Origin of the sequence: Dorea sp. AM10-31 (genome assembly GCF_003435815.1) — a bacterium.
Taxonomy (GTDB): Bacteria; Bacillota; Clostridia; order Lachnospirales; family Lachnospiraceae; genus Dorea_D; species Dorea_D hominis.
On the sequence record NZ_QTUV01000010.1, the window covers coordinates 1 to 84,711 of the forward strand.

Here is an 84,711-nt window from a genome sequence, read left to right on the forward strand (position 1 = left end):
GAAACTAACTGCCACGTCCTACTTTTGAATTAATGTGTTTTGCTCATCTCTAATATCATATAGATAAATTCATGTTCCGAAAAGCAACCTGCTGTTGCCATACCCTGTCTATATGATTTAATTATCACTCTTTGGTCATGACTCTTTTACAATAGAAATTAATCTTGCCATATGATTTCCTTTCCGGCATAAGAAAAACCCTTGAAAACACTGGATTTTCAAGGGTTTTATGGATCTTATTAAAGAGCAGCAAATATCAGATTATTTACCCATCTGAGCTGCAACTTCTGCTGCGAAGTCTTCGTTCTTCTTCTCAAGGCCTTCACCTGTTTCAAAACGAACAAATCTCTTCACGCTTAAGTTAGCTCCGTTCTCTTTTCCAACCTTCTCTACGTATTTAGCTACAGTAAGGTCGCTATCCTGAACGTATGCCTGGTCTAACAGACAAATCTCTTTCATCTCTTTGTTGAGACGTCCGATGATCATCTTTTCGATGATGTTATCCGGTTTATTCGGATTCTCCTGTTTAGCCTGAGCAAGAAGAATCTCTTTCTCATGGTCTAAGAAGGACTGATCTACTTCATCACGGGAAGTATATTTTGGAGACATAGCTGCTACCTGCATAGCTACGTTCTTCAGACAAGTTTTGATCTCGTCATTGATAACATCTGTATCTGCTTCAACAAGAACACCGATACGTCCGCCACCGTGAATATAAGATACTACACATCCGTCAGTAACAACTTTCTCAAATCTTCTGATGTTCAGTTTCTCTCCGATAACAGAAATCTTCTCTGTCAGAGCATCCTGTACAGTCTTAGAAGCATCTTCGTTCCAAGTTTCTGCCATAAATGCTTCCATATCTTTGGACTCAGAAGCGATTGCCTGATTAACAACAGCTTTAACAAATCCCTGGAATTCTGCATTCTTAGCAACGAAGTCTGTCTCTGAGTTAACTTCTACGATTGCTGCAGTCTTATCATCTTTGACATCAGCCATAACAATACCTTCTGCTGCGATACGTCCGGCTTTTTTAACAGCCTTAGCTTCGCCATTCTTTCTCAGATATTCTACTGCCTCGTCCATGTTTCCATCTGTTTCATTAAGAGCTTTTTTGCAGTCCATCATTCCTGCACCAGTCATCTCTCTTAATTCTTTTACCATCTTAGCTGTAACTGCCATTTTTTTATCCTCCATCATTAAAAAGAATGAATCCTACTCTTCTACTGCCTCTGCTTCTTCAGCAACTTCCTCGTATACTTCATCAGCATCAGCTGCTCCCTGATTAGCTTCTACAACAGCGTCTGCCATCTTGGAAACGATCAGTTTTACTGCACGGATAGCATCATCGTTACCCGGAATTACATAATCTAACTCTTCCGGATCACAGTTTGTATCAGCGATTCCGATAAGCGGAATACCAAGTGTATGTGCTTCCTGAACACAGATTCTTTCTTTCTTAGGATCTACTACGAAGATTGCATCCGGAATAGTCTTCATTTCTTTGATTCCGCCAAGGTTCTTCTCAAGTTTCTCCCATTCTTTCTTAAGCTGGATAACTTCTTTTTTCGGTAATACGTCAAATGTTCCATCTTCAGACATTCTCTCGATATCTTTCAGACGAGCGATTCTGCTCTTAATTGTCTTGAAGTTTGTAAGCATTCCTCCAAGCCATCTCTCGTTAACATAGAACATTCCACAACGCTCTGCTTCTACTTTGATAGCATCCTGAGCCTGTTTCTTTGTTCCAACGAACAGAATGTTTCCACCTTCTGCTGCGATATCTGCTACTGCCTGGTAAGCCTCATCAACTTTTCCTACAGATTTCTGTAAGTCGATGATGTAGATACCGTTTCTCTCTGTGTAAATGTACGGAGCCATTTTAGGGTTCCATCTTCTTGTCTGATGTCCAAAGTGAACACCTGCTTCTAAAAGCTGTTTCATTGAAATAACGCTCATGTTTCTTTCCTCCATTTGGTTCTTTACTTCCGCATATATGTAAGTCTTTGAAACCTCCTGTATCAGGCCGGCACCATCTTGGACAAATATATGCGTGTTTTTTGCGACCTTAATAGGATAGCATAAAACCCTTGCTGTTGCAAGGGTTTTCGTAAATTCTGAAATATTTAGAAAACTTCTGATCAGAACTCTTTCTGCCCCATAATTTTAACTGATTTCCGATAAGAAGAGAAATAAATCATTCCCACCACAACTGCAGATAGTAACACAGTACCTAAAAAATGTTGTATAAATATACCTCCAAATGCATCTACAAAGATGGTAATAAATGCTACCAGTATTGCGCCTATTAACATATCAAATGCTGTAAAAAGAATAATAATCCCCATTACAAGCAGCAAAATAATAATTCTTGATTTTGATACATCATATTTCAGTTCTACCGGAAATATAATTGCCTGAAGAACTAATGCAACTGCCAATATTCCAAGAAACGCACTAAAAATTTCCTGATTACTATCTGCCTGATCCGGTGTAAAGAGCATCCCGATTTTAGTAAGAATCATACTTAAAATACCACCAATACATATACTCATAAGACTCAGCAGATACTTTTCCTTCACATATTCCTTTCTTGTAATAGGCAGTGTCATAAGATAAACAATTCCCTGGTCCGCCACATCGTATTGATACATTGTCCGGGCAATCATAGATAACCCAAACATGATATATCCCATCATAAAATACCAGTTTTGAAACAAAACACCAAATAAAACACTTACACCGATGATACTAACCCACAATCTTCTCTCATTTTTTAAAGTTCTTAAATCTTTCATGAGTAATGCTTTCATATTCTCTCTCCTCCTGCCATCAAAAGGATTAATTCGTCCACGCTTCCTTTTTCTATTACAATTTCCGGATTATGCATCTGATAATATGCCTTCTGATCTGTCAGACAGCTCCATCCGAAATTTTCTTTTTTCCGGCAGATAATATGTGACTTATCCATTTTTTTATATACCTCATCTGATACTTTTAATAATCCATATGCATCTAATAGCCGATCCATTTCTTCATGAAATGTAATTGTCCCTTTTTGAATCAGATAAATATCATCACAAAATGTTTCCAGATCTCCTGATAAATGCGAACTGATCAGAATCGCCCGTCCTTCCGTCTCCATATATTCCCGCAACAGTGTCAGCATCTGTTCTCTCGCCACCACATCCAGCCCGCTGGTCGGTTCATCCAAAAGTAATAACTTCGCTTTATGTGTAATTGCTGCAAATATCTGTAATTTTCGTTTCATTCCTGTTGAAAATTCCTTTATTTTCTTATTCATTGGAAGTTTATATTCTTCGCAATACTGTAGAAATTTATCCTTTTCAAATTCCGGATATAAGTCTTCCAGAAATGGGATAATATCATGAATTGTAAAATAACTTCCAAAACCGGTTTCCGCTAACACGACTCCTGTCTGCTGTAATATTTCTTTTTCTGGCTGTTTTCCATCATTACTGCACTCTCGTTTTTTCCCCAGCACTTCCATCTCTCCTGCTTCTTTTCCAATCAGCCCGAGAATAAGTTTAAATGTCGTACTTTTTCCTTCTCCATTCGCTCCGATCAGTCCCGTAATCATTCCAGGATATACTGTCAGAGAGCAATCCATCGAAAAATCCGGATATTTCTTCTGTACATGATTTAGTTTTATCATCACATCTTTCCCCATCTCTAACCCTCCAATACAATTTCAAATAATTCCGTCAAGTCATGATCTGTCAATCCGCAGCTTCTTCCTTTATGGATTGCCGCTTCCAGTTCTGCCTCAACTTCTTTTTTCTTTTCCTCCAGCAGCATATTCTGATTGGCACATGCTACAAAACTTCCCTTTCCATGTACCGTCACAACAAATCCTTCCTCTGTTAATGCGTCATAGGCTTTTTTTACAGTGAGCGCACTGATTTTTAAATCTTTCGCCATTGTACGGACAGACGGAAGCATCATCTCTTCCGAAAATTCTCCATTTATAATCTTCTCTTTAATCTGTTCTACAATCTGTTCATAAATCGGCTGCATGGATGAGTGATTAATAATCAGATACATCTTTCGCCCTCCTTCTTTGTAAACAGTATATAACAGTATATAACTGTTGTCAACTGTTATACACTGTTTATTCACCTATAAAACATGACACCGGCAGACTTTTTCAGGATACTAAACCAATTTTTCTAGTCGCCAAAAAAATCTGTATTTACAGATATACTTTCTATAAATACAGATTTTAAATCTTGATATTGTAATTTTATTTTCAAACGACTATATGCATTTTAAAACACAACATTCAGAAGCATTTTAAATCTCTCTTCTCCGTATACAGCGTGTGGTTTCTTTGCAGGCATGATAATTGTCTCTCCTGCTTTTAGGATATATACGTCTCCCACAATTCTATCATATAAAAAGGACGGGGAATAAATCCCCGCCACATAAAGTCTTTTAAAACTTACTAACTGATGTGTAATTAGCAAACTGTATGGATCCATCCTTCCGGAGCTTCGATGTGTCCCATCTGGATTCCAGTTAATGTATCGTATAGTTTCTTTGTGATCTCACCCATCTCTTCCATTCCGCTTGGGAAGCAAATTTCTTTACCATGATCTACGATCTTGCCTACTGGAGAGATAACTGCTGCTGTTCCGCAAAGTCCACATTCTGCGAAGTCTTTTACTTCATCCAGATATACTTCTCTTTCTTCTACTTCCAATCCAAGATAATGTTCTGCGACATACATCAAAGAACGTCTTGTAATAGAAGGAAGAATTGTGCTTGATTTCGGTGTTACTACTTTCTTATCTTTTGTTACAAAAATAAAGTTAGCTCCACCAGTCTCTTCAACCTTTGTTCTTGTAGCTGCATCCAAATACATGTTTTCATCGTATCCCTGTGCGTGTGCATCTACGATTGCATGTAAGCTCATTGCATAGTTAAGTCCGGCTTTTACATGTCCTGTTCCATGCGGTGCTGCACGATCAAAATCACTAACCCTGATTGTGATTGGTTTTGCTCCGCCTTTGAAGTATGGTCCAACTGGTGTAGTAAATACACGGAACTGATACTCATCTGCCGGTTTTACACCGATAACAGCGTTAGAACCAAACATATACGGACGTACATACAAAGTAGCTCCTGATCCGTATGGTGGTACATAAGCTGCATTTGCTTTTACAACATCATGTACAGCCTGTACAAATTTATCTTCCGGGAATACCGGCATTTCCAGTCTTGCTGCAGAATCAGCAAGTCTCTTTGCATTTAAGTCCGGGCGGAACATTACAATGTGTCCATCTTCTGTCGTATATGCTTTCAGGCCTTCAAAACATGTCTGTGCATACTGCAGTACTCCGGCGCATTCACTGATGACAACCTTATCATCTTCCGTTAATACACCTTCATCCCATGATCCGTCTTTATAATTTGATACGAATCTCTTATCTGTCTTTACATAGCCAAATCCAAGATTACTCCAATCGATATCTTTTTTCTCCATTTTCTATTCCTCCGTCCTTTTACAATTAAATATATTTATGATACCACTTAACACGAAACAATCCGCAGGCATCATAGTTGAGGCTTTTGTCCCAACATCATTGTATGCAAGTATTATAATACTGTCTATATAAAAATTCAAGAGTGCACTCTGTTTTTTATGTGTACAATTTTCACAAAATTATTTATCGCTCCATCATGCTAATCGATTCAATACCGACACTTCCTCCACGGACAACTTCAATACTCTTGTACTCTTCTTTCATAAGTTTGATTACTGCATCATTCTTTGTCGCTGTCTGTACAAATTCAAGAAGCAGACTGTCTTTACCATAATCAATAACTTTTGCTTTAAATGTTTCTGCAATCTGGAACAGTTCTACCTTATCTTCCGGTGTACATTTCTGTACTTTTACATAGAGAATTTCCTTCATTCTGACAAATACATCCGTAAAATCAATGACTTTAATTACTTCTACCAGACGGTTTAACTGTTTTTTAATCTGTTCAAATGTTTCATCGTCGCTGACGGTCGCGATCGTCATTCGTGATACAGTCGGATCTTCCGTTGTTCCAACAGTCAGACTGTCCAGATTGTAAGATTTTCCCGAAAACAGCCCTGAGATTTTAGACAGGACACCGACTTGATTTTCTACATATAAAGAAATCCAGCGTTTTTTCATTTTATTTCCACTCATAATCATTCTCCTTCCTGCTTAACAATCCATGATCATATCTTCTAATGTACCGCCCGGCTGGATCATCGGATATACAAGATCCTCCGGATCAATATCAAATTCAATGATATATGGCGTCTTTTTACTCTGCATTGCTTCTCTGAATGCCGGTTCAATCTCTTCCACTTTTGAAACATGGATTCCCTTCGCTCCATAGGATTCTGCAAGTTTCAGGAAATTCGGTGTATATTCCGGGCATGGAACTTCACCGCATTTTCCCCTGCATGCTGCTCCCGCTCGCAGGCAGGTCATGGAGTAACGTTTTCCATAGAATAATTTCTGCCACTGACGAACCATTCCCAGATTATTATTATTGAAAATACAGGAAATGATCGGAAGTTCTTCCAGCACCGCCGTTGCAAGTTCTTGAATATTCATCTGCATACCACCATCACCGGAAATAGAGATAACCGGTGTATCCGGATTACCGATCTTGGCTCCGATCGCACCTGGAAGTCCGTATCCCATCGTTCCAAGTCCACCGGACATCAGTAATTGTTTCTTATGTGTAATTTCTATAAACTGCGCTGTAAACATCTGATGCTGTCCAACATCCGTTACGATAATTGCTGCATCAAATACCTTGTTGATCGTATCGATTACATCCTGTGGTGTCATGATCGGCTTTCTCTTCATCTTCATCGGATGTTCTTCTTTCCATGTTTCAACCTGTGCACGCCATTTTTCTGTGTCACACTCTGTCACGTACTCTAACATTTTATCGATTGCTTCTTTTGCGTCCGCTACGATTGGAACATCGACCTGTACATTTTTTGAAATGGCAGCTGTATCAATATCGATATGAACAATCTGCGCTTTTGGTGCAAAAGAATGTAACTTACCTGTGATGCGGTCATTGAATCTTGTTCCGATAGAGAACAGCAGATCACATTCATTTACTGACATATTGGACGCATAAGCACCATGCATACCAAGATTTCCAATATAAAGTGGGTGATTTGTTGGAATTGCTCCTCTTCCCATAACCGTTGTTACTACCGGCACATGTGTGCATTCCACAAGTTCTGTAAATGCCTCCTGTGCATGAGCAACATTAACACCTCCTCCGGCAAGAAACAGCGGTCTCTTTGCCTTTCCGAGCATTTTCAGTGCACGTTTTAACTGTCCGATATGTACATGTGTATTCGGTTTGTATCCACGGATATTTACTTCTTCTGGATACTCTGCATCTCCCAGCTCTCCCATAACATCTTTTGGAAGGTCAATTAATACCGGTCCCGGTCTTCCGGTTCTCGCAATATAAAATGCTTCTTTTAAAATACGTCCGAGATCTTCTCTTCTACGTACAGTTACTCCGTATTTTGTAATACTTCTCGTAATACCGACAATATCGACTTCCTGAAATGCATCATTTCCAATAAGATGTCTGGATACCTGTCCGGTAAAACATACAAGTGGTACGCTGTCATAATAAGCAGTCGCGATTCCTGTCACCAGGTTTGTCGCACCCGGTCCGCTTGTTACAAGGCACACCCCAACTTTTCCTGTAGATCTTGCATATGCATCTGCTTCATGCACAAGCGCAACTTCCTGTCTTGGCAGGATCACTTTCGTATAATCCTGTTTGTATAACTCATCACTGATATCAATCGTGCAGGCTCCCGGATAGCCGAATAATGTGTCTACGCCCTCTTCCTTCAAAGCCTTTACTAATAATTTGTTTCCACTGATTTTTTTCATCTGCACAACCTCCTTGGCATTAAAAAAACCCTAAGCTCTATGCTTAGGGCGAATTACTCATCCGTGTTACCACCTAAATTCAGAAACTTTTGTCTCTGCACTCTGCCGATACAGGACTCCTACATCCGATATCGTTCCCATCTAACGCTGGGACTGCGTTGAAGCCTACTTGCTTTCGCTTTCAATTCACTGCTCGGGGGCTACTTCCATAATCACTTCACGAAGATTCACACCAGCCATCTTCTCTCTGTGGATCTGTAAATTATGTACTCCTCCCTGTCATAGCATTTTCACAATTATTTATAAAATCTATCTATTGTTTCACTCATTCAAATAAGTAATACAATTATAACTTTCTGAATATCTTCTGTCAACTGATATATTTTTAACTGCAAAGAACAATATTCATCAAGCTGTATGGCACTATACCAGAACTTTCTCTGCAATTTTTCCCCAGGAGATTCGGCTTACATCAGCCGGTCTGGTACAATTTTCCTCTACACTTTCCTGCAATGATTCTGCAATGCGTTTCTCATAAGCCGGAAGTTCTTCTCTAACTGCTTCATCCACGCGGTTCATCCGTGGAAGTTCTACATATCGGATATCCGCTCCCGGCGCATATGTATCCAGCCATTCGCGGATTCCCGGAAGATCCGACATCACAACACGGTCGCCACAGGCAAGTGCTTCGATCACTGTAAGCGGCAATCCTTCCGAAAAAGATGGTAGTGCAAAGATATCGCATGTATTATATACTTTTGCCAGCTCCATCTGCTCCAGTTTTCCAAGAAAATGAACCGGATATGGTGCCTTCTCTGCCAGTCTGCAGATTCTTGCATACTCTGTCTCATTTCCTGCGCCGCCAGCCAGATATACTTCCAGTTTATCTGCTTCATACGGAAGATAAGCAAGACTTCGGATCAGACTCTCTACGCCTTTCTTCTCTGAGATTTTCCCAGCAAACACAATCTTCGTCTTTCCGGGAACCTTCCGGATATGAAGATCACGGAAAATATGACTGTTATAGCCCATTCCAGATACTTCCACCTGTTCTGCTGTTACATGAAACATCTGGCAGATCTGCGTCTTCTGCTCTTCATGCAAAGCAAAAATCCGGTTTAGCTTCGCAATCTGCGCTTTGATATACTCCTGTTTTAACACATTTTTCTGCAATTGTCTGAGATCTGTATTATGACAGAAACCATATACCGGAAGTTCCGGAAAATGTTCCCGCACCAGTGCTGTAAGCAGATACAGATGATGACTTAAGATCAGATCCGGCTGAAATTCCTTTACTGCCTGCCTGATCTTCGTCAGGAAAACATTTGCAAACTGCCCTGCCATTTCTTCTGTCATATCACAATATCTCGTGCTTTCATAAGGCATCTCATCCGACATTCCCGCAATCGGAAACGGCAGCTCCTCTGACTTGAAAATAACCGGATATACTTTTGTATTTTCCGGAACTTCTGTCTTATCTTCTTTATAAACACCGGCAACTACTGCTTGTTCATGTCCTTTTGCTGCCAATTCCTTTACAAGTTCTGTCAAAAACACGCCACTACCGGTACTGTTTGGCTTCTGTGCCGTAATACTCAGTATTCTCATCTTTCTTTTTAAATCCTCTCATATACCGTAAAATAATACTCCAGATCAAAACATGTCTGTTCTTCACTGATCTTTGTCATCTTCCACTCTGGATCTTCATCCAAACTCGGAAAATAAGTATCTGCATCATACGCATGATCAATCTTTGTAACCAGTGCTGTATCGCAGTACTTTAACATCGCACGGTAAATGCTCTCCCCACCGATTACGAATGTCTCTCCCTCGTACTTCTTCGCTTCTTCCAGTGCTTCTTCTACACTGTGTACAACAACCGCGTCTTTTACTTTGTAATCCGGATTCTTGCTGATTACAATATTCACACGGTTTTTAAGTGGCTGGCTCTGTGGAAAACTTTCCAGTGTTTTCCGTCCCATAATAACAATATTCCCCTTTGTTGTCTCACGGAAAAATTTCATATCTGCCGGAATGCTCCACATCAGGCGGTTGTTTTTTCCAATCGCCCAGTTTTTATCAACTGCAACTATTAATTTCATCTTATCTCGCCCTTTCTTTTTTTAAACTGCAACCGGAATGTTTTTAATCTGCTCATGCGTCTCATAATCGATCAGTTTTACATCATCTCTCGTAAAATCATAGAAATCTTTTACTTTCGGATTCAGCCAGAACTTCGGTGCCGGAAGCGGTTCTCTTGCGATCAGTTCTTCTATTACCGGCACGTGTCTGTCGTAAATATGCGCATCCGCGATCACATGTACCAGTTCTCCGGCTTCCATATCACACACCTGTGCCAGCATATGCACAAGCACCGCATACTGGCAGACATTCCAGTTATTTGCTGTCAGCACGTCATTCGATCTCTGATTTAAAACAGCATTCAATGTCAGCTTATCGTGTCCTTCCTTCTTCGTCACATTAAATGTCATACTGTATGCACAAGGATAGAGATTCATCTCATGAAGATCCTGATGTACATATATATTTGTCATAATTCTGCGGCTGTACGGATTATTTTTTAAGTCATAAATCACACGGTCAACCTGATCAAACAGGCCTTCTTTATACTGATGCTTCACGCCAAGCTGATATCCGTATGCTTTGCCGATTGAGCCATTCTCATCTGCCCAACTGTCCCAGATATGACTGTGCAAGTCATTGATATTATTCGATTTCTTCTGCCAGATCCACAAAAGTTCATCCGTGCAGCTCTTGATCGCTGTTCTCCTGAGCGTCAGAGCCGGAAATTCCCTTGACAAATCATAGCGGTTCACCACTCCAAATCTTTTAATTGTGTAAGCCGGCGTCCCATCCTCCCATTTCGGACGGACCTTTTCTCCCCTGGTATCTGTGCCATTGTCGATGATGTCACGGCACATATCTATAAAAACTTTGTCTGCATAACTCATAAAAATGTATCCTCCTTGCAAGCTGTCTTTTTCATATTAACATGAAAATATTATAAAAAAAAGAGAAACGTCGCAATTTGCGTTCCTCTTTTAAGCCTATACATCTCAGGCTCTTTTATTCCTGATATCCTGCTATATGCTATATATTATATTAACCACAACATTCAACGAGAACATTTTCCAGTGCATTTGCACTTGCACTGTGTGTACGCTCCACACGGATATTGTAACGCTCTGCTTCTTTCAACGCACAGTGTACCATTTTATGTGCCACTGTTGAAGTAAACAAAATGATCAGATCCGGCTGACCGATCTGTGTCTTCAGATTGCCCGCCATTCTGGTAAATACTTTTGCCTTACATTTATATTTCTTGCAGATCTGTTTATACTGATGTTCCATTCTTTCATTTCCGCCTATAATAACAACACTCATCGATTTGTCCCCTTTCTTGCTGTCTTTTGTCTTATGCTACAATTTCCCGAATTGTCTTTCCTGCCAGAAATTCATTTACTGCACAGTCCTTTGCCTTATCGTATGTCCAGAATGTAAGTTTTGCTTTTTCCGGATCATGATATACTTTCCAATATCCACAAAAGAGACTGTCCTGTCCTTTATGCTCAATAAAGCCTCTGACATCTTCCAGTGGATAGTTAAGGAAAATTCCGATTTCATGAGGAAATTCAATCTCATTTTTTGAATGTTCCCGTACTCTTAACGAAAGTCTTTCCAGCACTTTTTCCAGACTGTTTTCTTCATAACCGTAATCAGCAAGGAACGTCTTCACTTCCGGTTGTTTCAGATATGTTTTTAACTGTGCCGGGCGATATAACAACACTAGGTATTTGTCTCTGCAAAATGTAAGTGCACGGTAACAGATTCCCGTTCCATTAAGAAGCAGATGCATATTTCTCATATCCTCTCTGCGGACATTCGTAATACAGGCTACTTTATATCCTTTGAACAATGGGGCACATTGCAGGATTAACTGAAACTGTAATCTCTTCCAACTATTTTTATCTGCTAACATACATGCTACAACTTCCACTGGCATTTTGGAGTTCCCGCCTTTTCTTGTTTGATTTTGATTTTGATTATCATTTACATTTACTAATTTATCATACATGTATTAAAATTACAAGGAGACTTATTCATACCATTTTCTCATTAAGGAGGAACAAAAAGGTCCATGCTTTATTTTTGCATGAACCTTAATAACTTATACTTTATAAAATTTTCTTTCTGCCTCGATTCTTACATTGTCATCTCATCTTTGGGAAGGAAATATTTTAATGCCACTTCATTTGTAGCCGCATCAGCCAGGTTGATACAACTGTTTCCCATACGGTCAATCAAATGAAGAATATTCGTAAATGGTGTTGTCAGACTCGCTTTACATTTTCCTTTGTTGACACGCTGGATATGGGATTTTCGCATCATAATATCCAAATTGACAATCTTGTCTTTGCGCTTCATCAGCTTTTCAAGCTCTACTGTTGTATCACCGCGTAATGCCTTTGTCGCTGAATCAAACATCTTCTCCAGAGTTTTCAGACATTTTGCAAGTTCATCCATCGCTTCCTGTGAATATTTATACTGGTTTGTTTCTTTTTCTTTCATAGATAATGCAATTCCGGCACTTAAATTACCGATTCGTTCCACATCTCCCAGCACATACATCAGTCCCGCTGTCTGGGATGCCTGCTGTTCGGTCAAAAGTCCGGAAGAAAATAATCCTGCCAGATAATCTGTGATTTTATCTGTGAGCTTTGTTACTTTCGCACTCTCCTCCTGTATCTTATCTACACCTTGCATCTGATTTTCTTTTACGACAGTCACCGTATCATGCAGAACTTTTTTCACCTGATCGCTCAGATGTAAAATCTCTTTTGCGACAAGCTGCAGCGCTGCTGCCGGCTGATTTTTCACATTCTCATCCAGATATAATGTCTCAAACGGATCTGATTCGGTCTTCCTTCCATCCGGAATCAGGAACATAACAATCTTCACCATCACTCCAATCAGGCATACCCAGATCAGTGTCATTGTAATATTAAAACAAGTATGCGCATTCGCAATCTGTCTGGAAATCACTTCCACTTCCGGTCCTTTTGGTGAAATAAAACGGATCAGTGTAGCATATGGTTTCACAAACCATATAAATAAAAAACTTCCTGATATATTAAAAATGCAATGCGCCACGGCTGTTCTCTTTGCATCTTTCGTCTGTCCTATACTTGCAAGAAGTGCCGTGATCGTTGTTCCGATATTGTCTCCAAGCAGGATCGGAATCGCACCAGTAAGTCCAAGAATACTTGTCATACCGTCTGGTCCTGCCTGTGCTGCAAAATTCTGTAAGACTGCGATGGTTGCACTACTACTCTGTACGACCAGCGTCATTAATGTACCTACTCCCACTCCAAGAACCGGAATATGTTTTACACTTGCAATAAGTTGTGTAAACATCGGACTGGATGCCAGCGGTTTCATGACGTCTCCCATTGTCTCAATTCCAAGGAATAACAGACCGAATGCAAATATCGTCTGTCCTATACTTTTTGCTTTTTCTGATTTTGCAATAAATGCAATGATAAATCCCACAAAAATAATGATATATATGTAATCGCTGATCTTAAATGCAATAATCTGTGCCGTCATGGTTGTTCCGATATTTGCACCAAATATAATAGAAATTGCCTGTGGCAGGTTCATAAGTCCTGCACTGACAAATCCGATTGCCATGACCGTTGTGGCGCTGCTGCTCTGCAGAACTGCCGTTGTAAGCGCTCCGGCAAGCACACCGAGAACCGGATTCTTTGTCAGTAACGCCAAAATACTTTTCATCTTCTCTCCAGCTGCTTTCTGCAGACACTCGCTCATCATATTCATTCCATAAATAAAGATTGCAAGTCCCCCCAGCAGACCAAATACAATCTGCATATTTTCATTCATATTGATTTCTCTCCTTTTTGCTGTACAATTTACTATCGTTGCTATTTTAGCGAATGCACATGCAAATCAGATGAAATCTATGTTAAATCTATGTAAAGTCAGCTCATGTATTACAGAAAAACAATAAAAAAAGCCGGCCTCTAAGGCTCGGCTATATTATACAGTACACGATCCAGCATCTTTTTCAATGCTTCTACTTCTTTTTTATTCATTCCCAGTGTCAGCATCTTATCCAGTTTCTTCCGGTCTGTTTCCATCCTCCTCTGAATATCATATGCTTTCTCAGTCAGGTAAATGTTCTTGCAACGCTTATCTTCGTTGCTCGGTACTACAAGGATAAATCCTTTTTCATCCAGTCGTTTCATAAGTCCTGTCACAGTCGGATTACGCAGACTCAGCGCTTTTTCAATATCTCTCTGGGTTACATGCTCTTTTCTGCTTGTAAATAAATAATCCAGCACCGCACACTGTGAAGCTGTGATTCCCAGCGTACGTAGTTTGCGGTTAAATTCTTTTTCGTAAATTGTGCTGATCTGCTTAAACAAAAATCCAAGCGTCGTTCTCTCCCGCATCTTATGTTTCCCTCCTCATGAACTTCCCGGCTTTCTTATAAATATATCCGACTTTTAATACTCACGAATCACACTGCTGATTTCCTGTGTCGTATCCATCTCTCTTAAATGCATCAACGCATCCTGCATATGATACTCTTTTACTGCTTCCGTTACGATAACAAGTTCAGCGACTCCGTCTGTAATGACCTTCTGGATCACTTTGGAAATGCTGACTTTGTGCTCACCGAACATGCTGGCGATTCGTGCAAGAACGCCCGGTTTGTTTGTTACCTGCATGCGTACAAAGAATTTATTTTTCACATCATCTGAACTCTTGACCGGTGTATTCTTGTAGCAGGTACAGCTGATTCGTCCGGTACATGAGAACTGGATATCGCGGATAATGTCGATCACATCTCCCATAACAGCACTGGCTGTTGGAAGCTCTCCGGCGCCTCTTCCGTAAAACATCGCATCATCTAATGCATCTCCGTGTACAAAAACCGCATTAAAGGAATCTCTGACAGATGCAAGCGGATGATTCTTCGGCAGCATCATCGGATAAACTGCAACCTCAATACCATCTTCTCTGTTATGTGCCACTCCGAGAAGCTTGATCACACTGCCAAATTCTTTTGCATATGCGACATCCTTCGCAGATATCTTTGTAATTCCTTCTGTGTATACATCGTCAAATACAACTCTGGAATGAAATGCAATGGAAGCTAAGATTGCAACTTTTCTTCCAGCATCCAGACCTTCAACATCCGCAGTCGGATCTGCTTCCGCATATCCAAGCTCTGTCGCTTTTGCCAGCGCTTCTGAAAAGTCCATGCCATCCTCAAACATCTTTGTCAGGATGTAGTTTGTTGTTCCGTTCACGATACCGATCACTTCATCAATCTCATTCGCTGCAAGACACTGTTTCAGCGGACGAATGATCGGGATACCGCCTGCAACAGCCGCCTCAAAGAGGAAATCAACCTGATTTTCCTGTGCTGCATCCAGTAATTCTCTTCCGTGCACTGCCACCAGATCTTTATTCGCAGTCACTACATTCTTCCCTGCGCAGAGTGCTTCCAGAATCATCGTCTTCGCCGGTTCGATTCCTCCCATTACTTCAATCACAATAGAAATCTCCGGGTCTTCTACTATTTCTTTCCAGTTATCTGTCAGAAGAGAGGCATCTACGCCTTCTCTTTGTTTGTTCATATTATGTACGAGGATTCTTGTAATCTCAAGATTCGCTCCTGATTTTTTTACCATTTCTTCTTTCTGTCTTTGAACCAGTTTATAAACACCGCCGCCCACGGTTCCTAATCCGAGGAGTGCTGCCTTTATTTTCTTACATTCTGCCATATATCCCTACCCTCATTCTTTCCTGTATTTTTATGACGTCTTTACAGACATCACAATCAATTTTATTATAGCATTATCTGGTGGATATAGTCAAAAATGTTCTATAATAACATCTTTTTATCATTGCATGTTTTATAAGCATTTGCGAAAATTAGAAAATTCAAAAAACTTTTTTTAAAAAAGTGTTGACAAAAACTAATTCACGTAGTATAGTATGTATTGTTCTGAGGAACACATAACACAGAACAACAACTTAAGATATGCGACAGTGGCTCAGTTGGTAGAGTACGACCTTGCCAAGGTCGGGGTCGCGGGTTCGAACCCCGTCTGTCGCTCTTGAAGAGGAATTGCAGTTTGCAGTTCCTTTTTTGCATATACGGTGAACCCAAGTACAGATTTTTGCTTGCACTGTATTTGACGAATGTGCCTCATCGAGCTCGCATTGTCCCGGAGGCTATTATTTATAATAGAAAATACAATTTCTTGTTATATAAAAAACTGCAGCAAGATGTCCATAACCAGACACCTTGCTGCAGTTTTTTATAATTCTGAATATTTACAGAATATCAATATATTCTCCTGCCAGCGCTTTATTCATACTGCGGACTGCGCAGAATTTTCCACACATACTGCATGTATCGCTGTGGTCATCTTCCGGACTTCTGCTGTCACGGATTGCTCTTGCTGTATCAGGATCCAGTGCGCATGCATACTGTGCTTCCCAGTCAAGCTTTCTTCTCGCGTCACCCATCTTATCATCAATATCTCTTGCTCCTCTGACACCTTTGGCAATATCAGCCGCATGTGCTGCGATCTTGGAAGCAATGATTCCCTGTTTTACATCATCAACATTCGGAAGTGCCAGATGTTCTGCCGGTGTTACATAACAGAGGAATGCAGCTCCGTTCATAGCAGCCACAGCGCCACCGATAGCGGCAGTAATATGATCATATCCCGGTGCGATGTCTGTAACGAGAGGTCCTAATACATAGAACGGTGCTCCCATACAAATACTCTTCTGCACCTGCATATTTGCTGCGACCTGATCAAGCGGCACATGTCCCGGTCCCTCTACCATAACCTGGACATTGTGATCCCATGCACGCTTTGTCAGTTCGCCAAGGCGTACCAGTTCTTCGATCTGGCATACATCCGTTGCGTCTGCCAGACATCCCGGTCTGCATGCATCTCCCAGAGAAATTGTAACATCATACTCTTCGCAGATGTCCAGGATCTCATCATAATATTCGTAGAACGGGTTTTCTTCTCCAGTCATGCACATCCACGCAAATACAAGACTTCCACCACGGCTTACAATGTTCATTTTTCTCTTATGCTTTTTGATCTGCTCAATCGTTTTTCTTGTGATTCCGCAATGCAGCGTTACAAAATCTACCCCGTCTTCTGCATGCATACGGATAACATCTACAAAATCTTTTGCTGATAAAGTAGCAAGGTCTCTCTGATAATGGATCACACTGTCATATACCGGAACTGTACCGATCATAACCGGACATTCACTTGTCAGTTTGCGGCGGAATGGCTGCGTATTTCCGTGGCTGGACAGATCCATGATCGCCTCTGCGCCAAGATTTACCGCACTCATGACCTTTTCCATCTCAATGTCATAGTCTTTACAGTCTCTGGAAACGCCAAGATTGACATTAATCTTTGTACGGAGCATACTTCCTACCCCTTCCGGATCCAGACAGGTATGATTCTTGTTTGCACAGATCGCTACCTTTCCTTCAGCAACCAGTTTCTGTAATTCTTCTACTGTCATCTTTTCTTTTTCTGCAACTTTTTCCAGTTCTGGTGTAACAATTCCCTTTCTTGCCGCATCCATCTGTGTTGTGTAATTTCTCATTGGATCATCCTCCTGTAAATAAAATCTTTTTTCTGCCATGTAAGCATGGCGCATTTTCCTATTCCATAAAAAAAACGCTTCTGCCACCGCAAAAAACGTTTTCGTATAAAAAGAGATGCGCAGGCATCTCTTCTCTTCCGTAATTCTTCCCTACGTTGGCATTATCCAAATCAGGTTATAGGTCGAAACAAATTATAGTTTCCTCTCAGCCAGCTTTGTACCAGCTCCCTGTAACATTAAATTGTATATTTAATTATAGTTTTGCTCTCTGTAAATGTCAACCTAAAATATCTTCGTTGTCCATTTGCTCATGTCCCAGACTTCCTGCACGACATCTTTATAAAATTCCGGTTCATGACAGATTAAAAGAATACTTCCGCGGTATTCCTGAAGTGCTTTTTTCAGTGCATCCTTGGCGTCTACGTCCAGATGATTGGTCGGCTCATCCAGAAGCAGAAAATTCGTGTCACGGTTGATCAGTTTACAAAGACGGACTTTCGCCTGTTCTCCACCACTCAGAACACGGACCTGACTTTCGATATGCTTTGTCGTAAGCCCGCATTTTGCAAGCGCAGAACGCACTTCATACTGTGTAAAAGACGGAAATTCTTCCCATAACTCTTCGATACAGGTATTTTTATTCTCCCCTTTTACTTCCTGCTCAAAATATCCAAGTTCCAGATTCTCTCCCAGTTCACATTCCCCTTTCAGAGAAGGAAGCAGTCCGAGAATACTTTTAAGAAGTGTTGTCTTTCCAATTCCGTTCGTTCCGACAAGAGCAATTTTCTGTCCCCGTTCCATCGAAAAATTCAGTTTTTTCGATAATGGTTCATCATAACCGATCACAAGATCTTTTGTCTCAAAAAGCATTTTTCCCGGCGTGCGTCCATAACGGAAATGAAATTCCGGCTTCGGCTTTTCTGCCGCAAGCTCGATCACATCCATTTTATCCAGTTTTTTCTGTCTGGACATTGCCATATTTCTTGTCGATACACGCGCTTTATTCCGTGCCACAAAATCTTTCAACTCACTAATCTCCTGCTGCTGTCTGCGGTATGCTGCTTCCAGCTGTGCCTTCTTTACTGCATAAACTTCCTGAAAATGGTCATAATCGCCCACATAACGGTTCAGTTCCTGATTTTCCATATGATAAATAATATTCACCACATCATTGAGAAATGGGATATCGTGCGAGATCAGTATAAATGCATTTTCATATTCCTGCAAATAGCGTTTCAGCCATGCAATATGTTCTTCATCGAGATAATTAGTTGGCTCATCCAGAAGCAGAATGTCTGGTTTCTCCAGCAATAATTTTGCCAGCAGAACTTTGGTGCGCTGCCCGCCACTTAAGTCTGTAACATCACGGTCTAATCCAAGATCCAGAAGTCCCAGCGCTCTTGCCACTTCTTCTACCTTTGCATCAATTGTATAAAAATCATGCAAAGTCAGCTCATCCTGAATTGTTCCAAGTTCTTCCATTAATTCTGCCATCTGTGCATCATCTGCTGTGCCAAGCAGATCGCATATCTCATTCATGCGGATTTCTTTCTGCAGAAGACTGTCAAATGCAGATTTTAGAACTTCCCGGATTGTCATGCCTTTTTTCAGCACCGCATGCTGATCCAGATATCCTGCATGTACGTTTTTCGACCATTCTACTTTTCCTTCATCCGGCGTCAGTTTTCCAGTCACAATGTTCATGAATGTAGACTTTCCTTCTCCATTGGCTCCTACCAGCCCGATATGTTCACCTTTTAATAACCGAAAAGAAACATCTGAGAAAATGGCTCTGTCTCCAAAGCCATGTGTCAGATGTTCCACGTTTAATATACTCATAGAAAATCTCCTACCCCTCCAGCAGCATTGCAATCGCTGCCGGGTCTTCCTCAGCCGAAGCCTGCACGCACAGCAGTACGTCCTGGACATACGACTGTGCGAAATCAAGCGAGCCGGCAATTTCTATTATTGTTTTGCCTTCTTTATATAATGCAAGAATCTGTTCGATTTCTTTTATCTTCTCTCTGAGTGTTTCATCAGCAATAGATGGATGTTCCATATACTCTCTACTCCTGTTCCTGGGCATTTTCTTCCACTTCAAGTCCCAGCTCATCTAACTGCTTTGCATCAACCGGTGACGGAGCTTCTGTCATAAGATCAGATGCGTCTTTTACTTTCGGAAATGCGATCACATCACGGATGCTGTCCTGCTTTGCCATAAGCATAACAAGACGATCCAGTCCGTATGCCAGTCCTGCGTGCGGCGGAACTCCGTATTTGAATGCTTCAAGCAGGAATCCAAACTGCTCTTGTGCCTGCTCCGGTGTGAACCCGAGAACTTCAAACATCTTGCTCTGAATATCCTGATTGAAGATACGTACACTTCCTCCACCGATCTCGTTACCGTTCAGCACAATATCATATGCCTTTGCACGAACTCTTCCCGGATCACTGTCAATATACTGAAGATCTTCTTCCATCGGCATAGTAAATGGATGATGCATCGCTGTAAAGCGATTCTGTTCATCGTTCCACTCAAGTAATGGGAACTCTGTTACCCAGAGGAATTTGTACTCATTCTTATCCAACAATTCCATCTGACGGGCAAGTTCCAGACGCAGTGCACCAAGAACATCCCATACAACTTTATTTTTATCTGCTGCAAACAGAAGTAAGTCTCCATTCTCTCCACCCATTGCCTGGATCAAAGAAGCCTGCTGCTCTTCTGTCATAAATTTGGCGAATGAGGATTTTACAGTTCCATCTTCGTGGATTGCAATATATGCAAGTCCTTTTGCGCCATAGTCTTTTGCAAAATCAACCAGTTTGTCAATTTTCTTTCTTGCCATGCTACCCTGTCCTTTGGCGTTGATGCCACGGACAGTTCCGCCATTTTCAATCGCACTTTTAAACACAACGAAATCAAAGTCTTTTACAACTTCTGTTACGTTCTGAAGTTCCATTCCGAAACGGATATCCGGCTTATCAGAACCGAAACGATCCATTGCTTCCTGCCATGTCATTCTCTGAATCGGCAGTGATACTTCAACACCAAGAACTTCTTTAAATAATTTTGCGAGAAGACGTTCATTTACTTCAATTACATCATCTACGTCAACAAAAGAAAGCTCCATATCAATTTGTGTAAATTCCGGCTGACGGTCTGCTCTTAAGTCCTCATCACGGAAACATTTTGCAATCTGGAAATAACGGTCACATCCGGAACACATCAAAAGCTGTTTGAAAAGCTGTGGTGACTGCGGGAGTGCATAAAAATGTCCCTGATGCACACGGCTTGGTACAAGATAATCTCTTGCTCCTTCCGGTGTACTCTTGATCAGGATCGGAGTCTCAATCTCCATAAATCCTTCTTCTGCGAGAAACTGACGGGTTAATGTCGCAACTTTGCTTCGCATCATCAGGTTCCTCTGCATATCCGGTCTTCTCAGATCCAGATATCTGTATTTCAGACGAATCTCTTCTTTTGTCTTTGAATTTTCTTCAATCTGGAACGGTGGTGTCTCAGACTCGGAAAGTACACGTAATTCTTCCGGAATGATCTCAATCTCTCCGGTTGCCAGATTTTTATTAACTGCGCCGGAACGTTTTTCCACTTTACCTACAACAGCTACTACATATTCCGAACGAAGCTTCGCGGCCTTTTCGATCAGCGCTGCATCCGTCTTGCCTTCTTCGCATACAACCTGAATGATTCCGGAACGGTCTCTGACGTCAATAAATACGAGACCTCCTTTGTTACGGTTTTTCTGTACCCAGCCCATGATTGTCACAGTTTCACCTGCATTCGCTGCAGATAACTCGGCACATCTATGAGTTCTTTTTAATCCCTGCATTGATTCTGCCATGATCCTTCTCCTTTTCTTCTCTATATTCTACAGACGGTCTGCGTAGCAGTCTACAATATCTGCATAGCCTTCCCCTGTAAGTTGTTCTTTCTGGAACTTCTTGTTTTTCTTCATATTGACGATCAGTACCTGTTTTCCTTCTTCTCTGTCTTTTTTCGCCATTGCAAGTACTTTTAACATACTTTCTTTTGGAAGCTTCTTCTCCAGAAGGTATGCCTTTTTCTCTTTTGCTGCCGGAACTTTGTATCCATTTTCCAGAAGCAGCATAACGATTCTCTCAAATCCGATAGAGAATCCGCATGCCGGCGTATCCTGTCCGGTAAATTTACCGATCATCCTATCGTATCTTCCGCCACCTGCTACGGAACCTCCGAAGTCATCCATTGTTACTTCAAAGATTGTTCCTGTATAATAAGACTGTCCACGCACCAGTGTCGGTGTAAATTTCAGATTAAATTCGCACTCTTTTGCCTCTTCCACACTTGACATGATCAGTTCCATACTCTGTGCAGTCTCCTCCGGCAGATATTCTCCTAACTTTTCTTTCAGATAATGGATTCCTGTTACATCTGCGCTTACTTCATCAAAAAGTTTCAGATATGTCTCTACGTTTTCTTTTGCATAGCCCATCTCGATCAGCTCATTTTCTACACCTTCTGCACCGATCTTGTCCATCTTATCTAAAATAATGAAAACTTCATCGTAATCTTCCTCTTTGAATCCGCTGTATGCAGCCATTGCTCTTAAAATTCCACGATCATTGATACAAACTGTAAAATTCTTGAAATCCAGCTTGCCAAGCATTGCTGTTGTCGCAAGGATCAACTCGATCTCTGCCAGTGCAGATGCTTCACCTAAAATATCAATATCACACTGCATAAACTGACGAAAACGTCCTTTCTGCGGACGGTCAGCTCTCCATACATTACCAATCTGCAGCGCCTTGAAAGGTGCCGGAAGCTCATTGGAATGGTTAGCATAATATCTTGCAAGCGGAACTGTCAGATCATAACGCAGACCTCCGTCTGCCAGATCATTTTCCTCTTTTGCCTGATCAATCTTTAACTTCTCGCCTCTCTTCATAATCTTGAAGATCAGCTTCTCATTATCTCCGCCCTGCTTGCTGCACAGATTTTCAATATGCTCTACACATGGTGTCTCCATTGACGTAAATCCAAAACTCTTGTAAGTTTTTTTAATAAGACCGATCAGATAATCACGGATCTCCATCTCTGCAGGAAGGATGTCCTTCATGCCGGTAACCGGTTTCTTCTTTAATGCCATAGCCATTCTCCTTTTCGTTCTATCATTTCATCAATCCTCTGGATATACGCGTCGATTGCTTTTACATTCTCCAGCCGAATCAGATTTGTTTCTTTTTTCTTTTTGCTGCCCTGTACCGGCACCGGGTTCTTTAATACGATCTTCGTCGATGCGCCTGCACCTGCAGCGATAATGGATTGTTTTTCTTCCATAATAAGTATATTGTAAATTCCGGCTTTGTCAACCTTTGCATAACCTACATTTTCAAAATTTCCGGCAATATTCTTCTGCCGGTACAAATAATATGGCAAAAGTCCCATCTCTTTTGCCACGCGTCTTGCTTCATCTACCATCTCTTTTGTATCTGGGCCGACAGAAGGTTTTTCATCAGACCGTCCCATCTTTGCAGCACGCTTGATTGCAAGAGAATGTACTGTCAGGCTGTCCGGTTCCAGTTCTTTAATCTGTGAAAGCGTATCTTCCATATCCGCAAGTGTCTCACCCGGAAGTCCTGCGATCAAATCCATATTAATATTGTCAAATCCAAGACTTCTTGCCGTATGATATGCATCACGGATCTGTGAAACAGTATGTTTTCTGCCAATCAGATCCAGCGTTTTCTGCTGCATTGTCTGTGGATTAATAGAAATCCTGCTGATTCCATGCTCCGCAATTACCTGTAGCTTTTCCGGTGTAATACTATCCGGTCTGCCAGCCTCTACGGTATATTCCAGAAGATACTCTCTTGAAAAATATGTATCGATACAGTCTAACAGTCTCTTCAACTGTCCGGCAGTTAGTGTAGTCGGTGTACCTCCGCCAATATAAATCGTATTTAATTTCTTCTCCACGGATACCTTTCCGATGTAAGCAAGTTCTTTGCACAGTGCATCTAAATATGCTTCCACACTGTCTTTCCAGTCAAACAGTGCGCCTGAGCTAAAGGAACAGTAGCTACAGACACTTGGGCAAAATGGAATTCCGACATACAGACTGTATCCATTTTCATAATCCAGTCTGTCAAGTAATTCTTTCTCCCGGTTTGCGATTTCCCATGCAAGAATAGTTTTCTCTTCACTCGCCAAATTTTCTTTTTGAAACCACTGGACAAAAGCGCTTTTATCCATTCCTTCCTCCAGTTTTTTCATAGCGATTTTTGTCGGACGCACTCCGGTAAGGACACCCCACGCAAGGGAACGTCCGGTTATTTCTTTCAGTTTTCTGTATAATGCACGATCAAGTTCCTTCTTTGTCAGTTCTTTTTCTCTGGAAATGGCAAGCCTGCTTCCATCCGGGAGAACCGCCTCTACATAATTAGAGGCTTTTTCGTCCACCCGGGCCACCATGTTCCCGGCTGGATAAAAAGCCTTCATAATATGATACGCATTATACGTGTATGATTCGTTACAACATATAATTTCCATCATCTTTTCTCCCATCCATCTTACACATATGGATTGTGTGTTTTCTCATGTCCGATCATCGTCTCTCCCATATGACCCGGGTACACATGTGTCTCATCCGGTAAAAGGAATAATTTTTCTCTTACAGAACGGACGATCGCCGATGTGCTGCTGTTTTCAAAATCTGTACGTCCGACAGAATTCTGGAATAGCGTATCACCGCTGAACAGCACATTCTCAGATTCTACATAGTAACAGCAACATCCCATCGTATGACCCGGTGTGTGGAGCACCCGGAAATCATATCCGGCAAATGTAAGAACGTCTCCGTCCTTCACAGTCTTCGCTCCGGCAAATGTATAACCATTGGTATAAGTCAATGACTGGTTCAGTCTTGCATCCGTCAAAAGATCCGCATCATGTTCTTCTACATAGACAGGAACATCATAAACTTTCTTAAAATCATCAATCCCCATTATATGGTCAAAATGTGCATGTGTCAGCAGAATTGCTTCCACCGTAATATTCTCTTCTTCGATATAATTCTTCAGAGCTCGCGGAAAAGCAGCCAGATCAATAATGACCGCATGCTTTGTCTCTTCATTTATCACAAGATAACAATTCGTGCTGATAATACCTGTTACAAATTTTTCTATTTTCATTCCAGTTTTACCCCGTCGTTCTTTCAATATCGATCACGCCCTCGATCTGGCGCAGTTTCTTCACAATATGCTCTAATTCGTCTCTGCCATGAACAATAAATCCTGTCTCGATCGTCGCAGTTCCCTGCTTGCTTGTACGCACATTCATAGATTTGACATCCACATCTGCCTCTGTAAAGATCTTGGACATCTCCATTAAAAATCCCTGTCTGTCATGTGCATACATCTTGATCTCTGCAAGGTACTGTCCGGTCGCTTCCTGTGTAACGTCACTTTCCCATTCAGCATCAATCAGTCTTGCACGTTCAGATTCTGTCAGATGAATCATATTGATACAGTCTGTCCTGTGGATAGATAATCCTCTTCCACGTGTAACAAAACCAACAATCTCATCACCCGGAACCGGATTACAGCATCTGGAAAAACGAACTGCAACATCATCTATCCCCTTAACCACAATTCCACTCTTGGATTTGGCAATGTGCACTTTATTCTTGGACGCTTCCGCAACCTTCTCCAGTACACTCTCATCGGTAAGCTCCTGCTTGTGTTCCTTGCTGTATTCTTCTACCAGTCGATTTACAACCTGTCCTTCTTTTAGGCCTCCATGACCAATCGCCGCAAGCACAGAATCCCAATCTTTGAAACCATATTTTCTCTGTACCGTCTCCTGGTATTTCATATTCGTAATATGGGAAACATTGATGGATTTGGCTTTACAGTAAGCAACGATCATCTCTTTTCCTTTTATGATATTGCTCTCTTTAAACTCCTTCTTGAACCATTGATTGATCTTGTTCTTCGCCTGTGTACTCTTAACGATATTCAGCCAGTCACGACTCGGTCCTTTGGAGTTCTGGGATGTCAGTATCTCAATACGGTCACCGTTCTGGATCTTATAGTCTATATTTACAAGTTTACCGTTGACTCTGGCACCGACCATCTTATTACCGACAGCACTATGAATCGCATAAGCGAAATCAATCGGTGTTGATCCGTTCGGAAGGTTTTTGACATCTCCCTGCGGTGTAAAGCAATAAACATCTTCCGCAAACAGATCCAGATCTCCTTTGATCAGATTCAAGAACTCTCTGTTATCTGACATATCTCTCTGCCATTCCAGAATCTGACGAAGCCAGCTTAACTTCTCTTCTTCCTGTGCCTCCACACTCTTCTTGCCATCGTTGGATTCCTTATATTTCCAGTGTGCTGCGATACCATACTCTGCTGTCTTATGCATCTCAACCGTACGGATCTGTATCTCAAATGGCTGTCCCACAGAACTCATCAGTGTCGTATGTAGCGACTGGTACATGTTTGGTTTTGGCATTGCAATATAATCCTTGAAACGTCCCGGAATCGGTGTATACATCTCATGGATGACACCAAGCGCCGCATAACAGTCCTTCACAGAATCTACAATAATACGGACTGCAAACAAATCGTAGATCTGATCTACGGTCTTGTCCTGATTGACCATCTTCTTATAAATACTGAAGAAATGCTTGACACGTCCGTTCACTTCACATTTGATATTGGCATTCTTCATATGTGTCGATACTTCCTGAACGATCTGATCTACAAATTCTTCACGTTCTGTTTTTCTTGCATTGATCTGATTCACCAGATCAAAAAAGACTTCCGGCTGTGAATATTTGAGTGCCAGGTCATCCAGCTCAGTCTTGATCTTGGAAATACCAAGTCTCTGGGCGATTGGTGCATATATATCCATCGTCTCTTTTGCTTTTTCCTTCTGCTTTGCAGGAGTCATAAACTGCAGTGTCCGCATGTTATGCAGACGGTCAGCCAATTTGATAATGATAACACGGATGTCTTTTGCCATGGCAAGAAACATCTTACGGAGATTCTCCGCCTGTACTTCCAGTTTATCGGAAGAATAGGATAATCGTCCGAGTTTTGTAACTCCATCTACAAGAAGTGCTACTTCATCTCCAAATTCACGTTTGATATCTTCTTCTGTATATTTTGTATCCTCTACGACATCATGTAACATTCCTGCTGCAATCGTCTCTTTATCCATCTCCAGATTTGCCAGAATGATCGCAACCCAGAGCGGATGCACAATATATGGTTCTCCGGACTTACGGCACTGGTCTCCGTGTGCCTCTTTCGCCAGAGCATATGCTTTTTCAATCATACTGACATCCGTAGACGGATGGTACTTCCGGATACGGGCAATTAACATGTCATACAGCTCGTCCGGGTTCTCATACTCACCCGGCTTCTTAATCCCATGACCATCCACAACATCCAGCCCTTTTGTAAGATCTTTGGTAAGAGTGCTTGCCGCAATCTTATTATCCAATGACTCATACGTTGTCTTTGACATATTAACGCCTCCTTCCTCTGATTTCTCTTTCCTTTATCTGTCTGTTCTACCTTATATTACGGATTACTTGCCCGGATAGCAGATTACAGACTCTACGTCATATCCTTTCAGACGCTCACGGCCTTTGAGTCCTGCCAGTTCCATCAGGAATACTGCTTTCACTACAACACCGCCAAGTCCTTCGACCAGCTTGACCATCGCTTCATTCGTTCCTCCTGTTGCAATAAGATCGTCAATGATCACAACTTTTTGCCCTGGTTTAATCGCATCTCTGTGCATCTCCAGTTCGGCGCTTCCATATTCAAGATCATACTTGATTCCTATGGTCTCGCATGGTAATTTGCCTTTTTTGCGGATTGGCACGAATGGCTTGTGTAAATTATATGCAATCGGAACACCGAAAATAAATCCCCTGGATTCCGGTCCAACAACGATATCAAAATCTAATTCTTTTAACTTCTCCTGCATCAGATCAATTGCCAAATGCAGTCCGTCTGCGTCCTGTAACACACTTGTTACATCACGGAAGATGATACCTTCTTCCGGAAAATCCTCAATACTTCTTACATATTCTTCTATCTGTTTCATAATGCATCTTCTCCGTTTCATGATAAAATACAAAATTAGTATATCATTACTTGATATGATTTTCAAATAATTCTATAGATATTCACCTATGATCCCATTTACCGATAATGCATCACTACAATCTGCAATGTTTTTCTGCCCAGATAATCGTTGATTTCCGGATAAAAGGTTGCCTGGATTGTCATCTGGCTTCTGCCGCCTGTAAGAAGCTCTGTTACTTCCTGTTTTCCATATTTTTCCTCCAGGTAACCGATAAACTTCTCTACTTCACCAAAATAAACCGCATCCAATATGACATGCTCTGCATTTTCCAGACGCATTTTCAATACATTTTTGTTGCGTCCAAGAACCCTCGCGCTGCGTATTACCAGATTTTTTTCTGCAAATACCGGCTTGGTATTACCTTTACCGAATGGCTCCAGCAATTTGATCTCATCGATAAACTTCGGCGATATCTTGGAAAATGGCAATTGCATATCAATTGTTATCTTTTCCGAAAGATCCTTCTCACTCAGCATACATTTCTCATTCAGTTTTCTGCGCAGCTTATCGATATTCTCCACCGGAAGGGACAGTCCCGCCGCCATCTTATGTCCACCATATTTATCCAGAAGTTCTTCACACTCATGAAGTTTCTCATACATATAATAAGCTTCAATCGATCTGCCGGAGCCTTTTGCTCCTTCTTTAGCGTCCGTGATAACAAAGACTGGCCTGTAGTATTTTTCCCGGATCTTTCCTGCCACAATTCCCGCCAGACTCTCATGACATTCCGGCAGATACACTACCAGTACTTTATCTTCTTTTAATGTGGAGTGTTCTATATATTCAATCGCTTCTTTCACGGCTTTCGCAGTCAGATCTTTCCGGCTGTCATTCAGTGCCTTCAGATCTCCTGCCAGAACATCTGCTTCTTTTTTGTTCTTCGCCCGCAAAAGCTCCAGTGCGCGTTTTGCCGTATCCAGCCTTCCTCCGGCATTGAGACACGGTCCGATCACAAAACCGATATGATAGGAATTCAGCCGCTCCTTTTCAATTCCATTGCATTCCATAAGCGAACGCATCCCCGGATTGGCAGTCCGCTTTAGCATTTCAAGACCTTCCCGCACAAAGATCCGGTTTTCATCTTCCAGATCCATCACATCACCAATCGTTGCCATTGCAACATTTTCTATAAGGTAATCGATATCATCCACATCATGTCCTGTCACCTCATACAATGCTTCCATCAACTTGTATGCAACTGTTGCTCCGCAGATCCCCTCATAAGGATAATTGCAGTCCGGCTGTTTCGGGTCAATGACTGCATCTGCCGGCGGAAGAATATATTTTCTTTTACCTTTATAAGTCATTTCCGCAGTCTGATCTTTTTCTTCCTGTTTTTGCTCATCTTCATAAGGCACTTCATGATGATCTGTTACGATCACAGTCATGCCAAGTTCTTTCGCATATGCGATCTCTTTCCTGGCGGCAATGCCATTGTCACAGGTGAGAATCGTATCGACTCCGGCACTTGCCGCCCGCTCGATCAGCTCATTGCTCAGACCGTAGCCATCTGTCATACGGTTTGGAATATCATAATCCACCTCTGCTCCCAGTCCTTCCAGTCCTTCCAGTAAAATATACGTTGCATTCACACCATCGATATCATAATCTCCGATCACACGTATTTTCTTCTTATCCGCAATCTTCTCTGTCAATATGTCAATGGCTCTGTTCATATCTTTTAACAGCATGCCATCATACAGATCTGAAATCGTTCCATGAAGATACTTCTCCATCGCTTCCTCTCCTATGACATTCCGATTTCTGATCAGACTTACCAGTTGTTTACTAATATGAAATTTTTCGCTCAGTTCCTCAAACTTTGCTCCTTTGCGAAGTAATACCCAGCGTTCCATCTGCTTCTCCTTTAGTTCTCTTTTTTATAAACTGCCCTCCGCTTCTGACAGTCAGATGGCAGTAAGGAAACAGCCACAACCATAGGATCTATGGTCATGGCTGCTTATGTTCTTATATCGGAACCGTATTATTTTTTCTTCTTTTTGCCTCCCGTCTGTTTTGCAGGCTGTGCTTTTGCACCGATTTTCATCTTCATGACATACCACAGTGCACCTGTAATACATACAGAAGAGTAAGCCCCCCATGCAACACCTACCATCAGCGGTGCAGCAAATTCCTTAATAGAACTAACACCAAGAATAAACAGGATTGCTACCATAACAAACGTTGTCAGAGAGGTATAAATACTTCTTGTCAAAGTCTGTGTAATGCTCTTGTTTACAAGCATATCCAGATCTGCTGCTTTCTTTCTGCCACGCAGTTCTTCACGGATTCGGTCAAAGATAACGATCGTCGCGTTGATCGAATATCCAACAATTGTAAGCACTGTCGCAATAAATGTATTACCTACAGAAATTCTTACAACACCGTAGAAGATGATTACGATTATTACATCATGTAGCAATGCAAGTACGGCACTGGTTGCAAAGCGGATATCTTTGAATCGGAACCAGATATACAACAGCATACAGATGGCTGCAATAATAACCGCAATAACTGCATCCTGACGCATCTCACTGCTTACAGTAGAGCTGATATTCTCTGCAGTGATCTTAGATTCATCTACTTTAAAGTTATCTACCATCGCTTTGTTCAGCGCTTCACGCTGTTTTAAGCTTAATGTAACGGTCTTGATGATAATCTGTTTTGTTCCGGCAACTTTCTGTGTCTGAACATTGTGATCACCGGTTGTCTTCTCTACAACAGGTACGATCTTCGCATCAATATCATTGATAGAGTAGTCCTCATTAAATGTTACATTCGTAGCTGTACCACCCTGGAAGTCCAAACCATATGCAAATGCTCCGTCTCCTTTTGATGCATGGAATCCCATGATTCCAAGTCCAATTACCATAACAGCAATTGAGAATGTAAAGAAATACTTTTTCTTTGCAAGGAAATCAATAGTCTTTCTTTCCTTCTTCCATGGACGATAGTAGAATTTTTCGTTTCTGATACCGACACCATAGAACGCATATACGATCATACGTGTGATAACAAGTGCTGTAAACATCGATACAATGATACCTATTGCAAGTGTCTGTGCGAATCCTTTTACTGTACCGGAACCCTTAAACCACAGAACTGCTGCTGCAATCAGTGTTGTTACGTTACCGTCAACGATCGCTGACATCGCTTTGTGGAATCCGGTCTTCAGTGAATTCTTCACTCCTCTGCCTGCCGTCATCTCTTCTTTCACACGAGCGAAGATGATAACGTTGGCATCCACCGCCATACCGATACTCAGGATAATACCTGCAATTCCCGGTAACGTCAGTGTAATGTCAAATGCATTCAGGATAACCATTACCAATCCTGTATAAATCAGAAGTGCAAGTCCGGACGCAAGTCCCGGCAAGTAATATACCCATAACATAAACAGGAACACAACCGCAAGTCCGATCGCACCTGCTACTAAACTTGTATGTACTGCCTGCTCTCCGAGCTGTGCTCCCACAACCTGGGAACGGAGTTCTTCCAATTCCAGTTTCAGTCCACCGATACGAATCGTAGAAGCAAGTCCGTCTGCCTCTTCAAATGTCATATTTCCTGAAATCTGTGCAGAACCATCTGTAATCTCATTCTGTACATTCGGCACACTAACAAATGCTCCGTCGTAGTAAATACCGATACTCTCGCGTGCTTTGTAAGCTTTCTTCGTAGCATCTGCAAACTTCTTCGTTCCTGCCTTTGTAAACGTCAGTGATACAATATTCTCTTTTGCTTTTGTTGTCGGATTCTCTGTCGTCTGTGCTTTTGCAGATTTGACATCTGTTCCTGTCAGAACAATAGAGCCGTCTTTCTGCATTTCTTCCAGAGATTTTGAAAGCTTGTAATCTTTCGCAGCATCTCCTGTAGAGCTGACAAGTTTATAATTGGCTTTGCCTTTGCTGTCTGTCTGTGAAATAAAATACAAAGAACCCGGTTGTCCAAGTTCATCCAGAATCTCATTTGCATTGGAAACACCCGGAATCTCAATGTTGATTCTGTCTTTACCTTCCTGGTAAACAGAAGCTTCTGTACTGTACTGTTCTACACGCTTCTGCAACTTGTAGATCGTATCATTCATCTCGCTGTCTGTCGGGTTGTCATCTTTTACTTTATATGTAATACTGACACCGCCTGCCAGATCCAGTCCGAGCTTGATATTCTGTGCCGAACCGGTATGACCTTTTCCGAATCCGACAGCAGTGGTAAATCCCAGAAGTCCAATCAGCACGATCGTCAAGATCAGACTCAGTATACCCTTCCCCTTTTTCATAATTGCTAAACCTTTCCTTTCTTTCCGACTCCATAAACTGCACTGTCTGAAATTATATGCTTTCAGCGTATACAGTCCACTTTGTTAGTTTAGCACAATTTATCCAAATTGAAAACCTTTTCCTTATATTTCACCGAACAATTCACAGGCTGCGGTAAAACATGCTTTGCGCGTTTTATCCGCTGATTAGCGGTCGTCAAATGCTGTCATGTAAGCATGACGCATTTTCCTCGTCGCCATAACAAAAAGCTTCTGATACCATGCTTTTCATCTGATATCAGAGGCTCATTTTTCCTTTATTGTATTCCGTTATCTTACTTCCGTAATTTTTATGAGATCATACCGCCTGTCATGCCGCCACCTGTACAGAGAATCCATGCCGTCAGCATATTAAGCCCATTTCCGGAAAGCGAACGATACAGTATGATCGTAATGACCAGAAGCAGAATAAAATATAAATTTCCCAGAAGGAGTCCCCAGAAAAAGCGTCTGGTTCTGACCAGCTTTCCGATCACAATTCCTCCTACAACCGTTGATAATACATATACTGCCACAATTGCTGCCGAAACAAGATGCTCATTCCATTCAAATTTGTACAACAAAACAGACAACAGCAGCAGACTGATGCCTGTTACTACATAGGAAAAAAGCAATGCCTTCAACAGCCATATGATTTTCTGATTTTTTTCCAGCCTGTTCATCTTCTTCCCTCCTCTTTATCAAAAGTATGAAAAGAAAAGGGCTTTTATTCCTGTTTCTTCCTCATTGTTCCATCTGTCTGCCGAGAAAATCTGCAACGCAGACGGCGACCTGCATTTCCAGATCGGTTAATTTCTTTCGGTTCTTTTCGCCAAGTAAAAGCACACCTCCAATCACGTCCCCTTCACACAAAATCGGGCCGATTGCTTCTCCGGTGAAAGCAGACTCTTCAACATCCACAACATTTATATAAGAAGAATCCTCCTGAAATGCAAGCAGTTTTTTCCTTTTTAACAGTATTTCTTCCAGTTCTTTACTGATAAGCTGCTCGTCCAGTTCTTTTTTACCTCCACCTGCCACCGCAACGATTTGATCCATATCGCAGATTGCTGCCGTGCAGTGCAGGCTCTGCGATAAGCTCTGCACATAATTTCCCGCCAGTGCACTCAATTCGCCGATTGGTGAATATTTCTTCAATACGATTTCACCTTCCCGGTCTGTAAATATCTCTAACGGATCTCCTTCCCGAATGCGGAGTGTTCTGCGGATTTCTTTTGGAACAACGACGCGCCCGAGATCATCTATCCTTCTGACTATTCCTGTGGCTTTCATATTCTCCTCCAATACCCAAGTTATTTTAACTGCTTTTTGATTTATAAGTTTCCTGATTTCTGTAATATTTTCTATATATAATCTGCGCAGTTAGTATATGGAAAATATGTAAAAATATTCTGTATTTCATAAAACCTGCCGAGACTGCCACTGACAGCTCCCAGCCATAGAAATATCAGGAGCTTCATACCCGCCTATGTGCGGTTATGAAGCTCCAGTGCTCTTCGATGTTCTTCTTTCTGGCTATACATACGTTTATCTGCTTCCTGGATCAGCTCATGCACCGATGCTTTCACCGGAAATTCAAAAGAATCAATAATACCAAAGCTGAAATCTTTCAGATATGGACGTTCTACTCTGGTGCGGAAAGCTTCCTGGATCATCTGCATCCGTTCTCTCAGATATGCTTTGTCACATTCTTCAATCGCAATGCAGAATTCGTCTCCACCAATCCTTGCAAACAGATCCTTCTTTCGGATTTGTTCTTGTACTATATCGACAAAATGATTCAGATACCAGTCTCCTTCTTCATGACCATAAGTATCATTGATATATTTTAAATGATCGAGATCACAGTAGCAGAACACAAATTTTTCGCTTTTTTCAAGAAATTCTTTCATCTTTCCAACCAGAAGATTACGGTTACCAATCCCGGTAAGCGCATCCAGATATGCCTTCTCTTCCAGTTTTTCCTCACGTTCCTTTTCTTCCGTGATATCACGTATAATATGTGCGTATGCTTTCTCACCCTGCCACTCCATAAATCCTGTAGCGACATAATAATAGCGATGATCGGACACCTGTTCTTCCCACTCCCATTCACACTCACAGGCATTCTCTTCCGCCTCAACCTCTGCAAGTTTTTCTGCAAGTCTTTCCCGGCAGATCTCGTAAATTTCTCTGTGTTTTGAATCTGACAGACTCTTCCCGCTGCAATACAGTGTTTCCTGTCTGTCTTTACTTAAAACAAGAATGTCTTCTTTGCTTCGCTCGATCAGCTGGATCAAAAGCTGATTGTAACTTTCTACCATATTCGCATGTGTCTTCTCACGTTCTGCTTCCTGCTTCAGATACTGTTCCCGCTCTTTTAACTGCTTTGTCATTGTATTAAACGCTTCCGAAAATTCTCCCAGATAAGAAACACTCTGGGAATAATCTCCTTTGGCAACCTGTTTTGCCTGCCAACTTAAATGGTTCAGATTTGCATGGATATTTTTGAGATTCTTACACAGGAAATTCTCACGCGGCGGCGCTTCCACCGAAAGATTTCCCACAGATATCGCCGCAGAATATTCTTTCATCTCTCGTACCGCCTGTTCCAGATACTGCATTCCTTTTCCAAGTTTCTCAAAAGCAGGTTCCAGATCATCTATCTGCAAAGCATTCACTTTATCGTCATATAAAATACTGCGAAGATATTCAAATAACTGTTCACAATTATCTTTATGTTTCATCTGTCTGTTCCCCGTCTTCTATTACATTTGCATGAAACCGGCATACACGGTCACCAGTAGCCCAGCAGTCTACTTCAATGGCTTCATATGGCCTATCTGTATATACAGATAAAATTCCGGAAATAAATCCTTCATCATAATTACATACAGTCTCGCCAAGAATCGGAAGTCCTGAACAGTCCGCATCTTCCGATACGGTCAATATGATTTTCCCGCTCTTTTCTTCTATACTTTCAATTCTTAAAACACCAATCTTAAATTCTTCCAGTTTTCGCTGTAACTCACTCAGAAATGAATCCAGTGGCTGGTCGAGATTCATCATATTCTTTGCAAAATATTCACCGGATTTGCGTCCTGCTTTCCGAAAAATCTCTATCTGCTTTTCTTTTCCGAAATTATTTACAAGCTCTTCTTTGATCGAATATTCCAACATCCGGTATACTGTTACCGGAAGCATATCCCCAAGATTGCCCCGTCCATTTTCATTAAACTGCAAATATTCTTCAAATGAAATAGGACTGCGGTCCCCCATAAAAATATTATTACTCATTGTCCTTCTGTATTTCCTCTCTAGACTCTGTGCAAATGTACATCCAGATTTAGTATATCATTATCAAAAACAAGATTCAACGTAATGTTGCCAAAAATATCATGTGAAAGATTTTACATAACTCTGGATATTTTCACCGTATTTCTGTATAATGGATAGCAGATTTAAAGAGGAGGAATGAAATATGAGTAAAATCGATGAAGTCCGCGCTGACATGGTAAAAGCTATGAAAGCCGGTGATAAAGAAAGCAAGGAAACCTTATCTATGTTACTCGCAGCTCTTAAGAATAAAGCGATTGACAAACGTTCTGACCTGACCGCCGAGGAAGAAACTCAGGTTATCTTAAAAGAAATTAAACAGACTAAAGAAACTCTGGAAATGACACCTGCCGACCGCACTGAGATCATTGACGAGTGCAACAAACGTCTCGCAGTTTTAGAGCAGTATGCTCCAAAGATGATGGATGAAGCTGAGATCCGCGCTGTCATCGACGCGACACTTTCCGAAGTCGGAATCGAAGCACCTGAAGCAAAAGACAAAGGTAAGATCATGAAAGTTCTGATGCCAAAAGTCAAAGGCAAAGCCGACGGCAAACTGGTCAATGATATTTTAATGACTTATATGAACTAACCTGTCACCTTTTTTCAAATACCGTGACCGTAAAATGATCGGTTCTTAGTTCATCGCCATAATAAAAACAGCAGATACATCCGTACCTGCTGTTTTTTGATGCCAAAGTTAAAAGCCTGAAAAAGTACGAAGTACGAAACCATTTGCATGGCATCTTTTGACTCTGATATCTTTTAATAATCAACATCTGTATTCGTCTGATCGTCCGTCTTCATATGTTCTGTATAAGGCTTCTCTTCTTTCTGCTTGATCCGCACACCGAGATTCGCATAAGAAATCGATCTCCATACTCTTTTGTGTATGCTGATATCCGCTTCCATCAGCCATTCATCTTTCGTCTGCTCATAAATCTTATTCTTTCGCTGTGCAATCAATTTTTTCTTCTTATCCGCTGTTGCTTTTCTGTCTTTCAAGCTGACAAGCTTTGCTACATAACATCCCTCTTCTGTCTCAACCACATCAGTAAGATCTCCCTTGGAAAGTTCATCTGCTGCCTTCACTAGCTTCTTGTCCGGCTTTATAGATGCGGAATCAAATGTCACTTCTTTATAAATCTTCCCGGCATCCTGTGCCGCTTTCTCAAAATCCTTCTTCTCTTTTGCATGTTCCAGAAAAGCTTCTGCATCTGCTTTTGCCTGTCTCTTCTCAGCAGCGGAAAGTTCAAGTCCTTTTCCGGTCTCTTTCGTCTCTTTATAAGGGAACAGAACATATTGCATCCGCTTCTGTTTTGCCTCTTCATTCGTGACTTTCACATCTGCTTTATCTTCTACTGCTTTTTTCACTTTACTCTCTACAGCCATCAGTGTAAGCAGGCGCTTTACTGTCTTTCTTTCACCGGACACCTGATTCTTATTATGAAGCGCATTATCTTCATCAAATTCTCTGGCTGACTTCTCAATCACATCTTTTTCTGCCTGGGAGAGCGTCACCTTATATTCTTTCATATGCTCTTCCGATAACAGCATCGTCTCCAGATCTTCTATCACCTGTTCTTTGACTGCATCTTCATAATTATTGCCCTTTTCAGCACGGGATCCCCACATATCATTTCCCATATATGCCGCATAGTAAGTCTCATATCCCGCCTGGATATATCTTGCATAAAATTCAGCAATATCAGCAGTTACATCAATCCCATTTACCGTTACTGCCGCATCTTTTCCACTCATTGATGAACTGCATCCGGTAAGCGTTGTGACTGCAAGCACTGCTGCGAGTATCACTGCTGTGATTCTTTTCTTCATATCTTATTTCCCTTCTGCATTCTGATCGTTCTCTTAAGTATAGCTTAACATACCAGAATGAGTCAACCGGCTATTCCCGAATGATTATTAAGATTTTATTAGTTTTGTACCAGAATTCTTGCAATACCATCCAGAACCTTTGCTACAATCTCTGTTGGCATCGGTGGTTTTTCTCTTTTATTCCGAATCTTGTGAACATATACAAATGTATAATTCTCTGCACGGAATGTAAGACTCCCCCGGAACAGTTCGATCAGCTTCGGAATCCTCTCTGGCTGTACTTTCGCATGTTCATACATTGTAAAGGTATACATGTCACCTTTCTGTTCAATTGTCGTCACATAAAGCTTATGTGCTCTTGCTTTCAGTGCAGCAACTTCCAGAAGGGTACCAACTTTTTTCGGCGAATCTCCAAAACGGTCGATCAGTTCTTCCTCCATATCTTCCCGTTCTTCGTCCGATTCGATTGCCGCGATCCTTTTATAAATATCCAGTTTCTGGTATTCATTCGGAATATAGGAATCCGGGATAAATGCATCTACATTCAGATCAATGGTTGTCGTAAAATCTTCTTCCTCCATCTCACCTTTTAACTGTTTGACTGCTTCGTTTAACATTTTACAGTACAGATCATAACCGACTGCTTCCATATGCCCATGCTGTTCAGCTCCAAGCAGATTTCCCGCTCCACGGATCTCCAGATCCCTCATGGCAATCTTAAAACCGGAACCCAGATCTGTAAATTCCCGGATCGCCGCCAGTCGTTTTTCTGCTACTTCTTTTAAAAGTTTATTTCTTCTGTACAGTAAAAATGCGTATGCCATGCGGTTCGACCTTCCGACACGTCCACGAAGCTGGTAGAGCTGAGAAAGTCCCAGTCTATCCGCATCATGGATGATCATTGTATTGACATTGGAAATATCCAGTCCTGTTTCAATAATTGTCGTAGATACAAGCACATCGATTTCCCCGTTAATGAAATCATACATGATCTTTTCCAGTTCATGCTCCCGCATCTGTCCATGTGCATATGCCACATTTACATCCGGTACAAGTTTCTGAATCCTACCTGCCACATCTGCAATATCTTCCACCCGATTATATACATAATAAACCTGTCCCTGTCTGGCACATTCACGCTCAATCGCCTCACGTACCATTTCATCATTATATTCCATGACATAAGTCTGGATTGGCATACGCTCTTCCGGAGCTTCTTCCAGTACACTCATATCACGGATACCGATGAGACTCATGTGCAGAGTTCTTGGTATCGGTGTCGCCGTAAGCGTCAGCACATCGACATTTTCTTTCATTTTCTTGATCTTTTCTTTATGCTGCACACCAAAGCGCTGTTCCTCATCAATAATGAGCAATCCGAGATTTTTAAATTCCACATCTTCGCTCAGCACACGGTGTGTACCGATGACAATATCAACAAGCCCTTTTTTCAGATCCTGTATCGTCTTTTTCTGCTGCGACGGTGTACGGAATCGGCACATCAGATCCACACGCACCGGAAATTCTTTCATACGCTGAACAAATGTATTGTAATGCTGCTGTGCAAGAATAGTTGTCGGGACGAGATAGACAACCTGCTTATCTTCCTGTACTGCTTTAAATGCCGCACGGATGGCAACTTCCGTTTTTCCATAGCCAACATCCCCGCAGATCAGACGATCCATGATCTTCTTGCTCTCCATGTCTTTCTTCACTGCTTCGATCGCATGCATCTGATCTTCCGTCTCTTCAAACGGGAACATCTCTTCAAATTCCTGCTGCCATACCGTATCCGGTCCGTACACATAACCTTCCTGGTTCTGTCTTACTGCATACAGTTCTACCAGATCTTTGGCGATAACCTTTACCGCACCGCGGACTCTTTTCTTCGTCTTCACCCATTCCTGGGAGCCGAGACGGTTAAGTTTCGGCTTCTTTGCATCCGCGCTGGCATATTTCTGGATCAGATCAAGCTGTGTTGCCGGAATATAAAGATTGCCGCCCTTGGCATAGGCAATTTTCATGTAATCTTTGGTAATCTTATCAACCTCAATCTTTTCGATTCCCTGATAGATCCCAAGGCCGTGATTCTCATGTACAACGTAATCTCCCGGCTTCAGCTCAGAAAAGTTCTGGATCTTCCGTCCTTCATAAATTTTTCTTTTTTTCTTTTTCTTCGCCTTTCCGAAAATATCACTCTCTGCAATGACTGTAAATTTCAGCATCGGATACTCATATCCTTCTGCAATATGTCCGTATGCTGTCATAATCTCTCCCGGTTTCACAAGCCTGTCCGAATCATCACTGTAATAACTACTCAGATCATAATCTCTTAAGTCTTCGGCAAGACGTTTGGCACGCGTTCTTGAACCGGACAATAATACAACGCGGTATTTTCCTCTTTTCAATCTTTTAAGATCCTGCGTCAGAAGTTCAAAGCTCCGGTTATATGGATTAACGCTCTTTGTCTGTAACTGGTAGGATTCCCGGAGTTCCAGCCCCGGTGCGCGCATTTCCAATGCCATAAATCCGACAGATGCATATCCATTCATCTTTTTTTTCAACTCTTCAACGGTATACATCCGCATCTCTTCATCCGAAACTTTGCAGCCATTCTCTACACGACGCTTCTGCGCTTCTACGAACTCTTCTTCCACGCCTTCGCCTTTTTCCAGAAGTCTTACTGGCTCATCCAGAAACAGGATTGTCTTTTCTTTTTCAAAATAATCAAGAAACGATACGCCTTTTTCTTCGTCAGTCGGATACTCTACTGCCGGATAAATGAACACTTCCGTCAGATTTTCGATTGAACGCTGTGTCTCCACATCGAAACTGCGGACAGAATCCACTTCATCCCCCCACAGTTCGATCCGTACAGGCAGATTCTCTGTAAGTGGATAAATATCAATAATCCCTCCCCGAACGGCAAACTGACCGGGACCTTCAATCTGTACTTCTCTGTCATATCCAATCTTCACCAGTCGGTCTTCCAGTTCCTTCAGATCCAGTGTATCCGTATTCTTTATATGAATCACACGTTCACGGATCGTCTCTTTCGGAAGCAGCACATCCATAAATGCATCAAAACTCGTAACAACCGTCACCTGCTCCTTCTGAATAACCGCCTCCAGCACCTCCATTCGCTGCTTCACCAGCTCTTTACTTCTTATATCTGCCTGATAAAACAGAAAATCCTTTGACGGATACAGATACACATCTTCCGAAAGCATCTTATACTCTTCATATAAAGCTCTCGCTTTTGACTCACTGGAACAGGCGATGACTCTGTAAGCGGAGCCATCGCCAAGTGCGTACATAAAATGTGTTTTCTGAGAAGTAACACACCCCGAAATGCATATCATCCCGGGGTTTTCTTTTCTTTTTTTATAAATATCTTCAAATTCCGCCAGCTCTCGTAACGGTTCTGTCAGCGCCTTCATACTTTTATGCCTCCTTAGGCTTCACCTTACGGTTAAATTCATTCATAGCCGCTTCCATCTCACCGGCAAGGATCTTCTCCACAGCCTGAATTGCTTTCTGGTAGCCTTCTTCCATCTCTTTCCTCTCCGCCTTTGTAAAATGACTCAGCACATAATCGGCAAGGTCATATTTTTTCGGTTTCTCTCCCACTCCGACCTTAATCCTTGGAAATACCTGGGTTCCCAGATGGGCAATAATATTTTTGATCCCGTTATGTCCTCCGGCACTTCCTTTCTTACGGATACGGATCTGTCCCGGCGACAGACTGATGTCATCATAAATGACGATCAGATCCTGTTCTTCATCTATTTTAAAATAATCAACCAGCCCCCCAATGCTCTCACCGCTCAGATTCATGTAAGTCTGCGGTTTTACAAGGAGTACTTTCTGTCCTTCTATGATTCCTTTACCGATATAGGCTCTGTTCTTACGCCCGTCTACGGATATATTATATTTGTCTGCCAGTGCATCTATGACATCGAACCCGGCATTATGTCTGGTTCCTTCATACTGCATGGTAGGATTACCAAGTCCTGCAATTATATACATATGTTTCTCACCTTCCATTTTCTCTTTTAACATTCTACAGGAACTCTACTCATTTGTCACGGAAAAAATACATGTATATTTTTCCGTTTTTTTTCATACATTATAGAAAGCAAATAGAATCTATAATATACAGGAGGTCGCTGATGAGTTCCAAAACTAAAATAATTGTACTGCATATGAGAGAAATTATATATACAGTCGTATTTGCTGTTCTTGCACTTATACTGATTTTACTTCTTTTCTTTATGTTCGGACCAAAAAAGGAAGAAAAAAAGACTTCCGGCCAGACATATACGCCGGGAACTTATTCTTCTTCCCTCACTTTAAATAATACAGATCTGGAAGTGGAAGTAACCGTTGACAGTTCCAAAATTAGTTCAATCCGATTCACAAACTTAAGCGAATCTGTTACTGCCATGTACCCACTGATACAGCCCACTCTCGAAGAGATTGCCGACCAGGTCTACGAAAAACAGTCTTTAGAAAATATCTCCTACTCCAAAGACAATCCTTACACTTCCCAGATCATTATAAATGCAATACAAGAAGCGTTAGAAAAAGCCGCAGCATCCAAATAGCTGCGGCTTTTCCTATCCTTCTACGATCAAATAACGTCCCCCCGGAAGTACGAATACTTCAGATGCGTCTTCCAGTTCTTCAGAAGACATTCCTTCAACGTCAAGTCCCTCTTCTTCAAGAAATTCACGGACTTCATCAATATTCTCTACGATCGTTGCCATGCATTCCTCCAGAAAAGCTTCTGCTCCTTCCAGCGTCTCTGCCACCGGCTCGTCAAAAAGCTGTGACTGATTCTCCAGAAATGTTTTCAGACATTCCTCATCATACTCATACATGCTCTTTTCCTCCTTCCTCTCATAGACTTTTAAACATATGCAAGAAGATCTGCCGGCTTCGCGATCATATGCTCCGGATCTGCTTCTCTTAATTCCTGTTCGGAACGGAAGCCCCAAGTTACACTAATCGTCTTAAGACCTGCATTCTTTCCCGTTTCTATATCCACTTCAGAATCTCCCACATACAGACATTCCGATGCCTCTGCACCCAGTACCTCCAGAATATGCCATACACCATCCGGCGCGGGTTTTCTCCTAATTCCTTCCTGCTGCCCGGACACGTAATCAAACACTCCGTCACCAAAGATCTTACGCACAACCTTTACCGCCTGTGCATGTGGTTTGTTGGATAATACGGCGAGTTTGATTCCTCTGTCTTTCAATGCTTCAAGCATCTTAACAATTCCTTCGTAAGGTGTTACATGATATGTACAGTTCTCATCAAATATTCTTCCATAAACCTGCATTCCTTCTTCCAGCCGTTCTGCATTCTCATCACCGACAGCTGCCAGCGATTCTTCCATCAGACGTCTGGCACCATTTCCAACAAAAGTTCTGCACTGCTCTTTCGTAATCTCCGGCAATCCCATCTCTCTCAATGTGGCGCGTACGGAATATACAAGCGATTCCAGAGTATCTGTAAGTGTTCCATCTAAATCAAAAATACAAGCTTTCATTTTCTTATGTCCTCCATGCAATTAATATAATAGTATGACCTGTTCTAAAATGCAACTAAAAATTCCTTTCAATCTGCAATCAAAAAGGAACGGAATCATTTTCCGTCCCCAAGATAGCGCCGCATAATACGCAGTGCATTTTTTTCCAGTCTGCTGACCTGTGCCTGTGAAATTCCAATTTCATCCGACACTTCCATCTGTGTTTTTCCTTCAAAAAAGCGCAGATCAATGATATACCTCTCTCTTTCATTTAAACGGTTCATTGCCGCTTCCAGTGACAGATTCTCAATCCATCTGTCTTCTTTATTTTTATGGTCACTGATCTGATCCATCACATAAAGTGCATCTCCGCCATCGTTATACACCGGCTCCTGCAGACTTACCGGTGTCTGGATTGCGTCCATCGCAAAGACAATATCTTCTTTCGATATGCCTACTTCTTTTGCAATTTCCTGCACGGTCGGCTCTTTCTGATACTGTTTCATATAATTTTCCCTTGCGTAAATCGCTTTGTACGCTGTATCTCGCAGGGATCTGCTAACACGGATGGAATTGTTATCCCGCATATAACGACGGATTTCTCCAACGATCATCGGAACTGCATAAGTAGAAAACTTTACGTCCAATTCTGTATTAAAATTATTGATTGCTTTAATAAGACCGATACAGCCGATCTGAAATAAATCATCCGAGTTTTCACTGCTCGCAGAAAAGCGCCGGATCACACTCAGCACCAGCCTTAGATTTCCTTTGATATAAGCATCTTTCGCCTCTTCATCTCCTTCTTTTATACGCGCAAACAAAGCTTCCTTCTCCTTTTCACTCAGGATTGGAAGCTTTGCTGTATTCACTCCACATATTTCTACTTTTCCCTGTGTCATATCGAGATCCTCCTCTACCAGATGTACTTTCTTTTCTAGTAGAAATCATCTCCATATCTACACACGTTATGCGGTCTTAAGATAAAATAAAAAAACTTTTATCCCTTGACATTCTTTTCTATCTGTCCCATTTATCTGCAAGATTCTGGATCTGGGATTCTAATTTTGCAAGCTCTTTATTGGCGAGTCCCTCATTCTTATAAACGACCTCCAGCAGTCTCTTCGCAGCCGCAACCACACGTTCAAATGCGGTATGTTTCCGGATTTTCTCCGGTTTCTCAGATGCTTTCTTCGGCATCCGTATACCTTCACTTATAATCTCTCCGGTCAGCAGATTTACGCTTCCGCCGGAATAAGGTGCAAACGCCGGATAGCCAAATTTTTCCTCAATAAGAGCAGCAAATTCATCTGTTACCTGATCTTCTCCGTGTACGACAAAGACATGCCGGATATCAGAAGTAAACCCACTCATCCAGTATAGCAGTCCGTTCATATCTGCATGGCCACTGATACCTTTCAGCACTTCGATTTTCGCATTGACTTCCACATTTTCACCGAACAGTTTTACAACCTGTGCTCCCTCGATCAACTTTCTTCCCAATGTTCCCACTGCCTGATAGCCTACAAAGCAGATCGTACATTCTTTTCTCCACAGATTGTGTTTCAGATGATGTCTGATACGGCCAGCTTCACACATACCAGATGCTGACAGTATAACTTTTGGTTTTTCATCAAAATTGATCAGTTTTGACTCATCACTTGTAATCGTTGTGCGTAAGCCCGGAAATACAAGCGGGTTGATTCCCTGCTGTATCAGTTTCATTGCATCTTCATCAAAGCAGGACTGTACATTTTTCTGGAATACGTTCGTTGCTTCTATCGCAAGAGGGCTGTCTACATATACTTCAAATCCCGGATATTCCGGAAGCAGATTCTTCTCTTTGATCTCACGGATAAAATACAGGATCTCCTGTGTTCTCCCAACAGCAAAAGACGGAATTACAACATTTCCTCCTTTCGCAAATGTTTCTCGCAGGATTCTTGTAAATTCTCCTACATAATCCGGAATATCTTCTCCATGTGTACGATTACCGTACGTCGATTCGATCACAACATAATCTGCTTCTTTTACTGTTTTTGGGTCTTTGATGATCGGCTGGTTCACATTCCCCACGTCACCGGAAAATACGAGTTTTCTCGTCTCGCCTTCTTCTGTGATCCAGATTTCAATCGCTGCTGATCCAAGCAGATGCCCCACATCTGTAAAACGGATATCAATACCGTCACAGAGTGTGATCCGCTGTTCATAATCACACGGATGCAGAAGTTTGATTGCTGCCATTGCATGCTCCATCGTATATAACGGCTCATATAATGGTTCGCCACTTCGCATTGCCTTCCTGTTTCTCCACTGTGCTTCAAACTCCTGGATATGTGCACTGTCACGAAGCATGATATCGCAGAGGTCTGCTGTTGCAAATGTAGATATGATCTCTCCTCTGAAACCTTCCTTGCACAACAGTGGAATCTTTCCAGAATGATCAATATGTGCGTGTGTCAGAAGCACATAATCGATGTCTCCTGCCTTTACCGGGATTTCCTGATTCTCATACAGATCCGGTCCCTGTTCCATTCCACAGTCTACGAGAATATGTTTTCCGCATGCCTCAATCAAGTGGCAGCTTCCTGTAACTTCATGGTCTGCACCGATAAATATAAGCTTCATATCATCAGCCCCTTTTTTCTTTATTGTACCACTTTTTCATTTCTTTTTCTATATTTTCTGAATATTAGTCATTTTTCGGCATTTTTCACATGCAATACCGATCATCAAGAATACTTCAGCATTTCTTTTTTCAGTCTCTGCATGATCTTCTTTTCCAGCCTCGAAATATAAGACTGGGATATGCCAAGAATATCCGCCACTTCCTTCTGTGTTTTTTCTTCACCTTTCGCATCATTCAATCCGAATCGCATTCGTATGATCGTCTGCTCCCTTGCGCTCAGCCGGTTGATTGCCCCAAACAACACTTTCTTTTCTGCTTCCTGCTCCATATCCCGGTAAATGGTATCTTCATCCGTGCCAAGTATATCTGAAAGCAGCAGCTCATTTCCATCCCAATCCACATTTAACGGCTCATCAATCGATACTTCCATCTTTGTTTTATTATTTCTGCGCAGATACATTAAAATCTCATTTTCAATGCATCTGGATGCATATGTAGCAAGCTTGATTTTTTTCTCCGGATTGAACGTATTGATCGCTTTGATCAGTCCGATCGTTCCGATGGAAATCAGATCTTCCACACCAACTCCCGTATTATCAAATTTCTTTGCTATATACACAACCAGACGAAGATTATGTTCGATCAGAAGCTTTCTTGCTTCATTCGCATCTCCATTCTTAAGACTTCTGATCGTCGCTTCTTCCTTCTCCGGTGAAAGTGGTGCCGGAAGAATCTCCGATCCTCCTATATAATGGATTTCCCGATGATCCGGAAATAAAAATGTACGGATACCCGGAATGATTTTTAATTTGAACTGATTCGGTACTGCAACTTTAATTACCATATGATTTCCTCCTAAAATATATCAGGATTCAGAATCATCCGACAATCTTCGCATAGGATCTTTTCCTCACTGACCGCAACTAATCCGTTCTTTATGACCATATTTTCCTTCTCTGGAAATATCATTCTTTCTATCCGGAAAGCTTTCATAACACCATTTTCTTTCCCAATACTGTGATATGCGATCTCACGCATCTGTGGAATTTCTTCTTTCAGCAGACATTCCGCTATTTCCGGATCCAGTATATTTACCGGTTCTCCACTGACCGGATCACGCAGACGGTTTCCCGTATCAATCAGTGCTTTTCCATCATAGTTCTGCCCCGCATGCTCCAGACGGATTCTGCATGTTCCGAATTTCTTTCTGAACAACTGCTGTAACATCCAGAGAATTCCACCTGCCAGGTAGTCCCCCGCAATCACACATCCAAAGAAAAGGCTGCCATAACGGATATATTGCCGAAACAGGGACAGAATACCTGCCATAAGCACTGCGCTGATTCCGAGAACGATGAACGCTCTCACAAGCTCTCTGCTTCTTCTGATTCCCAGTCCTGCCTGAATCATAACAACATTTACAAAAGTGTAGAAAAAAAGCAGTTTCAAAATTCCTGGAATACCAGGAATACTCCAGACAATACATGTCAAAAATGCTCCAAGAAATGCTCCCCACAGGATACGCATTTTTCCTACTTTACACGAAAGGATTTTCCCTGTTATCTTAAGGAGCATCCAATCCATAATGGCATTGATCAGGAAAAATACATCTATGTACAGTTCGTACTGCATTTTCCACCTTCTTTTTCCTTTGGAAACTAAATCGATTTGGTCCATGTGCAATTATTATTATAAAGATATGCCCTTTAGAATTTTGTCAGAATCTGGCGTGATTTTGTCAGTTTCTTTCGACGGAAACTGACAGCAATAAAACAAACAAAGAAGCCTGCATCTTCATCTGTCGATAAAAATGTAGGCTTCTTTGTTGCTTATGTCTTTATTTTGTTTACAAAAACACTTATTTCTTAAAGAAATCCGGAATCTTGATGGACTGTTCCTTCACCTTGCTCGTAGGTGTTCTCGGTGTCTCAAGAGTCGGTGCTGTTCCTCCCATCGCTCTTCTAACCTGCTGTCCGGAAGCGGATGCACTGCTCTTTGCAGATGCCATGCCAGCATCCAGTTTCTGGGATGACTGAGCGTGCTGCTGAATATGAGACTGTGTTCTCATCGGCTGCGCAACTCTCTCTCTTTCATATTCTCTGTGATGTACGGTTCCTGCCGGCGCAGTTCTGTTCTCCAGTCTTGATTTTAACTTAGAAGCGCTTCCTTCTACATTGTGAAGACCGGTAGCGATAACTGTAATCGTTGCTTCATCAGCTCTGGAATCATCATACATAGCACCGAAGATAATATTTGCTTCTTCTCCTGCAAGATCCTGCACAAATTCTGCCGCATCAGAAGCATCCATCAGCGTAATATCACCAGATACATTAATGATAACATGAGATGCACCCGCGATCGTTGTCTCAAGAAGTGGACTGGCAACTGCCTGTTTCACAGCTTCCAGTGCTTTGTCATCACCACGACCCTGACCGATACCGATATGTGCGATACCCTTGTCTGTCATAACAGTCTGAACATCTGCGAAGTCCAGGTTGATCAGTGAAGGAACATTGATCAGGTCGGTAATACCCTGAATACCCTGCTGCAATACTTCGTCAGCTTTCTTCAGAGCTTCCGGCATAGTTGTGCGTCTGTCAACGATCTCTAATAACTTGTCATTCGGGATAACAATCAGAGTATCTACGCTCTCTTTTAACTTTTCAATTCCGCCAAGGGCATTACTCATACGTGTCTTGGACTCAAAACGGAATGGCTTTGTTACAACTCCGACAGTTAATGCACCCTGCTCTTTTGCAATTCTTGCCACAACAGGAGTTGCTCCTGTTCCGGTTCCGCCGCCCATACCGCAAGTAACGAATACCATGTCTGCACCTTTCAGTGCTGCGGAAATCTCTTCTGCACTCTCTTCGGCAGCTTTCTCACCTACTTCAGGTCTTGCTCCGGCGCCAAGTCCTTTTGTAATCTTGTCACCAATCTGCATAAGTGTCGGTGCCTTACATAACTGTAAAGCCTGTTTATCTGTATTAATAGCTATAAATTCCACACCGGCAATCTGTTCATCGATCATACGGTTCACGGCGTTATTTCCTCCGCCACCTACTCCAACAACAATTATCTTTGCCGCTGCTTCTGATTCATTTGTCTTAATTTCTAGCAAGGGTTTCTCCTCCTTTGTTATCCTTATTATATATATTATACATCCCATACTCTTCGAGTATCCCGCCGTGCCATCTTCCCCGATCCTGCGGCACTGCGGCACGATGCGTTATACATAAAGCAACACATACAAAAGTACAGCTTGCCATATATATTATATAATATAGGCTTTTGTATAAAATATCAATAGAATTGCGGAATTTTTCTTATTTTTATTTTGATTTTTTTGCTTTTTCAAATGTGATCGTTTCCTGCCCGTCAGCGTAATTTTCCAAATGCAGAGTTCCTTCCTGCCCGCCCAGTTTTTCGATAATTGGCGGGATCTGTGCAATCTTCTCTGCGGAAATGCTCTCTCCAAGATTTACTTTTACATTTGCGATCCGCAAATAGATCCTGTCATTCCTGCAGGTAATCTTGTCCACTGACAGATTATAATTCTGTAATTCCCGGCACGCATCCAGTACTTCCGAAAAAAGTTTTGCATCTGCACATTCCAATACCTTGTACTCACCACTGGAAGTCAACGTGATGCCTTCTACAAGAGGCACCATTTTTTTTACGGCACTTTTATCTACAACAAGTCCTTCTGAATCAAAATAAACATACTGTTCTCCCTCTTTCATACCGGCAACAATTGTCTTTTCCTTTACACGGATCTGCACGGTCCATGGATTTTTCATAGATACCTGCATACTTTCAAAACACGGGAGCACGTTTCCTTTTCCCATCCCATACTGTAATACCAGATACAGGGAATTTGTAGAAAGCCTGCCACTTTTTATGCTCTCTGCCACTTCCCTGTCCGAACAGTATTCATTTCCTTTTACTTCAATCCTCTGTATATGAAACAAAAGCAGGACCGTCATTATAATAATCGCAAGTCCGCTTATCAGAACAACCAGTGCATAGATTCTCTGCGCCTGTTTCTTTTTCTTTGCGTTCTTTCTGCGCCTTGCATTTCTTTCTCTTTCCATCTGTCTGCCTCCTAAAAGCTCTTTTCGCTTTTTTTATCTTACCATTGTTGACACATTCAGCACAAGTCCCATTTCTGCAAGAAGAAACACGATCGACGTTCCCCCATAGCTGACAAACGGCAATGTAATCCCTGTATTTGGAATCGCATTGGTGACAACAGCAATATTCAGTATGACCTGAATCATCAGATGTGCCATCGCACCCGACACAATCAGCGCGCCAAACAGATCCTTCGCATGCACCGCAATCACAAAAAAGCGCCACAATAACAGTAAAAATAAAAAAATCAAAAAGCCGGCGCCTGCCAGCCCAAATTCCTCACAAATGATAGAAAAAATCATGTCATTCTGCGCCTCCGGAACAAACCCAAGTTTCTGGATTCCTCTGCCAAGCCCTCTGCCGAACAGTCCTCCGGAACCGATTGCATACAGTCCCTGCACTGTCTGATATCCTTTGGCAAACTGCTCTGGATTACGCCAGATCAGAAGGCGCTCCAGGCGATAGCTCTCAAGCATGAGAAATACCGTCATAAATCCTGTCCCGATCACTCCCATCCAGATGAACTGTACATATTTCGGACTTGCCACAAATACAAGGATCACTCCGATTCCAAGAATGATGATCGCTGTACTCAGATTACTTGCTCCGACCAGCCCTACAATTGGCAGGATACAGAACAGTACCTTGAATAATATCGTAATCTTCTCTATTTTCTTAGCATTTTTATTTACCATCCATGCAAGAAATAAAATCAGTGCGACCTTGGCATATTCAGAAGGCTGAAACGAAAAAGGGCCCAAAGACAACCATCTTTTGGACCCATTGTATTCTTCTCCTGCTAAAAGGACTAAAACGGAAAGAGCCACCGCTCCCACATAGCCAGCTACAGCAGCATATTTCCAGATATGATAATCAATACCTGCTACCAGATACATCACCGCCAGTCCCAGTGCTGTTGCAAATAATTGCTTTTTCAGATAGTACATGGCATCGTGAAACTTCACTTCGCCATTATAGACACTTGTACTGTACAGGATCACAAGTCCCGCCAGAATTAAAAGCATCAGCACAACCAGCAGTGTCAGATCATATTTTTTCACTCTTACCTTGAACGTGGTCAAACTATTTTGCACTCCTTATAAGGAATTTACAATTCTTTTAAATTCATCTCCACGTACTTCATAATTCGGGAACATTCCCCAACTTGCACATGCCGGTGACAGAAGCACTGCCTCTCCACTCTCGGCTGTCTTTGCTGCAAGAAGGACTGCCTCTTCAAAAGTATCTGCAAACACATAATCATGGAAACCACATTTTTCTGCATCTGCAGCAATCTTTTCCTTCGTTGCGCCAATCAGGATCAGTTTCTTAACCTTTCCATCAAATGCATTGATCCACTCTGTAAACTCGGAGCCTTTGTCATATCCTCCGCCAAGCAGCACCGTTCTGCGGTTCATTGCCTGGATTCCTTTGATCGCAGCATCTGGATTGGTTCCTTTGGAATCATTATAATAAACAACACCGTTCTTTTCTGTTACATATTCGATACGATGTTCTACACCTTTAAATGCACGGATCACTTTGCGGATAATATCCATCGGCACACCATATACTGCTGCCATCGCAACAGCCGCCATATAATTCTCATAATTGTGCATACCGAGAAGCTGTAATTCATCTACATTGCATACAAGCACTTCTTCCGGGTTCTTATAAATCATATTCCCGTTATCCAGATATATTCCTTTTTCCAACTTCTGTCTGCTGCTGAAATAAATCACCTGTGCATCTATATGTTCTCCGAACTCTCTCGTTCTCTCGTCCTCGTAGTTCAGGATACAGTAATCTTCTGCTGTCTGGTTCTTTGCAATATTCTTCTTTGCATTCACATATGCTTCCATCGTGTGATGACGATTCAGATGATCCGGTGTAAAGTTAAGGATCGCGCTGACCTTCGGACGGAATGTTACGATGCTCTCAAGCTGGAAACTGCTCATCTCTGCAACTGCAACTGCATCTTCTTCCATCTGTCTTGCTGCCACAGTATACGGATTACCGATATTACCTACAACATATGTATGCTCTTTGTATGCTTTCATGATCTCACCGAGAAGCGTTGTTGTTGTCGTCTTACCGTTCGTACCGGTAATTGCTAGCACATCACCTTTTCCAAATGCATACGCAAGCTCTACTTCACCGATCACAGCAACCTTCTTATCACGCATTGCATTTACAACCGGAAGGTCTGTTGGTACTCCTGGGCTCAACACTGCAATATCTAATGTATCAATCAGTTTCTCCGGAAATTCACCAAGGATAATCTCTGCTTTTACTCCATCCCCAAGCTGTTCTTTCATAGCAACTTTATCCAACTTGTCATTTCCATCGTAAAGAATAACCTCTGCTCCATGATCTTCCAATAATTTTACAGCTCCGATTCCGCTGATACCGGAACCGAATACCAGTACTTTCTTTCCTGTTACTTCCATTTTCTCCTCCTACATTGCCATAAGCGCTACGAGACACAACAGAGCCGTAATAATTGAAAATACTGCGACCACACGCGTTTCTGACCATCCACACAGCTCAAAATGATGATGGATCGGCGCCATTTTAAAAATACGTTTTCCTCCGGTTTTCTTAAAATATGTGACTTGGATCATAACCGATAATACTTCTACCAGATAGATCAGTCCTACGATCAGGATAAAGATCGGCATCTGAAGCATATAAGCTGTTGAAGCCACAAAACCGCCAAGGGCAAGAGATCCTGTATCTCCCATAAATACACTTGCCGGATATACATTAAATAATAAAAATCCAAGCAGCGCACCAACAACTGCACATGTTACAGGTTCGATTCCACTTTTCGTTCCGATCGCAACAACCGTAAAAAATGTTGCAACAAGAACGGTTACGCTGGATGCCAGTCCATCCAGACCGTCAGTGAAATTGACACCGTTTACTGTGCCGATCACAGCGAAAAACATCAGGACAATTGCCAGCCATCCGATATCCAGATATTTTCCTCCGGAGAACGGAATGAGCATTTTCAGAGATACATCCGTGAATTTTACCACATAAAATGCGAAGATTGCAGTAACTACGATCTGTAATGCCATCTTCTGTTTTGGATATAGACCATCGGAACGCTTCATCACAACTTTCAAATAATCATCCAGAAAACCGATCAGACCAAAGCCAACTGTCACAAACAGGATTGGGATGATCTTCGGATAATCTTTGATATAAAAGATTGAAGTAAGTACCACACTCAAAAGGATGATCACTCCGCCCATGGACGGGGTTCCTGCCTTCTTCAGATGGGACTTCACACCATCTTCCCTCTCTGTCTGATTCATCTTCAATTTTCGCAGTACCGGAATAATGATCGGTCCCAGAATCGCACTGAATGCAAAGGCAATCAATACCGGCATAAATACTGTATAATTCATAATCCACCTCTTTTATCTTTTTGTCAGACTGTTAAGTCCTCGACGAACCTAGTATACTTCATTTCCTACTCTTTTTCAATGCCAAGATACGGGAATGTCTCCCGAAAAATGTTTCCGATCACCGGAGCTGCAATCGTTCCCCCGTAATAGATCCCTTTCGGATTATAGATCACACACATGCCCAGAACCTGTGGATTTTCTGCCGGAGCTAATCCTATAAAGGAAGAAATATATTTTCCGGCACTTCTTGGCAAAGTCTGGGAAGTCGCTGTTTTGCCCCCAATATGATATCCTTTTACATATGCCTTTTTCCCAGAGCCTTTTGCCACCACTCCTTCCAGCAGTTCCTGCATGGTCTCTGAAGTCTTCGCTGAGAGAATTCTCTTCTTTCTTCCATAAGAAAAGACTTCCGTCTTCTTTTTCTCCGAATCTGTAACTTCTACTCCAAAATGAGGTGTAATTCTCTTTCCTCCATTTATAAGAGAACTGACCGTTGCTGCCATCTGCATCGGTGTAACCTGAAAAGACTGTCCAAAACTCATAGTTGCAAGTTCTACCTGTCCTACACGATTTTTCTTATGCAGGATTGTTCCAGCTTCTCCCGGCAGATCCACACCGGTTGGTGAAAGCAGTCCAAACTTCTGGAAATATTTATAGAAATCATTTACTCCAAGTCTGAGTCCGATGTCAATAAATACCGGATTACAGGAATTCTGAATCCCTTCCACAAAATTTTCCGCACCGTGTCCTCCCACTTTATGGCAGCGGATTTTCCGGTCTTCCACAACTTTATAACCCGGGCAATGAAAACGATCCGAAAGCTTTACCACTCCTTCTTCCAGGCATGCCGATGCCGTAATGATCTTAAATGTAGAACCCGGCTCATATGTATCACTGATACATTCATTACGCCACATCCGGTTAAGTGCATCCTGCTCTTCTTCCGGTGTCAGATTTTTCTTTTCTTCACCTGGAAGCGAAAAAGGATCATTCAGATCAAATTCCGGTACATTAACCATTGCAAATATTTCTCCATTCTGCGGATTCATAAGCAGTATTGCAACTTTTTCCGCCTGTTTTTCTTCCATGACTTTTTCTGCCATCTGCTCTGCATATTTTTGAAGATTTGCATCCAGGCTGATTTTCAGTGTGTCGCCTTTTACCGGTTCTTTTCGTCCTTCTGCTTCTTCGTCCAGTTCTATTCCTCTCGCATCTGTGATTGTCAAAATCTGCCCATTTATCCCTTTTAAATAATCTTCATACTGCACTTCCAGGCCAATAATTCCCTGATTATCCCCTCCTGTAAATCCAAGAACCTTTGATGCAAGTTTTCCATAAGGATAATATCGTTTAAAATCTTCGTCTACCTTAACACCATCCAGCCCAAGATTTCGAATTTTATCTCCCGTCTTTTTCTCTACATTTGACGCAATCCTCTCCATAGATGATATTTTTTTCACTTTTTTTCTCACCTGCGCTTCTTCCATGTGAAGTGCTTTTGTCAATATTTTAATTACCTTTTCCGAATCTTTCAGTTGACTGTGTATTACAGAAATTGTGCAGACTGTCCGGTTTGTTGCTAGGATTTTTCCATTCCGGTCAACGATTTCTCCTCTTGCAGCTTTAATATCGCGCTCTCTTTCATGTAACTGCTGTGCTTTCTTTTGATATTCTTCTGCGCGGAAGATCATCAGCCACGCAAGTCTTCCGAACAACAGAATAAGCAGGATGAGCGCGCAGGAGAATACAAAAAATATTTTCTTCTTATTATATGTTCTGTTCTTCAAACAAAAAAACCTCACACAAGCTTTGTAATAATCTATTACTGCTTATGTAAGGTTATTCTGTTAATTCTTGCTGTCTGAGATTTTTTCCACTCCCAGATACGGAAGAATCTCTTTCATAATATCTGCTGAGAGCTGGGTTGCCAGTCCGCTATTCGCCTGGTCACTGACGTTTGGTTCATTGATCACAACATAGACAACAACCTGCGGATTTTTCTGCGGTGCATATCCGATAAAAGATACAAGATATTTTCCATTCCTTCTTGGGAGTTTCTCCGCTGTACCAGTCTTTCCGCCCACATCGTATCCCTTAACGGCTGCCGTCTTTCCGGTTCCGTTTGTAACTACGCCGCGCATGTAATCTTTCACTACATCGCAGGTCTCCTGGGAAATCGTTTTCCGTACAAGCACCGGATCCTTGCTCTCTGTCACATTTCCATTTTCATCTTTGATCTGTCTTACAACATGCGGTCTGTAATAACTGCCGCCATTGATCAGAGAACTGAATGAAGCTGCAAGCTGAGTCATTGTTACGTTGAAATTCTGTCCAAAAGCATTAGTTGCAAGACTGGCAGAATCCATTTTCTCCGGTGAATACAAAAGGCCTTCTGTACTTGCCTCACCCGGAAGATCTATGCCCGTCGATGTGCCAAATCCAAACAGCTTTTGATAACGGCTGAATTCGTCTTTCCCGATCTGCGCGCCGATCCGCATCATTGCAACGTTACAGGAATTTTCAAGTGTCTGCTTAAGTGTCTGCATTCCATGTCCATTACGATGACTGCAGTGGATATCGTGTCCGCCTACTCTGAGTACACCGGTACAGTTATAACTTTCATTTCCTGTCAATACACCCAGTTCCAGTCCCGTTGCAACCGTAAATGGTTTGATCGTTGATCCTGGTTCATAAGTATCTGTCACACAAAAATTCTTCCACAGCGCGTTAAGTGTCTCGATCTTCTCTTTATCCGTCATCTTTGCAAGTTCATTTTTTGTATAATATGCTGACAGATCTCTCGGCTTATTCAGATTGTAATTCGGATAAGATGCTTCCGCAAGAATCTCTCCGTTATTTGGATTCATTACAATGACTGCCGTATCCTCACTTCCGGTTCCTTTTCTTGCTTCATTCTGATGTTTTTTATTAAACGCCAGAATATGCTTCTCAACTATACTCTGTACCTGCAAATCAATTGTAGAGACAACTGTCTTTCCATTGACCGGCTCTTTTACGGTCTGTTCAAAAGTAGAGGTTGTATCCTGATAGCCATATTCTCTTCCATCCGTACCATTCAGGACTTCGTTATAAGATGCTTCAATTCCATTGCTTCCTATGTTTCCATCTACGGTAAACCCAAGTGTATCGCTTGCCAGTGAGTTATACGGATATTTCCGTTCATAATCTTCCTCAAGCCAGATTCCCTGTACATTCGAATACTTCTCACTGTTCTTCATTATGTTGAATTTTTTCGCTTCTTTATAGCCGATTCCTTTTTTCAGAACGTTATAACGCCCGGACGGGTTGGTCTTCATCAGTTTTCGGATATCTTCTTCCTTAATATCAAAATATTTCTTCAACGCTTCAATGGTCGGTTCTATATAATCGTCCTTACTGAGCATTGCCTTCATGTCCAGAATAACATTATAAATACGTTCACTTGTCGCCATCTTGGTTCCATTACGGTCTACGATATCTCCTCGTTTAAACGGGATTGTACGGCTGTCATACTGTTGCTGGTCCAGCACCACTTTTGTATATTTGTCACCATTTGATGCATTAATATAAGTAATCCGGCCTGCAAGAAAAACAAAAGCCAGTACAAATCCCATAAAGAGCATGACTAGCTTTTTTTGCATGGCCTTATTAAATTTCCTTTTAAAAGGATTTCTCTTTCTTCTTGCCATTTATTTCTTCACCTGTTATTTACTTTTTTTCGTCTGTACTTTTGTAAGTGCACCTTCCTTTGGAATGCTTTCATATTGCTTTACATAATCCAGAGAAGGTTTTTTATATTCCACGACCTGAGAATCGGAAGCATCTACCATGCCAAGGTCTTTCTTAGCCTTTTTACGCACTTCGTCCAGATTCACAGAATCCACGATTGCATTGTATCTGGTCGTATTCTCTTCTTTCAGAGTTGCCAGTTCTTCTTCCATCGCTGAAATCTTTTTTGCGTGGCTCATATTTGCTGACTGCAAATTAACATACTTGATACATACAAGCAGCATGGCGATTGCTGCAACCGCCATGAATACAACATATCCTCTGTTCATTCGCAGAGCCTGTCTGCGGTTTTTCTTTACCTGTCTGCTTGTCCTTTTCTTTTTGGGTTCCTGCGCGCGTCTTTCCGGTTCGTATGCCGGTTGTCTTACAACATTACCGTAAACATAAGACGCTCTTTGTACATTCTGTCTTCTTCTTGTTGTCATCTGTCTGTATGCCATGCGCGCTCACCCCTTTCCCACTTTTAATTATTACATACTCATGTGTCAGCTCCGCTCAAAAATACGAAGCTTTGCGCTCTTTGCACGACTGTTTTCTTCCATCTCTTCCTTGCTCGGAAGGATTGGTTTTCTAGTGATAATACTCCCTTTTGATATTTTCCCGCATACACATACAGGAAAATCGCTTGGACATGTGCATGGATTTTCATTCTTACGAAATGCACTTTTCACGATCCGGTCTTCCAGTGAGTGGAATGTAATGATGCACAGTCTGCCCCCTGGATTCAACAAATCAATCATAGCGTCCAATGATTTTTTTAGCACTTCCAGCTCCTGGTTCAATTCAATACGAATTGCCTGGAAGGTTCTTTTTGCCGGATGTCCGGACTTCTTCTGAAACTTCATCGGGATTGATGCACGTATGATCTCTGTCAGTTGTCCCGTTGTCTCAATCGGTGCTTTCTGACGCGCAGCCACAATATGCTTTGCAATGTTCTTGGCAAACTTATCTTCGCCATAATCACGGATCACACGATAAAGTTCCCGTTCTTCATAGTCATTGACGATGTCTCTCGCTGTCATCTTCTGACGTCTGTCCATCCGCATATCGAGAGGTGCATCTTCGCGATAAGAGAATCCCCGCTCTGCCGTATCTAACTGATAAGATGATACGCCCAGATCGAGCACGATCCCATCGACCTTGTCAATGCCTAACTTACCTAGCTGTGACTTCATATCACAATAGTTACTTCTTACTATTATGACTTTCTCTCCGAAGTCTTTTAAGCGAATCCCGGCTGCTTCAATTGCAGCGGCATCCTGGTCTATTCCTATAATACTCCCCTTGTCACTGAGACGTCTTGCCACTTCACTGGCATGTCCGCCTCCACCGAGCGTTCCATCTACATAGATGCCGTCCGGTTTAATCTTTAATCCATCAATTGTTTCTTTTAATAATACTGATTTGTGTACGAATTCCATATCTTCTCCCTCTAGATACTGAACCCGCTTGCTTCCATATCGGATGCAATATCCTCAATATTCATTTCCACCTCAGCATTCTTAGCTTCCCATTTTGCCTTATCCCAGATCTCGGCACGCTTCCCCATGCCGACAAATACAACTTCTTTTCCTAGTCCGGCGAAGTCTCTGAGTGGGGCTGAAATAAGAGTTCTGCCTTGTTTGTCAAGGTCGCCATCAATTGCACTTCCCTGGAAGAAATATGCAAATGCGCGGGCTTTTTTGTCTGTGGTCGTCGGTAAGTTGTTCAGTTTCTCTTCAAAAGCGATCCATTCTGCTTCCGGGTATACATACAGGCAGTTTTCCATTCCTTTTGTTATGACGAAATGCTCCCCTAAATCGTCACGGAACTTAGCCGGAATGATCAGTCGCCCTTTGGCGTCTATGTTATGACTGTATTCTCCTTTTAATCCCCTTAGCATAATGAACTCACCTTCTTTCAAAGTGGTCCACCACTTTCGCACCACTTTTCTCCACTTCTCACCACTTTCTACCACTTGAACTAATTGTAAAACACTTTTTCAGTGATTTCAAGCCTTTTTTGTGTGTTTTTTGTGAAATCAACATAGAATGTGACTTGACTCATTATATACATATAAAGAGAGTTGACACTCGCAAGCCTACGCTTTTGAACATCAACTCTCTTTGATTCTTATTATTTATTTTATTCTTCTGCTTTATCCAGATTGCTCTGAAAATTCTGCAAAGCACTGTAATCAATCTCTACTTCCGGTCTTGACTGCTTCGCTTCATAAGTATGATACGCCGAATAAGTAATCCAGCCAAGTAAGATCACTCCTACAAATACTACCAGACACTTGCGCATCAGATTATATAATCTGTGCTTCCGGCGTAATCTTCGCCGGTTTGCTTTTTCTTCTTTATAATTATCAACTTTGGTCTGACTCATCAGGTATCTGTCTCCTTCTTATCGAATAACTACCGTTATTCTATCACACCTTTCCGGATTAGACAACCAGAATCACTCCACCGTCTGCTGCATACATACTGCTGATCCCCGCCGTATCCAGGACGATGATGTCTTTTACCTTCATCTGTTCCTGAACCATTTTCTTCATGTCTTCAGCACGCTCCGGGCAATTGCAGTGTGTAATCGCAAGAATCTTCTCTTCTGGTCGTATCGCATCTTTCTTCACCTGCGCAACCATCTTCTCGATTGCTTTCTTCATGCCTCTTCCCTGACCCAGCTGACAGATACTTCCAATCGGTGTAGAACCCATTACCGGCTTGATATTAAGCGCAGTTGCCATCATCGCTTTAATACCAGTCAGTCTTCCGTTCTTTTTCAATGTCTCCAATGTCTCCAGTACAAAATACGTGTGCTGCTCTTCTATATAAGCATCCACTGTCTTAATAATCTCTTCAAAGCTCATCTGCTTTTCTTCACACTCTGCAATCTTCAGTGCGATTAGAGTCTCTCCAACTGAAGCAGACTTAGAATTAAATACATGGATCTGTTTCTCTCCATATTCTTCTTTATAAAGGTTCTTCCCCAACTCTGCACTATTGTAAGAACCACTCAGCTCAGCCGATAATGTAACTGCATATACATGCTCAGCATCACAGTGATACATCTCCATGTAACGTTCCGGTGATGGGCAGGAGGACTTCGGACACTCCGGAGCCGCTGCAACTCTTCTCAAAAAATCCTTCTGATCAAATGTTGCATCGTCAATGATATGATAACCATCTACTTCTATCTCCAGTGATGCGGTCACGAAATGCTCTGACTGTTTCATCTCTTCCGTTAATTCACCACAACTATCTACAACTATTTTATAACTCATGTCTTCCTCCCGGTAAACTTTTTATTTCCATTAAATGTAGTTTTTAATACTACGTTTAATATCATAGCACATTCACATCGGAAAAGAAAGACTTTTATTCCGTTATTGTTCTATTTTTATTTGTTTTGAAACACTTAGCGCAATTCCCATTTCTATAGAAAGGAACAGAATTGCTGTTCCCCCATAACTGATAAATGGTAATGTAATACCTGTTGTCGGAATCAGATTTGTCACAACTCCCACATTTAAAAATACCTGTAAAGCCATGTGAGCAAATATTCCCGTCACAATCAGTGAACCATACAAATCCGGCGCATTCTGTGCAATAAACAGCAGACGGTATAATAATAAGCCAAACAGTGTCAGAACGAGAATTGCTCCAAACACGCCAAGTTCTTCACATATAATAGAAAGGATCATATCATTCTGCACTTCCGGAATGATTGTCTTCTGTGCGCTGTTTCCAAGACCTTTTCCAAAAAAGCCTCCGGAACCAATCGCATATAACGCCTGCATAATCTGGTATCCGCCTTCTGATGCATAATTTTCTGGATTCAGCCATACAAGAACCCGTCGCATCCGGAAACTCTTACTTGTCGTAAGTACCATACCCAAGATCTTCACGCCCACCAGTATCGCTGCAAGACCGCCACCTGCAGCTACAAAGAAGATCTTTGTCTTCCGGTGAACAATAAAAATCATAATAATGCTGATGCCCATTACGATAATCGCTGTACTTAAATTATCTGTCAAAAAATATACACATGCTGCGGATAACAGTCCCCAGACCATTACATGGATAAATCCTTCTTTTGTATTAATCTTCTTTCCAAGCTTGCAGATCACTACCGGGATAAATAGTATCACCGCAATCTTTGCAACCTCCGATGGCTGAAACTGTCCGATTCCAGGTAACATGATCCATCTCTTAGCTCCCTTGGCTCCTTTTCCGATTGGGCTTTGTACAAGTGCCATCAGTATTATGGATACCCAATATAGCAATTTTGCGCGCTTAATGTACCAGTGGTAATCAATAAAGCGGCAGATGAACCACATCACAAAAAAACCAGCCAGACAGAAAATTATCTGTTTCTTCAAATAAAATATACTGCTTTTCTGTCCGGTGATCTTCATGGAACTGTATGCACTGGTGCTGTATAACATTACCAGCCCGAAACATACAAGGCATATAAGAATTGCGACCAGACTATAATCAAAATATGGGATTGTTTTTTTCCTTTGTTCTGTAATTTCTCTTTTCACTGTCCTTGTCATTTTATTTACACTCCAATCGTATTCATTATACTCAGATATGATTCTAAAAACAACTAAAAATTCCGGTCTTTGCACCTCTTTTTGACTTCTTTCATATTATAATAATGCAAATAATTGAAAAGGAAGGTTTCTAAAAATGCCTAATTATCGCTATCAAGCTTCTAATTGCTGCGGCAACTCCATGCGGAACGTTTCCCTTGGTGTTCCTTCAGGCTCCGGCTGTCATGAGCATGCCTGCTCCGATAACACTTCCAATATTTCCATGCAGGTTCTTGCTATGGCATATGTTCCCATCCAGAAATTCCAGTGCCTGTACGATCCGCCGAAAGGGCTGCATGCAGGTACTATTTTTGCCGAACTCGATAAACCATTTCTTGGAACAGGAGGTGTTCTTCGATGAATAATGATAAAAGATTATCCCGTCAAGAACTCTTACAATGGATCAATGCCGTCAGCTTTGCAGTCAATGATGTGACTTTATTTCTCGACACACACCCTGATGACGCAGAAGCATTAGAGTATTTTGAGGAATTTCGTACGCAGCGCACACGCGCACTTCAGGAATATTCCAGAAATTATGGGCCGCTCACGATCGATACTGCAACTGCCACTCCATGTGAACGCTGGCAGTGGAGCACACAGAGCTGGCCATGGCAGGAAGGAGGCTGTTAATCTATGTGGAATTATGAAAAGCGTCTGCAACATCCGGTAAAAATCACCCAGACAAATCCAAAGATAGCTCAGGTGATCATATCCCAGTTCGGTGGTCCTGATGGTGAACTGGGTGCATCCATGCGGTATCTCTCCCAGCGATACACAATGCCTTACAACGAGGTCACCGGTATCCTTACGGATATCGGTACGGAAGAACACGCCCAAAAACGTTCTCGCTTATTTTTCTTCCTTATTATAATGCGTTTTTACAGCGTTTCTGCGTATTTACTGGATATCTTAATCCAGCCCTCGCCGGACTTTAATCTGCCATACGGCATCTTCTCCACGGTCTTCGTTTCCGTGATTGTATAGACCGATTCCGGTGCTTTCTTTCCAGTGTAATCTTTGCCGGGACTCTTGTAAATATTAAGTGCCTGTTTGGTCTTTACTTTGAAAGATTTATCCGCAGCTTTCTTCGCTGCCGGCTTCTTTTCTATCTTCTTTCCGATCAGGCCTTCTGCGATCGCTTTTGCGACAGTCTTATATCCTAGCTTCTTGTACAGCAGGATATCATCTTTGTCATCGGCAAAGCAGACTTCAATCAGCATTGCCGGATCATTCGTGCGTCTGATAACTGCTAAAGAGCGGTTGTTCTCTTTGCAACCCTTCACTCCACGGTTTGTAAAGCCAAGCTTTGCCATTTCCGCACATACTCTCTTAGCATAAGGAACCGCCTTGGAACTCATGCTGGATACCCAGACTTCAACACCTTTGACTTTTCCGTCTTTCTTTGCTTTTTTGCAGCCATTGAGATGGATAGACATGTTTAAATCCACCGTATTCTTGTTACATTTCTTTACAATGTTGCTAAGATTTCCGTTCTGTGTTCTTGCAGAATCATCCGTACAATCATGCACAGTATGTCCTTCTGCGCTGAGAAGTCTCTGCAACTCTTTTGAAATCTTCCGATCTTCGGTCACCTCATCCAAATACGAGATGATGCCTGGGACATGTCTATTGTGTCCGCCATGAACATTATATCTTGCCATAATATCATTCCTTTCCAAACATCCTTATTTCTTATATTTACTCCGATTCCAGATCGATGCAACTCGCTCCCATCCGCCTGTACTTACCAGATATACAATAAAAGCAGCCACGATTGCTGCGAAAATATAATACCATTCAATCACAATCCGATAATAATTACACAAGACGATCACACTGATCGGCGTCAGGATCAGTGACACCGCCAGTGCTACAACACTGGTCTGTATCTTCTTAAATACCGGCATCTCTTTCACTGCCTGCACGATCACACTGACCAGAAATGCCAATACGCCGATTCCGGTCAGTAGGTAACTGATATACCGCAGAAGAAGCTCTGCGCTCATTGCTTTTCCCATAATCTATTCTCCTTTTCGTTTCAAATGTAATTCCTGGATCTCTTCATGCATTTTTTCAACCATGCCATTTCCGCCAAGCCTGTGATACGCTTCGTACATCTGGCAGAAGTTCTCATAAGCATAGGACGGAATAGAACCGATCTTCATATACCTGTCGTGGTACTCGATTAGCTGCACCCGAAGAAGCAGCATCGTACCGGCACTGTTTGCATCCCGTTTCTCATTCTCGTCAGCGATACGCTTATTTCGCTCTATGGCATCCTTCTGCTGTCTCTTCTTCTGCTCCTTCAAAAGCCAGACGATATACCCAAGCACGATCGACAGAACGACTCCATATGTCTGTAAGATGATTTCTTTCACTTTCTTTTCCTGCTTTCTTTAAATTATGCAAATAAAATAAGACCGTTACGGTCTTGCTCTTGGGGTGTTCATGTAAAATTCTCCTATGAAAATGTTAAATATCCTGACCACGCGACTCCAATGGCATCATTGTTGGCGACATTGGCTGTACTGCTGATCGTTATTCTTACTTCTATCCACGACTCTCTGACATAGCAGGAATACGAAGCTGGCTTTACATATGTACTCGCAGATGAGCCGTGTGTATATTTACCGCCCTGTCTTCCTCGAAAACCATTGTTCGTAGTTGCCGTTGCTGCCGATACTCCTACAAGCGGTTTGGACAATGGGACTGAAAATATAATCTGATTACCGCCACCGGTAACATAACCACCAGTGCTGATCTCACATGGAATTTTATCGCCTTTTGTGTAATATGGTTTAAAGGTATCTCTGGCCGGCGGTCCCAAGTACAGATCTGTCTCATCTGAATACAACTGCCATTTTCTGGCTACTTCATCATGGAGCCCTCGGTTTACTCCTCCGGTTCCAACTCCAACACCTATGGCATTACCGGTTGAATTATGCGAAATAATAGTCACGTCATTCGAGTAGACATGCAAACGCCCATCTGCATTATTTAATAATAGCGCAATCTTATCATTCTCACTCATGACTCCCTGATGACTGATTTGCGATCTCAATAAAATTCCAGAATCCAATACACCTATATAGTTTTGTATCTGCTTACCAACTCCCGTCCCTGATGTGCCGTAATATTCTGTCAGATACTCAAGAAAAGTTACTGCATCATTTTCCGCATTAACCTCCGGGCTCATCAAGGAAAGTATTGATGCTGATGTATCCATTCCATTGTCATTTTCGTAATAATTAGTAGAATCAAGATTTATTGCTACAGGTCCGGACATATTCAGATGTGAAGCTGCATCAATTTCAACTCCATCTGCTCCCTTTATTTTTGAAAATGTTACGCTTTCTCCATCTTTTTCCTGTATAGAAGATACAATCGATGTTGTTCCACCACACATTTCCACCACAGCATCTTTACTATTCTTCCCCAGCTCCACTTTATCTGCCGCATACTTCGCCAGCACCGTATCTCCGTTTCGAATTTCCATAGAATCAGAATCTACCTTTACATTTGCTCCTAATGTATCCGCTTCCATATTTCCTACAATCAAGCCATCATCCGTTCCCTGTATAAAATTCGTTGCAACTTTCGCCGCAGCGTCAGCAGCCGCCTGCGCCCGATTTGCCTTATTCCAGGCTTCCTTGGCTGCTTCGTAGCTGCTGGACTTCGATACATCCGAATAGCTGTATGTATCATTGGACATTATAGTCAAGATTACAGTGTATAGGGTGCTTGTTGATCCTGACTCGTATGTTGGTTCTGTTGTATTCCAATTTCCACCGGGCGGGATTGCTGTCGGCTTGTTTGGCTTGGCGGCAGTTGAGGATTGCAGCAAGTAATATGTGGTAACTGACTTCACATCCACAATCCTCGATATCGTAATGTCTGCCTTTGCTAAAATTGCCATCCTCTCACTCCTTAATCTTCAAGCTGACATGTATATGCCTGTGCATTTGTTACATCCACTGCCGATACTGTTAAAGTTTTTGCTGTGGCAATAGGCGCTGATCCTCCGACCTTATACCACTTAACTACTCCAATCCCGGATACCGTACCGTCGTTGGCCACTGTCTGCTCGGTAGCTCCTTTAAATACATGCGCAGTAAGAACGGTGGACCCAGAGTTATTTTTGAAAATGATTCCATTTGAGGATGTCACGGTAAGAGTAATGGCATCTGCTCCGTTTACTCCGTCCTTCCCGTTTGTTCCGTTCGTGCCTTTATAAGAAACACTATAAGAAGTTGTGGATTTTCCGTCGGAATAAGTTACTTTTGTCCTAGTCCATAAAAACTGGCCATACTCCACAGATGGAACAGTAGGAGACCACGGTCCAGTAGGTTCCTCTGTACCACTTGAGCTGGTCTGATACGTTACATCAGTAGATGATACCGTTACGGAAGTACCATTTGCCCCGTTTGTTCCATTTGTGCCCTGGTAAGATACGCTATATGCTTCCGTAGATTTACCATCAGAGTAATTGACTACCGTCTTTGTCCATAAGTACTGGCCACGTTCAACAGCGGGAACGTTCTCTGACCATGATCCGGTAGGTTTGTTCGTACCGCTTGAGCCAATCTGGTATGTCACCGATGTAGAACTGACGGTTACGGAAGTGCCATTTGCCCCGTCTTTACCATCCTGCCCATTAACACCAGCTTTAGCTACAGCGAACGAAAACTTTTTGTTTACTGTAATACCATCTACTACTACCGGGATTGTAGCCTCGCACGCTGATGAGATGATAGCCGTAGTTGTAAATGTAATTTTCACTTTATTTGTACCACTTCCTTCAACTGCTGCACTGATTCCGGTTGGAAGTATAATTGAACTCTTATCAACGCTTACAGAAGCGCATTGATTTGTTCCACAAAATGCCACGGCCTCTGTGATACAGGACAGCCCAGAAGGCGCTCCACTTGTATTTCCAATAAATGTATACGCTTCTGACGTAAGCATCACAGAATACGCATCCGTGACATCCATAATAGTTAATTGATCTGCTGCTTTAATTCCCATGCTCTTATCCTCCTGCTAAACAATTAATTCACATAAAAAAGTTACCTTTACATCTACATCATCTGGTGATAATGCAAATGAAAATCCATCGTTTCTGATTCTTGGATCACCGGAAGAGATAATTCCATAAGTCTCTTCCTCTAAGCGCTGCCATTTCCACTGGATATATGCACCGCTTCCGAATGTCTTTCTCAGAGTCTCTGCATCTTCTATCCGCTCCTTTCCGTGATATATAACAACCGACAATACCGTTGACACTGCATTATTCTTAAATACACTGCCCCTCGAGGATTCTATGTGAAGCAATACTGCCGCTTCTCCTTCTTCCCCTTTTACTCTCACCCATTTATACAGTTCCGGATTGGAAATATCCGGATCTCTCACAGTCTGGTTCGCACGTGTTCCAAGATATGCTTTCCCGGTCGGATCAAGCGAAATTCCGGAACCGTATTCATCATCTGCGTAAGCGGTCCATGTATACAGCGTTCGATTGTCTGCCAGATTCTTAAAGTTTCCCGCCAGATCCTGCACCTGCTGAGAGATTCCGTTATCTTTGATCAGATAATCTCCAATAGTAATGCTGACACTTCTGCCCGTTTCTGAAATCTCCGTTTTTAATATTCTCGCAGAAAAATATACTTCGCCGGATTCATCCACAATATTTACGGTATCTCCGATCTTTGTACCCTTTGGCAGTTCAAGCACATCAATCTCATAGTTCACTTCCGGTTCCCGGATCTTCTTCAGCTCTTCTATCGCCTTCTCACATAAGAGTTCCTGACTTACTGTATCAAAATTAAATGTCTTTACAATATCGCCTTCGCCCTGTCCATCTGCGAAAAACCGGCTCCACTGCTGCCATGCTGTCCTGGATTTCAGAAGATTTCCATCAATGTAAAAATCTCCATCATCGTACTTATAATCTCGCAGATTGATTGCAATATCACTGTCTTCCGGTGTGGAACCGTATGGCAGCAATGCCGTGGCAAGATTCGCAATTGATTTCTTCGTTACCATCCTGTCGATATCGCGGTTCAGATGAAGCTGTACTCCTGCGTCCCGTCCCCGCTTCTGGTAAATGTCGATATACTTATGCTTTACAGCCATTCCTTCTACATCAAAGGAAAAGGCGATTTCTGCATCAAACTCTCCGGCAACGTCTAATATCCGCTCCGTCACAGTCTGTTCATCATTCCAGGCAAGTTTCTTTGTTTCTGATACCTCGTTAAGTCCGATCTCAAAGCCACTGTCTTCTGCAAATTTATTTACATAATGATCGATCTCATATGCCTTATCTGCAGTGTACGGAAGTGCTATTTCATTCAGCAGATCCAATCCCGCATCTTCTGCATAAACCATAACTTCTCTGCTTTTTGTATCTGCTTCTGTCTCAATGATCGTATAAAAAGATTTTTCATCGCTACTCTGGTACAGTAAATAATTTCCTACCGCAGCACATCTTTCCACTTCTTTTCTCGTAAGCGCATCGTATGCAATATGCAATTCCAGAACCGATACGCCCGCTTCTATCTCTTCTGTTTTTGTATCATCGACAATCAGCAAGCCTTCCGGAAGCGTTGTGCTTGCATTTCCTAATATGTTCATATGACGGTCAGCAAAATACACGATCATAGAAAGACCTCCCTGTATTTCAATTTGAAGGCCGGTGCGTATTCCTCTTCTACCCACTCCGACCAGCTAAACCCGATCTGATTCACTCCGGGCATTAGATAAAATTCTTCCCAGCTATTGCCGAGTGCTCCAAGATCCTGCCTGTCCAGTTCATTCAGCTTTACGGATGCACTTGCGCAGTCAATCGAAAGGACATCATTTGCATTGAATTTATTCTGTACATCGTGCCATTCCAGTACGATCTTATCTATAGTCTCCGTGACCGTCTTCTTATAGTTCTTCACCAGTTTCATTTCATACATTCCATTGTATTTCATGGCTGCCGCCGTGCTCTTCTGGAAGAACCCGGCAGTGATCTTGCTTACGGATTTCGCCGCTACGCTCTCCACTGTAAAGCTTGCTTTTATCCCGCCGAGGTCAAAGGAAATTCTTGAGCCTTTCTTTGTAATGCAGGATGATTTTGCGGTCTTAATGGCAGTTATTTTTTTCTTCTTATCCTCTGCCCGGTTTTCTCCAAATCTCTTGTTGTGCAATGACAGATCTATCTCTGCTTCTTTCCGGATCTTGCCATCCACGATCATCCGGTACTTCCCTTTCGTTCCGTCACCGGACTTGTAAATGTCAACGCCCGCTACAATTTTCCCAGACGCATCCGACAATATCATCTGGAAACGACCTTTCTGCTTCTTTCCTGCACTCGTGCTGTCCACACACATCTTCTGCGCATACTGCATCTGGAAATCTGTAGCAGATTCCGAAAGAGAATATGTCGTTACAGCACCATGCCATCCAGAACCCGATCCATAACTTGTCGCTGTAAGATAGTAAGTTCCCTCACTCGTGGAATTCTGCGAATGTTTCTCTCCCATCGTTCCATTTTGTGCCACTGTTCCATACAGCACACCGCTGTTATTTTTATACTTCGTCTTTAATGCATTCCATGCGGACGATTTCTTGAACGAATGATTAACCTGCACCTTCGTTGTCGGAACCTGATAAGTATTGGTTTCCTGTTCGACAACCTCGATCTGCTCTTCTGACAATTCGTCCGGATTGCCAAATTGTAATATGTGTTCTTCGTCATCGAAGAAAGCTACATAACCGCATCTTCCATTGTCGTTCTCTTCGCCGCTTTCGTCATTGTAAAAATCAACTTCAAACTTTGGAAATGCCCGATATGTACCGCCGTATTCAAACACAAATGCATTATCTGTCGGTTCTACCTCGTATTCTTTCACAGAATACTTAAACGGATCGGAGCATTTAAAACTGAAAGAACCTGTCACGGCATTCTTCCCCGGATCGATATCATCCACCGATTCCATTGTTCCAATGTAATACTTGTCGGGTTCATCCATGAAGATTAATTGCGCCTCTTCTACATTCAGAAGTGCATTCAGCTCATTAAATGCTGCACGGAACCGCGCATTACTTCCGGCAATCAATTGAAACGTCACAGTAATCGTTCTTTCCGGATATCTTTTACTCTGATACCTTGTTCCATCATTCACAGTGCTGTCCAGCGTAGTGACTTCTGTTTCTAACAATTCCCGTCCGGAGACATGCAAGGTCCGATACTCCGGGATTTCATCCTCGATCAATATTCCATTTATCATCAAAGCTTCAGATGGGACGTCACGCCCCACCTGAAAATCTGTCGTATCTACGAAACTATACATACTGCCTCCTTACTTTCTTCCATGCCGTCTGCTCTCACGACTTTGTCTCGAATCCAGTTCGCTCTGCATATATGGTGCAGTCGTTCTTGCCACTTCTCGTCCATCCACTTCTACCGGAACAACAATCGTATACTTCGCGTTGCTGTAATATTCATACTCTGCTGACAAATCGCCGGTGTAATCACCTGCGAGTCTCGGTGCCGCAACGTCAGGAATGGTCACAATACTTTGCGCTACATCAGCAATCTTATGCCGCATGGTCTCCAACTGGTTTATATATCCTTTTGCCGTGTAAGTCGCCAGAGAAGCGAATACCTTTGACGGACTGTGAATCTTAAGCTTCTTTCGGAATGCCTTGATCACTTCGTTTGCCAGTATCCGGCTTTCTTTACTCAGATTCTTTTTCTTGGATGACATTCCTGACACAAATCCGCTCATTGCATTTGCTCCAATTGTAGTCATGCGCTTTTTCAGCGCCTTTGCTTCTTTCGTCACCTGCGCAGAGAAGTCCTTCTTAAGACTGCTTAATTTCGGCGCATAGTAATTGGTTGCTGTTTTCTTTGCAGCATTCTGGAATTTTGTATAACTTGCCCCGTAAGCTTTCAGATTTTTCGTAGACATCTTAAGCAGATTATTCGTATAAGCCAGACCTTCTGCCGTGCTGAGTCCGAGGATTTCTTCCATCAGTCCGTCCGGAAGAATTTTCTTCAGCTTTTCCAGATTCTTTGCGTAGGCATTGATCTGCTTTGTGCCGGCATTAAAATCTTTCAATGCAATATTCCCGTAATCATCCGCCGTGTAGAGACTGTTGACATTTCCAAGATTCTCCATGAATGTCTTTCTTGCATCGATGATCGCATCGTATTTCTTCTGATACTTCTTTCCCAACTTATCAAATGTGGAATCCGCTGCCTTGATCAGCTTCTTCACTTCGGCTTTATATGATTTTGAAAATGCACTGTTTAGATAGCGTCCGGCTTTCGTATACTTGCTGGAAGCCTTCTTATTCTGCTTTTTCAGTGGCTTCACATACGCATTGATCATATTCTTGACCGACTTAAGTGCACTGTCCCGTTTCTTCTCCATCTGCGATTTGAACTTATCACTGAGTTTTTCACCAAGCGACTCATAATTTCCCTTATTCTTCGCAGTCTTAAATACTTTCATCGTTTCGCTGACGAGTTTTCTTGCCGCTTTTGTAGCCTCACTGATCTTACTCAGGATTCCATTTCCAAATCCCAAACTCATGTATCCACCATGCTTCTTCGTGAGTTTGGAAGGGCTGTGGATCTTCGCTTTCGCCCGGATAGCTGTGTCCGCAGCAGATACCATCCTCTCAGCTGCTGCTTCGATCTGTCCAAGGCAGGAACTCATTCCACTTGCGAACCCCTGGCTGACGTAAGAGCCGGCACTGTACGCACCAGAACGCCCGGATCTCAGCCTTGCATTTACACTTGTAGTTGCTTTCGATGCAGCCGATACAGCTTTACTCAGACCACTGCGAAGAGCAGATGCATAACCGCTTCCTGCATTTTTACCTGCAGACTTCGCTGTAGAAGCCACTTTGCTCATGGACTTGCCAACCGCAGATAAAGAACTTGCCGCCACCGCGCCCATTGTTCCGAAACTTACATTTACGGATGCAGATGCGGATGCCAGCGTTTTCAATCCACTCGCCGCCTGACCTACACCTGTACCCTTTTTGGAAATTTTACCAAGCCCGATCGACACAGCTCCGAGAGATTTTGCGATAGATCCAATCGACAGTCCGGCTATCGTCTTAATCCCACTTGCTACACTCTTAAATCCCTGTCCGGCATTCTTTGCAGATGTTCCGACCGAATTAATCACTTTGGCAATTCCATTCAGCACACTTGTAAGACCGCCACTGATTGCATCCACAACTTTCGTGATTGTATTTCCAATCACCGTAAATCCGGCACTCGCCACAAGAACTGCCGTTCCAAGCACCAGCAATCCAGCTCCGGCTGCCACTGCTCCTGCGCCAACTACTACGAGCCCGGCTCCCAGTACAATACATCCGGCTCCGGCAATCGCTGCGCCCGTGCCAAATACAAGCATAGCCGCACCAAGTGCTGCGATGGATACTGCTCCTGCCGCTCCATACTGGACAACTGCCGGCAGGACACCAACAACAATCTTAAGTGCTGCTCCTGCTATCAACGCACCTGTTGCTGCCAGAACAATCGCTGCTCCAAAGGCAATAAAACCAACTGCTCCAACGGTAAGTGCCGGCGCCAGAACCGCTGCTCCTGCTGCAAGCAAGGCAACCGCTGCTACCATGCCGACCATCGCACCAATTGCCACCGGTCCGGCAGATGCCAGCTTCGTTGCTGCTGTTGTAAGCAATAACATCCCTGCACCTGCCAGAACAACTGCTGCACCAAAGGCTATGAATCCGGCTGCCCCTGCAGTTAAAGTCGATGCAACTTCTTTCGCAACGACCAGCAGCCCGCCGATTGCAACAACCATTCCAAGCATGACACCTGCAGCTAAAGGACCGGCTTTTGCAAGATTAATCGCAGAAAGCGTAAGCAACGCAAATCCGGCTGCAATCAGTGCGATTCCGGCTCCCATTTTCAAGAATGCTGTAGCGGACTGAACAAGACTTCCGAAAGACTCTTTACTTGCTACTCCAACCGCTTTCTCTCCTGCCGCAACACCGAATAACTTACCAGCTAATGCCACAATGCCTTTTCCACCTAACTTCAAAAGCGTACCCGCAAATGTGGTGATTCCCGGAACGAGCGACTGGATGATCTTAAATCCCTTTATCGCCAAAAGAAGTTTTAAAACCTTTGGCGCTGCAGACGCTATTTCGTCTGAATGATCTGCCACAATCTGCGCAAAATGCGCAATCGCATCGGATATACCACTTACCACACTTGTAAATGTATCCAGACTGCTCTTCTTCTGCGCCAGCCCACCGAAAGATTTTCCAACAGCCGACACCGCATTTATAATTGCTTTTCCGGCTTTGGAAGCTGCATTTGAAAATGCTTTCCAGTACGGAGATACAACGGATACCGCAGATTCTACTTTCTTTGCCAGTCCATCCGGATCTACTTTATCCAAATGTCCAATTACATTTTCAATGCTGGAAATCGCCACATCCGATGTCTTATTAAAAGTCGGCATCAGCTTTACACCAAGCGTCTCTTTCAAACCGTCCATAGCCTGTCCCGCAGTTTTGTATGACGTAGCAAGCTTGGTAAAGGACTTGTTTGTTCCGACCTTTGCTATCGCATTAAAGAAATCTTCTGTCTTAACTTTTCCGTCCTGCACATCCTGCACAAGCTGTGATGTCGTTTTCCCCATGCCTTTAGCAACAGCCGCAATACCTGCCGGCGTCTGTTCCAGCATCAATTTAAAGTCCATCCACTGGATCGTTGGCTTTGCAGCCGCCTGTGTTGCCTGCTGGCTTAATGTCTTCATTGCCTGTGTCGGATTTTCAGAAGCTGCAGCTAATCCTCCGAAACCTTTTACCAGTTTCGTACAGTTCTTTGTTCCAACGGCAGCAAGCTGGCTGTAGGTCGTTGCCATATCCGAAGCGGAATAGATTGTCTTTGTAGCAAAATCCTGTAATTCATCTCTTGTCTTCGTGATGGATTTTGTCCCTTTTCCGATCATCTGCATATTTCCGTTAAATGTCTTCCATGCCGCAGATGATTCATTTAACTCCCCTGTCACTCCGGATATTCCACTCGTTATTGCAGAGAATGCTTTCTGACCGATCCCGGTCATGATTCCAAATCCCAGACCGGACGTCAATGTACTTTTCAAACGTTCCGCACTGCTTTGCGCACTCTTGAACGCAGACGAAAATCCACGGTCGCTCGCAGACAATATCGCCTTTACTGAATAACTTTCAGCCATATTGCACCTCCTACTGTTTTTTCAGAAGCTTACCGATTCCAACAAAACGACTGTCCGTCTTATTTTTTCCGAGAACACGGTTCACTTCTTTTTCATAATCGAAGAATTTCTTAAAGTTTGCATATACCGGCCGCAGTTTGTCTTTTCCGGCTTTCTTCTTCGCCTTCGCTTTGAAGTTAAGAAATGCCTGTAAATGCAGCCGATACTCTTCATCCACTCTTCTTAGTTCAACGGATTTCATTAACAGGTTGTATTCGGGAATCGTCAGTTTATTTACTTCCTCGAAGCTTTTCATGCCCAGATAGCGAAAACAGTTTAATGCGATCTCCTTATACTTTTCTCCAAAATCTTCTAATTCTGCATCTCGGCTTCCGCCAGTTCCTTCTCCACCTGTTCCACAAGGAATTTCGTTGCTTTCTTCGTAACATTGGCTCCTAATAAAAAATCCTTCACCTTGTCAAACAGTTCATCGATATCTGTATCCGGATCTTCCACATAGCCTTCCAGAGCCGCCGGTGTGATTCGCGGATTCTGCCCCTTGTTCGCTGTGTTCAAAATCATTACAAGTGCTTCCACGTCACCACCGAGCATCTCTGCCGCATAATAATTGAATCCAACGTCCTTTTTCATGCCCGGAACTTCTTTCACCGGAACTGCGATCATTTTATTCATATCTCTTAAAAAGCCAATACCAAACTTAAACTCATATGTCTGCCCATTGATTACTAATTCTTCCATTGTCTTACTCCTTTCGCGAAAAATGAGGATACCGCAATGTGTATCCTCATGTATATTATCTTACTCATGCATATTACTCGTATATATTACGAGCCTGTCTTCTGGGTATCTGTAAATACATAATTTGCAAGCTCCTGCTGTTCCTTCGTAACTGTCGCATAACCAGCTTCGCCTTTTCCGTTACATCCGAATGTAAGTGAAACTTCTACATTGTCTTCTGCATTGGATGTATATTCCAGTTCTGTAAGATACCCCTGGAAATATTTTGCTTTGAATTTTTCTGCATCTGAAGATGTTCCTTTTTCAAGCAAATTCACTTCCCAGATCTCCAGAAATTCATCGTTGTCCAGCGCCTCTTCCAGCTTATCAATGGTTGTATCCCCTTTTGCTAGAATACTGGTCGCTGTGATTTCAACTTCCAGTGCGCCCGGTGTACGGATCGTTCCATCTTTTGTGGCAGTTGTATCTGCATCCTTGGACTTGGTACGTCCGTTCTCTGTCGTAAATGCGATTCCTTTCGCACTCTCTGTTGCCGCTTCTTTTAACAGACGGTATAAGTAAATGATCTTTTTGCCCTGTACCGCCTCTGTGTTACTTTCTGAAAATACCTGCAGTCCCTGCATTTCTTTTCTTCTCATTTTCATCATCCTTTCATGAAAAACTAAATTCAAACTCCAGCACGCCGTGCAAGAGTGGCTGCTTCGTAGTTGTATCCGGAAGGATTCTCTGGTCTGTCATCTTTACTGCCCAGCCAAAGTTCTTCGTATGTTCTATACTCCGGCACAATGTCTTTATATCCAGCATGATCTGTGAAACTGTTCCGCGTTTTCTTGGGTTATCATGCCAGACATGGACTGTCTGGCTCACGTTCCCGATCACCGCATCCTTCATATTCTGATCCGCCTGCGTAGTTGCTCCGAGATATACAAATGGATACGCCGTTCCTTCCGGTGGCAAGAAAGTGTCGTAAACACCAATGCCTGTATTTTTATATTTTTCGTTCAGCGCAATCAGCAGTGCGCTGAATATTTCCTGCTGCGGATCCATTCTCTCACCTCACCAGTTCATTTAAATCTTTGATGAATTTCTTCTTCTGCTCATCGTAAGCAGGCTTCAGATAAGGCTGTGCTTCCATGAATCGTGTGCCGTATTCAACGTAAGCTGCGTAATCTGCCGTAGGCTCTACTTCCGCAGTCAGACCTCCGTCTGTAATATCCAGTCCAATGCTTTGCTTCAATTTTCCTCCCACATATCCCGGTATTCCGGTACTTTGTGGAGTTCCCACTGGCGCATTCTTTTGTGCTTTGGTCTGTAATTGCGCACCATTTCCTTTGACTACAGTTTTGACTGCATCCATGTTCATGCTCTTTTTAAGCTTCGCTTCCAGCTTGTCAAAGCCATCTATCCTTACTCCTGCCACTACAATACCTCCGATACGACAAAAGACTGCTTCGTCCTCAGTCTTCTGCTCACGTCAACTGTATAAGTCTTCTTTCCGATTCGAATCCTGTCAAACGGATCTAAGTAATGATTCTGTAAATGTATGGTTAAACTTCCCTGTTTCAGCCCTCCATAGATCAGCTTCATAACTTCTGCGCCTGTGTCCATCACAGAGGCAATCTGCTCTACCTCATCAACCTGTCCGTCTGCATAATCACCAGTGTCCGGATTATAATCTCCGGATCTGATTGTCTGCATATAAATAGGTGTGTCATACCTCACAGGAACCTCACCTTGCCTTTCGTTATCTCTTTCTGGCTGTCCAGATATGAACGGATATCATCCATATATCCGGCAAAATCATTATCAGACCAGGAAAGGCTTTCTCCCTCTACGGTATGAGAAGAAAGCCCTTCTGATCCAATCCGGTTGAATCGTATGATTGCAACGTCCAGAATGATATAATTCAGTTCTTCAGGAGGTTCGATCCCGCCAAGCAAAAGTTTCAGCCGGCTCTTTGCTGCATTTAAAATCAACTGCAGCTTTTTGTCCTGGCTTATATCCTCTTCCGACAGACCGAGCAATGCTTTCAGACTATCCAGCATAACCTTTTCCTCCAAACTTTACTCTCCTACGCTCACGACTACATCACCGGAACGAACGGCTTTGTAATTCTGATCACATTCAACCAGAGTGATGTGGTGAGTTGCAGTTGAAGCAATCTCAGATACTCCATCCCATTTAGACCAGTTCTTCACATCCATTCCGCAGGTTACATTTGTTGCAGATGCCGCATCCTTATATTTCCAGCTATTTCTCGGAGACATCAACTGTTCTTTCACAGACAGCTTTGTCAGTCCTGTTCCTGAACCGGCTTCTGATGTTACATCCAGCGTTCCTAATGTCTGTGTATCAGAGCTACCGACTGAAATATAAGCAATTGCATCCAGATATTCACAGAAAAGACGTAAGCCCATGATTGCAAAGTTATCAGAAATCATACGTCCGTAAGTGCCCTCTGTATGGAATCCGATAAAGCCTGTCTCCGCATCCGTTGTAAATGCAAGGCCGGCTCTTGCGAACTCTGAATCTCCCGGATCAACATAGTATGCAGCAAGGTTGTTGAGCGGTGTCGCAACTACAACATTCTGCGGAATCTCAGATGTAATAAACACAACGTCTGCTCCAAGGAAATCTGTCATATACTTAAATCCAAACGCTGTCTGCAGAGTGATGTCAGCAGCTCCAAGGTATTTATACACATCCAGCGTATTTACCCATACAGCAACACCAGTAGCTGTTCTTTTCATCTCCTGGAACTTCGCCACTACTTTACCGATAGCCATAGCAACAGCCATCTGCCAAGCTGTTTCATGTCCGGTTAAGGATCCCGCCTTTAACTGAGTGTAAAATTTGCTTGTAACTACATTCTGCAGATCAGATTTAAACTCTTCATCTGTATCCTGTACAGCTGCCTCGTATCCCTTTTCAGCGATTGCTTCCAAAGAAACACCCTTTCTGTACTTCTCGATCTTAATTGTATCGAACACAGTTTCCTCTACTTTGTACTGAGACATTGGGATCTCTTCTCCCTCTCCTACGTCTCCGGATTTCAATTCGCCTTTTACGGTCTTCGTTTTTAACGCAGAGCCATTTTCTTTCTTAATCATTCTGGTAATACCAATCACATCCAGTAATGCCTGCAGATTCTTACCAAAAGAAGTAACAAAATCAATCTCTCTTGCCCTCACCTGGATCTGCGCTTCACCTGTCATACCATCCGGCGCTGTAAACACCTGTAATCCTAATTTTCTAATATCATGCATATTTTACACACTCCTTTTACTGAAATAACTCCAGATTCTCAGCGATCAGTCTCTGTCTCTCTGTCGGATTCTTGACCGCTAATATCTGTTCCTTTGTCATTGTTCCTTTTCCTCCGGTTCCGGTCCTTGGTGGATTTCCCTTTAAAGCCTCTTTCACAGCAGCCTGTACTGCGCCTTTGTACATCTTGGAAAATGCTTCAACCGCTTTCTTTGTGCCATCTGCATCTTCTGCAACAAGATTTACCAGAAGCTCATCTGGAATATTGATTTCTTCTTCTGCCAGCATTTTACGCGCTGTTTTCGCCATGTCCGATCTGGCATTCTGACGTTTCAGCTCTTCCAGTTCTTTTTCAAGTTTGCTCGCCTTATATTCCGCTTTCTCTTCTTTGGTCATCTGCGCCAGCTTCTCTGCCTCTGACAGCTTATCATCCGTCAATGCCTTCCACTTTGCCTGCGCATTGGTCACTGCGGTATTCACTGCCTTCTGGACTCTCCGGTCAAACTCTGCCTGATTGCCTTCCCCTTTTAAAAAGTCATCAAATGTTACTGTTCCATCTGCACCGTTGCTTCTTGTTCCGGCTCCGCCATCGTCTCCATCACCTTCCGCAAACAACTGTAGATTCGCCATTGGAATTCTCCAACCGGCATACACATTGTTCATATGTTTCATAATTCGTCCTTTCCTCGCCCCGTTCCATTCTTTGTCGCCCAGACCGTTGCATATCGAATAATTGTAGTTTAACGACATCCCGGTCACATTAAGTTACATGATCCGGACATAATCCGGAAACTCATTGGCAATCATGCAGATCCCAATGAAAAAGGAATCCACCAGAGTCTTTGCTTTCTCTGACAGATTCCCATGCTGTATATCAACCCATCCGGGCGATATTTCATATTTTATTTTATCTTCGGTTAAATCCTTGATGGACTTGATCAGTGTTCGTGCCAAAGCTGTAACTCCGGCGCAGATTATATCCTGCCCGTATGCTGCATAATTTGCATGACCGGATATCGTTATTTCATCCTTGCGGACGGTTACTTCAATCAAATGCATCCATCCCTTCTGAAAAATGAGTATAAAAATAACACGCCTTTCGCGTGCTATTTTTCCTAGGCAGTAAATGTAACCACCGTCTTGCCGTTGCTATTTTTTACTACCAACGTCCCTTTTGAAATAATATCCATTCCTATAACAAAATCAACATCGTGATTTTCCAAAGGAAAACCTGCAATTTTTACATTTCTAAAGACCATTTCAGGAGTCAGAACAATATCAACAATGTAATATGTGATATCCTGTTTTCCTGTTGTACTGACACCTACACCCGTATCGACTGGACGCAAGCCAAGTTTTCTTGCCATTCGTTCAGAGATACACGAACTCGATGCTCCAGTATCCCACAAAGCTTTATTAATCCGAAAGCCTTCTGCTCCATCTGTGCATTCCCGGATGTCTAAGGATGTGATCAGTCGGTTTACAATCCCGTCATGGCGGTTTGTAATGGCACCGTCTGCATACGCTTGTGTGCTTTCAGCCTCAGCTTCTGGTCTGCTTTCGCATGTGTCCAGCAAACCTACGTATACGTTTTGCTTCATCTGTCTTTCCTCCATCGCGTTCTTAAGTAAATGGGATCATGCTAGATCACTGCCTTTTGTTCTGCAAACAACTGATTATCTGTCAGAGCCACTACGCCACTCCCATCTCTTGCTTTGGGAAGATAGGTTGTTGCGACCTTTATTTCTACAGATTGTTGCGGCTTAAGAGAAATAGTAATATCCACTCCCGTTTCAAACTCATAATCCCCTGCAATTTCTTCGGCATTATCAATCAATGATTGTCCACAACTTTTTATCGCCTCTACCCATGTTTCTTGTGTTTTGGGATTTGTTTTCATAGCTTTATCCCCTGAAATGCACATAGAAATACCACCGGTCTCATTTTGACTGGTGGTATTTATTTCCATTCATTTATCATATTCATAATACAAGCATTGTTCCCGTTATACTTCTCTGCTCCCAAAATATCAAGAGCCGCTCTCACAACGTAATTCATTGGAACGTTTAATAAGCAAATTTTATCATCCTTATGTCCTTTTACAGCATTAATAAAACGCTCGTCAGTTATTCTCTTATCGATGCCTGAAAGTATCGCTTGCATTGCAATGCCCGGTGTATCACTTTTCGCATCTTCAATAATTCTTTCGATAAAATTATTGTTCATATTTCTCGACCTCTTCATCACGAAGTTTTTCTAATCTTTTTACAATATCATTATACCCCAGCTCTTTTGCGAAGTCAATTTCTACTTGATACGCTTGCCTTTCTCTGTCTGCACACTTTGCAGGATTCTGAAATATTCTAAATCCTAAGTATCCATCTGCGCGGTCATCGCAGAAATGTTTATATTCATGCATCCACGCACTTATACTTGCGCCTTCTTCAACATTGATATTTCCTACTTTTCCAGCAGAAAGTCCAGGAAAGTATCCCATCGCACCCGCTCGCCTTGTTATATCGACTCCGCTTCGCTCCATATCTTCTTTCATTTCTCTTAACTCCTGCGGATGGGATTTTTCTGCCGCTCCGATATATTCCCTTATCGGATCATCCTTTGTATAAAATGCTTTCTCATATGAATCTGTATTTGCAACTGGGCTTCTCTGCTTCCACTCTTCAAAGCTCATCCCATGCTCTTTATATGTCTCAATCCATTCCTCATACTCTTCACTGTCCATATACGCCGCCACAGAACATCTACAGTTCGGATGCATCGGCGGAGCGTTCTCGCCTGGCATCATCTTATCGATATCGAAGTGCTTCTCATCCAATGCACGGCACGCTTCACAGGCTGTTCCGATCGCCAGAAATGTATACTGCGCAAATCCATTCCGGATAAACGACTGTTTTTGCGCTTCTGTCTGCACTCTTGCGAGTTCTGTCACCATAAGCCGATTGGCATTATAGGCGCTGACTCCGAAACGTTTCTGCAGATGTCTTGCAAGCTCTGTTGGATGCTTCCCCTGAATCAGTCCTGTTTTTAAAAGACTGTCCAGCTCTGCTTTGAGCATGCCTTGATACATCCAGATACGATCTGAATACGTGGCATTTTTGAACGATGCATTTACGACCGCATGTGCTGCCTTTTCATTATTCTGCACCGTTCTTCCTAAGATTCCCGACTGTCTTTTGAACTCATCCATTGTTCGATTCGTGAGCTTTTCTTCAAAATATTTCTGCAGTTCATCAAACCCTGCCACCAGCTCCAAACCGATATTTGCTTTCAGAAGTTCCAACCGGTTAATCTTCATCGTCGCGTTGTAAAGCCGCATCTCATCATTTGCCTGCTTGGAGAAATCCTTTGTTTTGACGTACCTTGCGGCTTTTCGTCCGTATTCCTCGATATCAAGCTTTGATACTTTTCGCTTTGCCTCTGACAAGGTTATTCCTTCTGCCCTTGCATACTTCGCATAGAATCCGTTGATTTCCTTCTGGATCTGATCCAGCATATATTTGTATGTATCATTGATCGCCTTCTCATATTCCGCTTCGGATTTCCTGCTGGCTTTCAGGTTCTCTTCTTCCCGCTTTCGCCAGTAATCGCTACTCTTCGGCACTTCCATCACCGTCACTTCCATCGGCAAACATCTGTGATACAATCGGATCTGTCTTTAACTCTTCCTGTTCCGAATTGATTTTGTCTATCTCATCCTGCGCATTATCTACGATGGACAGAACACTAAGCTGCGTCTCCTGACTGACAATTCCTTCCAGACTTTTTGCGATTTCTGCTTCTTCCTGCAGGTTCGCCGGGAAGTTCGGCGTAAAATGCGGATGTATCTTTACCCAGTCATCTTTCTTCATGCCAGACACGGGATTCGAGAAAATCAAGCGATATCTGCGGTTCATGCCGGATGTAAACTTTCTCTCCTTTGTCTTTTCCAGATTGCTCATTCCCTGCAACTTATATTTCATTGCAATGCCGGAGCTTGTCCCGAAATTTTCATCTGAGATATTTGCTACCATACTGATCTGAAATATCAGCTTCTCCAACCGGTCAATCAAATGCTCCTGCGTTGTATCACCGTTCGGCTTCTGCAGGAAGTCCACGATCAGCTTCTCTGTATCGCCATCGAAGTTAATGATCCGGTCATCCCTTATATGCTTCACATCGTCATTGTCCAGTTTAGAACCAAGTACTTTCAAATAAGCATCCGCAAAGTAATCTACATCATTTGCTTTTTCGCTGATTGCTTTATTGTACGCATCGATCATCGTAAGCACCGGCTCAAAGATGCCGATACGCTCTTTATTTTCCGAATACTCTGTAGCGGGTACACCGTCGAATCCATGTATCTTGCTTTCTTCTTCCCAGATAAGTTTTCCTTTCATGACAAACCAGCGCACTTCTGTTTCATCCGATACGCTGCCGTGTAAGACCTGGTCAGAATCTATATACAGGCGGACAAAGAACCGCTCCCGCTGCAGAACGGAATCATCATAAATCATAAACGCATCCATTGGAGGTAAATACGTGATACCAATATTTCCAAGCTCGTCCACATAGTACATCTCGTACCCTCTGCCATAAATGCTGCATATCTTGGAAAGTTCTGCATTGTTATCGTCTTGATCATTGTACTGATCCACGAACTCAATATACTTCTGGACATCCTCATTTCCATCTTCTACCTGCAACTTAATCGGATGTCCGATAAAGAACCCATTCATTGTATCTACCATATATTTCGCAAAATTCACGGCAATACGGTTGTCCGGCTTCCATTTCGGCTTAATCGGCTCATGGAATATCGGATAATCTGTCTCATATGCATCTTTTAATCTTTGATAGCGGAAAGAACACTCTGCACTGTGCTTCGTTATGAACTCTGTTAGTTTATTGTCTGTCAGTTCTTCCGTTGCCGGTAATCTATATAAGCTGTACACCTATATGCCTCCTTTCACATTCCGGTTCAATCTTGGTCGTACTTTACGCTCTTCCTCAATGGAGTAACGCAACATCGCCATTGCATCATCAAAAAATGGAACTGGCTCTTCCAGATAAGTATTGGTCTTCTCATCCTTCTTCCACTTCCATTGCTGAATTTCCTTTATGGTATTTACACAGGATGGATGGATGTGAATCCTGTGCTGTTTTAAATAATCAATCTGTGCATGGACACTGTTCGTCTCTTTATTGACACCCCTTGCCCGGTATCCGGCTTTCTGCCACATCTTGATTCGGTCCGGCTCGGCGGAGTCGCACCACATCCGGAGCTTCTTGCTGAATTTGCCTTCTGCTTCTCTGATAATCTCGTCTGTATCCATTTCATACACATACAATTCCCGGCACAGAAACAGTTCTCCGTCTTTAAAGCCAACCTCGCCAATGCAATCCGCATGGTTGAATCCGAAGTCCTGTGCATTAACCATGTAATCGAATCTTTCCGGGGAACGGTCAAATTCTTCTACAACATAATTCTTAAGAATCAGTCCGGCAACTTCGCCCCACTCACCAAGACCATAGACTCTGTATCCTTCTGGGTCTACTTCCTTGCGTCGGAGCATACGTCTGTGGTATGCTTCATCGATAAAACGGTTATTCTCATAGGTGGACTGATGCGTCAGTACATCCGGATCGGCACGATCAAAGAACACTTTCTTGATCCAGTGATGCGCCGATACCGGATTGAATGTCAACCGGATCTGGTAGAATAATCCCTTCGGCAATATACCTCGAAGTCGGTCATCGATGATTTCAAAATCTGACTGTGTAATCTCTGTGGCTTCCTCTATCCAAACATCGGTAAGCTTTCTTCGCTTGAATGTGATTGATTTTAGCTTTTCCCTCTGCTTCTCATCGTTAACGCCCCGGAAAATAATCTGGTTGTGATTACTCTTACATTCCAGGATCATGTTGGAGCTGTTGATATACCAGTATTTCTTATACTGCTCTCCAAATGCACGAAAAATAGCACTCTGCAATTCCGCAAAAGTGCTATCTCTGTTCGTTACATCTGATTTTCGTACACATAAAAGGTTTCTTCCCGGGTCTTTCATCAGTCTTAGAATATAGTTCTGTGCCGTGTCTACGCTCTTTCCAGATCCGGCAGAGCCCTTCATCACGATGTATCGTTTTTTACTACGATCGACTTCTTTGAAACAGGCATTTGCCTGTAGGCTTATATTCATAGACAATCAGCTTCTTTGAATGCACGGAAAAGCTTTGGCGATTGAATGGCAATCCAATCTGTGATTTCCTCGCTCTGTGCCCAAGCACATATATCTCCGCTGTTATTCCACAATCCTGATTCATACAGAAAAGCGTGAACAATTTCATGCCGCAATACCTTTTTCCTGTAATTCTTAAGTTCTTTGACACTGTATTCATCCGGTTTAAATTTAGCAATTATAATCTTTTTTGTACTGTGATCCATTGCACCATCTGCCCCCGGCGGTAACATCTTGTCTGGTGCGTTAATTATAATTTCATATTTTGTTCCAAGGACATAAATCCATTTATTTTTTCTCATTTTCATCTTCTCCATAGTCAATCGTGATATTGAGATCCATATCAACATCCGTCTCGACTTTATCCGTAAACAGTGCATATCGTTTTCCAAGCAGCTCTGCAGCTTTATTTAAATCACTTACCTTTGTTGGTACCTGAACCAGCTGTGGTACTTCTTTCTCGATAATCACCTTTTTGCCATTCTCGTCATATCTGCTACTACGCTCTTTGCAGGTAACGACCACTGTATCCATCTCCTGCCGGCGCAAAACTCTTGTCAGTGTTTGAAGCACTTCATCCTGCTTCGCAACCAAAGCATCCTCTTTTTCTTCCAATCTTTTTTCGATGTATTCCCTAATCCGAGTATTTCCGAGTAATTTTCTTGCCGCTGCATCCGCAGAACTATTTTTCTTGCAATTAGGATATGCTTCTCTGTAAGCCCTCGTGGCATTACAATCAATTAAGTATTCATCGCAAAATCTCTTCTGCTTTTCCGTCACTCAGACTCACCTCCACTTCTGGTTTATTTAGCCATGAGCAAAACTCCACACATTCAGTATTTATGCGGGTTTGCGAGGCA

Annotated in this window: 83 protein-coding genes, 1 tRNA gene, 2 pseudogenes, 1 riboswitch and 1 other annotated feature; of the genes and pseudogenes, 6 read left to right on the forward strand and 80 right to left on the reverse strand. The window is 42.4% G+C overall.

Translation table 11 applies throughout. From position 1 onward, the window contains the following. Positions 1 to 261: 261 nt before the first annotated feature. The 17 genes and pseudogenes from tsf to DW125_RS12410 all read right to left on the reverse strand — a co-directional run bounded on the left by tsf (position 262) and on the right by DW125_RS12410 (position 15,778). On the reverse strand, positions 262 to 1,182 hold the full coding sequence (gene tsf, locus DW125_RS12330) for a translation elongation factor Ts (RefSeq protein WP_117538339.1): 921 nt from the start codon (positions 1,180 to 1,182) through the stop codon (positions 262 to 264). A gap of 33 nt (positions 1,183 to 1,215) precedes the next feature. After that, the gene (gene rpsB / locus DW125_RS12335; protein ID WP_117538340.1) at positions 1,216 to 1,959 is read right to left on the reverse strand and encodes a 30S ribosomal protein S2; all 744 of its coding nucleotides are present in this window, start codon (positions 1,957 to 1,959) and stop codon (positions 1,216 to 1,218) included. A 182-nt stretch (positions 1,960 to 2,141) separates the two neighbouring features. Continuing rightward, positions 2,142 to 2,813 (reverse strand): ABC-2 transporter permease, encoded by a 672-nt coding sequence (locus DW125_RS12340; RefSeq protein WP_117538341.1) that lies wholly within the window; start codon positions 2,811 to 2,813, stop codon positions 2,142 to 2,144. After that, positions 2,810 to 3,676, reverse strand: coding sequence for an ABC transporter ATP-binding protein (locus tag DW125_RS12345; RefSeq protein WP_117538374.1), 867 nt, complete (start codon positions 3,674 to 3,676; stop codon positions 2,810 to 2,812). The genes DW125_RS12340 and DW125_RS12345 overlap by 4 nt, the downstream gene beginning before the upstream one ends. Positions 3,677 to 3,693: 17 nt before the next feature. Then, positions 3,694 to 4,065 carry a GntR family transcriptional regulator gene (locus tag DW125_RS12350; protein ID WP_021861530.1) on the reverse strand — a complete coding sequence of 124 codons (372 nt, stop codon included), beginning with the start codon at positions 4,063 to 4,065 and terminating at the stop codon, positions 3,694 to 3,696. 224 nt (positions 4,066 to 4,289) lie between these two features. Then, positions 4,290 to 4,385: pseudogene (locus DW125_RS14515) on the reverse strand (cupin domain-containing protein); the annotation flags it as partial. A gap of 95 nt (positions 4,386 to 4,480) precedes the next feature. Next, positions 4,481 to 5,506: a branched-chain amino acid aminotransferase gene (locus DW125_RS12360; protein WP_021861532.1), complete on the reverse strand. Its 1,026-nt coding sequence runs from the start codon at positions 5,504 to 5,506 to the stop codon at positions 4,481 to 4,483. A 184-nt stretch (positions 5,507 to 5,690) separates the two neighbouring features. Continuing rightward, positions 5,691 to 6,203 (reverse strand): acetolactate synthase small subunit, encoded by a 513-nt coding sequence (gene ilvN, locus DW125_RS12365; RefSeq protein WP_021861533.1) that lies wholly within the window; start codon positions 6,201 to 6,203, stop codon positions 5,691 to 5,693. 18 nt (positions 6,204 to 6,221) lie between these two features. Then, a complete protein-coding gene (gene ilvB, locus DW125_RS12370; protein ID WP_021861534.1) occupies positions 6,222 to 7,943 on the reverse strand; it encodes a biosynthetic-type acetolactate synthase large subunit in 1,722 nt (573 codons plus the stop codon). Between the two features lie 41 nt (positions 7,944 to 7,984). After that, positions 7,985 to 8,235: a binding site (T-box leader), on the reverse strand. Between the two features lie 131 nt (positions 8,236 to 8,366). Continuing rightward, positions 8,367 to 9,551, reverse strand: a complete 1,185-nt coding sequence (locus DW125_RS12375; protein ID WP_117538342.1) for a glycosyltransferase family 4 protein — start codon at positions 9,549 to 9,551, stop codon at positions 8,367 to 8,369. Positions 9,552 to 9,559: 8 nt separating this feature from the next. Continuing rightward, positions 9,560 to 10,045, reverse strand: coding sequence for a dihydrofolate reductase (locus DW125_RS12380; RefSeq protein ID WP_021861536.1), 486 nt, complete (start codon positions 10,043 to 10,045; stop codon positions 9,560 to 9,562). Between the two features lie 21 nt (positions 10,046 to 10,066). Beyond that, on the reverse strand, positions 10,067 to 10,915 hold the full coding sequence (gene thyA, locus DW125_RS12385) for a thymidylate synthase (RefSeq protein WP_021861537.1): 849 nt from the start codon (positions 10,913 to 10,915) through the stop codon (positions 10,067 to 10,069). A gap of 151 nt (positions 10,916 to 11,066) precedes the next feature. Further along, positions 11,067 to 11,348: a DUF2325 domain-containing protein gene (locus DW125_RS12390; RefSeq protein WP_117538343.1), complete on the reverse strand. Its 282-nt coding sequence runs from the start codon at positions 11,346 to 11,348 to the stop codon at positions 11,067 to 11,069. Between the two features lie 31 nt (positions 11,349 to 11,379). Continuing rightward, entirely contained in the window at positions 11,380 to 11,967 is a 588-nt protein-coding gene (locus DW125_RS12395) for a DUF3793 family protein (RefSeq protein ID WP_021861539.1), read from the reverse strand. Positions 11,968 to 12,167: 200 nt separating this feature from the next. Continuing rightward, positions 12,168 to 13,865 (reverse strand): Na/Pi cotransporter family protein, encoded by a 1,698-nt coding sequence (locus DW125_RS12400; protein WP_117538344.1) that lies wholly within the window; start codon positions 13,863 to 13,865, stop codon positions 12,168 to 12,170. Between the two features lie 140 nt (positions 13,866 to 14,005). Further along, the gene (locus DW125_RS12405) at positions 14,006 to 14,437 is read right to left on the reverse strand and encodes a MarR family winged helix-turn-helix transcriptional regulator (protein WP_021861541.1); all 432 of its coding nucleotides are present in this window, start codon (positions 14,435 to 14,437) and stop codon (positions 14,006 to 14,008) included. 54 nt (positions 14,438 to 14,491) lie between these two features. After that, positions 14,492 to 15,778, reverse strand: a complete 1,287-nt coding sequence (locus DW125_RS12410) for a homoserine dehydrogenase (RefSeq protein WP_117538345.1) — start codon at positions 15,776 to 15,778, stop codon at positions 14,492 to 14,494. A gap of 262 nt (positions 15,779 to 16,040) precedes the next feature. Between DW125_RS12410 and DW125_RS12415 the strand changes: the two genes are divergently transcribed. Continuing rightward, positions 16,041 to 16,113 (forward strand) — tRNA-Gly (locus DW125_RS12415). Between the two features lie 221 nt (positions 16,114 to 16,334). Here the strand turns inward: DW125_RS12415 and thiC are convergent. From thiC to DW125_RS12490, 15 genes are all read right to left on the reverse strand, one after another. Further along, positions 16,335 to 17,645 (reverse strand): phosphomethylpyrimidine synthase ThiC, encoded by a 1,311-nt coding sequence (gene thiC, locus DW125_RS12420; RefSeq protein WP_021861543.1) that lies wholly within the window; start codon positions 17,643 to 17,645, stop codon positions 16,335 to 16,337. A gap of 130 nt (positions 17,646 to 17,775) precedes the next feature. After that, a riboswitch (TPP riboswitch) is annotated at positions 17,776 to 17,887 on the reverse strand. Positions 17,888 to 17,927: 40 nt separating this feature from the next. Further along, complete coding sequence (locus DW125_RS12425) at positions 17,928 to 19,484, reverse strand: ABC-F family ATP-binding cassette domain-containing protein (RefSeq protein WP_021861544.1); 1,557 nt, start codon at positions 19,482 to 19,484, stop codon at positions 17,928 to 17,930. A 10-nt stretch (positions 19,485 to 19,494) separates the two neighbouring features. Next, complete coding sequence (locus DW125_RS12430) at positions 19,495 to 19,704, reverse strand: hypothetical protein (protein WP_021861545.1); 210 nt, start codon at positions 19,702 to 19,704, stop codon at positions 19,495 to 19,497. Positions 19,705 to 19,711: 7 nt separating this feature from the next. Beyond that, positions 19,712 to 21,511, reverse strand: coding sequence for an aspartate--tRNA ligase (gene aspS, locus DW125_RS12435; RefSeq protein ID WP_117538346.1), 1,800 nt, complete (start codon positions 21,509 to 21,511; stop codon positions 19,712 to 19,714). 27 nt (positions 21,512 to 21,538) lie between these two features. Next, positions 21,539 to 22,801 carry a histidine--tRNA ligase gene (gene hisS, locus DW125_RS12440; protein WP_117538347.1) on the reverse strand — a complete coding sequence of 421 codons (1,263 nt, stop codon included), beginning with the start codon at positions 22,799 to 22,801 and terminating at the stop codon, positions 21,539 to 21,541. Beyond that, the gene (hemZ, locus tag DW125_RS12445) at positions 22,786 to 24,201 is read right to left on the reverse strand and encodes a coproporphyrinogen dehydrogenase HemZ (RefSeq protein ID WP_117538375.1); all 1,416 of its coding nucleotides are present in this window, start codon (positions 24,199 to 24,201) and stop codon (positions 22,786 to 22,788) included. Before hemZ ends, hisS begins: the two co-directional genes overlap by 16 nt. A gap of 17 nt (positions 24,202 to 24,218) precedes the next feature. Next, a complete protein-coding gene (locus DW125_RS12450) occupies positions 24,219 to 24,839 on the reverse strand; it encodes an MBL fold metallo-hydrolase (protein WP_117538348.1) in 621 nt (206 codons plus the stop codon). Positions 24,840 to 24,846: 7 nt separating this feature from the next. Continuing rightward, positions 24,847 to 27,189, reverse strand: a complete 2,343-nt coding sequence (locus DW125_RS12455; protein ID WP_021861550.1) for a RelA/SpoT family protein — start codon at positions 27,187 to 27,189, stop codon at positions 24,847 to 24,849. 63 nt (positions 27,190 to 27,252) lie between these two features. Next, positions 27,253 to 27,777: an adenine phosphoribosyltransferase gene (locus DW125_RS12460; RefSeq protein WP_021861551.1), complete on the reverse strand. Its 525-nt coding sequence runs from the start codon at positions 27,775 to 27,777 to the stop codon at positions 27,253 to 27,255. Between the two features lie 98 nt (positions 27,778 to 27,875). Beyond that, on the reverse strand, positions 27,876 to 29,678 hold the full coding sequence (locus tag DW125_RS12465) for a single-stranded-DNA-specific exonuclease RecJ (RefSeq protein WP_021861552.1): 1,803 nt from the start codon (positions 29,676 to 29,678) through the stop codon (positions 27,876 to 27,878). 128 nt (positions 29,679 to 29,806) lie between these two features. Next, positions 29,807 to 32,101, reverse strand: coding sequence for a protein translocase subunit SecDF (locus DW125_RS12470; protein WP_021861553.1), 2,295 nt, complete (start codon positions 32,099 to 32,101; stop codon positions 29,807 to 29,809). A 329-nt stretch (positions 32,102 to 32,430) separates the two neighbouring features. After that, complete coding sequence (locus DW125_RS12475) at positions 32,431 to 32,802, reverse strand: TIGR04086 family membrane protein (RefSeq protein WP_021861554.1); 372 nt, start codon at positions 32,800 to 32,802, stop codon at positions 32,431 to 32,433. Positions 32,803 to 32,863: 61 nt separating this feature from the next. Next, positions 32,864 to 33,412: a stage V sporulation T C-terminal domain-containing protein gene (locus tag DW125_RS12480; RefSeq protein WP_021861555.1), complete on the reverse strand. Its 549-nt coding sequence runs from the start codon at positions 33,410 to 33,412 to the stop codon at positions 32,864 to 32,866. Positions 33,413 to 33,606: 194 nt separating this feature from the next. After that, positions 33,607 to 34,866: a sensor domain-containing diguanylate cyclase gene (locus DW125_RS12485; RefSeq protein WP_021861556.1), complete on the reverse strand. Its 1,260-nt coding sequence runs from the start codon at positions 34,864 to 34,866 to the stop codon at positions 33,607 to 33,609. Further along, positions 34,856 to 35,416, reverse strand: a complete 561-nt coding sequence (locus tag DW125_RS12490) for a V4R domain-containing protein (RefSeq protein ID WP_199537842.1) — start codon at positions 35,414 to 35,416, stop codon at positions 34,856 to 34,858. The genes DW125_RS12485 and DW125_RS12490 overlap by 11 nt, the downstream gene beginning before the upstream one ends. A 184-nt stretch (positions 35,417 to 35,600) precedes the next feature. On the opposite strand from DW125_RS12490, the gene DW125_RS12495 reads away from it, so the two are divergent. Beyond that, positions 35,601 to 36,047 (forward strand): GatB/YqeY domain-containing protein, encoded by a 447-nt coding sequence (locus DW125_RS12495; protein ID WP_021861558.1) that lies wholly within the window; start codon positions 35,601 to 35,603, stop codon positions 36,045 to 36,047. Between the two features lie 173 nt (positions 36,048 to 36,220). On the opposite strand, the gene DW125_RS12500 is transcribed toward DW125_RS12495, so the two are convergent. From DW125_RS12500 to pth, 3 genes are all read right to left on the reverse strand, one after another. After that, entirely contained in the window at positions 36,221 to 37,291 is a 1,071-nt protein-coding gene (locus tag DW125_RS12500) for a peptidylprolyl isomerase (protein ID WP_117538349.1), read from the reverse strand. A gap of 98 nt (positions 37,292 to 37,389) precedes the next feature. Beyond that, positions 37,390 to 40,731, reverse strand: a complete 3,342-nt coding sequence (mfd, locus tag DW125_RS12505; RefSeq protein WP_117538350.1) for a transcription-repair coupling factor — start codon at positions 40,729 to 40,731, stop codon at positions 37,390 to 37,392. Positions 40,732 to 40,735: 4 nt separating this feature from the next. Then, positions 40,736 to 41,320 carry an aminoacyl-tRNA hydrolase gene (gene pth / locus DW125_RS12510; protein WP_117538377.1) on the reverse strand — a complete coding sequence of 195 codons (585 nt, stop codon included), beginning with the start codon at positions 41,318 to 41,320 and terminating at the stop codon, positions 40,736 to 40,738. Positions 41,321 to 41,463: 143 nt separating this feature from the next. Here pth and DW125_RS12515 point away from each other — a divergent pair, with 143 nt between their 5' ends. Next, positions 41,464 to 41,898: an FMN-binding protein gene (locus DW125_RS12515; protein ID WP_021861562.1), complete on the forward strand. Its 435-nt coding sequence runs from the start codon at positions 41,464 to 41,466 to the stop codon at positions 41,896 to 41,898. 12 nt (positions 41,899 to 41,910) lie between these two features. Here DW125_RS12515 and DW125_RS12520 read toward each other — a convergent pair whose 3' ends face one another. The 19 genes from DW125_RS12520 to DW125_RS12610 form a co-directional block, all read right to left on the reverse strand. Next, positions 41,911 to 42,174 (reverse strand): hypothetical protein, encoded by a 264-nt coding sequence (locus DW125_RS12520; protein WP_021861563.1) that lies wholly within the window; start codon positions 42,172 to 42,174, stop codon positions 41,911 to 41,913. Between the two features lie 29 nt (positions 42,175 to 42,203). Next, entirely contained in the window at positions 42,204 to 42,851 is a 648-nt protein-coding gene (locus tag DW125_RS12525; protein ID WP_021861564.1) for an HAD family hydrolase, read from the reverse strand. A gap of 95 nt (positions 42,852 to 42,946) precedes the next feature. After that, positions 42,947 to 43,732 (reverse strand): RNA polymerase sporulation sigma factor SigG, encoded by a 786-nt coding sequence (gene sigG / locus DW125_RS12530; RefSeq protein WP_021861565.1) that lies wholly within the window; start codon positions 43,730 to 43,732, stop codon positions 42,947 to 42,949. 118 nt (positions 43,733 to 43,850) lie between these two features. Next, the gene (locus DW125_RS12535; RefSeq protein WP_021861566.1) at positions 43,851 to 45,458 is read right to left on the reverse strand and encodes an MBL fold metallo-hydrolase RNA specificity domain-containing protein; all 1,608 of its coding nucleotides are present in this window, start codon (positions 45,456 to 45,458) and stop codon (positions 43,851 to 43,853) included. A 104-nt stretch (positions 45,459 to 45,562) separates the two neighbouring features. Beyond that, complete coding sequence (gene sigE / locus DW125_RS12540; RefSeq protein ID WP_021861567.1) at positions 45,563 to 46,303, reverse strand: RNA polymerase sporulation sigma factor SigE; 741 nt, start codon at positions 46,301 to 46,303, stop codon at positions 45,563 to 45,565. Positions 46,304 to 46,314: 11 nt separating this feature from the next. Then, a complete protein-coding gene (locus tag DW125_RS12545) occupies positions 46,315 to 47,091 on the reverse strand; it encodes a sigma-E processing peptidase SpoIIGA (RefSeq protein WP_158549926.1) in 777 nt (258 codons plus the stop codon). Positions 47,092 to 47,317: 226 nt separating this feature from the next. Then, complete coding sequence (gene ftsZ, locus DW125_RS12550; RefSeq protein ID WP_021861568.1) at positions 47,318 to 48,580, reverse strand: cell division protein FtsZ; 1,263 nt, start codon at positions 48,578 to 48,580, stop codon at positions 47,318 to 47,320. Between the two features lie 211 nt (positions 48,581 to 48,791). Then, positions 48,792 to 49,553 carry a cell division protein FtsQ/DivIB gene (locus tag DW125_RS12555; RefSeq protein WP_021861569.1) on the reverse strand — a complete coding sequence of 254 codons (762 nt, stop codon included), beginning with the start codon at positions 49,551 to 49,553 and terminating at the stop codon, positions 48,792 to 48,794. 33 nt (positions 49,554 to 49,586) lie between these two features. Beyond that, positions 49,587 to 50,675 carry an FtsW/RodA/SpoVE family cell cycle protein gene (locus DW125_RS12560; protein ID WP_021861570.1) on the reverse strand — a complete coding sequence of 363 codons (1,089 nt, stop codon included), beginning with the start codon at positions 50,673 to 50,675 and terminating at the stop codon, positions 49,587 to 49,589. A gap of 15 nt (positions 50,676 to 50,690) precedes the next feature. Beyond that, a complete protein-coding gene (murD, locus tag DW125_RS12565) occupies positions 50,691 to 52,043 on the reverse strand; it encodes a UDP-N-acetylmuramoyl-L-alanine--D-glutamate ligase (RefSeq protein ID WP_021861571.1) in 1,353 nt (450 codons plus the stop codon). Between the two features lie 9 nt (positions 52,044 to 52,052). Continuing rightward, entirely contained in the window at positions 52,053 to 53,009 is a 957-nt protein-coding gene (gene mraY / locus DW125_RS12570) for a phospho-N-acetylmuramoyl-pentapeptide-transferase (protein WP_021861572.1), read from the reverse strand. Between the two features lie 65 nt (positions 53,010 to 53,074). Then, positions 53,075 to 54,796, reverse strand: a complete 1,722-nt coding sequence (locus tag DW125_RS12575; protein WP_021861573.1) for a peptidoglycan D,D-transpeptidase FtsI family protein — start codon at positions 54,794 to 54,796, stop codon at positions 53,075 to 53,077. A 60-nt stretch (positions 54,797 to 54,856) separates the two neighbouring features. After that, positions 54,857 to 56,650, reverse strand: coding sequence for a penicillin-binding protein 2 (locus DW125_RS12580; protein ID WP_330411915.1), 1,794 nt, complete (start codon positions 56,648 to 56,650; stop codon positions 54,857 to 54,859). A 63-nt stretch (positions 56,651 to 56,713) separates the two neighbouring features. After that, complete coding sequence (locus DW125_RS12585; RefSeq protein WP_021861575.1) at positions 56,714 to 57,238, reverse strand: hypothetical protein; 525 nt, start codon at positions 57,236 to 57,238, stop codon at positions 56,714 to 56,716. 45 nt (positions 57,239 to 57,283) lie between these two features. After that, a complete protein-coding gene (gene rsmH, locus DW125_RS12590) occupies positions 57,284 to 58,219 on the reverse strand; it encodes a 16S rRNA (cytosine(1402)-N(4))-methyltransferase RsmH (protein ID WP_117538352.1) in 936 nt (311 codons plus the stop codon). A gap of 11 nt (positions 58,220 to 58,230) precedes the next feature. Beyond that, positions 58,231 to 58,680, reverse strand: coding sequence for a division/cell wall cluster transcriptional repressor MraZ (gene mraZ, locus DW125_RS12595; protein WP_117538353.1), 450 nt, complete (start codon positions 58,678 to 58,680; stop codon positions 58,231 to 58,233). Between the two features lie 242 nt (positions 58,681 to 58,922). Further along, entirely contained in the window at positions 58,923 to 59,168 is a 246-nt protein-coding gene (locus DW125_RS12600) for a hypothetical protein (protein WP_021861578.1), read from the reverse strand. A 58-nt stretch (positions 59,169 to 59,226) separates the two neighbouring features. Then, positions 59,227 to 60,066 (reverse strand): DegV family protein, encoded by an 840-nt coding sequence (locus DW125_RS12605; protein WP_021861579.1) that lies wholly within the window; start codon positions 60,064 to 60,066, stop codon positions 59,227 to 59,229. A 102-nt stretch (positions 60,067 to 60,168) separates the two neighbouring features. Continuing rightward, positions 60,169 to 61,341 (reverse strand): FtsW/RodA/SpoVE family cell cycle protein, encoded by a 1,173-nt coding sequence (locus DW125_RS12610; protein ID WP_021861580.1) that lies wholly within the window; start codon positions 61,339 to 61,341, stop codon positions 60,169 to 60,171. A gap of 136 nt (positions 61,342 to 61,477) precedes the next feature. Here DW125_RS12610 and DW125_RS12615 point away from each other — a divergent pair, with 136 nt between their 5' ends. The 3 genes and pseudogenes from DW125_RS12615 to DW125_RS14520 all read left to right on the forward strand — a co-directional run. Next, positions 61,478 to 61,741: a spore coat associated protein CotJA gene (locus tag DW125_RS12615; RefSeq protein ID WP_021861581.1), complete on the forward strand. Its 264-nt coding sequence runs from the start codon at positions 61,478 to 61,480 to the stop codon at positions 61,739 to 61,741. Beyond that, complete coding sequence (locus tag DW125_RS12620; protein ID WP_021861582.1) at positions 61,738 to 62,013, forward strand: spore coat protein CotJB; 276 nt, start codon at positions 61,738 to 61,740, stop codon at positions 62,011 to 62,013. Before DW125_RS12615 ends, DW125_RS12620 begins: the two co-directional genes overlap by 4 nt. 3 nt (positions 62,014 to 62,016) lie before the next feature. Then, positions 62,017 to 62,217, forward strand: a pseudogene (locus tag DW125_RS14520) (manganese catalase family protein); the annotation flags it as partial. 44 nt (positions 62,218 to 62,261) lie between these two features. Here DW125_RS14520 and DW125_RS12630 read toward each other — a convergent pair. From DW125_RS12630 to DW125_RS12755, 26 genes are all read right to left on the reverse strand, one after another. After that, the gene (locus DW125_RS12630; RefSeq protein ID WP_117538354.1) at positions 62,262 to 63,044 is read right to left on the reverse strand and encodes an N-acetylmuramoyl-L-alanine amidase; all 783 of its coding nucleotides are present in this window, start codon (positions 63,042 to 63,044) and stop codon (positions 62,262 to 62,264) included. 24 nt (positions 63,045 to 63,068) lie between these two features. Continuing rightward, complete coding sequence (locus DW125_RS12635) at positions 63,069 to 63,401, reverse strand: ribonuclease (RefSeq protein WP_242992987.1); 333 nt, start codon at positions 63,399 to 63,401, stop codon at positions 63,069 to 63,071. Between the two features lie 3 nt (positions 63,402 to 63,404). Beyond that, a complete protein-coding gene (locus DW125_RS12640; protein WP_117538355.1) occupies positions 63,405 to 63,761 on the reverse strand; it encodes a hypothetical protein in 357 nt (118 codons plus the stop codon). Positions 63,762 to 63,844: 83 nt separating this feature from the next. Further along, a complete protein-coding gene (locus DW125_RS12645; RefSeq protein ID WP_117538356.1) occupies positions 63,845 to 65,299 on the reverse strand; it encodes a hypothetical protein in 1,455 nt (484 codons plus the stop codon). A gap of 11 nt (positions 65,300 to 65,310) precedes the next feature. After that, entirely contained in the window at positions 65,311 to 66,408 is a 1,098-nt protein-coding gene (locus DW125_RS12650) for a hypothetical protein (protein ID WP_117538357.1), read from the reverse strand. A 15-nt stretch (positions 66,409 to 66,423) separates the two neighbouring features. Further along, complete coding sequence (locus DW125_RS12655) at positions 66,424 to 68,040, reverse strand: phage tail spike protein (RefSeq protein WP_117538358.1); 1,617 nt, start codon at positions 68,038 to 68,040, stop codon at positions 66,424 to 66,426. After that, positions 68,037 to 69,719: a distal tail protein Dit gene (locus DW125_RS12660; protein ID WP_117538359.1), complete on the reverse strand. Its 1,683-nt coding sequence runs from the start codon at positions 69,717 to 69,719 to the stop codon at positions 68,037 to 68,039. Before DW125_RS12660 ends, DW125_RS12655 begins: the two co-directional genes overlap by 4 nt. A gap of 9 nt (positions 69,720 to 69,728) precedes the next feature. Next, a complete protein-coding gene (locus DW125_RS12665; protein WP_117538360.1) occupies positions 69,729 to 73,616 on the reverse strand; it encodes a tape measure protein in 3,888 nt (1,295 codons plus the stop codon). A 10-nt stretch (positions 73,617 to 73,626) separates the two neighbouring features. Continuing rightward, positions 73,627 to 73,911, reverse strand: a complete 285-nt coding sequence (locus DW125_RS12670) for a hypothetical protein (protein ID WP_199537843.1) — start codon at positions 73,909 to 73,911, stop codon at positions 73,627 to 73,629. A 56-nt stretch (positions 73,912 to 73,967) separates the two neighbouring features. Beyond that, a complete protein-coding gene (locus tag DW125_RS12675; RefSeq protein ID WP_117538361.1) occupies positions 73,968 to 74,354 on the reverse strand; it encodes a tail assembly chaperone in 387 nt (128 codons plus the stop codon). A gap of 86 nt (positions 74,355 to 74,440) precedes the next feature. Continuing rightward, on the reverse strand, positions 74,441 to 74,992 hold the full coding sequence (locus DW125_RS12680; protein ID WP_117538362.1) for a phage major tail protein, TP901-1 family: 552 nt from the start codon (positions 74,990 to 74,992) through the stop codon (positions 74,441 to 74,443). Positions 74,993 to 75,005: 13 nt separating this feature from the next. Then, positions 75,006 to 75,401, reverse strand: a complete 396-nt coding sequence (locus DW125_RS12685; protein ID WP_117538363.1) for a DUF3168 domain-containing protein — start codon at positions 75,399 to 75,401, stop codon at positions 75,006 to 75,008. Between the two features lie 4 nt (positions 75,402 to 75,405). After that, on the reverse strand, positions 75,406 to 75,774 hold the full coding sequence (locus DW125_RS12690; protein WP_117538364.1) for an HK97-gp10 family putative phage morphogenesis protein: 369 nt from the start codon (positions 75,772 to 75,774) through the stop codon (positions 75,406 to 75,408). Next, positions 75,774 to 76,076 (reverse strand): hypothetical protein, encoded by a 303-nt coding sequence (locus DW125_RS12695; protein ID WP_117538365.1) that lies wholly within the window; start codon positions 76,074 to 76,076, stop codon positions 75,774 to 75,776. Before DW125_RS12695 ends, DW125_RS12690 begins: the two co-directional genes overlap by 1 nt. Beyond that, positions 76,073 to 76,414 (reverse strand): phage head-tail connector protein, encoded by a 342-nt coding sequence (locus DW125_RS12700; protein WP_242992988.1) that lies wholly within the window; start codon positions 76,412 to 76,414, stop codon positions 76,073 to 76,075. The genes DW125_RS12695 and DW125_RS12700 overlap by 4 nt, the downstream gene beginning before the upstream one ends. A gap of 3 nt (positions 76,415 to 76,417) precedes the next feature. Continuing rightward, on the reverse strand, positions 76,418 to 77,620 hold the full coding sequence (locus DW125_RS12705; RefSeq protein ID WP_242992990.1) for a hypothetical protein: 1,203 nt from the start codon (positions 77,618 to 77,620) through the stop codon (positions 76,418 to 76,420). 16 nt (positions 77,621 to 77,636) lie between these two features. After that, complete coding sequence (locus DW125_RS12710) at positions 77,637 to 78,290, reverse strand: DUF4355 domain-containing protein (RefSeq protein WP_158549927.1); 654 nt, start codon at positions 78,288 to 78,290, stop codon at positions 77,637 to 77,639. A 93-nt stretch (positions 78,291 to 78,383) separates the two neighbouring features. Then, complete coding sequence (locus DW125_RS12715) at positions 78,384 to 78,677, reverse strand: ribosomal-processing cysteine protease Prp (RefSeq protein WP_242992992.1); 294 nt, start codon at positions 78,675 to 78,677, stop codon at positions 78,384 to 78,386. 56 nt (positions 78,678 to 78,733) lie between these two features. Next, the gene (locus tag DW125_RS12720) at positions 78,734 to 79,219 is read right to left on the reverse strand and encodes a retropepsin-like aspartic protease (protein ID WP_158549928.1); all 486 of its coding nucleotides are present in this window, start codon (positions 79,217 to 79,219) and stop codon (positions 78,734 to 78,736) included. A 41-nt stretch (positions 79,220 to 79,260) separates the two neighbouring features. Continuing rightward, complete coding sequence (locus tag DW125_RS12725; RefSeq protein ID WP_118287805.1) at positions 79,261 to 79,518, reverse strand: hypothetical protein; 258 nt, start codon at positions 79,516 to 79,518, stop codon at positions 79,261 to 79,263. Positions 79,519 to 79,577: 59 nt separating this feature from the next. Continuing rightward, positions 79,578 to 79,844 carry a hypothetical protein gene (locus DW125_RS12730; protein WP_117538369.1) on the reverse strand — a complete coding sequence of 89 codons (267 nt, stop codon included), beginning with the start codon at positions 79,842 to 79,844 and terminating at the stop codon, positions 79,578 to 79,580. Beyond that, on the reverse strand, positions 79,834 to 81,279 hold the full coding sequence (locus tag DW125_RS12735; protein WP_207658363.1) for a minor capsid protein: 1,446 nt from the start codon (positions 81,277 to 81,279) through the stop codon (positions 79,834 to 79,836). The genes DW125_RS12730 and DW125_RS12735 overlap by 11 nt, the downstream gene beginning before the upstream one ends. Then, complete coding sequence (locus tag DW125_RS12740; RefSeq protein ID WP_199537845.1) at positions 81,224 to 82,567, reverse strand: phage portal protein; 1,344 nt, start codon at positions 82,565 to 82,567, stop codon at positions 81,224 to 81,226. Before DW125_RS12740 ends, DW125_RS12735 begins: the two co-directional genes overlap by 56 nt. Beyond that, positions 82,568 to 83,812: a PBSX family phage terminase large subunit gene (locus tag DW125_RS12745; protein ID WP_117538371.1), complete on the reverse strand. Its 1,245-nt coding sequence runs from the start codon at positions 83,810 to 83,812 to the stop codon at positions 82,568 to 82,570. Beyond that, positions 83,809 to 84,153: a hypothetical protein gene (locus tag DW125_RS12750; RefSeq protein WP_242992993.1), complete on the reverse strand. Its 345-nt coding sequence runs from the start codon at positions 84,151 to 84,153 to the stop codon at positions 83,809 to 83,811. The genes DW125_RS12745 and DW125_RS12750 overlap by 4 nt, the downstream gene beginning before the upstream one ends. Continuing rightward, on the reverse strand, positions 84,140 to 84,631 hold the full coding sequence (locus DW125_RS12755) for a terminase small subunit (protein ID WP_117538373.1): 492 nt from the start codon (positions 84,629 to 84,631) through the stop codon (positions 84,140 to 84,142). The genes DW125_RS12750 and DW125_RS12755 overlap by 14 nt, the downstream gene beginning before the upstream one ends. Between the last annotated feature and the right edge of the window lie 80 nt (positions 84,632 to 84,711).

Excerpts from the sequence above, each read along its gene's own strand:
- DW125_RS12465 (WP_021861552.1), bottom strand. The coding sequence starts at position 29,678 with ATGGAACGCTGGGTATTACTTCGCAAAGGAGCAAAGTTTGAGGAACTG.
- DW125_RS12345 (WP_117538374.1), bottom strand. The coding sequence starts at position 3,676 with ATGATAAAACTAAATCATGTACAGAAGAAATATCCGGATTTTTCGATG.
- DW125_RS12620 (WP_021861582.1), top strand. The coding sequence starts at position 61,738 with ATGAATAATGATAAAAGATTATCCCGTCAAGAACTCTTACAATGGATC.
- DW125_RS12745 (WP_117538371.1), bottom strand. The coding sequence starts at position 83,812 with ATGAATATAAGCCTACAGGCAAATGCCTGTTTCAAAGAAGTCGATCGT.
- DW125_RS12725 (WP_118287805.1), bottom strand. The coding sequence starts at position 79,518 with ATGAAAACAAATCCCAAAACACAAGAAACATGGGTAGAGGCGATAAAA.
- mfd (WP_117538350.1), bottom strand. The coding sequence starts at position 40,731 with ATGAAGGCGCTGACAGAACCGTTACGAGAGCTGGCGGAATTTGAAGAT.
- DW125_RS12425 (WP_021861544.1), bottom strand. The coding sequence starts at position 19,484 with ATGAGTATATTAAACGTGGAACATCTGACACATGGCTTTGGAGACAGA.
- ilvB (WP_021861534.1), bottom strand. The coding sequence starts at position 7,943 with ATGAAAAAAATCAGTGGAAACAAATTATTAGTAAAGGCTTTGAAGGAA.
- DW125_RS12585 (WP_021861575.1), bottom strand. The coding sequence starts at position 57,238 with ATGGCATACAGACAGATGACAACAAGAAGAAGACAGAATGTACAAAGA.
- DW125_RS12470 (WP_021861553.1), bottom strand. The coding sequence starts at position 32,101 with ATGAAAAAGGGGAAGGGTATACTGAGTCTGATCTTGACGATCGTGCTG.
- DW125_RS12670 (WP_199537843.1), bottom strand. The coding sequence starts at position 73,911 with ATGAAAAGCTTCGAGGAAGTAAATAAACTGACGATTCCCGAATACAAC.
- DW125_RS12535 (WP_021861566.1), bottom strand. The coding sequence starts at position 45,458 with ATGAAGCTTATATTTATCGGTGCAGACCATGAAGTTACAGGAAGCTGC.
- DW125_RS12710 (WP_158549927.1), bottom strand. The coding sequence starts at position 78,290 with ATGAAACATATGAACAATGTGTATGCCGGTTGGAGAATTCCAATGGCG.
- DW125_RS12730 (WP_117538369.1), bottom strand. The coding sequence starts at position 79,844 with ATGAACAATAATTTTATCGAAAGAATTATTGAAGATGCGAAAAGTGAT.
- ilvN (WP_021861533.1), bottom strand. The coding sequence starts at position 6,203 with ATGAGTGGAAATAAAATGAAAAAACGCTGGATTTCTTTATATGTAGAA.
- DW125_RS12515 (WP_021861562.1), top strand. The coding sequence starts at position 41,464 with ATGAGTTCCAAAACTAAAATAATTGTACTGCATATGAGAGAAATTATA.
- DW125_RS12400 (WP_117538344.1), bottom strand. The coding sequence starts at position 13,865 with ATGAATGAAAATATGCAGATTGTATTTGGTCTGCTGGGGGGACTTGCA.
- DW125_RS12645 (WP_117538356.1), bottom strand. The coding sequence starts at position 65,299 with ATGGCAATTTTAGCAAAGGCAGACATTACGATATCGAGGATTGTGGAT.
- DW125_RS12460 (WP_021861551.1), bottom strand. The coding sequence starts at position 27,777 with ATGAAACAGATAGAAGAATATGTAAGAAGTATTGAGGATTTTCCGGAA.
- DW125_RS12490 (WP_199537842.1), bottom strand. The coding sequence starts at position 35,416 with ATGAGTAATAATATTTTTATGGGGGACCGCAGTCCTATTTCATTTGAA.
- DW125_RS12615 (WP_021861581.1), top strand. The coding sequence starts at position 61,478 with ATGCCTAATTATCGCTATCAAGCTTCTAATTGCTGCGGCAACTCCATG.
- hisS (WP_117538347.1), bottom strand. The coding sequence starts at position 22,801 with ATGGCTATGGCATTAAAGAAGAAACCGGTTACCGGCATGAAGGACATC.
- thyA (WP_021861537.1), bottom strand. The coding sequence starts at position 10,915 with ATGAGTTATGCAGACAAAGTTTTTATAGATATGTGCCGTGACATCATC.
- hemZ (WP_117538375.1), bottom strand. The coding sequence starts at position 24,201 with ATGATGGAAATTATATGTTGTAACGAATCATACACGTATAATGCGTAT.
- DW125_RS12680 (WP_117538362.1), bottom strand. The coding sequence starts at position 74,992 with ATGAGAAGAAAAGAAATGCAGGGACTGCAGGTATTTTCAGAAAGTAAC.
- DW125_RS12600 (WP_021861578.1), bottom strand. The coding sequence starts at position 59,168 with ATGAGTCAGACCAAAGTTGATAATTATAAAGAAGAAAAAGCAAACCGG.
- DW125_RS12395 (WP_021861539.1), bottom strand. The coding sequence starts at position 11,967 with ATGCCAGTGGAAGTTGTAGCATGTATGTTAGCAGATAAAAATAGTTGG.
- DW125_RS12650 (WP_117538357.1), bottom strand. The coding sequence starts at position 66,408 with ATGGGAATTAAAGCAGCAGATCAATTAACTATTATGGATGTCACGGAT.
- DW125_RS12685 (WP_117538363.1), bottom strand. The coding sequence starts at position 75,401 with ATGGATCCGCAGCAGGAAATATTCAGCGCACTGCTGATTGCGCTGAAC.
- DW125_RS12475 (WP_021861554.1), bottom strand. The coding sequence starts at position 32,802 with ATGAACAGGCTGGAAAAAAATCAGAAAATCATATGGCTGTTGAAGGCA.
- DW125_RS12500 (WP_117538349.1), bottom strand. The coding sequence starts at position 37,291 with ATGAAGAAAAGAATCACAGCAGTGATACTCGCAGCAGTGCTTGCAGTC.
- DW125_RS12480 (WP_021861555.1), bottom strand. The coding sequence starts at position 33,412 with ATGAAAGCCACAGGAATAGTCAGAAGGATAGATGATCTCGGGCGCGTC.
- aspS (WP_117538346.1), bottom strand. The coding sequence starts at position 21,511 with ATGGCAGAATCAATGCAGGGATTAAAAAGAACTCATAGATGTGCCGAG.
- DW125_RS12675 (WP_117538361.1), bottom strand. The coding sequence starts at position 74,354 with ATGGAAGAATTAGTAATCAATGGGCAGACATATGAGTTTAAGTTTGGT.
- DW125_RS12520 (WP_021861563.1), bottom strand. The coding sequence starts at position 42,174 with ATGTATGAGTATGATGAGGAATGTCTGAAAACATTTCTGGAGAATCAG.
- DW125_RS12610 (WP_021861580.1), bottom strand. The coding sequence starts at position 61,341 with ATGACAAGGACAGTGAAAAGAGAAATTACAGAACAAAGGAAAAAAACA.
- DW125_RS12715 (WP_242992992.1), bottom strand. The coding sequence starts at position 78,677 with ATGCATTTGATTGAAGTAACCGTCCGCAAGGATGAAATAACGATATCC.
- DW125_RS12380 (WP_021861536.1), bottom strand. The coding sequence starts at position 10,045 with ATGAAATTAATAGTTGCAGTTGATAAAAACTGGGCGATTGGAAAAAAC.
- murD (WP_021861571.1), bottom strand. The coding sequence starts at position 52,043 with ATGGAAGTAACAGGAAAGAAAGTACTGGTATTCGGTTCCGGTATCAGC.
- DW125_RS12630 (WP_117538354.1), bottom strand. The coding sequence starts at position 63,044 with ATGGCAAGATATAATGTTCATGGCGGACACAATAGACATGTCCCAGGC.
- sigE (WP_021861567.1), bottom strand. The coding sequence starts at position 46,303 with ATGGTAATTAAAGTTGCAGTACCGAATCAGTTCAAATTAAAAATCATT.
- pth (WP_117538377.1), bottom strand. The coding sequence starts at position 41,320 with ATGTATATAATTGCAGGACTTGGTAATCCTACCATGCAGTATGAAGGA.
- tsf (WP_117538339.1), bottom strand. The coding sequence starts at position 1,182 with ATGGCAGTTACAGCTAAGATGGTAAAAGAATTAAGAGAGATGACTGGT.
- DW125_RS12555 (WP_021861569.1), bottom strand. The coding sequence starts at position 49,553 with ATGGAAAGAGAAAGAAATGCAAGGCGCAGAAAGAACGCAAAGAAAAAG.
- DW125_RS12635 (WP_242992987.1), bottom strand. The coding sequence starts at position 63,401 with ATGGGAAAAGCAATGAGCGCAGAGCTTCTTCTGCGGTATATCAGTTAC.
- DW125_RS12450 (WP_117538348.1), bottom strand. The coding sequence starts at position 24,839 with ATGAAAATAGAAAAATTTGTAACAGGTATTATCAGCACGAATTGTTAT.
- sigG (WP_021861565.1), bottom strand. The coding sequence starts at position 43,732 with ATGACACAGGGAAAAGTAGAAATATGTGGAGTGAATACAGCAAAGCTT.
- DW125_RS12525 (WP_021861564.1), bottom strand. The coding sequence starts at position 42,851 with ATGAAAGCTTGTATTTTTGATTTAGATGGAACACTTACAGATACTCTG.
- DW125_RS12390 (WP_117538343.1), bottom strand. The coding sequence starts at position 11,348 with ATGAGTGTTGTTATTATAGGCGGAAATGAAAGAATGGAACATCAGTAT.
- DW125_RS12665 (WP_117538360.1), bottom strand. The coding sequence starts at position 73,616 with ATGGCTGAAAGTTATTCAGTAAAGGCGATATTGTCTGCGAGCGACCGT.
- DW125_RS12655 (WP_117538358.1), bottom strand. The coding sequence starts at position 68,040 with ATGATCGTGTATTTTGCTGACCGTCATATGAACATATTAGGAAATGCA.
- DW125_RS12350 (WP_021861530.1), bottom strand. The coding sequence starts at position 4,065 with ATGTATCTGATTATTAATCACTCATCCATGCAGCCGATTTATGAACAG.
- DW125_RS12410 (WP_117538345.1), bottom strand. The coding sequence starts at position 15,778 with ATGGCAGAATGTAAGAAAATAAAGGCAGCACTCCTCGGATTAGGAACC.
- DW125_RS12750 (WP_242992993.1), bottom strand. The coding sequence starts at position 84,153 with ATGAGAAAAAATAAATGGATTTATGTCCTTGGAACAAAATATGAAATT.
- mraZ (WP_117538353.1), bottom strand. The coding sequence starts at position 58,680 with ATGCTAAGGGGATTAAAAGGAGAATACAGTCATAACATAGACGCCAAA.
- DW125_RS12720 (WP_158549928.1), bottom strand. The coding sequence starts at position 79,219 with ATGAAGCAAAACGTATACGTAGGTTTGCTGGACACATGCGAAAGCAGA.
- DW125_RS12495 (WP_021861558.1), top strand. The coding sequence starts at position 35,601 with ATGAGTAAAATCGATGAAGTCCGCGCTGACATGGTAAAAGCTATGAAA.
- DW125_RS12605 (WP_021861579.1), bottom strand. The coding sequence starts at position 60,066 with ATGAGTTATAAAATAGTTGTAGATAGTTGTGGTGAATTAACGGAAGAG.
- mraY (WP_021861572.1), bottom strand. The coding sequence starts at position 53,009 with ATGAATTATACAGTATTTATGCCGGTATTGATTGCCTTTGCATTCAGT.
- rsmH (WP_117538352.1), bottom strand. The coding sequence starts at position 58,219 with ATGGAATTCGTACACAAATCAGTATTATTAAAAGAAACAATTGATGGA.
- DW125_RS12375 (WP_117538342.1), bottom strand. The coding sequence starts at position 9,551 with ATGAGAATACTGAGTATTACGGCACAGAAGCCAAACAGTACCGGTAGT.
- DW125_RS12580 (WP_330411915.1), bottom strand. The coding sequence starts at position 56,650 with ATGCAAAAAAAGCTAGTCATGCTCTTTATGGGATTTGTACTGGCTTTT.
- rpsB (WP_117538340.1), bottom strand. The coding sequence starts at position 1,959 with ATGAGCGTTATTTCAATGAAACAGCTTTTAGAAGCAGGTGTTCACTTT.
- DW125_RS12360 (WP_021861532.1), bottom strand. The coding sequence starts at position 5,506 with ATGGAGAAAAAAGATATCGATTGGAGTAATCTTGGATTTGGCTATGTA.
- DW125_RS12705 (WP_242992990.1), bottom strand. The coding sequence starts at position 77,620 with ATGCATGATATTAGAAAATTAGGATTACAGGTGTTTACAGCGCCGGAT.
- DW125_RS12340 (WP_117538341.1), bottom strand. The coding sequence starts at position 2,813 with ATGAAAGCATTACTCATGAAAGATTTAAGAACTTTAAAAAATGAGAGA.
- DW125_RS12660 (WP_117538359.1), bottom strand. The coding sequence starts at position 69,719 with ATGTATAGTTTCGTAGATACGACAGATTTTCAGGTGGGGCGTGACGTC.
- DW125_RS12485 (WP_021861556.1), bottom strand. The coding sequence starts at position 34,866 with ATGAAACATAAAGATAATTGTGAACAGTTATTTGAATATCTTCGCAGT.
- DW125_RS12545 (WP_158549926.1), bottom strand. The coding sequence starts at position 47,091 with ATGCAGTACGAACTGTACATAGATGTATTTTTCCTGATCAATGCCATT.
- DW125_RS12405 (WP_021861541.1), bottom strand. The coding sequence starts at position 14,437 with ATGCGGGAGAGAACGACGCTTGGATTTTTGTTTAAGCAGATCAGCACA.
- DW125_RS12430 (WP_021861545.1), bottom strand. The coding sequence starts at position 19,704 with ATGGAACATCCATCTATTGCTGATGAAACACTCAGAGAGAAGATAAAA.
- DW125_RS12455 (WP_021861550.1), bottom strand. The coding sequence starts at position 27,189 with ATGTCAAAGACAACGTATGAGTCATTGGATAATAAGATTGCGGCAAGC.
- thiC (WP_021861543.1), bottom strand. The coding sequence starts at position 17,645 with ATGAGAAATTACACAACACAGATGGATGCGGCAAGAAAGGGAATTGTT.